Raw genomic sequence first — 115,343 nt, 5'->3', positions numbered from 1 at the left:
TGCATTGCGAGGTGTGCAGCGTGAAACCGAACCATACAGACCACGATTTGAGTCTTTGTATTGGTTTCCTCGCATTGCATTTGACTACAACAAGTTTAAGCCCGGCACATATTTGTTGTTGAACGACGTGCTGGACAAGCTCACTTTCATTGGAGGGGCGGCTGTAAATCAAGATCGTGAGTATGATCTTTACGGGCTTGCGGAATACCGAGAATTTTACCCCACGATTTTCGCGGAGTATTTCAATGTGCAACGTCGAATGACCTCCTTTTTTGCCGATTCGAGTCGGATAATTGGTGAAGAGGAGATCGGAGGGAGACCAAGCCCGCTTTTTGACCAGTATCGGATCCGGTACAGATATAATCTTAATGAAGTTAGTGTCGGGGTGGGAATCCCGCTCGTTGCAACAGCGAATGTGAAGACTCGTGCGACATACGATCAATACGTAGCCCATAATCGTTTTGATGATGAAACCAGTGTGAGTTTGACGTATTTTAAGGGTTGGTCATGGAAGACAGGTTTCTATCTTGATGCGCGAAGACCGGGCATTCTAACGAACATCAGTCCGTCGAGTGGATACCGCGGTTTTGTAGAGTACACGCGAGCGAATCACAATTTCATTTCCGATATTGAAGTAGGCGGAGATGCAGTCGGCTTGCGCGAGATATACGATCCCAACAATTACAATCTTTTTGAAGCAGGTTTGGAGCGCTATTTCAAATCTCCGATTCAGATCCACTCAATGGAAGTTAGATTACGTGGCGGATTCATTGACGAGAACGTCGATCCATTCTTCTACCAGTATGCGGGCGGACTTCCCGGTATGCGAGGCTACTCGTTCTACAGCTTAGGTGGAACACGTACGGCAATTGGCACCGTTACGTATCGGTTTCCCATGATAAAGCGTGCAGCTATAAACCTATGGCCAGTATCACTGAATCGTGTTTATGGATCCCTCTTTGCAGACATTGGCGATGCTTGGACCGGAGAATACGGTGCGAGATCGCCCAAAAAGGATATTGGTGGTGGACTGCGAATGCAATTGCATTCATTCTATTCATATCCGACTGCTATCTCATTTGATGTTGCATACGGTTTAGACAAGTTCGATGTTGTGGAGGACAACGTAAGGACCAGCTATGGCGAAGAAGTTCGGTACTACCTAACTGTGCTCTTTGATTTCTATACGCCAATTATCCCGCCCGCGAGACATCCATCAAGCTGCGGGTGCTCGCGTTGCGCACAATACTAACAAAGTAATCAACATAGATTGGAGAAGTGAATGCACTCCACGAACCTTAAGTGGTTAATGACTCTACTGCTCGTCGTCTTGCTGCTGCCTGGCATGGTCAGCGGGAAGAGCCTTGGGCTTTCACCGCATCGCATGCAGATGTCAGCGCCAAGTTTTGAGCAAACAACCGCAGATGAGTCAGCATCTGCAAATCTTGCAGGGAAGAAGAATATCGGGCGTGCGGTGATGTTCAGCTTGATAATTCCCGGAACCGGCCAGTTGTATTCGGGATCATGGTTGCGCGCGTTACCATGGGTAGCCGTTGAAGTCGCTGGTTGGGCATTGTTCGCGAGTTATCATGGTCAGGGCAATGATAAGACTAAAGAGTTTGAGGCGTTTGCTGGTCCCTGGAAGAACGGTAGCAGAAATACCGGTAACTTCAATTATGAAGTTTATATGCTTCGAGAGTATCAAGTTGCTGTGAATCAAGTTTTCGCAAGAACGCCTTGGGAAGGAGATCTGTCGGAGTGGCGAACACTGCCTTGGACCGATCGATCTGAACACTTACCAGCCCCGTATACGCACGACATCAATACTCCTGACGTGCAGCAATACTACGAAATGATTGGAAAGTACTTCGAGCAATTTGGCTACGGCTGGAACGACACGTGGGATCCAAGCTATCAATCTGGGACGCAGACGCTCGACAACATATGGCGCGATTTCGGCGGCGATGACGAAGCAACGGCATGGTACGACGGAACAAGCTCACTCTTTTTCACTTACCGTAACATGCGCGGCGAAGCAAATGATTTGCTTGAAAAGGGGAATACTATGATGGAAATTGTTCTGGTGAATCACGTGTTGTCCGCTCTCGACGCCGCGTTCGCGGCTCGCAGCTATAATCGTAAAATGGATGCTGCGCAGTTAGGTTCTCTTGATTTGCGATACGACATCAAGAACCGCGATGGCGAACTTGCCCGTTATCTGACGTTAAGTATGCCGATTCCACATATCAAGTGAGAGTTTGACATTGACTAAGCGGACTCCACTTGGCGTTGTTGCCGTCCTCGTACTCTTTTGTCACTTGCTTAGTGCGAACGCAGGCGAACGCGGTCAGGCAGCCTTTCTGAAGTCACTTGTGATCCCCGGTTGGGGACAGTATGAGCTTGGACGACCAAAGCACGCTCTTGCGTTCTTCGGCGCAGATCTTCTCTTTATCGGATCCGCGTTGACTTTGCAACATCATGGCAAATCTCTCGAAGATGACTATCGCGCGTTTGCGGCTACGCACGCCGGTGTTACGGGGTCGCATAGCAGAGACTTCTACATAGACGTTGCTAATTGGATGAATGTGTTTGACTACAATCAGCAGAGAATGGCTGAAAGGAGCTTTGGCGCACTCTACGATACTGAGACAGACTACTGGTACTGGAGAAGCGATGCTGACCGCGCAAGAATGGATGAAATGCGTGTTCAGTCAGATCGATCGCGGAACCGTGTGATTTATGCGGTAGCCCTGACTGGTGTCAATCACTTGGTCAGCGCATTTCATGCTGGCAGACTTGCGGCGCAACATGAAAAACCAAGTGACACGGGTTTCGGATGGAATGTTGCACCTGAGAAAGTATATGATGGTGCCGGCGTACGGCTCTTCCTTTGGTGGTGAGGCACTCCTGACGTGAAGGTCTTGGTAACCGGTGCCTCAGGTTTGCTGGGTTCACGTGTGTCTCTTAAACTTCTTCGAGAAGGACTAGACGTAACAGGAGTCTTCTGGTCTCACGATCGCCGTTTTGGATTTCCAGTGCGTCGTGTTGATCTCCGCGATGCGGATTCTGTCTCGTCGCTATTGAAATCAATTCGCCCAGATGTTGTCATACACGCTGCGGCACTTTCAAGAGTAATCGATTGTGAGCGATCAGCAGATGAGGCACACAGAGCGAATGTCATCGCAACCGAGATACTTGCAAAGAACGCTCAGGACTTAAGCGCGTATTTCATTTTCATTTCGACTGACCAAGTCTTCAATGGACTAAGTGGTCGTTACTCAGAGGGCGATTTGCCAGCGCCAACGCATGAGTATGGCAGAAGTAAGACCCGTGCGGAATCCATAGTCCAAAAGGTGTGCAGCTCTCACCTGATTTTGCGCAGTAACAACATCGTCGGTCAAGGCATGGGATTTGGGCAGAGTTTCACGGATTCGATTATGGAGGCGTTAAATCGCGGTGTGACGGTTGAACTGTTTGACGATCAATTTAGATCGCCGATCCACATAGATACTATATCTGAACTGATTGTTCGTTGCGTTAAGGACAGGTGTGAAGGTATACTGCATGCCGGCGGTGCGGAACGATTGAGCAGGTACGAGACGGGCATCGCACTCGCTCTTGCCTTCAAGATTGATCCGAGGCGTCTTGTTCCTGTTTCTTTCAAGACTCACATGCAAGCGCATTTACTGCATCATGATAGTAGCTTTGATACCGGCAAACTTCAATCGTTGTATCCAGATCTCGGGAGCGAGACAATCCGTGATTGCTTTGTACAGGAAAGTAGTATGATGCTCGGGCGTTCAGCATGAGTGCAGCAGTTCAATTAGTGCGGTTACCGACGGGCGCGAGAATTCCAGACGTATTGCGTGAAATTGCACTGAACCGCGGGTGGCCCGCTGCTGTATGTACTGGAATTGGCGGAGTTTCGGACGTTGAACTCGCATATTATAACCTTGATACCAAAAGCTATCGCGAGTTCTTTGTCGAAGGAGTGGTTGAGCTCGTTTCGCTGCATGGTAACTTGACTGGAGATGTAGGCGATCCCCTTTGGCACCTGCATGCCATCGTAGCTGATCAAAATGGTCGATGTTTTGGGGGTCATCTGAACAGCTGCAAGGTCGCACTTACAGTCGAGATTGCCGTTTGGCCGATTCTTGACTATCATCTGCGCACATTTGACCCTGAACTTGGATTGCGTTTGCTTAGAGACCGTGAACCGTGAGCATCGCTAACGATCGCAAGTTCTTTGTTGCCATCGCAGGCAACATCGGGGCCGGGAAGACGACGTTGGCGGAGAAGCTGGCGCGGCAGTTAGGCTGGAAGTGTCATCTTGAGCCAGTAATTGAGAATCCGTATCTGCCTGATTTCTATGCCGACATGGAAAGGTGGGCATTTCACCTGCAAGTTTACTTTCTTAGTAAGCGGTTTCAAAACCAGGTTGCTATAGACGCTGACCCTATGTCGTCTGTTCAGGACCGCACGATTTATGAGGATGCGCAGATCTTCGCGCGAACTCTGCACAAACGTGGAAAGCTTGCAAGTCGAGATTGGGAAAATTACTTGTCGTTATTCGAAGCGATGGTTCCACATCTACGTCCTCCCGATCTTGTTGTTTACTTGAAGTGCGATGTAGACGAGCTGATTAAACGGATTCAGCAGCGCGGGCGTGGGTTTGAATCTAAGATCGAATTGTCGTATTTAGCGGACTTGAACGACGCGTACAATAGTTGGGCAGAGAATTACGCAGGCAAGTTGTTGATTGTAACAATTGACACGATGGCAGACGGCAGCTCGCGGGAACACGAAGTCTTTGCGGAGTGCTTACGTCTGCTTCGTGTAAACCTCCAACTGGAGATTCCTTTTCGACATGATTAGTAACAGCATTCTGTCACATGAACGGGCACCGATTCCGGGCGTGCTTTTGAAGTGCGCGGTCGTTCTTTGCGGAATTGTTCCCCTAATTCTCTACTTTCGCTTGACTCCTGAGATTCATTTCCCTGTTGTTGTCACGTCATTATTGGCATCGTCACTTCTCTTCTTCGGGTGGAGTCTCAGCTCATCCTATCCCAATCGCTTGTCTGAATCGAGATGGTGGTGGCTTCAGTGTGCAGGAGCGATTGTGGTGTCGCTTATTGGTTTGTTTCTTGCTGACCTATTTTCATTTTGGGGATTCTTCTGGTTAGTTCTGCCGGCCGGGTTGCTTTACTTGCATTCCCGCATGAATCGCGAGCGGAAATTGGTACGCCAGTGCATAGTGTCACTTTTGTTTGGCTCGATCTTCATGTTCGTGTCTGCATCTCTTGGTGTGGAGAGACTTGGAGCGTTTCCGGCTGTAATTGCAGTGCTGTTCATCGCGGTTCTGCGTGCAACGATTGACATCGAGGAAGAAGTTATAAGGACCTACTCAGATGTTGATGTGGTGGCAGTGGAGGATCACTACAGACATCGACTAACCATTACCGCTGTGATTTTCTTCCTTTTTGGGACGGTCAGCCTGTGGCCATGGTTGGGTGAGGTATACGGTCAAGCGTACTTCTGGATACTTCTGTTAGGTGTGCTATTACCTCTTGCTTTTTTCTGGGGCAGGATTCGCCAGCCCAAATTGGAGGGTGCGCGCGTTGCCTTGACTCGCTTTAATCGCATTGCTCCGTTGCTTGGTCTTTTTCACATCATTGCAATTTTGGCATCTTAGGTGGATGTTCGTCTGACGCTCGTGTCAGGATCACCGCGAAGGCGAGAGCTACTTTCGAGTCTCGGGTTGCCGTTTGAAGTGGTTCCGACACGTGCAACGGAGCTGTGGATCGGTGACTCGCCGGAACAGATCGCTGTGGCAAATGCCCGAAGGAAAGTAGAGCGCTCTACAGTTCCGAACAATGTACCGCGAATCCTGTTGGGAGCTGACACAATCATTTCAGTAGGTGCCAATGTTTTTGGAAAACCAGCAGGTCCTGATTCCGCCGGAAGAATGCTAAGCCGTTTGTCAGGTCGGTGGCACAGAGTGATTACTGGGTACTGCCTGGTTTACGTCTGTAGGGGTAATCAGGACTCCGAGGGGGTGCAAGCCGGCTATGTCGTCACCGAAGTGAAGATGCGGATCATTGACACTTCGGAACTATCTTCTTACTTATGTTCTTCGGAGTGGGAAGGCAAAGCAGGTGCCTACGCGATTCAAGGGAAGGCTGCCGCCTTTGTTGAGGATTTGCGAGGTGACTACTCCAACGTTGTTGGCCTCCCAGTAGAAAGAATTCGTCAGGAAATTGAACAACATTACGCCAAATTCAGATTTTTGTGAGGAACTGAGAAAGGCCCGAGAATTTAAAGGCCTTTCGCTTGAGTCGCTCGCTCGCACGACGAGAATCCCGATCGAGTATCTTGAAGCGCTTGAAGACGGGGATTTCGAGGTGATTCCGGCCGCAATCCGCCGAGGCGTGATAGTAGAGTACGCAAAGGCGGCGGGAATGAATGCGGACAAAGTCTTGAAGTCCATCGCGGAAAGTGAGCAACTAAGAACAAGAAGCTCTTCAGGAAGCCTCGATACCGAGCGCGTACTTGGGGAGTCCATGACAATTGGAATGACCCGGGTTCAGATTAGGACTGCGTGGTTTGCAAAGATTGCTTCAAACCGTCCGCTGCATTGGGGGATTACGCTTTTCTTCCTCATTGCGGCTGGCTTCACCAGTGCCGACTGGATGCGCCAGTCGGGAGGAGCTGCGGATCAGAAGGCTCGGATCCCAAAACTCGTGGTTTCAGCTCGAAGCATCCCGTTCCAGAGGTTCGAGGAAGCCCAGATCCCCCCTGACGGACCTCGAAAGTCAAGAAATACTTTCAAGACACAAGTTTTCACTACAGATACTGGGCGCGTGAAGGCCACCCTGGGAATCGACGATTGGTATACGTTCGAATTGTATCCATATGATACTATTGAGTTTATACATCAGACTGGCCTGCGAATTGGCTTTGGGGCAGATCTGCGGATCTTTCCCACCCCAGAAAGTGAGACATTTCGAACTTCTTATTCCAAGGATTCTTCGGAGGCATGGATTAGCGTTCCTGACAATCGGGATTCCCTTGATTTTGCGCTGGATAAGGAATTACCCAAGCCTGGGAGTTGACATCTGCGGAACTCATTGTTATATTACGTTTTTATAACTATCGCCCACTGACCAAGAAGTGCTTCCTGCCCTGTAGCGATGGTCTTCCTCTTCCTCGCCTTCTCCGCCTTCCTTGCGTACGCTATCTGGGAGTATCTCCAGCACCAGCGGCGCGTCAAATCAATTCCAATCCGCATCCATGTTAACGGTACACGCGGTAAATCTTCGGTTACGCGTCTGATTGCCGCGGGATTGCGCGCGGGCGGTATTCGGACATTGGCGAAAACAACCGGAACACTGCCTCGAATAATCCGTGAAGATGGACTTGAATTGCCTATTCGGCGCCGTAGTGGCGCTAATATCATCGAACAAGTGAAAGTGTTCCGGTACTTCTCAAGGTACAATCCGGAAGCGATTGTCATTGAGTGCATGGCCGTGAATCCTGAGTATCAATGGATTTGCGAGCATCGGTTCGTTCGTGCAACGGTGGGCGTTGTCACAAACACGCGATTGGATCACATTCTCGAAATGGGGCCAACACTCGAGAACGTAACCAGATCTTTGTGTAATACTCTCCCGATACGCGGCGTGGCTTATACGGCAGAGCAGAATATGTTTTGGCTGATGCGCAAAGAAGCGGAGAAGGCTGATTGTCGACTTTGGCGCGTCAACTCTGATAGTGTATCGTATTTGGAATTGGGCAGGTTTTCGTATATTGAGCATGCCGACAATGTTGCATTGGCATTGGCCGTTTGCGAACACTACCACGTGCCTCGCGAAGTTGCTCTTGAGGGCATGTACGCAGCCTTCCCTGATCCCGGCGCTTTGAAGGTACTCGAAACAGAAGAGAACGGCAAAGTTGTTCAGTTCATCAATGCGCTTGCGGCAAATGATCCGATGTCTACGCTGGCAATTTGGCACAAAGTTAAGGAACTCTCGACGGAAGTTGGCACTGTCATGTTCATGTTGAATACCCGCGCGGACAGATACGACAGGACCATTCAACTTCTCGAAATGATTCGGGACCATTTAGTCGGTGAATTTGACTATCTTCTGCTCAACGGTGAAAACTTAGACAGAGTATACAACAGCTTGCCCGAATACAACATTGATCAGGCGAAGGCTATCCGAATTGGCATGAATGTCCCATCGGTAACCTATAATGCGATTTTCGAACGGGTGTCTAATATCGGCACTGTGTTCGCAATGGGCAATGTTGGGAAGGGGGGACTTGACATCGCGACATACTTTGCTAATAAGCGCCGCGTTCGTAAGGGAATCGGTGCACAAAATTCCAATGGGAACTCTAATCCGGCACATTAAGAGATGATTGAGCTTACTATTGGCCTTGGTGTCTTAATCAGCTTGCTTTTTCACGAGCTGGTGGGCGCAGCGGCCGGCGGTATTGTCGTCCCCGGCTATATTGCGATGCATTTGAACGATCCGGCTCGCATGGTTGGTACTTTCTCGGTTGCCTTCATTGCGTACCTTTGTATTCGGTTAGTCTCCCGATTCATGTTCGTTTATGGGCGACGTAGAATGGTTCTCGCTATTATGTTCGGCTTTATTTTCGGCTATCTTAGCAGAAACCTCGTCTTGAATGACGTCATGGTTGCTGATATTCGACTTGAGGCAATTGGCTTCATTATCCCTGGACTAATTGCAAACTGGTTTGAACGCCAGGGAGTAGTGAAGACTCTTGCCATGATGCTGATCGCTGCGCCTATTGTTAAGCTCTTGGTTATCGTGGTTACGGGCGGAGTGATATACCATGGCGTTTAGGCCAAGTCTTCGATCCATTTGGACGCTTATTGCAATGGCGGTGGTTTGCTACGGACTCTACCTGTGGGCCGAATTCAATATCGTAGAAGTGAAGCAACCGCACTACGATCAGAAACTTGCCGCTGCCCAGTTAATGAATGAGTCCATGAACGCTCTTGCCGCGAGTCCCGCAAGGAATTTTGAAGCAATTGAGTCTTATGGCGATCCTCGATTGGATGCTCTTGTAGGCCAACAGTTTTCGACGATTACAACTGATATTGGCAGCTTTGAAGCTAAGCTCAATGGGCTGAATCCGAATTTCGCTGCTGCGGCCGTACAAATTCTTTTGGAGGCTGGGCTAAAGTCAGGCGATGAGGTCGCCGTCGCGATGACCGGATCAAATCCCGGAGCAAATCTTGCTGTACTATGCGCTTGCGAAGTCCTCGGAGTTAAAGCCAATACCATCACATCGATCGGCTCGACTTGGTGGGGGGCAAACGATCCCCTTTTCACGTGGGTTGACATGCAGCGCTTGTTAATCGACAAGAAGACCCTCTCTGCGAAAGCGGTAGCTGCATCACGTGGCGGCCTTGATGATGCTGCAACAGGACTCTCAAGTGCTGGTCGAGCAGAACTGGAAGCCGCTGCCCATCGGGCTGGTCTACCTCTGCTGACCGCAGAATCTGCCGATCAAGCCGCGAAAGTCTGGTGGGAATCGTTTAAGGGAGCTATCAAGGGTCCGAAATATGCGGCATACATAAACATCGGCGAAGGGGTAGCCAGCACAGGTCATTCAGAGAATGGGAGATTACTTTCAGATGGCGTGCATCGCCGACTGCCTGCCCGGAACTGGCCTGCACGTGGCGCAATGCACCTTGCGGCTGATGAAGGTGTTCAAGTAATTCATCTCTACGATATGACACGAGTTGCCAGAAACTACGGTCTTGGCGCGCCCAGAATTCCACTTGCAGAGCCTGGTTTTGGCGATGTCTTTACGACGGAAAGGTACGATGTACGCGTGGCTGCCGCCGCGCTCTTGCTTGCTTTAGCGGCGCTATTCACACTAATTCGTATCGATGCCAAGTATTTTCGTCTTGCCGACGCGGGCGTTGATCCTGAGTCATTACTTTAAGCAAACTAACAAATGTCACAATGCGCAAATACGTAATCCTTGCACTCTTGACGTCTGGCCTGCTTGTTTCGGCAATCGCTGCCGATAACGGCTTCAAGTATCTTAAGCCTTCATATTTTGACCAAATGATGAAGCTTACGATTGCCGGCAAGTCCCGCACCTATTTCGTCCTTACCGAGTATAGTCAAGTTAGTGTCACGGTCGAGGGACCGTCTCAGCTGAAAGTGATGTCGCGACTTGAACTCAAGTCGGCTACCGAGACGCCCAACTATACTCTTGAGGTCTCTATTGACGATGGTAAGAAGCCTCGTTTAGTTCGCCACACGAGCAAACTGTCTGAGAAAGCAGATATGTCAGACGGGAGCGAGGGTTATCTTGGTGTGCTTCGATCAAAGGTACTGGATATTCCTTCTGGGAAACACGAAGTAGTGATCAAACTGCCAAAAGGTTCGAAAGATCGTGTGCTGGTGCGTCTCTCGCAAAAGACAAATGAGTTTACTGGTCGCACGTCCGTGGTTCCAATGACACCGTTCGAGTACACATCAGCGGTCGACCTGGTTACAAATGAGACAATCTATACGTACTATAGGGTCGGTGGAGAAGATCGGGTCGCGCTTCATCTCGTTGGTCCAGCAACTCTGAAGGTACTTAGCAGGATTGAGTTTGGTCCCGAAATGAAAGGAAGCCAGCGTTGGCGACTTCAATTGATTGAAGACGGAAAATTGAAGAAGACGTACAGTTTGGCTGCAAGTACGAGCGACGTCATTCAATATAAGCTGCCGTCCAAGTTTGTCCCAAGTCGTGCCGAAACTTTCTTTGTCGAAGTTCCAGCAGGCGAGCACGTGTACGAATTCAGGCTTCCTGATGACCGCCGAACCTCATTGTTGCGTTTCTTGCTGCCATCAAAAGAGTTGACTGGAGACGGGCAAGAGTGAGTCTACGCGTAACACTACTGTTTGCGGTGCTCATTTTTGTTGCCGGGCAAGCCCAGGCGCAACGTCGTTACCCGAAGTTGGAGTGGGGCCTTCGTGCCGGGATTAGTGCCATCTACAATGACAATCTCTTGCGTTTCTCAAAGTCAGATCAACTGGCTTTCAAGAGATTCGATCCCTCGTTCAGGACGCCGATGGAAACACTGGACGATGGAGAGACGGAGATATTGCTTGCGCCCACACTTCAGTGGCGTGCGCCGGCGATGACAATGGTAAATGTCAATTACCGTTTCAAGGCAACGCAGCGTGTACAGAATGATCATACCAATTACCAGACGCATAGCTTTAGTGCCAATGTCAGGCCTCGGGTGAGAGGCTACAAGTGGTCAGCTCGCGCAAGCGTTTTTACGATCCCATCATTCTACCTCCGTGCATACAGGGATCGGGACTTCGGAACCTACGATGACTGTCGATTCGAGAACTGGGAGTATAGCGGGGAATTCTCATACAAACTGGCAGACCCGCTCTGGATGCGCGCGCAAGTAGGCTACGGGACTTTCTACTATGGTTCACGATTCACGGAGTACGATTCAGAATATCAGGATATCGGGTTGGAGGCAGATTATTCAACACCATGGAGTCCTCGGGTCACTGCGCGATATACCCGAAGAATTTCGGACAATGTCGGCAAGTCACTTCCGTTAGTATTTACTTCCGAAGACGAAGGGCAGTTGATTGTCGAGGACACCGAGTATGGTGATGGTGATTTTAGTGAGGATGAGTTTCGCCTTGCGATTCGCTCGAGAGTGAAAGTCTATAAAGCTGAATCAGTCAATACGGCACTTTCCTCTCGAATTAGAAGACGAGTCTATACGACTGAACGTTCACTGGAATCAGATCCGTTTCACAGAGGCCGCTTGGATACTCGTTGGGAGTTAACCCCGTCGATAGGGTGGAGTCCGAGTCAAGCTTGGGATGTCAACTTGTATTTCACGTACGAGGAGCGTTCAAGCCAGTCCGACTATGTAAAACTTGCGCAGGTTAAGGACTTTGTGAGGCGGGAGGTCGGCATTGGCTTTATGTATCGAATTCGTTAGTCTATCCGTATAGCGCATGAAAAAGCGGCCTTCCTTTGGGAGGCCGCTGTCATATTCTATCTTTCGAATGTCAGGCGAACTTTCGCTCCTTCCATGTGACTTCAGGCCTTCGGAAAAGCGCGCTAACCAGCTTCCATCCGTAAGCAAACGCAAACAGTGGATACCCGATGATTGCGAGCGTAAGTCCATCGCGACGCAGCCGAAGGAGACAAGTGGAGATGACCATCCAGTCTCCGACCAGTACTGCCATTACAATGAAGATCCCCAAAGGAAAGGGAAGCAGAAACGCAAGTGGCCAGAGCAGGTGATTGAGAAGTCCAAAAGCGAACAAGAGCTTGCCAGCGCCAGTAACCGCCGCAAATCCCTCCATCCAGCGATACCTCTGAGTAACTATGGACCGCATGCTGGAGACAGGGAGTGTTGCAACGGTAGCACCATGTGTGACTGCAAATGCAGGTCGCCACTTTTTGGACTCCGTTACTGCGCGGAAAAGCGCGATGTCGTCAATGCGGTTATGAGGAATCCTGCGAAAAGTTCCAATATCGTGATAAGCTTCACGACGAACTGCGTAGTTATTTCCAACGAGGGCCAATGGACTGCCAAGACGGCACATACCGGCACAAACACCCAGTAGAAGTGCCCAATCCACTGTCTCGAGCTTCGTCACGGAATCCGGCGACAACTTATAATCGGGCAACGTGACACCACAGACTAGTCCAACACCCGGCTGGAAATGTGCAACGATGTCTTGTGCCCAACCCGGGTTGACTTCACAGTCCCCGTCTGTCATCAGGACAAAGTCGCCTGTTGCGGCATCTATCCCCTGTGCTAGAGGGAGTGTTTTCGTTGGCGGCAAGGTCTCCCGAGGACCGTGTTCAGCACGGATGACACGCAACTTGAACGGCAATGATCTCCCGAGGTTCTCGGCGACTTGCTCTGTGTCGTCCGTAGAGTCGTCGTTAACGAGAATGAGTTCAATCTTGTCGGCAGGATAATGCAGCTTGCGAAGAGATCCAAAAAGTCGAGGCAGATTGTGAGCCTCATTGCGAGCAGGAACCACAATTGATATCAATGGTGAGGCATCAAGCCGTGGTCTTTTCTTCAAAAGCGCAAGTGAGATTGCGATGCCTGCAAAGAAATGCAGCAAACTTGATACTACTGCAAATCCTGTAATCAACATGCCTCCGACTTGCGCGACGTCTCTGGCAAGGGTACGGCTAACCAGCGACGCTTTTCTATCTCACTCTTCAGGAAGTGGAGTGTGGGACCTAAAGCTGTGCTTGCTGGATGACCGTCATGCAAGAGCAGGATCATTTGATCATGCAGTACCCTTCGCGTCCTTGAAAGCAGTATGTTTGAATCTGAAGCCTTCCAATCCGCAATATGAACAGACCACAATACAGGCTGTAAACCAGCTTTGGTCACCTTCAGATGTGTTGACAAATCGATAGAGCCGTAAGGTGCACGAAATGCCTTCGCCATGCTAACGCCCGCTTCCGCCAAGGTGATCTGAGTTTGGTTGATGCTGTTCAGCAGGAATTTCGCCGTACGAAAGGAGTGTCGAGTGTGAACGAATCCATGGCAGGCTATATGATGACCTGCTGAAGAAATCTCTCTCAACAAGGCGGCTTGTTTAATGCACTTCTGACCGATAACAAACATAGTGCATTTCAATTGCAAGTCATCGAGTACTCTTAGAAGAAATGGTGTAGTCCTTGGATCAGGACCGTCGTCAAACGTAATTGCAATAGTCCCAGGTCTTTCTGTACGAATCTTCCATCCCCAAGCGAAAAAGGGCGCAATTCGGTTTAGTCGCATCATCGACGAGACTCAAGAGTTGAGGCGCGTTCCGCTGTAGTCTCTCTATGCTTGCTGTTTCTTAACCAGCGATGTCTAAGTGGCGATGGCAGGGTAGCGGTTCGGTACCAGTCGCCTTTCCACCTGTATGGCATCAAGAGTCCAGCGATGCCGAAGAATGGTGTTGCAAAGGTATGCCAGAACTCATACTCTGGAAAGTAAGGGAGAAGTCGATTCTGCCTAAAGACTGAACAGCCTGTTTTTACAAGATACGTATCTACCACCATCTTCAATCCCCAAATCGCGAGAACGTAAGGTACCAACACTGTCTTAAAGACAGCTGCAACAGGTAACACAATGAGCATTAAGTAATAGGCATATATTGCAAACAAGAATAACAGCATGCTCCCGCGATAACTAAGTCCCTTTGAAGCCCAACGCAGACGCTGGTTAAGCAGCCCACCGAATGAGTTCACAGGCAATGAGCGGACCAGTGTCTCCTGCGAGATGGAGAATGCCATGCGGTATTGGGATAGTTTTGCAACACGCTGCGCAAATAGTACATCATCACCTGATACTATGTCAGCTGTGTTCCCATATCCCGAAATGTCATCATAGACTGATCTCTTGAAACAGAGGTTGCTACCGTTGCAACTTGCGGCATGTCCCCATCCAAGCGCTCCTGCTGCAAGAAAATTCTGCACGAAAAAGTCAAGCCACTGAATCTTTTGCCAACGGGGCGATGAGTTGAAGTCAGGCAGATCGAAGATCGTAAGTCCGGCTACGACAGCGGTTTTGCCATTGAGATGCCTGACCATCTCTTTAATCCACTCCCTATGATACTGACAATCCGCATCCGTTGTAAAAATGACTTCTGAATCGGAAGCTGCAATTCCAGTTGACAAGGCCCGTTTCTTTGGTGATCCGTTAGATAGCTCGTCGATGCGCACTGATCTAAGATTCGGGTATCTACTCTGAAGGTCGCTTAGAACACTCTGAGTATTGTCGTCACTACGGTCGTCAACGACAATTACTTCCCATTTCCCTGGATAGTCTTGACGCATCAATGACCAAAGCGTCCAAGGTAGAACTTCGGCCTCGTTACGCGCGGGCATGATGACACTAACGCTTGGCCAATGCTCAGGATCTTGAATGACGTTCCGGTGCAACCTGCGGAGTCCTAGCGCGAACAGGACCATTATGGCAGCATACATGGCCGTCATGATTGCAATGACAATGGCTAGTAGTTCATAGAGTTCCAGAGGGCTTTAATCTCCAGTTCTTTGGCAGAGCAAAAATGCGCTTTATGAATAGCAGTCCAATGCCTGCGGGCAAGGCCACGTTTAACGTGAAGAGCATGAGAGAAGCAGCGACAGCGTGAGTGTCCGCAACTCCCAATCCTCTAAGGCATAGGAGCGCTGTCCACTCTCCGACTCCAACGTTTCCGAGCGTGAGCGGAATATTGCCTTTGAGGAAAAAATTCAACTGTACTGCAAGCATGCCTGCGATCAGCGGAATATCAACTCCAATTGCTTCCAGTATTAGAACAAATTGGAACAAGGAGATGATTAGCGATAGTGTCGCGAGAGAAAGATACAGAAGCGCACTGCCCGTACCAATTTGAGCAGCCGCATCAAGGGACGAAACCATGCGTGCAGCCCAAGCCCTTGTTGAAAATGCACGCCGCAGTAGCGACACGATTTTCCCAGGGAAAATACCGATGCAAATAAGGAGAAAGCCGGACAATACGAAGAGCATTGAAATTGTTCCGCTCCAGAATACCCAGCTTACATTCCACCCAAGATAAGGCAAAACACCAAGTGCAATTAAACCAAAACCATTAACCGTCAAAGCGCTGTATGTGCGTTCCACGACAGTAAGTACAGCCGCTCTGCCGAGAGGTACTTGCGAAAGAAACAGCGCACGTCCGTATGCACCGATTCGACCGGGAGTGATAAAGCCCAAAGTGTGGCCAAGCCAATAGCTGGCGCGGATGTCCTCTATACTGACGGATTCACCTGCCCGTTGGGCTATTAGTCGCCAGCGCAGATACTGGAGGAACTGGTTAGGTGCCCAAAGCAAGAGCGCGACCACAATCCCCCATCCTGCAATTTGAGACAGGCTTACGAGAACGCCCTCCCAATTGACCTGATACACCAGCAGTCCGAGAACTGCTAGTGTAACCACGATTTTCACGATCCTTGGGAGCAGAGATCGCTGATCAGGAATTGGTGGATTTGCAGCTAATGCCATTTCCGAAGCTTCAGGGGTCATGTACGAATCGGTTCCAATGTCGAATCGGAACGTGTCGAGAATCGACGTCCCCGCCATTCTTGCTTTCTTGAGAAAGTATGGGCAGATAGGCGCCAAGCTGTCCAAGCCGGGAGGAATGCCACACCTGCGATTGTCTCTGGCAGTCCTATCCCAAGTCTTAGCTTCTTTGCAAACCAGTACCCGACTGCCGATTCTATTATGACTTTGAGAATTACTGTACCAGATAACGCAATGTAGGATAGATCTATCGCGGCGGCAAAGAGCAAAGGAAAAGATAGCATCCCGGCGGCTGCTGACCAGGCATAGAGGATTCTCCAGCGCACCGGATAGAAACGAGTCACACTCTGATGTCTGGCAGCCTGGGCAAATAGAGATCCACGCACTCCGGCTTCTCTTACCACACTTTCCGGCGCACCAGAGAATCTAACCTTCCAGCCTTTCCGAGCAATAGCTTGGACAGTCAAGTCGTCATCACCGGAGGGCAGGTCGCGTCGCACGGGAGCTTCAACCTCAATCAATGCCTTTCTTCGATATAGCAGGCTGTGGCCGCAGGCAGATGCGGGGAATCCCCAGCCGCAAGCAGAGGCCATCGTGACGTTCGCTAACAGACGTTCCCATCGGTAGAAACGGGCTTTGAGTCCTGTGTCAGCAAGTGGCCATGAAGGGCCTATTACTGATCCCGTCTCGCTATCTGCATACGAGGTAAGACCGGCAAGCCATGCTACCGGGACAATACAGTCCGCATCCGTGACGGCGATGAAGTCTGTCTGCAGCTCGGTGAATGCAAACGAAAGAGCGGTCTTTTTAGGGCTTGCGCCTGTCTTCAGCAAGGTATCGCTTTGCTGTCGAACAAGCAGCCTGTTGTCTTGAGTGGCAAACTCAAGGGCGACTCGCAGGGTAGAATCCTCGGATTGATCGTCCGTGAAAATGACTTGCTGCAGGCAGACTTCTTCCTGTTTCAGGATTGATTCCAGACATCTGCCAATTGTTGCCTCTTCGTTTCTACCTACCACTGCTACGGCCAACGAAACGTCGGCGGGAGGCTGGCTTCTGACGGCAGAGTCCTCTAATGCCCATTTCACCAGCCCTACGAACCAGATTATGGCAGGCCCGAGAATTACCACAGAAATGGCAATAACTAATGCTAAGGGTAAGGCCGTGTCGATGCTCATTCCTAAAATATATGAATATATACGGTTAGTCGCAATCCTGAATGTAAAATCCAAGCTTTTGTGATGGCAAGAGTTCCACAACGGCTGGCCCCGCCATGTTGCCATTTTTCGGAATTTTTAGTAGCTTCCAGTCTTGTCAGCGACCCGACCCTTACTTTCCCACACCGGAATGCCGCCGTGCCGAGCCCCAAGAAGGAAATAGAAGCCCTTCGCAGCGAAATCCGACGACACGATCGCCTCTACTATGGGGAAGGGAATCCTGAAGTGTCGGACCGGGAGTATGATCAACTATTCAAGCGTCTCCAGGACCTTGAAGCCGCTCATCCCGAGCTTGTCACTTCGGACAGCCCGACTCAGCGGATTGGTGGCGTCCTTACATCTGGTTTTGCCACTGTTAGGCATCCGTTCCCAATGTTGTCGCTTCAGAACTCCTATGAAGAATCGGACTTTTTGGAGTTTCACAAGCGTGTGCAGGGAGGGCTAGATGGGAGGGACCCCGAGTACGTTTGCGAGCTGAAGTTTGATGGAGTATCATTGCTTCTAACTTATGAAGACGGGCGTCTGACTAAGGCTGCAACCAGGGGGGATGGTTTGTTTGGAGATGATATTACTGCAAATGTGCGGACTATCCGGAATCTCCCGCTGCAGTTAGAAGGCAAATCGTTGCCCAAGCTGCTATTTGTCAAGGGGGAGGTCTACATGCGAACAGATGATTTTCTTGCCTACAATGAAGAGCAACTGGCAGAGGGCAAGAAGGTTCTCGCAAACCCACGGAATACCGTAGCAGGTTCTTTGAAACTCCTTGATCCATCTATGGTCGCCAGGCGACCTCTCCGTGTTGTCTGCTACGGCTACGATTCTGCGGATCAGCCGATCGCAGACCACCTTAGCGGGCTTACGCGCTTACGTGAAATGGGTTTACCGACAAGTGACCACCCAAAACTCTGCTCTGGTGTAGACCAAGTACTCGACTATTGGAGAGAGTGGGAAGGAAAGCGAGACACTCTGCCGTATGAAATTGACGGCATTGTTGTCAAGGTGAACTCTATCGCCCAACAGCGTGAACTTGGCACAACGGCGCGCGCTCCTCGTTGGGCACTGGCGTGCAAATTCTCGGCGCGTCAGACTCACACAAAGTTGCTTGGAGTATCTTTCCAGGTTGGGAGGACCGGTGTCTTGACACCAGTTGCTGATCTTGAGCCAGTTTCCTTGGGGGGCGTCACGGTCAGACGGGCCACTTTGCACAACATCGACGAGGTCCGAAGGCTGGATTTGCACGAGGGAGACACCATCGTCTTGGAACGTGGTGGAGACGTTATCCCCAAAATTACAGGCGCTCTGACTGAATTCCGTCCTGGGGATGCGAAGCCCATCGTCGAGCCGAAGTGTTGCCCTGTTTGCGGTGCTCGACTTGAGCGTGTTCCGGGTGGAGTCGCCCTGCGTTGCACAAATCCGCTTGACCCGGAAGTAGTAAAACGACAAATCGAGCATTTCTGTTCCCGTGGAGCTCTCGACATCGGTGGCTTCGGCACTGAGACTGTCGAGTTGCTTGTTGAGCGGAACCTTGTATCGGATGCAGGCGACTTGTTCTTTCTCAGACGCGAGCAGTTGCTGGCACTTCCCGGTTTTGGGGAAAAGTCAGCAGATAAGTTGCTCGCAGGACTTGAGCGTGCGAAATCCTCAGACTTAGACAGACTGGTATTTGGCCTTGGGATTCGATTTGTAGGTGAATCCACTGCTCGCCTGCTTGCTGCGACTTATGGTACATTGGAGCGTATTGCGACCGCTTCAGAGGAGGAGTTGTCACACCTTCCGGATGTGGGTCCGCGTGTGGCACAAGCGATTTATGATTACTTTCGCTCGGAAGCTTGGCGAGTTATCCAAAGCAAGCTTCTAAAGGCGGGAGTGAGACCTCAAAGTGATGATGCTTTGACGCGAGGTGATAAACTTGCAGGCATGACTATAGTCGTCACGGGATCACTGACAAAGTACTCGCGTGACGAAATTGAGCGGATGATTGTCTCACAAGGCGGCAAGCCTTCGGGATCTGTTTCCAGAAGAACTTCCTATGTCGTCGCGGGGGAGAGAGCTGGTTCAAAGCTCGAGAAAGCGCTCGAGCTTGGTATTCCAGTTCTGACTGAAGCTGAGTTTGAAGAATTGCTTGCGCGCTGACCTATTTCGACAACTAAAACAAACAAAATCATAGAACCACATGGCAACAACCGCGGACATTCGTAAGGGACTTACCATTCAAATGGAAGGTCAGATTTTTGAGATTGCAGACTTTCAGCACGTTAAGCCCGGCAAAGGTGGTGCGTTTGTGCGAATCACGTTGCGCAATGCCCGGACCGGGAGGGTGATTGTGCGGACTCTCAACTCCGGCGCCTCCATCGATACCGTGCGTGTGGAGGGGAAAGACTTGCAGTTTCTTTACGGAGATGGAGAGTTTTTTCACTTCATGGATCAAGAGTCCTACGAGCAGTTCCAGTTTACAACTGACTGGATTGGGGATAAGGCCCAATGGTTAAAAGAGGGTGTCGTATGCCGCGTGAATTTTCTTGAGAGCGAGGCTCTGACACTTGAATTGCCTAACTTCTTGGAGTTTGAGATTACGGAGACAGCGCCTGGTTTCAAGGGTGATACCGTCTCAAACACTGGAAAGCCTGCCACATTGGAAACCGGCGCAGAGATTAACGTTCCCCTGTTCTGTGAGACCGGAGATGTGGTGCGTGTCGACACTCGCACAGGTGAGTATCTGGACCGGGTTAAACGTGCCGGGTAGAACCTATGGAGAATATCCGCCTCTTACTTGCCTCCGTCGCACTGGTCTTTGCAGTTATCTCGGTAGCGATTTGGTGGATAAGGGGTCGGCAGCGTTCTGTCCAGAAGCGCGGGTTTGCCCTGGTATACTCGATCTTGCTTTTCGTTTCCGCGATATTGCTTTATTCGCGCGCTGGTGATCAAGAGACCGCGAAAGTTGATTCCAAGAGGGATCACCTTGTTGAAACGAGACAGATGGAATCCCGCATCTTTGTTGATTCAATGCCGGTGGAACCAGAGCCGGTTGTACAGCAGTCCTCCGATTCAGCTCGAACAGCGAGTTCGCGAAATGAGGACAAGAAACCTGACAGAGAGCGGGAAGGCGTGTTGAAGTTGAAAAATAGCACCGTTCAATTGCTGAACACGGAATTGAGACCGGTGCACGGGCCACCTCAGAAGCCGTTGCCAAGGCATTCGAGTAGAAAAGTGAATGGTGATTCGATTGATGAAGTCGTCGAGGCGTCCGTTGTCTTCGCCTTTGATGCAATTGAACGTTTTTTTGGGACCTATGGCTCGCCGGTATCAAGTCAGAAGATTCAAACCAAGTCCGACAACGCATCGCGGGAAATCGAGTTTCTGCCTGGAACTGCTGAACTGACTTCTATGAGCAAGAGTTATCTAAGATCTCTTGCTCCGGAACTTAAGTCACACCTCGTGGCAGGTCACATTGAGATCCACTCACAAACAGATGAGTCACTAAACTCCCCAGCGGAGCGCTTGTCGCTTACGCAGTCACGCGCCGAGGCAGTCATGAAAGTCCTTGCGGCGGAAGGCATTCCCGCTGAACGGTTGATACCCGTCGGCAACGAAACAGCTGGACAATCCTGCGTAAGTTTTGTCCATAGGCCAAATTAAGGAGTCCAAATGGCAACTCTGCCCACAAAAGAGAAGTCACGTCTTGACCTTGGCGAAATTCAGAAGCTGGTACGAATGATCGAGCGCAGCCCAATAAATGAGTTTGAACTGGTGGAGCACGATCTACGGATAAGGATCTCTAAGAATGGCACACAGGTGACAACCGTGACACAGGTCTCTCCGGTTCCCGTGTCCACCCCGCTAGCCTTTGCTCCGCCTGCAGCGATTGCTCCAACACAGCAAGTTCAATCGGGTTCTGAGTCCCCTGCAAAACCTGCTTCATCAGCCAATCTTGTTGAAGTAAAAGCACCAATGGTCGGAACATTCTATCGTGCTCCTTCACCAGACGCAGATGTTTATGTGCGGGTTGGAGACATTGTTGAACCAGGGAAAGTGCTTTGTATTGTCGAAGCGATGAAACTAATGAATGAAATTGAAGCAGAGGTTCGTGGTCGAGTTGCTGAGATTCTGGTCGAGAATGCTCAACCTGTTGAGTATGGACAGGTAATGTTCCGTATAGAAAGACTGGCCTGATGTTCAAAAAGGTTCTGGTTGCGAATCGCGGTGAGATTGCATTGCGCGTACTGCGCGCTTGCAAGGATCTGGGGCTATCAACAGTCGCGGTGTTTTCGACTGCGGACAGAGACTCGCTGCACGTGCGTTTTGCTGACGAATCCGTTTGTATCGGCCCGCCGTCTGCACTTGAAAGTTACCTTTCACCAAAGGCGATTATGTCTGCGGCGGAGATCACAGGTGCTGAAGCTATTCACCCGGGTTATGGTTTTCTTGCTGAAAATGCGGATTTCGCGCAGATTTGTCTCGCGCACGAAGTCGTTTGGATTGGACCGTCTCCCAAGGTTATCGAGTTAATGGGCAACAAGTCAGAAGCCAAGCGGACGATGATCGCGGCTGGTTGCCCGGTGATTCCGGGAAGTGACGGGCCAATTGGAAGCGCGAGTGAAGCAAGAAAACTTGCAGAGGAATTTGGTTTACCAGTAATGATCAAGGCAGTTGCTGGTGGAGGGGGACGCGGGATGCGGCTTGTTCATGAGCTTGGAAATGTTGAAACTGCTTTTGAAATGGCAAGTGCCGAAGCTGAAGCTGCCTTCAATAACGGGGAACTCTATTTGGAGAAAGCGATTGTAGAGCCTCGCCATATTGAGATTCAAGTCTTGGGTGACGGCAAGGGCAATTGTATTCATTTTGGTGAACGTGATTGCTCAATGCAACGTCGACATCAGAAACTTATTGAAGAGTCGCCGTCCCCCGCAGTAACACCGGAATTGCGTGAGAAGATGGGAAAGACGGCAACACAGGCCGCTGCGGCCATCAACTACTCCGGTGCTGGGACGATGGAGTTTCTTCTGGACAGGTCGGGACATTTCTATTTCATGGAAATGAACACTCGTATTCAGGTTGAGCATCCGGTTACTGAATTGGTTACAGGATCTGACCTTGTAAAGTGGCAGTTACTCGTCGCACAAGGAAACTCTCTTCCAAAACAGAAGGATGTTGAAATCCGTGGACATGCAATCGAGTGCCGAGTTAACGCCGAAGATGCTGCTCGAGGTTTTCTCCCTTCTCCCGGAGTTGTATCGGTCTGGAACTTGCCCGGAGGGCCGGGCGTTAGAGTAGATACGCACGTCTATCAGGGGTACATGATTCCTCCCTATTACGACTCGCTCATAGCTAAACTCATCGTATGGGGCAATAGTAGAGAGGAAGCCATCGTAAGATGCAAGCGCGCGCTCTCCGAATTTATTGTGGAGGGCATTCACACGACAATCCCTTTTCATCTGCAAATGCTGGAAACTGAAGCCTTCCAAAACGGCGACGTTCACACGAAGTGGGTCGAGCAATATATGGAGCAACAGGTAAGGTCAACAGCAGCAGTTTAATCAAAACTTGTAATTACTAGAAAGCTGGTTCGGTATGCACATTCCTACAGATTGTCTGTACACTAAAGATCACGAATGGGTGAAGCTTGAGAACGGTGTTGCGCTCGTTGGGATTACTGAGTTTGCGCAAGGAGAACTTGGCGACGTAGTGTTCGTTCAGCTACCGGCTATCGGCACGAGGACAAAGCAAGGCGAGTCTTTCGGTACGATAGAGGCTGTTAAGGCGGTTGCAGAGCTATACGCACCGATTAGTGGTGAAGTGGCTGAGGTTAATCAGGAACTTGGCAACACTCCTGAAGTAATCAATCGTGAACCTTATGGCGCGGGTTGGATTGTTAAGATAAGGCCTGTCAACTTTGACGGCGAGAAATCAGAATTGCTTACTCCTGAAGCATATAAGGACCTTACTAGCGCGTAGTCGCGGCAAATCATAAATAGAATCCGTTAATGCGATACATTCCGAATACCCCCGATGAACGCAGTGCGATGCTGCGGGACATCGGGGTCACCTCTCTTGAAGACTTGCTCGATGCCATCCCACATGAGCTTCGATACAACAAATCCCTAAACATCGCAGATGGGAAATCTGAGTGGGAAGTACGGCGCGAGATGATCGCTATGGCAAACCGCAATATCAGCGCGATGGACATGCCGTGCTTTATGGGCGCAGGGTGCTATGACCATTTCATTCCGGCTGCTGTTGACACGCTTGCGTCCCGGAGTGAATTTGTTACTGCCTACACGCCGTATCAACCTGAAGTCGCTCAAGGCACTTTGCAGGTTATTTATGAGTTCCAGTCGATGATTTGTGAACTCTTTGGAATGCCTGCTGCGAATGCCAGCCTATACGACGGTGGTACGGCATTGTCGGAAGCGATTTCGATGGCTCTTGCCTATACAAAACGACGCAGAGTCCTCTGGAGCGAATCAGTGAATCCAGCGTACCGTCGTGTCGCGCAAACAATCAATTTGTCTCAAGGCATCAGATTTGACACCGCGCCGTGCAAAGACGGTTGCCAAGCAGCAGAGGAAATGGCAATGCTTCTTGGTGATGATGTTGCCGCTGTCGTCTTGCAGTATCCAAATTTCTTCGGAATAGTTGATGACTTGCGGTTAATCATTGACCGTGCCCATGAAGTTGGGGCACTAGTCATCATCGTAACCGATCCAATAGCAATGGGTATTTTACACTCGCCGGGACAACTTGGAGCCGATATTGTGGTAGGCGAAGGCCAATCTTTAGGCAATTATATGTCCTATGGCGGGCCATATCTTGGACTATTTGCATGCAGTATGGAGTTGATTCGATTGATGCCGGGAAGAATGGTTGGTGTCACGAAGGACGTAGACGGCAGGCGGGGATTTGTGCTGACTCTGCAGACTCGTGAGCAGCACATTCGACGTGACAAGGCAACCTCAAACATCTGCACGAACCAAGGCTTGGTCGCGACGCGTGCGACGTTTTACTTGTCCCTCATTGGTCCAAAAGGACTTGAGGGAATTGGCATTGCTTGTGGAAGAAGGACAGAGTACCTGAAACAGAAGCTGAAGGAAGTGCCAGGATTCACGGTGCCCCATAAGGGGCCGCATTTTCGTGAGTTTCTTGTTCAGGTGCCCGGAACAGCTGAAGAGTTCTTTGAGTTTATGACCACAAAAGGGCTTCTTCCGGGTGTTCCCTTAACACGACTTGGGATGTCTGATGAACGAGGTATGCTCGTTGCCCTTACGGAGACTCGCTCACGTGAAGAAATGGATGCGTATGTTAGGTTCGCTCGCGATTATGCAGTGGAGGGCAAGCGATGAAGCGTGAATTGCAATCCCTTCAGAAAGAAAGTGCACTAATCTTTGAACTCAGTCGAACTGGGAGGACCGGATTTCAAGTTCCGCCAACTCCAGATGACTTCCCGAAGTTCTCAATTCCTGAGAATTTCGCCAGAAAATCCCTACCGCGATTGCCGGAGGTTTCGGAAAACGCAGTCGTACGTCACTATGTGAATCTATCAACCCGGAATCATCATATCGACCGTGATTTCTATCCGCTTGGGTCTTGTACGATGAAGTATAACCCAAAAGTCAATGACGATATGGCTGCCTTGCATGGCTTTTCCGGTCTGAATCCCTGGCAAAGTGGCCAGATGGTACAGGGTGCAATGCAAGTCATGAGTGAACTTGCTGATGCTCTGCTTGAAGTCACTGGTATGGACAGTATCACACTGCAGCCCGCGGCAGGTGCGCAGGGCGAGTTTACGGCTCTGTTGATGTTCAGGTCGTATCATCAGGCAAATGGTAACCCACGCAAAAGGATAATTATTCCCGATAGTGCGCACGGTACAAATCCCGCCTCGATCATTCTGGCAGGTTATAGTGTGACTCAGCTTCCGTCAGATGCCAATGGACTAATGGACATTGAAGCGTTAAAGCGTTCTCTCGATGAAGATGTTGCGGGTCTGATGATAACGAATCCCAATACGCTTGGCCTTTTTGAGTCGAATATTGCTAAAATCATAGATTTGGTTCATGATGCAGGTGGTCTTGCCTACATGGACGGTGCGAATCTCAATGCGCTTATGGGAATTTCGCGCCCGGGTGATATGGGCTTTGACGCCTGTCACATGAACCTGCACAAGACGTTCTCAACGCCGCATGGTGGGGGAGGACCAGGTAGTGGACCGGTTGCAATCAAAGCTAAGCTTGAGAAGTACTTGCCGGTTCCGGTGTTGACTTCCAAGGGGAATGCATTTGTTTGGGACTGGGATCGACCGGACTCCATTGGGTCAGTTCACACGTTCTACGGAAATTTTGGCATGCATGTGAGGGCGTTAACTTACATCAAGAGTCTTGGTGGTGATGGTTTAAGAGCAATTAGTGACAACGCGATCATAAACGCAAACTATTTGCGAAAGAAACTGTCGCCGACCTATCAGATATTTGTTGACAAACCATCCATGCACGAAGCTGTCTTTTCCGGTAATTTGCAGAAGGCGAAAGGCGTCCGCACAACCGACATTGCAAAGCGTTTGCTCGACTATGGCATTCATCCCCCGACAGTTTACTTTCCTCTGATTGTTCCTGAGTGCTTGATGATTGAACCGACAGAGTCGGAGTCGCGTGAGACACTTGACGAATTCGTCGAAGTCATGCTGCAAATTGATCGCGAAGCGAGCGAGACTCCGGAACTCCTAAAGAATTCCCCATATACGACTCCAGTTCGCAGGTTGGATGAAGCTGGTGCCGCGCGAAACCTCAACATTCGATATTTCGACGAAGTGCTGTAAGTTTGAGTCCTTCAAGTTGGTTGACCGATCTCGGGTTAGGTCAATTTGTCGCAATTGATCTGGAGACGACGGGTATCACCGCCGGCGTTGACGAGATAATTGAGGTTGGTGTAGTTCGGTTCGTGGACGGGGTTCCATCCGCGAGCTTTGAAAGGTTTGTGAATCCAGGCCGCTACCTCTCCCCATTCATCGTCGGAATGACGGGCATCACTGACGACGACTTGAGAGATGCGCCTCGCTTTGCCGAAGTGCACGACGAACTTCTTTCGTTCATCGGCGATGACCCGATAGTCGGCCAGAATATCAATTTTGATCTGAGTTTTCTATCGTCTGCAGGTGGAAGTCAATTTAGATTCCCGGGACGCCTCGTCATTGATACCGCAGAGATTGCGCGGATCTTCTGGGCGGAGTTCCCAAGATTTTCTCTCGCGAATCTGTGCTATCAGTTTGGAGTCCATCAAGATTCTGCACATCGGGCAGGAGCAGATGCAAGAGCAACGGGCGAAGTTCTTGTTCAAATGGTCGGAGAATTACGTGACCGTGTTTGGTCAGAATTGACTGAGGAGATTGCATCCTTGTGCACCGCTGCGCATCATCGTGCAGAGATGTTCTTTGAAAAGCTTCAGCTGCTTTCTCGAGACATTCCATTCTCTATCCCTTCGGGGAAAACACAACAAACCGAATGGCTTAGTGGTGTTGAAATCTCGTCGCTTGGGCAGGATGGGATTTTCGAGACATCGCTGCGGAATTTCTCTCCGCGCAAGCAGCAACTTGAAATGGCCGCATATGTTCAGTCGGCCTTTGATGAGGAGAGTATTCTGCTGCTTGAAGCTCCAACAGGCACAGGGAAGTCGCTTGGTTACCTCGTCCCCGCTTTGCAGTGGGTTACCGCTGAAACTGATGAATGCCCACGTCAAGTGGTTATCTCCTCCCATACCCGTTCACTTCAGGAACAGCTTATAGGCAAGGAGATCTCAGATATTGGCCGTGTTTTCGGTGCTAGTGTGCCTGCCGCTGTCCTAAAAGGTCGGGACAACTACTTGTGCAAACGTCGACTACGCGCCGCGATTTCGAATCTGGATGGCCGACTCTCTGACGGCGATCGATTGCGATTGTTGCCACTGCTTCGATGGTCGAGTTTGACGATGCGCGGCGACATTGGCGAGATTGGTGCGTTTCGGCCCGAGGCAGATCCATTGCTTTGGTCCATGGTATGCTCGGACGCAATTGGTTGTGCAGGCGCAAGATGCGGTGCTCACCGTGGAGATTTTCATAGACAAGCGGTTGAGCAGGCAAAGGCCGCAAAACTCCTTCTTATTAACCATGCGTTGCTCGCTACGGATTTCGATAGGTTCATAGGCAGCTGTGATGAGAATCGACGCCTCATAATTGATGAGGCGCATCAGTTCGAACGAGCGGTTGTGTCTGCCTACACAGAATCTTTCGGCTTTCGTGTTGTCCGCAATCTAATTCAACGTCTAACTGATGAACGGTCTGCTCGCGGACTGCTGTTAAAGCTTGCAAAGGAAGTAAAGGACGGGGAGATCGCTTCTGAGCTTATTCTGATGGACTCGGCGGCAAAATCGCTATTACAAGGTTCGAAGATTTCGTTTCAAGAGGCAGCAGAGGCATTAGGCTCGGCGGGTAAAGATGATGTGAAAGTCAGGATTCTACCGGATTCTGCGCTTGCAAAGCATCTTGAAGACGCCTTGGTTCCATTTGTCAACAGATTAGATGATTTCTCTCTAAGATTGGGCAGGCTCTCATCAACATTGACAAAGAATGAGGATCAAGGAAAGGATACTCGTGACAGAGTTGCAGAACTAAACTCCGCGGCTCTTGCAATACGTGACCTGTTGGAAACTGGCAAGCGCGTGATTAGCGCAGATGATAATGCTTATGTCTATTGGCTGGAGTGTTCACGTTCACATCAAATTTCTACGCTTACGCTGTTTGCCGCGCCGATATCGGTCGCTGATATGCTTGAACAAAGATTTTGGAGCAAAACGACAGGCGTGCTCTTGACGTCTGCGACACTTGCACAGAACGGTGAATTCGACGGTTTCGCAAACTCACTGGGGTTGGCCGGTGAACTTAGTGACCGTGTCGTAGCCCACACGTTAGAGTCGCCGTTTGACCTCGAAGCGCAGATGAGGTGCTACTGCCCCTCGTTTCTACCTGCTCCTCAGAAGACCGATGAACACCTCTTCGAAGTCAGTTCTTTGATTCAAAGACTTGTTCATGAGGTCAGACGATCCTGCCTGATTCTTTGCACGTCACACGCATCAGCCGAGAGTTTGGCAACCGCTCTGCTACCGACATCACGAGCGATCAAAAGGCCTCTGTTTCATCAAACGGGCGGTCGTGATACGCATGAACTCGTCCGGGCGTTTCGCGAATCAGAGAACGGAATATTGATTGGTTCTTCGTCGCTTTGGGAAGGAATTGACCTCGTGGGTGATGCCCTCGAGATGCTTGTGGTTGTTAAACTGCCATTTGACGTACCGACAGATCCATGGGTTCAGGCTCGTAGTGAATTTGCGCAGGCGCGGCATGAAAACGCCTTCGAAACAGTCAGTATCCCCGCTTGTGTGACTCGACTCCGTCAGGGACTGGGACGTCTCATTCGTCACACAGAGGATCGCGGTATTGCTGTAATTACCGATACACGCCTCGTTTCAACTCGCTATGGCAGAAAAATGCAGGACTCACTTCCGGTATCCTTGCGCGTGCACGAAAGTTCAGACTCAATGCTCAAGGACATTTTGAGGTTTTTTGAGAACTCTGATGATTGAATCGCTCGATCACATAGCTATCGCGGTCAGCAATATCGATGATGCAATTGACTTGTGGGTGAGACTTACCGGCGCTGAGGTTTTGCACCGCGAGTTTGTTGAGGCCCAGAACGCGCACGTAGCCTTCCTCGGACTTTGTGGTCTTAGGTTGGAGTTGATAGCGCCTGGGGACTCCGATAGCTTAATTGTCAAGTTTCTCGAGAAGCGCGGCCCGGGTTTGCATCATATTGCCTTTAGGGCCTCTGATGGGCAGAAGCTTCTAAGTGACTTCGCAGCGCGAGGAGCAGAGTTGATTGACCGTCACTTAAGGCCCGGTGCTGAGGAAACTATGGTCGGCTTCGTGCATCCGAAGTCTTTCGGAGGTGTTCTGGTGGAAGTTGTTGAGCATTCCAAGTGACCTGATCGAGTTGTGGTGCAGGCATCGCTGACTGAAAAGTTAAACAACCTTCCAATTGATTCAGGAGTCTACATCTTTCGTGATGTACGCGGCAGAATCATCTATGTGGGGAAAGCCAAGGTGCTTCGCAACAGAGTTCGTCAGTACTTTCAAAAGTCATCTGACGGTCGACCTCAGTTTGAGATTCTGGTCGCGAAGATTGCAGACTTGGAAGTCATTGTCACAAAGACTGAGTATGAGGCGATCATACTTGAAGCCAACCTAATCCGCGAGCACAAACCGCGTTACAATGTTGCTCTGAAGGACGACAAGTCTCAACCCTTTCTGCGGATTGCCAACGAGCAGTTTCCACGGATTTTTCTAACTCGCAGGCCACTTTCAGACGGTTCGAAGCATTTTGGACCCTACGGTGATCTGCGTTACCTTAAAGGTCTCCTGCACGTACTGCGCGGGATGCTCAAGATTCGAACCTGCAATCTTCCGCTGTCGGTCGAGAGCATTGCTCGAGGAAAGTTCAAGGCTTGCTTGGAGTTTCACTTAGGGCGATGTAATGCCCCCTGCATTGCGAATGAGTCGATGGAAGAATATGCAATGCGCGTCAGAGACTTCACGCTTGTTTTGAAGGGTAAGGGTTCGGACATTATTCAACGTTTGCGCTCTGAAATGGACTTGGCGTCTGACGAGTTGCGGTTCGAGCGTGCTGCGCAATTGCGCGATTGGCTGACTGCAATGGACAATCTGACGCGCAGGCAGACCATCATTTCGCCTGAGCCGATTGAGCGTGACATCGTAGGTATTGCAGTTCAAGACGAGGATGGTTGTCTAGTTGTGATGCAAGTTCGTGAAGGGCGGTTACTTGGTAGAGTTCACTATCCGTTGCGAATTCCGAAGGATACCCCTATGGAGGACGTGCTGACGCAGGCCTTGCAGCACTACTATTCGCAGGCGCTCGTTCCATCTGAGCTTGTTCTGCCTTTTGAGCCGAGTTCACGTGAGTTGCTCGGGAAGTGGCTCAAGTCCCAGTCCGACGGAAAGGTTGTAGTGAAGGTTCCAGAGCGCGGAGAGAAGGTCAGAATGGTTGATCTTGCACAGCGGAATGCCGAGCTGCAATTGCACGAAATCCTCCGTTCTGCCGCGAAGCGGGAGCGAATTCCCGCCGGTCTGAGCGAGTTGCAGACTCGGCTTCAACTTCCCGGACTGCCGAAGGAAATCGTTGCGTTCGACAATTCCACCTTGATGGGGGAGTATCAAGTTGCCGGTATGGTCGTCTATCGGATGGGTAAGCCGGCTCGGTCAGAGTACCGGCGGTTCAAGATCAAGTCTGTTGCGGGTCAAGATGATTTCGCTGCGATGCGCGAGGTTGTGACGAGGCGTTTCACTCGACTATTACGTGAACAACAGCCTCTTCCGGATCTTATCCTGATAGATGGAGGCAAAGGACAGCTGTCCGCCGCAGTAGAAGCCCTTGAGTCTCTCGATATAAAGAACTTGCCGATAATCGGACTGGCAAAGAAGCTGGAAGAAATTTACAAACCGGGTGACTCCGAACCCTATAACTTGCCAAAGACTTCATCTGCATTGCGGCTTCTTCAGCAGATTCGCGATGAAGTCCATCGCTATGCGATTACATACCACCGACTGGTTAGGCAAAAAGGGACTATGTCTTCTGGGTTGCTGGACATTCCCGGAATTGGCGCAGCCCGGCGTAAGAGCCTTCTGACACACTTTCGTAGCTTGCAACGTCTGTCAGAGGCTACCAGATTGGAGCTGCTCGAAGTGCAAGGCATCAGCCCAGCGATTGCCGACCGAGTCATTGCCTTCTTTGAGAACAAAAAATCAACCCCTCAGTCATGATAATCAACTACCCGCAGGTGACACTTAATACCGCGCTCGCGCACGGTCTGACGACTGAGGAGTATGAGCGGATACTACAAATTCTTGGGCGGACACCAACGTTCGTTGAGCTGGGAATCTTTTCAGCGATGTGGTCTGAGCACTGTTCTTATAAGAACTCTATTCTGGAGTTGAAACGTTTTCCGAAAGGCGGCGAGCATGTATTGGCGGAGGCTGGAGAGGAGAATGCGGGACTAATTGACATCGGTGATGGATTAGCTGTCTGCTTCAAGATAGAAAGTCACAATCATCCTTCTGCCATCGAACCATTTCAAGGCGCTGCAACAGGAGTCGGAGGAATCCTTCGAGACATTTTCTCGATGGGAGCAAGACCAATCGCCGCTTTGAATTCCCTGCGCTTTGGTGATCCCTCTCATCCGCGTACCGCCGAACTTGTGGATGGAGTTGTAAGGGGTATCAGCCACTACGGAAATTGCTTTGGTGTCCCTACCGTCGCGGGAGAAATCTACTTTGACGCTTCATACAATGAAAATCCGCTTGTCAATGCGATGGCCGTAGGAGTTGTCGAGGTTGCAAAGATTATCAGGGGAGCGGCCAAGGGCGTGGGTAACCCTGTCTTTGTGGTGGGTTCGTCCACAGGTCGCGACGGTATTCACGGCGCTTCGTTCGCATCTGAAGACCTTTCAGATGCATCGAAAGAAAAACGACCATCTGTTCAAATTGGTGATCCATTTAAGGAGAAACTATTACTCGAGGCGAGCCTTGAATTGGCAGGAACAGATGCTTTAGTTGGAATGCAGGACATGGGGGCAGCGGGCATTTGTTGCTCTTGTAGTGAAACCCCGGCACGTGGTGGAACAGGCCTAAGGCTTGATGTGGACAAAGTGTCTCGACGCGAATCTGGGATGAACGCTTACGAAGTCTGCCTTTCGGAGTCGCAAGAGAGAATGCTGGTGATTCTGCAGCGCGGGAAGGAGCATTATGCTCAAGAAATCTTCGCAAAGTGGGATCTTCATGCGGATGAGGTCGGACTTGTCACGGACGACAAGATCTTCGAGATCGTGGAGAATGGTATCGTCGTCGGCCGGATTCCGGCCGAGTCCTTGGTCTTGGGCGGCGGTGCCCCTCAATACAAGCGCGACTTTGAACGCCCTCCGCTGCTTGACCATCTGCTGAGTTTTGACCCTACGCATTTGCCGGATCCTGACGATTGGAATGAGGCCTTGTTAGCAATACTGAAGTCTCCTAACATCGCTTCCCGAAGATCTGTTTTTGAGCAATATGACCATACCATCGGCGCCGGTACGGCGCAGGGGGGGGGATTCACCGACGCTGGGGTGGTTCGAGTACCTGGGACGAACAAGGGACTTGCACTTTCAGTTGATTGTAATTCGAGATACGTCTCCATCGATCCGCGTAGGGGCGCGGCATTGGCGGTATTTGAGGGAGCGAGGAACGTTGCTTGCACAGGAGGGGTTCCGGTAGGGATTACGAACTGCCTGAATTTCGCAAATCCAATGAAGCCGCAGAACTACTACTTCTTTCATGAGGCTGTCAGCGGAATCTCGGATGCATGTCGAGCTCTCGGCATTCCTGTGACAGGAGGCAACGTTTCTTTCTATAACGAGTCGGCAGGTGGTCCCATTCGTCCTACCCCTGTGATCGGCATGGTGGGTTTGATTGAAAATATCAAGAATCACGTCAAGATCGGATTTGCCAATGAAGGGGACTTTGTCGCCCTGTTGGGAAGTATTGGGCCGGATTTGGGCTGCAGCGAGTATTTAGCTGTCCTTCACAATGTTGTTGCCGGTGCTCCGCCAAAACTGGACGTGGACGCCAATGTGAAGTTGATTCGCCTGCTCGCGGATCTGGCGAGCATGAATGTTTTGCGTTCAGCGCATGACATTTCAGAGGGGGGGCTGGCGGTTGCGATCTCTGAGTGCTGTCTTGCCGGGAACATCGGCTGTATCTTGACGTTTCCATGGAGAGAGCAGGTCGTCAATACGCTTTTCGCCGAGTCACAAGGCTGTGCGGTTGTCTCTGTCGCTCACGAGCACTGGCCGGCACTGAAGCGATTGAGTGAAGAGTATTTCATTCCCCTTCAAATGCTGGGGAGGGTTGGCGGAGAACTTATCGCAATCAATGATTGGATTACCTTGCCCCTTGAACTAGCACGTAATACATACGAGAACTCTCTGGTTAATGCACTCGGGCAGCGAACAAAACAAGCAGTGTAAACTGTTGTTTATATTAATTCTGTATTCCTGCAAATGATGTTGCGTTTCCTGTCCAGATGTTGTATATTAAGAGATTAGAGGCTCTCCGCGTTTGCCAAGCACCTAGCCCCCGTAGCTCAGTGGATAGAGCACCGGCCTCCGGAGCCGGGAGCATGGGTTCGAGTCCCGTCGGGGGTGCCAGGAACACATATGAATTCAGACGAAACACCGCACGCACCAAGTGATTTGACGGAAGTGAGTGAGGACGAGAAATTACTCGCTGTCCTCGCTTACGTTCCCTTTATCTGCCTTGTTCCGTTCTTCAAACGGCACGAATCGGCATTCGTGCAGGGACATGTACGGCTCGGCATGTCACTCTTTTTTGTTGAATTACTTGCCCTGCTGTTGCGCTTTCGTTTCATTTGGGACTTAGTTTTATTCTTCTGTATAATCATCGCTGGTCTCGGAATCCTGAATGTCTTTAAGGGAAAAGGTTTCTTTGTTCCGTTTTTGTCGGATCTGTTCAGCCGCCGGTTTGATTAGGTTGTCTATGTTGAGAAGTGGGGTAGAAGCTTGAGACTCTTGGAGAAAGTCGCGCAGTTTAAGACCGCCAGAGAGGTAATGGCGCAAGGACTCTATCCGTACTTCCGCGCGATCGAGACAGACCAGGACGCGGTGGTTAAGATTGAGGGTCGCGACATCCTCATGCTTGGCTCTAACAACTATTTGGGACTTACCAATCATCCCAAAGTGAAGGAGGCGGCGATTGACGCTGTCCGGCGCTTTGGTGCAGGATGTGCCGGTTCGCGTTTTCTGAATGGAACTCTTAGCATTCACAAAGAGTGTGAAGATCGACTGGCTGAATTTCTGCGTAAAGAGTCAGTCCTTCTTTTTACGACTGGCTATCAGGCAAATGTAGGCACAATAGCCACACTTGTTGAACGAAATACGTGGATTGTTGCCGACGCGCTCTCGCATGCGTCAATCATTGACGCCGCGAGACTCTCGTTTGGCCGTGTGGCAAAATTCCGTCACAACGACATCGAGGACCTCGAGAGGCTGCTAAAAGTGCATCAAGGTAAGGATGTTCTTGTTGTGACAGAGGGTGTTTTTTCCATGGAGGGAGATACCGCAGACCTTCCTGCAATCGTTGGGCTCTGTAAGAAGTATGATGTCGATCTTCTTCTTGATGACGCTCACGGTGTGGGAGTCTATGGAAAGCATGGTGAAGGCACCGCAGGGCACTTTGGCCTGAATGATGAAACTGACATAATTGTCGGAACATTCTCGAAGTCGCTGGCCGCTATTGGAGGTTTTGTCGCCGCCTCAGAAGATATTGTCCATTTCTTAAGACATCACGCCAGGGCGCTCATTTTCTCTGCCAGCCCGCCCCCAGCTACAGTCGGGGCAGTACTTGCAGCACTAAAGATCATAGACGAAGAGCCAGAGCGGCGTGAACTACTGTGGAGAAATGCGAATTACTTGCGAGATGGGCTGCGAAATCTTGGATTGGACACTGGACACAGTAACACACCGATTATTCCCGTTGTTGTGGGGGATGCAACAAACGTATTCAAGGTTTGCAGGATGATGCAGGACGAAGGTGTCTTTATCAATCCGGTCATTCCACCAGCTGTTCAGCCTGGTCAATCATTGATTCGCTTTTCGGTGATGTCAACACATACCACCGACCAGCTTGACTTCGCACTCGATAAAGTCGGCAAGATTGCAAAAATAATTCCCTTCCGCGCAGAGGAAAGCTATTCGCATCCGCATCCAAACGGTTTCAGACCGGAAGACTCTGACCAAGTTTCTTCAATTTCCGTGGAAAGTCCAAGCCGCTGATACTGCGTGGGTTCCACCCGTGCTCTATGACCAGCGTCAGTTGTTTTCGACGAAGCATCCCTTTCATAGGCATGCCGATGTGGAACACTATCTTGCCTTTGACGATAACGGGGAAGTGAAGGGCCGAATTAGCGCGATTGTGAATCATGCTCACAATCAATATTGGAAAGACAAGGTTGGTTTCTTTGGATTTTTCGACTCAGTCGATAACCCGCTGGTCTCTGCGGCGCTGCTTAGTGCCGCAGAAAACTTCTTGAAGAATAGGGGCCTCGATTCAATCCGGGGCCCAATGAATTTTTCAACAAATGAAGAGTGCGGCTTGTTGGTGGACGGTTTTGACACACCGCCTGCAGTGATGATGACACACAACCCGCCATACTATGCGACATTGCTCGAACAGGCAGGGTTGTCAAAAGTCAAGGACTTGCTGGCCTACCAGATGTTTGAAGGTCAGATGACTGATAGAGTCAGGGAGTTCGGCAGGAAACTTGAAGAACGACTTGAGATTCGGTTCCGTTTTTTTGATCGCCGTGACTTCAATGCAGAAGTGGAGCGTTTCAAGAGCATCTATAATTCTGCATGGGAAGACAATTGGGGCTTTGTGCCAATGAGTGATGCCGAAATCGACGTGATGGCATCAAGCCTTAAACTGGTGCTTGATCCGCGGTTGATTCAGTTCGCAGAGACGTATGATGGTGAACCTGTGGGGTTCATACTTGGCCTGCCTGATTTGAACGTTATCTTCAAGAAGCTGAACGGAAAGCTATTCCCGTTTGGGATACTCCGTCTTCTATATGGCAGGCACAGAGTTGGCCGCGCGAGAATCCTCGCAATGGGGGTAAAACCACAGTTTCGCAGGAAGGGTATTGATACCGTGCTTTATCTAAGAGCCTACGAAGCGGGGACTTCTGCGGGGTATCGGTGGGGAGAGTTCTCATGGATACTGGCCGATAATGTGCTGATGACCAAGGCGGCAGAGACAATGGGTTCAAAGCCATACAAGACTTGGCGAATCTACGAGAAACCTATCTGATCATTAGTTATGTTCGCTGATGTCACTACTGCGGCACTGCTCGGCGTGGATGCTTTTCGCGTTCGCTCTGAATGTCACTTAGAGAACTCTGAAGCCGCATTCACGGTTGTTGGGCTTCCAGACAATGCGGTGAAGGAAGCACGTGAGCGCGTCGCTGCTGCGATTAAGAACTCGGGATACTCGATGCCGCAGCGCAAGATTACGATCAACCTTGCACCGGCGAACATCCGGAAAGAGGGTAGTGGATTTGACCTGCCCATGGCGTTCGGAATTCTGGCCGCATCCGGTCAACTCAAGATAGATTCTGCCGCGAACACTGCTGTCGTTGGCGAACTGGCGTTGGACGGTCAGGTACGCCCCGTGCGGGGAATGCTTCCTATTGTAACTGCGTTGCAACGTGAGGGCATTGAGCGCATCCTTGTCCCTGACGACAATGCGCAAGAGGCCGCATTAATTCCAAAAATCGAGGTCTACCCCATAAGGTCGCTGCGCGATGCTGTAGACTTTGTGAATGGTTTGAAGCCTATTGTCAGACATACGGTTGATCATCAGCGACTGTTCGACGAAGCGCGCGAGCCCGTCGGTGATTTTAGTGATGTGCGTGGACAGTCGTCAGTAAAACGTGCACTGGAAGTTGCTGCCGCCGGATCCCATAATGTTCTAATGATTGGGCCACCCGGTTCAGGCAAGACGATGCTTGCGAAACGACTGCCGGGTATCTTGCCGGAATTCAGTTTAGAAGAGGCACTTGAAACAACCCGCGTTCACTCCGTTGCCGGAATGCTGAAGGCAGGGAAAGCCGTTGTCGCTAATCGTCCGTTCCGATCGCCGCATCATACGGTATCCGATGCAGGATTAATTGGTGGTGGCATGATTCCAAGGCCTGGTGAAGTCTCATTAGCCCATCACGGTGTACTATTCTTAGACGAGCTTCCTGAGTTTCATAAGAATGTCCTCGAGGTTTTGCGACAGCCTTTGGAAGATGGAGTAGTCACCTTGTCGAGAGCGGCGGTCACGCTGGCATACCCTGCCCAATTCATGCTTATTGCTGCGATGAACCCCTGTCCGTGCGGCTTTGCGACTGATCCAGATCGGGAATGCAAGTGCACAACCGAGCAAATCCGACGGTATGTATCAAAGATTTCAGGACCGCTGCTGGACCGAATTGACTTGCATGTGGAAGTTCCTCGCGTGTCTTGGAATGAGTTGTCTTCTCACGCCGCAGGCGACGAAACACATAACATACGGCAACGTGTTGAGCATGCTCGACGCAGGCAGCGTGAGCGATTTAGCAAATATCGTCCGGGACTCTATTCAAACGCCCAGATGACCAACAAAGAGATCGAGCAGTTTGCTCCCATCGATTCGCACAGCCTTGAACTTCTGAGGCAGATAGTCGAAAGAATGGGACTCTCTGCGCGTGCATATCATCGCATTCGAAAAGTTGCGAGGACAATTGCCGATCTTGAGGGATGCAACGAGATTCAGATAACTCATGTTACTGAAGCTGTTCAATATCGTTCACTTGACCGGCTTGGAGAGATTATAGCGTGACTAGTGGTGAGAAGCAGCAGGGATTCTCCGCAAGTCGTTGGGCATCTGAACTCATGAATTTGGTCCCCGATCGATGTATGTTCCAGTACCAGGGGAATAAGTTCAGTGGACGTGACGTATCCGAGTACTCCAAGGCGTGGCGGGCTTCGCTAAATACCGCACAAATTGAACCCGGACAAGTTATCGCAATCGCTGCAGATCGAAGTCTCGAAGCTGTGACTCTCTTTCTATCGTGTCTCCAGAGCGGTATTTTGCCGTTCTTTGTTGATCCGCGTCTTGAATTTGAATCGCTGGTAAAGCTTTTAGATGCGGTTAGAATTCACGGCCTCTATTGCGGCAAGACATTGGATTCTGCTCTGTTTGCTGCGCGATTACCTTATCTTCGTTGGATTGCAGAACAAGATGCGCGGTCTTGGACTGAGCCGCAAGGGATTGCGGTCACAGCGACCGATCAGTCACCCGCTTTCGTGAATCATTCTGCCGGGACCTGTGCACCGCCTAAGGCTCTTTTTCATAGTGCGGATGCGATTGCATGGCAGTCGTCCGCGCTTGCTTCTCAACTGAGAATTCGTCAAGGAACGGAAGTTTGGTACACGGGTACTTTAGCGTCTGTTGCGGTGCTATCTCTCGGAATGTTTGCCGCGTTGTCATCAGATGCCACGTTCGTTTTGGATGATCCTTCTGAGGAGCTTGTGAAGGCCGATTCAGACGCGAAACAACGTCTACTCCTGTTGGCCGAAGCGCGTGACCGGTCTTATTGGAATGCGGATAAACTCCTTCAACTCAAAGGGAAAGTCTCCGCAGTGTTAGTGACGGACTCGTCGCTAACAGAAGAGTTTGCGCTGTTGGTAACTCGCGCAACTGACGGACAAGTTTGGTCTGGGTACTACACTTCGGAGACCGCAGGATTTGTCGCACTGAACACTTTGCCCGGCGTCTGGCCTTTCGAGTCCGTCGGCCGACCGATTGGCGGAGCAGTTTTCAAAGTCGTAGGGGAGAGCGGCGAGAGTCTGCCATGCGGATCAATTGGTCGATTGGAAGTGAGTAATGCACCACGACCCCTCAAGTTCGTTTCGCTTAGCTACAAGAGTAGCTCAAAGCGTGACGAGGAAGAATGGCTTCCGGTTGATGATTGGGCAGTACTTGATGAGCAGGACTTTCTTGGAATAGTTGGTTGTGACAGAGCAGTTTTTCTGAAAGGTGGATTCCATGTCCGCGCCGAGGACTTGGAAAAGAGTCTGAAGCATATGGATGGAGTATCTGATGCTGTAGTTTATGCGAAGCCCCATGAGGAGATTGGTTCCGAAGTCGCAGCTACTTTGCTCTTATCAAATGGCAATGCAGATGCATCTAATATTCCCCGACTGCTGGATGCAATGTTGCCTCGTTTCATGGTACCGACTTCACTTTCTGTTGTCAATGATTTGGCATCGACGCCGTCTGGAAAACGGATTAGATTCGGGCTGGCCGCGGCAGGAAAGAATGTTGATCCGCTGAAGCCTCTGCCGGAATTCGTTCTCCCGTCATTCGATCCAAGGCTTACCCGAGCCACGGAGGAGGATTCCAGAGACGAATCCTTGCCTATTGAAGATGTTTGATTCACTCTCGGAGTTGTCATGATAAGCGTTGAGGTTATTGGAATCTCAGTTTGTCCTCCATATCAAGGCTATGTTGTCATCCTGAAAGAGAAGGATGGCGAGCGCTGGCTGCCCATTTTTATCGGGGCAGCTGAAGCTCAGAGCATTTCGCTCCTGCTTCAAGGACTTGAGTATGCGCGTCCGATGACTTACGACTTATTCGCTGCGATCCTCTTGGAAAGCGGGGTAAGTGTCGTTTCGACTACCATATGCGATCTCAAGGATAACACATTCTATGCCGAAGTTGAACTGCGAATTTCTGGCGGTGAGACGCGCCGGATAGATTCACGCCCATCGGATGCCATCGCGCTTGCGCTGAAAAGCAAAGCTCCGATACAAGTGGCGAACAAAGTCATGGACAGTGCCGCTGTCAGTAACGAGCCTGTGAATCGATCCATTGTTGAGCAAATCGCGTACTTGCATCAGAAGCTGAAAGAGTATGTCGAAGTTGAAGCATACGAAGAAGCAGCAAAGATCCGTGATCATATTCGGTCACTCGAACATCGTCTTACTGATAATGACCCGCTTGATACGGGAAATCCCCCTGAAGGGCAACAATAGCGCACGCTATCCATAAATTATTGATAATAATGAATTAATTGAGTCGAGTCCTCTTCGTTGCGTTGCACCATGTTGCCTCTCGGCAGCTTGATATTGAAGCAAAGTCTTGTTATCTTTATGACTTCAGGAATCTTGACGTGAAAATTCACCTTCCGGCTTACGGGCAAGGAGTGCACGAAATCAGCGAGGAGCTGGTGGCTTCAGAGCTCGAGCTGGATCCAGAGTCCTTCAGTCGGCCGATTCAAGCACGGCTCAGGTTGGACAGGCATGATCCCTATTTCGATTTCCGTATAAAGCTTGAAACGTCTGCGAAGACTGAATGTGATCGTTGCCTATGTCAGATTGAGATTCCCTTGGAAGTTAGTTCTCCGTTGCTTTTTGTCGCTGGTCAACCGCCTAAAGGGGACGAAGTAGACGATGAAGATATCGTGTACTTCAGGCCTGGGACAACGGAGTTAGATTTGAGTCAGGACTTTCGCGATCTGCTCATACTTGCTTTTGCTGGGAAACACCTGTGTCATGAGGACTGTCTGGGCTTGTGCGTCCAATGCGGTGCAAACCTGAATGACGGTCCCTGCAATTGTAACGCAAAGAATTCCATTTAACCATCACAAAATATTGCCATGCCAGTACCAAAAAGAAGAGTCGGAAAGTCCCGCCGTGATCGCCGCCGGGCAAATTTCAATTTGACCGGACCTGCACTCGCAACGTGCTCAAACTGCAAAGCTTCAATTGCCCCGCACCGTGTATGTGGTTCGTGCGGCTACTATAATGGCCGCTTCGTAATGTCAGTGAAGTCAAGGTAGATCATTTCACCGTGTCGTCCATGGTTATTGCCTTGGATGCTATGGGGGGCGACCATGCTCCCCGTGTTCCCGTTGAAGCTGCTGTTCAAGCTCTGCGCGAATGGCCGGACATAAGCGTCAAGCTCTTTGGTCCGGATAGCCTCTTGCGTGAGGAATTGAGACGCCTCGACATCACCGGAATTGCCGATCGGATCTCTACCGAGCATTCGCCCGAAGTGGTGGAGATGACTGATTCGCCCGGCAAAGTCGTGCGGTCAAAACCCAATAGCTCGCTCTTGCGCGCCATTGATCTTCACCAGACGGGTGAGGCAAGTGCTATCGTTTCCGCAGGTCACACTGGCGTGCAAATGGCTGCCAGCTACTTAAAGCTCGGATTGATAAAAGGCGTGCGAAGGCCGACCATTGGTGGACTCTTCCCGAAAGGCAACGGTCGTTTCTCGCTTCTCCTCGACGTCGGTGCAAACACGGATTGCAAGCCCATAAACTTGTTGCAGTTCGCCGTTATGGGTTCAGTGTATATGGAGCTTCTGACAGGCACCGTGAATCCTCGGATAGCACTTGTTTCCATTGGTGAAGAAAAGACCAAGGGCAATGAGTTAGTGCTCGCGACTCACTATCTATTGGAGCATAGTGGACTCAATTTCATCGGTAACATTGAAGGCCGGGATCTCCTGTCGGACAAAGCTGATGTCATGGTTTGTGATGGATTTGTAGGTAACGTGATACTCAAACTAAGCGAGTCTCTTTTTCATACCTTTATGACGCGGTTTGCCAGCGGAAATGGGAGCGGTCCTCCGCCTCCGGCTCTTGCTAAGATGGCAAAAGAGTTTGACTACTCGGAAATTGGGGGTGTTCCTCTGCTGGGTGTCAATGGCGTGTCCATCATTTGTCACGGGGGCTCGCCGGCCAAGGCGATAAAGAACGCTATTGGCGAAGCACGAAGCATGGTCGCAAAAGACCTGCCTTCCGCACTAAGCAACGGTGTCGAACAGTACGATGCCAGCATGCTGGCTCGCGGTGTTGCCATGTACAAAGGCCGGACTGAGAAGCGTGATGAGCTGGAGGTGGAACAGTCAGACGATGAGTAAAGGCGTTAGACCAGTCTCACGTATTGCGGGGTTGGGAGTTAGTTTTCCCGAGAACATCCTCACGAACCACGATCTTGAGAAGATTGTGGAAACAAATGACGAGTGGATTACAACCCGGACTGGGATTAAGGAACGAAGGATTGTCCGCAGGGGTGAGCGAACGTCGGACTACTGCATCAGAGCTGCACGCGAAGCTTTAGAGCAGGCAAGCCTGGATGCGTCGGAACTAAACGCAGTTATCATCGGTACTATTTCTGGAGATCTGCGGTTTCCGGCCACTGCGACACTGGTGCAGGAAGCAATCGGCGCGAAGAACGCAGCGGCTTGGGATGTGAGTGCCACGTGCAGCGGGTTCATGTACTCGCTCTACATGGCGGACGCTCTGATAGCTGCGTCACGTGCTGCAAATGTCCTGATTATTGGAGCAGAACTGCTGACTCCTATCACGGATTGGACAGATCGGGGGACCTGTGTCCTGTTCGGTGATGCGGCCGGCGCGGCCGTGGTTACGAAGGCAAAAGATGACCGGGGAATTCTTTCCGTGGTAATCGGATCAAATGGTTCCTATACAGACTTACTGTATTGTGTGGGGCATGGACTGGCGGGCAAGAGGCTGCCAGAGACCCAATACTCTGAGAGTGTAATGCACATGAGCGGCAACGAAGTGTTTCGTCATGCGGTGCGTATGTTGGAAAGAACCGCAAAAGAGGCAGTTGAAAAAGCCGGCCTCGAGCCTGCAGATGTCGATTGGCTGATCCCTCATCAAGCTAACACTCGGATAATTTCTGCGACAGCAGAGCGCATGGGCTTGCCTATGGAGCAAGTATTCCTGAACATTCATAAGTACGGCAATACTTCATCTGCCTCTGTGCCATTGGCGATGTACGAGGCTCGCAAGGAAGGGTTGCTTAAAGATGGACAGATTATGTTGTCTGTCGTTTTCGGCGGCGGATTCACTTGGGGCGGGGCAGTGGTCCGTTTCTAAACACGGGGAAATAAGAGTTTCTTGAAGTTCAGTCCTGTTTACCTGTGCTCCGGCCAAGGGTCGCAAAGTGTTGGAATGGCACAAGACCTTTACGAGAGGTTCGATTCAGTCAAGCGACGCTTCGATGAGGCCGCCGAAGTCCTCGATTTTGATTTGGCGGCATTCTGTTTCAACGGGCCTGAGGAGGAGCTGCGTCAGACACGTGTAACTCAACCTGCACTGTTCGTCCACTCTGTAGTCGTTTCAGAATTGCTTGCAGAACGAGGGATTCTGCCTGTTGCTGCGGCGGGGCATAGCCTTGGTGAATACTCAGCTCTTGCATGCGCGGGCGTATTCGACTTCAGGACAGGGCTGCGACTGGTGAAGGTGCGTGCTGATGCGATGCAAAGGGCGGGCGAGGAACGCCCTGGTGCAATGGCGGCAGTGGTCGGAATTGAGTTCGAGACAGTCGAGCAAATCTGCCGAGAAGTTGCCGATGTCGGCGTCGTCGTCCCTGCGAATTACAATTCGCCCGGGCAACTTGTGATTTCCGGTGAAGTCCGAGCCGTTGAACATGCCATTGAACTATGCAAAGCGAGTGGGGCAAAGCTTGCACGGAAGTTAGTAGTTTCCGGTGCTTTTCACTCGCCACTCATGTCATCTGCTTCTAAAGCGCTGGAAGAGGCGTTGGAAGAAGCGGTGATTTCCAGTCCAAGATTTCCTGTGATGTCCAATGCTACAGGTAGACCGCACAGCACACCGCAAGCTGTCAGGCGAGCCCTCGTGGATCAGTTGCTCGCACCCGTCAGATGGACGGATTGTCTGCAAGCTTTGAGTGAAATGGGGCATGCGCATTGGTTCGAGATCGGCCCGGGCAATGTACTGGCGGGCCTTCTAAAGAGAACTGTTAGTGGTGCCTTCGCGCAAACAGTCGGCACGGTCGCTGAAATTGAAGAAGTAACTGCGGGAGCAACAGCTTGAATCAGACTCTTTCAGGCCGCGTTGCATGGGTCACTGGTTCCGCTCGAGGAATTGGTAAGGCGATCGCGCGGCATCTTGCGCTCGAGGGTGCCGATCTCGCTTTGACCGACGTTCTTTCTGAAGACTTAACTGCGACAGCAGCGGAACTTGCGGTTGAATCTGGACGTAAAGTAGTCTCACAAGTAGTGGACGTTACGGATCCGATCGGGACTGCGGGGTTCGTGCAACGTGTGACCGAGGAATTGGGAGGCCTAAGCGTTCTGGTTAACAATGCCGGAATCACTCGAGATAACTTGATCATGCGCATGTCAGTGAGCGATTGGGAGCGTGTGCTTCATGTCAACCTAACCGGATGTTTTGTTTGCACGCAGGCCGCGATTAAGCCCATGATGAAAGCTCGCTATGGGAAGATTATTAACATCGCTTCTGTAGTTGGAGTCATGGGTAATGCGGGACAAGCAAATTACTCAGCCTCCAAGGCTGGAATGATTGGGTTCACAAAATCAGTCGCGAAAGAGCTTGCCGGCCGTGGTATCCGGGCAAATGCGATTGCGCCAGGTTTCATTGAAACAGACATGACTCATCAATTGAGTCCAGAGGTTAGGGATGCCTATATGCAGGCTATTCCCCTGAAGTATCTCGGCTCATCGGACGATATTGCGCATGTTTGCGCATTTCTCGCATCCTCCGCATCTGACTACATTTCAGGGCAAGTGTTAGTCGTTGACGGTGGACTGCACATGTAACGTAACTTAAACGTCGCTTTTCTAACGGAGGCTTGAACATGTCCGACATGGAGAACAAAGTAAAAAAGATCATTGCGGATCGATTGCAGGTTGACCTAAGCAGCGTCACCGACGGAGCGGGCTTCGTCGAGGACCTTGGTGCCGACTCGCTCGATCTGGTCGAACTGGTCATGGCTTTCGAGGAGGAATTCGGACTCGAGATCCCAGATCAAGATGCCGAAACGATGAAAACTGTTGGTGATGCCGTCAACTACTTGAAGAGCAAGACCCCAGCAGAGAACGCCTAATTTAGAGCAAGACTTACATGCAGAAGCATCGAGTTGTCGTAACTGGTATGGGGGTGATCTCTCCGGTCGGCAACGACGTTCATAGCTTTTGGAGCGCTATTACTTCCGGCCGCTCTGGAGCGGGACCCATTACATTGTTTGATACTACAGAGTTCGCAACGAAGTTCGCGTGCGAAGTCAAAGACTTCTCCATTGGGGATTTACTTGACCCTAAAGAGGCGCGAAGGTTTCAGAGGTTTACGCAATTCGGGATCGCTGCTGCACATCAAGCGCTTGTGGATGCAGGTTTAAGTGGTGAATCGCCGCCAGTAGCGAAGGAGCGGACAGGCGTAATTATCGGATCGGGAATCGGCGGGATAGAACTTTTCGAAGAACAGGCGAAGGTTTATCTTGAACGCGGACCTAAACGAATCAGCCCGTTCTTTGTGCCGATGATGATCTCTGACATTGTTTCAGGTCAGGTCTCAATTTGCTTTGGTCTTGGTGGACCTAACTTTGCCGTTGTATCTGCTTGCTCGACTGCCGGTCATTCAATCCACATGGCAGCGCGTTTGATTCAGGCTGGTGAAGCTGACGCAATTGTGGCTGGTGGTACTGAAGCTGCAATCACCCATCTTGGCGTTGGTGGATTTAATGCGATGAAAGCGCTTTCCACACGAAATGAGGATCCTCAAAAAGCCAGCAGGCCGTTCGATATTGATCGAGATGGCTTTGTCATTGGCGAGGGTTCGGGTGTGCTCATCCTTGAGAGTCTTGAGTCTGCTGAGAGACGTGGTGCAAAGATTCACGCAGAGCTTTTGGGTGCAGGAGCGTCCGGTGACGCCTACCACATTACGGCTCCACATGTTGACGGTGATGGTGCTCGTCGGGCGATGATAGCTGCACTGACAGACGCGAATGTGCCCAAAGAAGATGTTGCCTATATCAATGCGCACGGTACGTCCACTGACGTAGGTGATCCGACCGAGATAAGAGCTATTCGGTCAGTGTTCGGCGCACATGCGGACAAGTTGGCTGTTTCCTCAACCAAATCGATGCACGGTCATACACTTGGAGCTGCTGGGGCAATTGAGGCCATAGCGTCCATTCTTGTGACGCAAAATGACTTGATACCGCCGACGATAAACATTGAGAATCAGGACCCGGAATGTGACCTCTTTGTGACACCGAATCTCGCGGTAAAAAGAGACGTTTCCATTGCCATGTCCAATGCCTTTGGTTTTGGTGGACATAATTCGTCACTAATATTTGCCAAGCCGGAGTACCACAAGGGTAGGTAACCGCTGAATGGAATTCTTGCGCGATTTGCTGCGAAGGAATCGAAGGGGCGTTCCCCCGAAAATTCGGCAACAATTGCGCAGACTTGAGCGACGGATTGGATTTCGCTTCAAAGATCAAGCTCTGCTTATTGCCGCTCTACGTCATCGTAGCGTGCTGAACAAGGAGAACTTGGGGCGCCATGAATCAAATGAGCGTCTTGAGTATCTGGGCGATGCTGTTCTGGACTTCATAATTGCCGAGTATTTCTATCATCTCTTCCCTGGCATGGTAGAAGGTCAGCTCACTAAGCTCCGTTCAGTGATCGTGTCTGGCACAGCTTTAGTCGCTGCTGCTAAGAGAATTGATCTGGGGAACCATCTTCTGCTCAGCGACAATGAAGACAGAGCTGGCGGGCGAGATCGAGCTTCCATACTTGAGGATGCGTTTGAGGCACTGATTGGCGCAATCTATCTGGACCGCGGCATGAAGCCTGCTCGGCAGTTTGTTGAGACCCATCTGCTTGACAATTGGCGCGAAATCGTTACAAAAGATGAATATGTAAATTACAAGAGCCTTGTTCTCGAGCATGCGCAGGCAAATTCGTGGGAAAGTCCGGAGTATCGCCTCGTGGAGGAATCCGGGCCTGATCATTCAAAGCTGTTCGTGGTCGAGATCTACCTGAATGGCGAGTCATACGGCAGGGGAGACGGAACTTCCAAGAAGGCAGCAGAGCAGAAAGCTGCATCCGTCGCGGCCGCAAGACTTGGACTACTTGGTGCGGACGAATTAGACTTGGGAAAAGGCACCGGTTGACGCACGGAGAGGAGCGCGTGCGGGGGTAGCATGAGAGATTATGTTTTTTGCACACGTTGTGGGGAGCGATTGTCTGACAGGGCTGTTGATGGACGAGTCCGTCCATATTGCAGAGCTTGTGGGAACGTTGTATATCTCAATCCATCCCCTGCTGTCGCGGCCGTTCTTCTGCAGAGTGGCCGCGTTTTGTTAGTAAAACGTGGCGTGGAGCCGGGGCTTGGTCTATGGGCTCTACCTTCAGGTTTTATGGAGAAAGACGAATCTCCAGAGCAGGCACTCGTGCGCGAAGTTCTCGAGGAAACAAGCATTCATTGTAAGCCAGGTGTGCTATTGGGTGTGACCAATCACCAGGACCCCCACTTCGGACAGGTCTTGGTACTTGCTTACACAGCGCATTATTCCGCCGGTGCTGCGGCTGCGGGCGATGATGCCATCGAGGCTCACTGGTTCAACACTAACGAGTTGCCCCTAATGGCTTTCCGCAGCCATACTGATTTTATCCGCCATGCCGAACAATTGATGGAGTTCAGCGAATGAAGTACATCGGATATACCTATCTCCTGCTGATGATCATGTTCGCAGGCTGTGAAATCGAGGAAACTCACTCAAGGTCTGGGGGGATTTCTGTTCAACTACGTGACTCGCAAGGAAACTCTTTGACTGGTGCACGGATCTGGCTGGACGGCGTGCAAACCGCTCAGGTAACTCCGGCAGTTCTTAGTCAAGTCCCAACGGGTCCGCATGTCGTAATGACAACGAAACCGGGGTACGAAGCGGCCACGATTGAGGTTGTCGTCTTGGAAGATGACACCGTCGCTGTAGAACTCGTCGCCGCTGACGTTCCCCTCGCTCATATTGAGATGACGGACGCTCCAGCCGGAACGATTATACTTATCGACAATTCACCGTTTGTCACGACCCCGCCTAATCACTTTGACATAGGGATCGGTTCATGGCTGATCTCTGCCTATTTGCCCGGTCACGCCACCAATGCGCCTGCACGTCTCTTTACAACGCTGAGTCCCCGCGACACTCTGACGATTCTGACACAGTTCACGGCGCTGGAACAAGGGAACCAGGTTGGACAGTTGGCGCCGGTCTTTACGCTACTCAGCGATGGCGACGGCACAACCTTCTACAGCCTTCAAGATTTTCGTGGCAAAATCGTGCTCGTGAGTTTCTTTTTCTACACATGTGCACCATGTCTTGCTGAATTCCCGCACATTCAAGAAGTTTATGCGGATCCAGCATACGCTGGATGGTTTACTGTGCTTGGGGTTGATCGTATCGACCCCTGGGCACTCTTTAATCAGTATCGATCGAATCACGCTTACTTGGGTCTGCAATTTCCGCTGCTGTGGGATCAACAGACACATCAGACCGATCCTTACGAAATTGAAAGCTGTCCTTCAAATTTTCTGGTCGACCCTTCTGGTGTAATTCGTTACAAATGGGGTGGGGTTAGCGAAGCGCAGCTGCGAAGCGCAATTGAGTCGTTGATGACGGAATTCGGTGATTAATCCATAAACGCAGGAGCGCTCCCTTGAGACTTCTTCCCGCATTACTCCTTACATTCGTTGTGTTATCATCCGCCGAGGCCTCCGGCCGGAATTGGACCCTCTCATCGATCGATGGCAATGAATTCAACATCACGAGAGATGCCGGTGGACGACCAAGCTTGCTTGTCTTTTGGGCAACATGGTGCAAGCCCTGCAAAGCTGAAATTGATGCGATGAGAACCACGTTCGATAGTTTGACAGAGCGTGGCCTCAATGTCATCATGATCTCGGAGGATACTCAAAGATCAATGAGCAAGGTAAAGCCGTACATCCAGTCGAAAGGCTACACCTGGACGGCATTACTCGATCCGGATGGCGCGGTACTAAAAGTCTATAGCGGCACATCTCTACCGTTTTCGGTACTGCTTAATTCACAGGGTGTGCCAGTTTATGAGCATAGGGGCGAAATGAAGGATCCGACTGAGATGATCGCAAAAGCCACTGAACTTCTTGGACAATCTGGTGAATAAGTTTCTCGCTGTAATTTGCACTGTGCTAGTCCTCTCTGCGTCGGGGCAAGCACAACTGGATGAGATCGACTTTAGCGGCTCAAATCAACTTCGTTATGATAATGGTCGAGAGGTGGATACTCGTCGAGTAGACCCCAACAACCCGTATCCCGGGAATACGATCCGTCGACACTTTGTTGAGAATAAGCTTGTCCTCAATCTCTTTAGCGGCAACTTTCATCTTGGTGGAAGGTATTTGTACTTCAAGCCTTCCGAAGCGGACATTTACCAGTTTCGACTCGAGGATGAGAATCGTTTTGACAAACGTTTTTTTGCCGGAACCATTGATCCATTCAGTTTCAGATTAGGGCACTTCAGCGATCTCTGGGGATCTGGACTCGCCTTCAGTTCCTTTGAGAATCGCGATCTCTTCTTTGATTCTGAACTTGATGGCGCTCGTGTGCAATTGAACGCCGGTTCGATAAAGCTCATAGGCCTAACGGGCAAGACTGCGGATGGGCCGCTTGTATCCGAAATGAAAGCGACCGCAGGCAGAGTGGAAATGTCGCCGGGCCAAGGCCGGAGGGTTGGCTTCAGCTATGTGTACCACGATAGTCTTTCTAATCCTGAAATGGGTATTGCGGGCGTTGATTGGAATCTAACACGCGGGATCTTTAACCTATACGGCGAGCGTGCCTGGAACGAGGCCGTGCTGGCGGGAGGGAATAGCAAGGGTCACGCGACCTTTGTTGGGGCAACGCTCTCCAAACTTGGCTGGTCCTTGCTTGCAGAGTATGCGGACTATCGATACAATATTGTTACACCTATTCAGAATCCTCCGACAACACACAGAGAGATTGGTCCTCGATTACTTCAGGGTCGCGAACCTCATGTTCTGAACATTCCCGACGAGGTTGGTTTTCAGGTGGAGTTAAGCGGGACTGTGCTGGAAAGCACCTATATTACCGCCCACTATAACTCAAGCAGCCGGCACTCCGGAGCAGATGACTTTGTGCCTTTACCCAAGCTTGAGGAAAAGTATCGTCCCTTCTGGGAAGGATTTGTCAACCTTGAGCATGATTTTACTGGCGGGCAACATCTATTCTTTGAAGCGGGTGCGAATGAGGAAGCCAATGTGGTATGGCAGGACCGCTTGTGGTTGCATGCTCGACTGAAGTTTCCATTCCGCGGATCGCAGGAGATTGAGTTTGAGACGGAACAACTTCTCATCACGGATCGAAAGCGTGATGACGAAAAGTACCACGACATGCTATATGCGTTGTCGTGGGTTCCTTCCGGAATGTTTTCGATGAATACATCTGTGCAGTTAACTGACGATGAGGAACTTATGGATCGTGAAGGAGAGTTTTGGGCAGGCGTTGAGGCGGCAACCAGACTCTCTGGTGGTAAGCACCGCGCGGCGATCTTCTTCGGACGTGAACGTGGCGGGATGAAGTGTTCGAACGGCGTTTGCCGGCAAGTCCAGCCGTTTTCGGGCCTTCGTCTAACTCTGGAAACGTCGCTCTAATCATGCCGCGGAGTAGTGATCCGCGCAGACTCTTGCCTGCAATCGATCGTCTTCTGGACCATGACAAGCTCACGGAGTATAAGGGTAGAGTCGCGGGTTCTTTGTTAACTGATATTTTGCGAGGGGTCGTTCAGGATGCCCGCGAGCGAGTGTTGAACGGGGAGGCAGTGCCTGACGAAGATGAGATAGTCTCCTGTGCCGTGAAGGCCATACAGCGGGTGATTCAAGCCGCGCCGCTTAGAGTCATCAATGCTACAGGAATAATACTTCATACAGGTCTGGGGCGTGCACCACTTTCAAGGAATGCTGTTGCGGCGGTCGTGAATGCCGCAGGATACTGTGACTTGGAGTACGACCTGCGGACTGGTGCAAGGGGTGATAGGCAAGAGCGTGTCGAAAGGCTTCTTTGTTGGATAACTGGTGCCGAATCGGCGATCATGGTAAACAATAATGCGGCTGCACTTTTCCTTGTTCTAAGTGTGCTCGGTTATCGCAAAGAGGTGGTAGTGTCGCGGGGGCAGTTGATCGAGATAGGTGGAAGTTTTAGGCTGCCCGACATCATGCTTCGTGCTGGATGCAAGCTCGTTGAAGTTGGAACGACAAACCGGACTCGAATTAGTGATTATGCGTCAGCAATCACGGATCGGACAGTGATGCTGCTGCGTGCGTATCCATCTAATTATCGAATCGAAGGTTTTGCTGAATCAGTGGAGATTGCTGCATTGTCGGACCTTGCGCATTCCAATGGTTTGATTTGTGTCGATGATTTGGGAGGTGGACTCCTTTGGGATTGGACGTCTTTGGGGATGCCCTATGAGCCGAATGTTGCTCAAAGTTTGAGCGAAGGTGCTGATCTTGTTCTTGTTTCTGGTGACAAAGTGTTAGGTGGGCCTCAGGCAGGTCTGATCATCGGAAAGAAGTCATATGTGCAGAAACTCAAGAGGTCGCCGCTTTCACGTGTGTTACGTCCCGGGAAGCTGGAGATTGCGGCATTAGCTTCGACTTTGACGAGCTTCTTGTCTAAGGAAGTTTGTGTCGTTGAGAATCCAACTTGGCGCATGCTTGTGGAGCCTCTCGAAGTAACGCGGCGCCGCGCCGTGCACTTGCGGGAAAAGCTCCAATCTCATGGTAACTGGAGGATACTGGAAGTTACGGATTGGCCTGCACAAGCAGGTTCAGGTACTTTGCCTGCTACACCACTAAATTCGAGTGCGGTTGTCTTTCTCCCCATGAGTTTTTCTGTAACGGAATGGGCTAGCAAGCTTCGGAATGCGTCAATTCCGGTGGTGCCGATCGTACAGGATGATAAAGTTGTGCTTAATCTTCGAACGGTTGCGGATGATGAACTTGACATCATTGTAGATATGGTTCGTGAATGCCTTAATTAGGCTTATGCTAAGACTATTAGTGATTCTGGCGCTGGCATCTGCAACTTGTGCCTCAACTGTCCAATGGCTAACCATTGATGGTGCTATTGGGCCGGTCGCTAATGAAATGCTGGTGGCGGCTCTCAAGCAAGCTCAAGATGAGGACGCTGAAGCTCTGGTCATTGAGTTGGATACACCGGGCGGCTTGCTCAAGACCACACGTATGATGTGCAAGACTATTCTCGCTTCTCGCATCCCAATTGTTGTTTACGTTTCTCCTCCTGGTGCACGAGCCGGGTCCGCCGGAGTCTTTATTACATTGGCTGCACATGTCGCAGTCATGGCACCCGGCACGAATATCGGTGCCGCGCATCCCGTAGGACTTGGAGGTATTGGCAGTAGCCAGGATTCCAGTGGTGTGATGGAAGGAAAGATCACCAACGATGCCGCGGCATTCGCGCGCACATTGGCAGAACAGCGAAGCCGCAATGCAGAGTGGGCGGAACAGGCTGTCCGCGAGAGCAGATCCGTGACGGACTCGGAAGCGCTCGAACTTGAAGTGATTGATTTTGTCGCATCGTCCCCAGACTCTTTGCTGATTCTGCTTCATGGGCGAGTTGTTACTATTGATGGTCGTGCTGATACTCTAAACACTGAGCACGCTTCGATATCAGAGTCTCCTATGAGCCTGAGGCTGCGAATACTTGACCTGATCGCGGACCCGAACATCGCATATATTCTGCTGCTTCTTGGAGTGTACGGACTATTCTTCGAGTTGTACAATCCAGGTGCGATACTCCCCGGCGTTGTCGGTGCCTTGTCATTAATTCTTGCGTTTTTCAGTCTCCAACTTCTGCCGATCAGTTGGGCAGGTTTGCTGTTGATTATTTTGGCGATCATTCTGTTTATCCTTGAAGTCAAGATTGCCAGCTACGGACTACTTTCTGTAGCAGGTATCGTCAGCATGATACTTGGTTCGCTAATGCTTTTTCAGCCCGGAGTCACTGGCGTGAAAGTAGGACTTGACGTCATAATACCCGCAGCAATAGTCACTGCACTATTCTTTGTTTTTGTGGTTGGTATGGGTTTGCGGGCACAGGCTCGAAAGGTCGTTACGGGTGAAGAGGGCCTGATCGGTGAAATCGGAACTGCAATATCTGAGCTTTCACCGGAAGGCAAAGTAAGCGTGCATGGTGAAATTTGGTCAGCTCGAAGCACGCAGACAATTTCTCGAGGACAGAAAATAAGAGTTGTACGTGTCGACGGCATGGTTCTGACAGTGCAGCCGATTGAGTTAAGTCAGGAATCCTAATCAAGGAGCTACTATGTTGCCGCTTCTTGCCTTCATCGTAGTGTTCATTGTATTCATTCTTAGCACTTCGCTTCGCGTGCTGAATGAATACGAGCGTGGCGTCGTTTTCCGACTAGGTCGTACTATCGGGGTGAAGGGACCTGGGTTGATTATTCTGATTCCCATTGTGGACCGGATGGTCAAGGTTAGTCTGCGTACGGTCGTTCTTGATGTACCACCGCAAGATGTGATAACGCGAGATAATGTATCGTTACAGGTTAATGCTGTTGTCTATTTCCGTGTACTGGCACCGGACAGAGCAGTCATCGATGTAGAGAACTACATGTTCGCGACGAGCCAGTTATCACAAACCACGTTACGAAGCGTCCTTGGTCAGACAGCGCTGGATGAAATCCTTTCAGAGCGCGAAAAGATCAATGACGAGTTGCAACAGATAATTGATCGGCAAACTGACCCTTGGGGAATCAAGGTCTCACTTGTGGAAATCAAGCACGTGGATCTGCCTCAAGAAATGAAAAGGGCCATGGCTCGTCAGGCAGAGGCAGAACGCGAACGTCGCGCAAAAGTCATTGCCGCAGAAGGCGAAAGGCAGGCAGCAGACCAGTTGACTGCTGCTGCTTCGATCATTGCTGCACATCCGGAGGCTCTACAGTTACGCTATTTGCAAACGTTGGTAGAGATTTCTTCAGAGAATAATTCTGTGACGATTTTCCCGATCCCGATTGACCTCTTAAAGCCATTTCTCAATTCCGGCAAGCAGAGTCCACCTGAGTCCGCTTGATACTGACGGAGCCCGTACTTATGTCACCACGCAGTAAGCGCCCAATCATTCAGTTTGTCGGGAATCTCGCGAAGGTTGCGATACCTCTTGCGTTGATCGCCGCTGCGGCTCTATGGGTACTCAATCGCGAATCAACTCAAGTAGGGGAACTTCGAGTCATTACGAGTTTTAAAGGCGCTGAAATTCACATTGACGGGAAGCAAACGGGAGCGCTCAGCGACACAGTCCTGCTCAATGTTCCAATTGGCCGACGGCTCGTTACGGTACGGGCAACTGGCAAAGTTGCTGATCCAGAGGTTGCGATAGTTGAGGTTCAGAAAGGCCGACCTGCCGTGGCGTCGTTTGTTTTGCACGACTCTGCATTCGTTGTCACAAACGATACCTTTTCCGCAAAGCGTGGCGTTCGACAGGAAATTTTCGCTGATGCGGGTGGAGCAGTACGATTAATTCCTGCGGCATCGGGACGAAGGAGCCTGTTGGACTACTCTGAGCGTACCGCCAGAAGTTTGGCAGACAATCAGTCGTCAGCTCCGTTTCCACGCACAACTGGCGGTCATTCGCAGAAGAAAGCGCAAGACTCGACTTTAGACGGCACAGATCGGGCAGAGATTGGCAGATCATTGAGTGGCACTCAAATCACTGTTACTTCGGAACCTGCAGGGGCAGCGATAATTGTGAACGGGGCTCGCACTACAAGTAGGACGCCACATACATTTCGAGGTCTCGATCGTGGATACTATGTCTTTTCAGTCGAGCAACAAGGGCAGATATCATCGCCTGACAGCATAGAGATAGCTCTCACTGGTGATGGTCAATCTGAACTTGCCGCCTTTTCATTGCAACCGGCGGGAAACTTACCTACACCGCAACTCGTGCTGTCAACAAAGCCTCTTGCGGCACCAATTCGCGTAAATGGGACTGCAGTAGGGGTTGGATCCGCCCGACTGAGTGCTGAGTACGGGAATGTGCTTGTGGAATTCTCTCCAGTTCCCGGTTATCGAACTCCTAACCCAGTTCGCATCTCTATCACGAAGGACAACCCTAATCACGAAGTCGAGGGAGTTTACGAGCGGCTCACAGGCACTGCTCTGTTGGCAATCGTTCCAAGTGAAACCTTTCAACGCTTTGAAGCGAGCAAACTGCGCATATTCATTGACGGCGAACTAATTCTGGACTCGCCAAGTGGTGATTTCGACGCTACTTTGCTGGGTAGCCTTTATGCCGGTGAACGATCCGTGAAAGTTGAATATGACGGACTTTCGGCGGAGGAACTTGTCAAGCTGTCTGATGATCACGTTGCCGAAGCGACCTTACGTATAAACGCTGCTTTTGGCAAGCGAAGCCTGAAGCTAAAAGTGCGCACGAACATACCCATTGATACGTGGCAGGCACGTCATAAGAAATCAGTCGTTTTAACACAAAGCTAGGCTTTCTGACGAGTGGATCCGAATTACTCAGCAAGAACCCTCACTCGGAGGGTTTCTTGCTAAGAAGCGAGCGCCTGAATCGATATCTTGCGAGACATGGTGTAAGTTCGCGCCGTGAAGCTGACCAGCTAATAGCTGAAGGTCGGGTTTCTGTCAACGGAGTTTGCATCAGGGAATTGGGATCGAGGATCGATCCTGATCGAGATCTGGTCGAGGTGGATGATGAGCGAGTGATTGGGTTTGCTGAACCGACAGTCCTGCTATTTCATAAACCCGTCGGAGTTCTCTCGACTTGTAAGACCGGACGCGAAAAGGGGCCGATAATTCTGGAGTATCTCCCCAGCGACCGGCGATTGTTTCCGATCGGAAGACTGGATCGCGATTCGTCTGGACTGCTTCTAGTCACAGACGACGGCGAACTCGCGAACCTGCTTACACATCCGAGATTCGGATCTACAAAAGTCTATCGGGTCGGCATAAAGCCGGCACTTACTCGCCGCCAGTTCTCTCAGTTGTCAAAAGGTGTCGAGCTTGAAGATGGGTTCTCAAAACCCATTCGCATCAGACAATTGGACGAAGCGACGTATGAGATGACACTTGGGGAAGGCAGAAAACGGCAAATCCGGCGAATGGTTGCCGCTATTGGCGCAAAAGTCGTGTCATTGGTTCGGATCGAACAAGCCGGAATTCGTCTTGGAAACCTTGCTCCGGGGAGGTGGAGAGAGCTCTCTTCAAGCGAAATCAAGCGTCTTCGTAAGTTGCGTGATTTGGATACCAGTCATTCAAACAAGGAAGAATAGCCATGTTTCTTGTTGACGAGGAGAAACTGATCATACATGACATGTCGTCTCCTAAATACGAGTGCGAAATAAAGAAGATACCAGAGGACAAGCGGAGAAAAGTCTACACATTAGACCAAGTCAAGCGTATGATTGACTCACAGCATCGTCCCCAGTATAACGGCTGCCGCTGGTGCATGGCGGAGTACCATACGTTTGATATGCAAAGCATTTTTAGGCATGATTGATGGGCCACGTTATTGTAGGTACGGCCGGGCATATAGACCACGGGAAGTCTTCGCTTGTTCGTGCCCTTACTGGTACCGACCCTGATCGGCTTCCAGAAGAGAAACGTCGGCAAATCACTATCGACCTCGGATATGCTTTTCTCGATGACGTCGCGGCAATAATCGATGTTCCAGGGCATGAAAAGTTCATTCATAATATGGTTGCGGGTGCATCTACGATTGACTATGCACTTCTGGTCATTGCTGCAGATGACGGAGTAATGCCCCAGACACGTGAACATTTGCATATCTTGAGGTTGCTGGGGATTCGTTTTGGAGCGATTGTCATTACAAAGATCGATTGTGTGGATTCATCGCATGTTGTTGGGGTAAAGGATCAGATTCGAAATTCGATTCGTGGTACATTCCTGGTAAACGCGCCCATTTTTGAGGTGGATTCCCTGTCAGGATGGGGCGTATCTGATCTTCGAGTTTTTCTCGTTACCGAACTTCCGAAACTCCCTGTACGAAGTTCCCAGAAAGCGCTTAGAATCCCTATCGATCGCGTGTTTTCTGTCCGAGGACACGGTACGGTTGTAACTGGCACCGTACTATCTGGGACAATTGCTAAAGACATGCGTGTGGAAATCCTTCCAGGAAGTGTCCAGTCCCGTGTTAAACAACTCCAGTCGAATATGAGCGAGCGATCGACTATTGGCCCCGGGATGCGAGTTGCCGCCAATCTCGCTTCTGTGGATTCCCTGACACGGGGACAGACAATCACTAGTCCCGAAGCTTTAACGGTCGCGCGGAAGGTTGCGGCACGTGTCGAAAGTTTGCAGAGCACCGTTGCTAAGCTACGAGACCGACAGCGAGTGAGATGCCTGATAGGGACTCAGGAAGTCATGGGTCGGTATCGCGTTCTCGCAAGGCACAAGGAATACGATATTGCCTTGTTGCTCTTGGATTCTGCAATAGTTACGGTCTGGGGTGATCGCTTCATCCTTCGAAATTACTCTCCGGTCGAAACGCTCGGCGGTGGGATAGTCCTCGATATTGACCCAATGCTAAAGCGTCTGCGAGATAGGACTGGGCAAATAGAAGCTCTGCAGGATATGCGCGACCAAGACGATGATAAGGGATTATTGTCTTGGATTAAGTCGCGATCAAACGGCGTCCATCTGAAGTATGCGGCGCAAGTCTTCGGACTTTCTGAGTCATTAGTGGCTGACCGTATTCAGCAATCTCTCGCAGAATGGCTGTTTTGCGGGAAATGGATTATGCATCGGTCTCATGTCAAACTCTTGGAGTCTAAGCTTCTGGCGGCTATGCAACGTCTCCATGAGAGTTCTGCAGTACCTTCGATCGTTCAACTGGCCCAATTGGTTCCGGCTGTTCACATTGACGTGCTTTCGGGAATTGTGTCGGAGTTGGCAGCAAACCGATCTGTAATACTTGATGGGTCACGTGTTTTGCTTCCGGGTGCAGACGCAGTTGGAGATCCTAGACTTCGAGACATAGTCGTGTGCGTCATGGAACGGCTCTCCTCAAGTGGTTTCACTCCCCCTTCTGCGGCAATGCTCGCAGTTGAATTACAAAAGCCACGATCCGAGATAGAGCGCGCACTTGTACTTGCAGTTCGTCAGAATATGGCGACTCGATTGGGGAATGATCTTTTTTTTGAACGTGACGCTTTTGCAAGAGCACTTGCCGCGACGAAGGACATGATCACAAAACGCGGATCAATCCAGGTAGCTGATGTCACCAAGCACTTGAATTCATCCAGAAAGTACGTGGTCCCCTTCTTGGAGTATCTTGATAGTGTTGGAATAACAGAGAGGCGCGAGAACTTTCGCGTCGCCGGTCGAAATTTCAAATCTTCTGAGTAGTAATGCGGCGTATCATATTGGCAATTTTGGACGGCTACGGATTGGCGCCCGCTCGCCACGACAACGCAGTAACTTTGGCAAACACACCTTTCCTAAACAAAGTTTGGAAGGAATGCCCTTATTCCACCCTGGTTACGTCTGGAGAAGATGTTGGACTTCCAGAAGGGCAAATGGGAAACAGCGAAGTCGGTCATCTAAATATTGGTGCTGGTCGGATAGTCTATCAGGATATCACTCGTATCGATCGCGCAATTCGAACAGGTGAATTTTATTCAAATGACGCGCTGATTGATCTTCTGACCACCGTGAAAAGAAAAGGTTGCTCTTTGCATCTTCTCGGACTTGTCAGTGACGGAGGAGTGCATTCATCACTTCAGCATGTCCGCGCAATTCTTGAGGCCTGCAAACGCTTTGAGCTTACAAGGGTATTTGTACATGCCTTTACGGATGGTAGAGACACCCCCCCGCAGTCCGGAATTGACCACTTGGCCACGCTTCAGAGGTGGATTGGTCAGCTTGGTGTAGGAAAGATCGCAACGATCGTCGGACGCTACTATGCGATGGATCGTGATAAGCGTTGGGACCGGGTTGAGAGAGCGTATCGGGCCATCTGTCTTGGTGAAGGCACCGAGTGCAGCAACGTATCGCAGGCTGTTAAGGACTCATACAAAGCTGGAGTGACTGACGAATTCCTTTTGCCAATCATTGTGGATCCTTCCGACCCTTCAATGCGAGTTCAGAATGAGGATGCTGTGCTTTTTTTCAACTTCCGCTCCGATCGAACTCGACAGTTGACACAGGCACTGACAAATCCGTTGTTTCAAGAGTTTGATTGCCCGACGAAAGTCGGCACATTCGTGACGATGACTCAGTATCACGATGAGTATACGTTTCCAGTTCTGTTTAGGCCGCAGTTTCTGAATGACATCCTTGGGAATGTGATTTCAAAACAGGGACTTCGACAACTTCGGATCGCAGAAACTGAGAAGTATCCTCATGTGACATACTTCTTCAACGGTGGAGAGGACTCTCCGTTTGCCGGTGAAGATCGCATCTTGATTCCATCCCCCAAGGTGGCAACGTACGACTTACAGCCAAAGATGAGTGAGCCGGAGGTGACACGTCGACTGTGCGAGGCGATCCACTCTCAAGCTTATGACTTTGTCTGCGTGAACTTTGCAAACTGCGACATGGTCGGTCATACTGGGGTTTTGGAGGCGGCTATTCAGGCGGTTGAAGCGGCTAATCATGGCGCAGAGGAGCTGTGTAAGGCGGCTGAAGTAGCCGGTTACACCGTGCTTATTACGGCGGATCACGGCAACGCTGAACAAATGTGGGACTTTGAGACAAATGGACCTCATACAGCCCATACAACTAATCCTGTTCCGATTGCGCTTTTCAATGGCGAGAAAGCGCTGCAACTTCGCAGCGGCGGCAAATTGGGAGATATTGCGCCGACAATTCTGGACTTGATGGGTCTAGTCCAACCTGCGGAGATGACGGGCAAGTCATTAATCGATAGAATCGCTTGAGTGGCGTAGTGTCACGCACTCTGATTCTAATCATTTGCGTGTGTGGCGCGGCGATAAGACTTTACCTTTTGCATGTGACTCCATACAATGCCCCCTCAACCCCGAGAAAACTGTCAGCTTACAACGATGAGCCGGCGCACGTTTCCTACGCCATGCACATATTGCAGGAAGGCAGCCTTCCGAGAAACGCGCAGCCTATCACATCTGATTGGGCATTAGAAGAACCAACCTTTGAAAATTACCAATCGCCGATATACTACCTTATCCACGCAACTCTTTGTTACTTGTGCGGCATTCATAGTGAAACTGGAGTCAAGTATGTAGGCCGCATGTTGTCACTGTTGTGCATGATAGGTATAACATGGATTGCCTTCGCAATCGCGCGGCATTTCGGTTTTCAATCTACCGATACCTTGTTGTTGCTTGTGTTGCTTGCCTTAAGCGGTGTACTAGTCCGATTCAGCGTGCTGTCCGGAAATGAAGCGATGGCTTGGCTAGCGAGCGGGGGTGTATGTTTGGCGTATCTGCGAAACAAGGCGCGGCGAACACATCGAACTCTCTATTCCATGGTCTTTCTTTTCGTGATCGGAGTTTATGTTAAGCTTTCAATACTCGTCTTGACGCCGCTCGTAGTTCTGTGCATCTTAGATTCGTGGGGAAGATCCGGTCGTGCTGCATTTGTTTCTGTCGTTCTTATGCTGACATTTCTCATTCCTCTTGCGGCAAGAAATGCCAGTCTATTTGGGGGCTTGATTCCTTTATCCGTTGGTTTTGGAGAGCCAAGCTGGCGTCTTCCGAATGTCGACACTTTGCTTTATTGTGCAAGGTCCAGTATTTTTCCGTGGAGTGAGTTTTGGCAGAACTGGAAGGGGCTTGTTCTAATGCTGCCCGCGATCGTGCTACTTAGTACCTTGTTCATAGTAGGACTAAGGAATGTGAATGTTCTTGATTGGCGAGCGATTGTGATTGGAAGCACTCTGCTTTCCTTTGTATTCTTAAACATAAGATATGATCAAGCCGAGGGTCGTTACCTCTTTATTGCTTGGCCGGCCGTTGTATCTCTTGTTCCGTCTCTTCCGAAGCGGCTTCGCTCTTGGCCTATCTGGCTAGTCGCATTTATGATTCCCTACTTGCTCTTTGTCATCTGAAAGCATACTAGGAAAACTCAGGTCACTGACTAAGGAGTCGCTGATCTACGGTCTCGCGCACATCTTGACGAGATCTGTTACCTTCCTCCTGCTGCCATACTACAGCTATCGTCTTAGTGCCGCTGACTATGGCGAGCTATCACTGTACTATCTGTTCTTAGCCGTCGCGCAGACTTTTTATGTATATGGACTTGACATTGCTTATCTGCGCTTCTATAATCTAAAGGACCATGGACGCACCAGCGCGCAGGTGAACGGAACGGCGCTCCTTGCCGTCGCACTGAGTTCTTCGGTTCTCTGCCTACTCGGACTTTTGTTTAGGGATTCGCTTGGGTCGCTTTTGATTCAGAATCCGGAGAACGCGGACGATGTGCCCATCGGTATTGTTATTTGTCTGGGGATATTGTTCTTTGACACCATTGGAACTTTCCCATTCCTTCGATTGCGTAGCGAAAACAAGCCGCTCTCCTTTTCGGCACAGAAGATAGTCAATGTGGTGTTGAATATCAGTCTGAATGTCTGGATGGTAGGTTCTTTGGGGCTAGGTGTTCTCGGCGTGTTATATGCAAATCTGATTGCGAGTCTTGTCACTTGTGCGCTGATCCTGCCCGCCTTCCTGCAGACGTGCAGATTTCGCATTGATCGTGTGCTATTCTCCGATCTGCTTGCTTTCGGGCTGCCCAACATACCAACCTACTTGTTCGTAATGGTCGTGGAACTTGCGGATCGAAAAGTGTTGGAACTCTTCCGTGGGATCGAGGAGGCGGGCCTCTACTCGGCAGGTTACAAACTTGGGATGTTCATGGGAGTGGTAAATGCCGCCTTCAGATTCGCATGGCAGCCGTTCTTCCTGAAGCATGCTAATGATCCTCAGGCGCCTCGATTGTACGCTCGGACGCTGACGTACTACGTTGCCGTCGCATCCGGCCTCTTGCTGATGCTGACGCTTGCGGTGCCGCCTCTACTGAAGTTCAATTTCCCTATTGTCGGCTATTTGATCTCTCCATCGTATTGGAGCGGACTCGTTGTCTTCCCGATTATCCTTGCGGCCCACATTTTCGATGGGATCTACGCGAATCTCATGGTAGGTATCTACTTGCAGAAAGCTACAAGGAAACTGCCATTTGTAACAGGTGTGGCTGCGGTTTTTACTGTGATCGCTAATCTATTATTGGTGCCAACCTACGGTATGCTCGCTGCCGCTTGGGTCACGTTTTTCGCATTTGTTATTCAGGCGTTGCTTCTATACCTCGTGGTTCAGAAAATCTATCCCATCGCATACGAGTGGCGTCGATTGGCTATCTTAGCTGTAATCACAATTGCACTTACCGGCGCGGCGGCATTGCTCGAGTTGAATTGGTCGCTGCGAATCCTGCTTGCGGTTGCATTTCCGGTACTTCTTGTCTTTCTAAGATTCTTTACGTCCGATGAGGTCGCTGTTGTCAGGCGATTTGTGCAAAGGTGAGAGTACTTTACATTGCGCCAGAGCATGTGTCTGGCACGCTGGCATTGTTTAAGCGTGAACACGAGAGACGAGGAGATGAGTGCCGGTATGTTACCTTCTGGCGAAGTCGATGGCAATTCCCGGATGACATCTGCCTTGGACTTGCTGGTATGCCTATTCAGAGGTGGGTTCGCGGGATTCGAGATCTTGTGACACACGACCCGCACCGTGTTCCTTCTCGCGTCGAAGACCGCAAGTTGCCAGTCTGGGATCCACCATGGCATGTTCGCGCGATGTTTAGGATGCGTGACGAGTATAATTGGCCCCGTATCAATGAAGTAATTCGGCAGTATAGTCTCGCCGAGTATGACATCGTTCATCTTGACGGTGGCTTGGACTTCACTCGAGACGCTAGGTTTGCGCGCAGTATGAAGGCTCGTGGCAAGCCGATTGTCTCCTACTTTCATGGGTCAGACCTGCGTTCTCGAGGCTTCATTCCGCGTGTCGAGGAAGTCACTGATCTGCATTTGACTCCCGAGTGGGATCTGCACGATCTTGATTCTCGGATTCACTATCTCTACCTTCCATTCGATGCCGCGAGCTTTCAGACTAAGCCCTTTCGACCCGGTAAAGTGATTCGTATCGCCCATGCGGCACGTAATCCGTTAAAAGGGACAGATGCGATCGTAAGTGCGATTGATTCACTTTCGAATCGCTACCCTCTGGAGCTTGTCTTAATCAGGGACATGTCCTACGAAAGTGCGCTCGCTGCGAAGTTCTCCTGCGACATATTTATCGACCAGCTTACAAATGCGGGAGGTTGGGGATACGGGATGAGCAGCGTGGAGGCACTGGCGATGGGTATTCCCGTGATTACGAACATTCCTGACCGGATGCTGAAATACATCGGTGACCACCCTTTTATAGTCGCGGACACTATGTCTCTTACTCAGGTATTGGAGGATTGCCTGTCCAATCGGGAGATCTTGCAAACAACCGCAGCGCGAGGACTTGAATGGGTTATGTCGCGACATGAAATTCAAAAGGTTGGTGACGCGCTGTACGGACATTATAGGCGGCTTGATTGGTGCCAGTGAAGATAAGCGTAATTGTCATATCATTCAATCAGAAGCAGTTCATACAGAGATTGGTAGCACAACTGATCGAACAGGATTTCGACAGTGATGACTATGAGATTATTCTTGTTGAGTGCGCATCGACGGACTCAACAAGAGAGTGGCTTGCAGGATTTCGAAATCGAAACTTAGTGCCGCTATTGCTGTCGGATCCTTCGAACCGGTCATTCGCGCGTAATCAAGGGATCGCAAAGGCACATGGTGAGATTATCGTTATGATTGACGGTGATCATACAGTCAGTCGGAACTTTCTGTCAGTTCATTGGTCCGCGCACCAGCGTGGAGACTGTGCGATCGTCGGGAAGTCTGACTTTGCACAACACGACGAGTTCACTGCAATTAGTGACTATCTGAATAATGGCGGGGCCGTAAAGCTTGGAAGTAATCAGAGGTTGCCGGGCCGTTACTTTCTGACCAGGAATTGCTCGATTTCGAAGAGCGTAGTGCAGCGAGTCGGCCTGTTTGACGAGACCTTCGACTGTTGGGGTGGCGAAGACCTCGATTATGGAGTTCGTATTGAGGATGCCGGTGTGCCGATTTACGCCGAACCTCGAGCCCTTGCGATTCATCACCATTTTCGATCGATTGATAGCTTGCTTGCAAATCTGGAAGCGTACGGCCGGGAGGGGATTCCAATTCTGTTGAAGAATCACCCAAGACTTTTTAGAGAACTGAACTTGGATCGTGTGTTTTCAAATCCTTTTGACAAAGATCGCTTCGGCGGTCTTTGGCGGATGTGCCATCGGTTGCTGTTTTCCCGGCCGGTCTTTACTATTGTGCGGTATACAGTGGATTCGTTGAGATCTCATAAGCTTCCGCGATTTCTGTTCGACTATCTGCATCTGCGCCAATATTCGCGCGGGCTGTCAGAATCTGCGTATTTCAAAGAAATTACTAAACGATGAGTCTTCATCTTATTGACGGAAACGCCGTATCGAAACGGATCCAGGAAAGACTTGCAAACGAGATTGCTGAGTTCAAGCGTGGCTCGAACGTCACTCCAAGCTTGGCGGTGCTGTTGATTGGAGATGACCCTGCTTCAGCCGTATATGTGCGATCAAAGAACAAGGCTGCTTTAAAGCTGGGAATGAATTCCGAGACAATTGTCCTGCCCGCGTCCGTGAGCAGGGAGGAGGTGTTGGATCGTATTGCCAGCTTGAACTCAAACGTGAATACGCATGGAATCTTGGTTCAATTGCCTCTTCCGAAGCAGCTCGACGCAGATGAAGTGATTGATGCAGTAAGCCCGCTGAAAGACGTTGACGGGTTGCATCCTGTTAACGCTGGCATGTTGGCGCTAGGGCGTCCACGGTTTGTTCCTTGCACGCCAGCCGGAATCATGGCACTGCTTGAATCATACAACATCAAAACGATCGGTAGACATGTCGTTGTGGTGGGTCGGTCGAACCTTGTGGGCAGACCAATCTCAACACTACTGTCGATGAAGGGTGAGTTTGCAGACGCGACCGTCACGGTGTGCCATTCGCGGTCGTCTGACCTTTCCACGATGACACGGCTCGCAGACATATTGATCGTTGCTGCTGGGAAGCGCCGTATGATCACGGCTGACATGGTGCGGCCTGGCGCGGTGGTGATTGACGTCGGCATTCACCGGCTGGACGAATCTGAAGGCGGCGGTCTTTGTGGAGATGTTGACTTCGAGTCGGTAGCACGTGTGGCAGAAGCGATTACGCCCGTTCCCGGGGGAGTCGGCCCGATGACGATCGCGATGCTCATGCAAAATACGCTGCTTGCGGCGCAGCTTGCCGTGCGTGCCAAGAACGCGGGATGACGAAGCCAGACATATATATGCTCGGGATTGGCGGAATTGCGATGGCAAACGTCGCTGTTCTGCTTCGCGAGGCCGGTTATGCTGTCTCTGGTTCTGATCAGAACATCTATGAGCCTGCTGCGTCGATTCTCAGTAGGGCTGGTGTGTCAGTGCGTACACCTTACGCCGTTCAAAATGTTCCCAATGAAGAGAATTCCATCGTGGTTGTGGGCAACGTGCAATCGCGAGGACAGATCGAGGTAGAGGAAGCGTTATCGAAAAACATTCCTCTTGAGTCGTTTCCCGGATTGCTCCGGCGAACAGTTATGCGGCATAAACGCAGGATTGTTGTCGCCGGCACTCATGGCAAGAGTACAACTACGGCCTGTATTGCTCACCTCCTGAAGTCAACGGGACATGATCCGTCTTATTTGATAGGTGCTGACCCTTTAGATTTGGATTTTGGTGGTCATTACTCGAACAGCGACACATTCGTGATTGAGGGTGACGAGTATGACAGTGCTTTCTTTGACAAACGCTCGAAGTTCTTAGACTACTTTCCCAGCATTCTCGTCTTGGGGAGAGTCGAGCATGATCACCTTGACATCTTCCCGACGCTTGATGAAATGCTCTTATCCTATCGTCGACTGGTCTCGCAGTTGCCAGGTAATGGCAGGTTGATTGTATCGTCAGACAGCTTGCACGCGATGAAACTCGCTGAGTTGTCCCCCTGTGAAGTCGTCACGGTCGGTTTCTCGGAAACTTGCACTTGGCAGATTAGGGGGACAGACTTGGTTCACTTGGGAGACCAGGTCTTCGCAACGTATGCCGATTCTGTTCTGGGAAGTCACAATCGGTTGAATGTGGCGATGGCCATCGCTTCCGCGTCTGCAGTGGAGCCGGACCTTCTTGCGCTGGTTGAAGCGTCCAAACAATTCAGGGGTATCAGACGCCGACTCGAGCTCGTGTTGCGTGCAGGTGAAGTGACCGTTTTCGATGACTTCGCTCACCACCCGACAGCGGTGGCTGCCGCCATTGATGCCGTTCGTGAGTATGACAGAGACGCAAGAGTCATCGCGGTCTTTGAACCACGCTCCAATACTGCCACACGGGATCTGTATCAGCACGAGTTTGCCGAGGCCCTGGCGAAGGCGGATGCGGTCGTTATTGGTTCGATTCATCGCAAGGAGAGAATTTCGAGTGGTGAACGGCTGAACGTTGACGCGATCGTCGAACAACTCACCTCGCGTGGTGTGGCGGCCGCCGCGATCGAAAATTCAGAGATTCCTGATTATCTTCACGCGACATTTCCCGCCGGCGATCGCATCGTTCTCTTCATGAGCAACGGCAGTTTTGACGGCGTTTGTCATAAGTTCTGTAAATTGTTCTTGCAGGAAAACTGATTCACGGCAGGAGTGCCGTGGGGACGGATGGGGCACTGGTGGCCTCCGCGGTCTTCAAAACCGTTTGCGTCCATGTAACACATGGATGGCTGGGTTCGATTCCCAGACGTTCCCGCAATTTAGGTAGGGAGTGCGCGCTACCCGATTCCTATGTTCTAAGATGTTGTTATTCAGAATGAAGTGTCGACTTGACTTTCCTGTTCAAGATAGTTAGCTTTTAATCATTACTGTCCACTATCTCTACCATTTAATTTACCGGCAAATGAGGAGCAATATGACAACCAACACAACCTTGAACTCATGGGTTGAAGAGTGTGCGCGGCTGCTGAAACCAGACAAGATCCATTGGTGCGATGGATCGGATGCAGAGCGAGAAAAGCTCACGCAAGAGCTTTTGGATCGCGGCGAATTTATGAAGCTTAATGAAAAGAATTGGCCCAATTGTTATCTTTACCGTTCTGATCCATCAGATGTGGCGCGCACAGAAAAGGTTACTTATATTTGCTCGGAATCGGAAAGTGATTGTGGTCCTACCAACAATTACATGTCGCCGAAGCAGGCTGAATCGGAAATCAAGCCGCGCTTTGACGGCTGTATGAAGGGCCGCACCATGTACGTGATGCCATACGTTATGGGTCCCTTGGGCAGCCCGCACAGCAAGGTCGGGGTCCAGCTGACGGACTCCGCATACGTCGTGCTCAACATGAGAATTATGAGCCGAATGGGTGAGGCGGCGTTGGAGCTCCTCGGGAACTCGCCTGACTTTGTCAAAGGCATGCACTCTATTGCCGATCTCAATCCGGCTACGAGGGCGATTTGCCATTTCCCTGAAAGAAACGAAATCTGGTCAATTGGCTCAGGATATGGCGGAAACGCCCTGCTCGGAAAAAAGTGTCACGCGTTGCGCATTGCCTCTGCCCAGGCGCGCCGCGAGGGATGGTTCGCAGAGCACATGCTGATTCTTGGACTGGAAAGTCCTGAGGGCAAGACCCACTACATCGCGGCCGCATTCCCTTCCGCCTGCGGAAAGACAAATCTGGCAATGGTCATTCCGCCGGCTGCGCTGAAGGGCTGGAAGACTTGGACGGTCGGCGATGACATTGCATGGATGCGTTTTGGTAAGGACGGTCGGCTGTATGCCATCAATCCGGAAGCAGGCTTTTTCGGCGTCGCGCCCGGCACATCCATGAAGACTAATCCTAACGCTTTGAAAAGTGCTCAGGCAAATTCTATCTTCACCAATGTTGGGGTTGACGAAAATGGCGATGTCTGGTGGGAAGGTATGGGTCCGGCGCCGGCCAAGCTGACGGACTGGAAGGGGAATCCTTGGACTCCCGACTCGCCTGAAGTAGCGGCACATCCGAACTCGCGATTTACTGCTCCCGCAAGACAGTGCCCATCCATTTCGCCGCATTGGGAAGACCCTGAAGGGGTCCCAATTTCCGCAATTCTCTTCGGTGGTCGCCGCACGCATCTTGTGCCCTTGGTCGTTGAAGCGTTCTCATGGGAACACGGGGTGCTGATCGGTGCGTCGATGGGAAGTGAAGCTACTGCGGCAGCTACCGACACCAAGGCAGGGACAATCCGCCACGATCCAATGGCGATGTTGCCCTTCTGTGGCTACAACATGGGTGACTACTTTCAGCATTGGTTGGACATGGGAAAACGAGTTCCCAATCCGCCTAAGATTTTTGCCGTCAACTGGTTCCGTCAGGATTCAGACGGTCGTTACCTCTGGCCGGGGTTTGGGGACAATGTCCGGGTCCTGCAATGGATTATCAGCAGGATAGAAGGGAAGGGGGGAAGCGTCGAAACACCAATCGGGATTCTGCCGCGCCTTTCTGACCTAAACACCGATGGTTTGAATGCTTCCAAGGATGACCTTGAAGAGATTCTCAAGATTGATGTCCCAGGGTGGCGAAATGAAGTGGTCGGTAGACGTGAATACTTCAAGACTTTTGGGGATCGGTTCCCTGCAGCTCTAAACCATGAGGTCGATGCGCTTGAAAAGCGTTTAGGCTAATCGTCCGGAATGAAACTATCTGAAGGGCCATCTGTTTAATTGTCAGATGGCCCTTTCAACTGGAGTACCAGAATGAGAAGAATTTCTGTATTTATAGTTTTTTTAATAGCTTGCGCAATACAGGCACAGGCAGTGCCGAAGATTGCCGTGTTCCCCTTCCAGCCCCTGATGGATTCTACATATAATTGGTGGGGCGATCAGGTCAAAGTTCTGAACTACCAGAAGGCATTACATGGGTTCCTCGTGGCGGATCTTAGGCAGGATGCCCGTTTCGAAGTCGTGGCGATGGCCAATGCCTTAGGTGCCCAGTCTGCTGCCTTAGCCGAGGCGAAAGCCGCGGGTGCCGACTTTGCCGTGATTGGTACGTACGCCGAGCTTCCGTCTTCCATTCGTGCCGATGCCCAATTGATTGATGTTGGCCTCGGGGATGTCCCTCGCGGCTATCAGGCAAGTGCAACCGCTGGGCGCTGGGAGGATCTTTCGGAAGTGTCGCAAAGTCTGGCCGGCCAACTGCTCTCAATGGTCACTGGTTCCGCGACGCCTCGACGTGAGTCTGTCAGCAGGCTGGTGCTTGAAGGCGAGCGAGCCGCGCTTGGTTTTCCTGCGAGTGCCAATGCACGGCTTGTTGTCGAAGTCAATTCACCATCGCCAAAAGTCAGCGTGTCAAGCGGTGTGCCGTTCAAGCGGTGTTCGGTACTCGATCGGTCGCTGTCCGACGGTTCTGCCGCATCTCAAATCTGCTTTGTTGCGGACGTGCCAGCGGGAGAGCAACTGGTTTCAATCGCCCAGCGAGGTTACTATGGCCACGAGGAGTCGCTAAGTCTTAGCCCGGGCAAGGTATACCGTCTGGTGGTAGAGCTGCAGCCGATGTCGTTTCAGGCTGTGCCGGGGCGGCAGTAGACTCTGCGCCCGTTTCGCGCGGCACGCATACTTTCTTCACATAATGTTACTTATGTGACTTTCGGATTTACGAAGTAGCCGGCTCTTGCCGGCTTCCTCTTTACCCCTTCACGACCAGATTGACAATCTTCCCCGGCACGACGATCGCTTTAGCAAGCTGCTTCCCTTCGAGCTGTGCCTTGACCTTCTCAAGTCCCAGCGCACCTTGCTCAAGTTCATGCTTCGAGGCCTCCGCAGGTGCCTCAAAAGTATCGCGCAGTTTCCCGTTGATCTGTACAGCAATTGTCACAGTATCAGATTTGGCTTTCTTGGCATCATACGCGGGCCAGGCTTCGTCAAAGACAGTCCCGATGTGTCCCAGTCGGCTCCATAGTTCCTCGGCCAAGTGCGGCGCGGATGGTGCCACAAGTTTGACAAGCGTTTCTATAACCTGAACCTTGGCCGGACTCGACTTCACGCCTTGAAGATCTGATCCCACCCAGCCATATATCGCGTTCGTCAGCTCCATTAACCTCGCAAGCTGAGTATTGAATGAGAACGCCTGAAGGTCGTGACCAACCGCTTCGATAGTCTTGTGGAGCCTTTGCTCAACGTCCCGTGGTATGGCCTCTTCAGTCGTCTCGGTTGATGTACAGACGGCCATCCCCAGCCTCCAAACCCGGGCAATAAACCTCTCAATTCCGGTGATTCCGCCTTCAGTCCACTCGCCACCCTCCGTATAGTCTCCCGAAAACATCAAGTAGCAGCGCAGCACATCCGAGCCGACACGTTCGAGCACCGGCTCCGGCGCGACGGTGTTCCCTTTCGACTTCGACATCCGCTGTCCGCCCCTCAGAATAATGCCCTGATGAATCAACCTTGTGAACGGTTCTTCGTAGGGGAACCAACCGGCATCTTTAGCGACTTTCCCAAAGAATCGGCTGTAAATCAGATGTCCCATCGCGTGCTCAGGACCGCCAACATATTGATGAACCGGAAACATCTCCTTCAAGTGTTCTCTATTGAAGGGCGCGTTATCCAGCCGTGCGTCGGGATATCTGAGGTAGTACCACGAGGAGCAGACAAAAGTATCCATTGTATCCGGATCGCGTTCCGCCGGGCCGTTGCAGTTCGGGCAGGTCGTTCTGATAAAGGACTCCACGCTGGCCAGCGGTGACTTCCCTTTGGGCTTGTACTCTGTCACATCTTCCGGCAAGAGTACCGGCAACTCGTCTTCCGGCACAGGCACAATTCCACACTTCGGGCAGTGTACCATCGGAATCGGTGCCCCCCAATAGCGCTGCCGCGACACTGTCCAGTCGCGCAGGTGCCATGTCACGGTAGGCTTGCCCAATCCCAAAGATTCGAGCTTCCTCCCGACCGCCCGAATTCCCTCTTCTGAAGTCATTCCTGAGAACTCACCCGAGTCAAACATCACACCGTAGTTAGTAAAGGCCCCATCCGCTCTTTTTGCCTTCTCCTGATCGCTCTTCGCTTCTGCAATCACTTCCTTTATTGGCAGCTTATACGTCTTCGCGAACTCGAAATCGCGCGTGTCATGTGCCGGCACGGCCATCACCGCTCCGGTTCCATAGCTCCCGATCACATAGTCTGCAACCCACACCGGAAGTGCTTCGCCTGTCAGCGGATGCGTTGCATATGCCCCCGTAAACACCCCCGTCTTGGGCCGATCCACAACCTGCCGATCCACTTCTGAAAGACTCAGAGCCATTTTCACATACTTTTCGACCGCTCCCCTCTGCTCGGCAGTCGTAATCTCCTTCACTAACGAATGCTCCGGTGCAAGTACGACATAAGTCACACCGAACAATGTATCCGCCCGTGTCGTGAATGCTTCGATACGCAGGTCGCTGTTCGAGACGGGAAACACAATCTCCGTCCCCTCCGACTTCCCGATCCAGTACCGCTGCATGGCCTTCGTCTTCTCCGGCCAGTCAATCGTATCAAGCCCGTCCAGCAATCTTTGATTGTAATCGGATATTCTGAAAAACCATTGCCTCATCTTGCGCCGCTCGACCATCGTGTCACACCGCTCGCACAGGTTGTCCGCACCGACCTGCTCATTGGCCAGCACGGTCTGACAGTTCGGGCACCAATTCACCAGCGCGTCTTTCTGATAGGCCAGCCCGCGCTTATACATCAGCAAAAACCACCACTGCGTCCACTTGTAGTAGTCCGGCGACGACGTCACCACCTCATAGTCCCAGTCGTACATCGCGCCGATCTTCTTGAGCTGCTCGCGCATGAAGCGAATGTTATTCGCCGTCGAGATGGCCGGATGAATCCCCGTCTTGATAGCATAATTCTCTGCGGGCAGACCGAACGAGTCAAACCCCATCGGCTCGAATACCTCATATCCCTGCATCCGCTTGAACCGCGCATAGCTGTCCGTCGGCGCATAGCAATACCAGTGCCCCATATGCAGCTTGTCCCCCGAAGGATACGAGAACATCGTCAGCACATAGTGCTTCGGCTTTTTTGCGTGCCAATTGAACTTATACGTCCCGTTCTCTTCCCACCACTTCTGCCAGCGGGATTCAATCTCAGCAAACGGGTACGGCTGTTCGGATATGGGTTTAGTCATCTATCAGTTTGAATTGTGTTACTTAGCTTTTCGCGAATTTGCTTTCTCAATACTCGAACGCGATTCGTGCTTTGAAGCGAAGCCTCTTCCTCCAGCCATAAGTTTGCCTGTTCTAAGTACTCTTTGGCCTCTCGCGTCAAACCGAAAACATCTCGATAACCAATCGCTTGCTCGGCAAAAGTGAGAGCATGAAATAGTTTGCGCTTGTCCGACGAATAGCATCTAGCCAAGATTTGCATGCTATTCTTCAGACTCTCTTGTACAGTCGGATTGCTAGGATTCTGGTTAATGTTCGCGCGATACAGTATCACAGCGTGAGAGTTTCTAATGCTCCAGATGTCATAATTTGTCATATTTACAGCTTGATCGATCCACTGGAACGCAAGCTGATGCTGTTCTTTCCGACTTAGATAAAGCGCTCCCTGCTGCCGGACCCACGGAGAACGAGTTTCTTCAAAGATTTCTTCATAATAGTCCCTTCCTGCCAACCAATTCGGGAAAGCGCGCTCCGCTAGTCTTCGGTCATATGCGTATCGCTTAAAAATGTCGTAGCGAGGAATTTGCCATGGGCGAACATTCTGTCTAAACCGCTTCAACATTCTACGAAGAGCATCTGCAGGAGACTGACGCAATACAGCCTCGGAAACAATATTGGATCGAGGACTGAAGTAGTCCTGATTAGTGTCCATAAATTGCCCGGAATAATCAGTTACCAGTGAACCTAGTCGAGCAATTAGCTCGTGAATTTCCTCATAATTCCTAACGCTTCTCTCAAAGTATCCAATCAATGTGTCCAAGGCGCATGGTGTGCGGCATGAATGTAAATAACATACTACTAGCAAGAGATCGGTGAGTCGCCAGTCTGACTCTTCAAGCTGTTGGAATACACTTGAATACCTTTCATTAAGTCTTGGGAAATTTACCTCTTCTTGAATTAGTTCGAATATTGAAGTTGGACGATCAGTCACTTCAAAGTGTTCGGCACGAACTCGTCTTACTGCATCCGGAATACGTTTTCGCAGTTCCTGCTTATCTTGCGCGGTAAGCTCTGTCACGTCAATTATTGTTGACCCGTGAGAAACCAAATGGGAGACAATTTCATAGTTGTACTCCCTATCGGCCGAGATGATTCGAATGTTTTCATGCGCGCGAAATTCGTCGAAAGCCTCTACCGAATCAGAAATATTGTCCAGAAATATGAGTGCTCTTCGTGAGCGCAGAAGATTTATGATTGTAAGTGCTTTCTCCTTGCTGCAGAAATCCATAATGAGCTTTATACCTTCATAAGACATTGAAGCAGCAAGCTGCATTAGCAAAGTGGTCTTGCCACACGCAGGCACACCAGTGATTACTACTGTCTTCCCTGCATTGACGTGATTCCGAATCTCGTCATAGTGGCTTGTCCTAAACAGTTGGCTTTGAAAAATGTCGCTCCACACTGGAGCCGCGCCTTCATAAAACTCTCGTATTGGACGTGCCGGCGCCTTTCCTAATTCCGGGACTGAAAATTCCGGAAACTCGAGTTTCCCTGAATGAACGCTTGAATCATGCGACGATGAGGGCGCTATACTAAGCTCCAATAAATAGTCAAGAAACTCCTCAGTCGAGCTGACAATAATCTGAAACCTTAGTGCTTTAAAGAACTTCCGAGTATTAGCATCCAGGTACTTCTCAGGAATAACGATCCAGCGGTCGGGTTGCTCTCCCGGCCCGTGCATTGCTTGTGCGATTGCATTAAGTATTCCAGAATCTGCCAGCTTGTATCCCCAGAAAATTGTCGGAGACTTTTTTAGTCTTGCTACGAGATACCGAAAATGGGTGGGGTCAAGATCAAAGGCTGATGCCGTTTCTGCGCTTCCAAAGGTCATTCTACGGTCACTATTGTAAATTGACCCGTGTAAAGGTAATATATCAACTCCGCTACTATCGCCATAATGCGGACCCTTAATATAGACGTCATTCGAATAATGGCGGTCAGATTTTGAGTAGATCTTCAAGAGCAAATCATCGACATTTGTAGTAAAGATCGAATTGATATCGAGTTTATCAATCGCAAGGTACTTCTCAGAGTGGTCGACGACTGTCATTTTGTCAACGATGAACGCCCGAAACTCCTCGGAACTAGTAGATTCGATAATGGTGCAAAGTTGTGAGAGGGACAAGCTTTCGACATCTGCCATAGCAAACTTCGAAGCTAGATCCTCTTTGAGCTGGATTCCAGTGGGGAGTGTATCACCGAACTTGTTCTTCGCCAATACAGAAAATCCCGCCCCAACAAACAAGTTGATTTGATTGCGAAGCGCAACTTCAAAATTGTGTTGATTCTCGATTTCCAACATTGAAACCTCCCTCGAAATAGGCTGTTTACTCGGTCTCCGAGCGATACTCGAATCCGCGATCTGAATGAAACTCTTCCTCTTGTTCACTCGGCTACTGCACAAACCCCGCAACAGCTAGTCCTCACATCCACTTCACGCTAACCCCTTGTTATTCCTACCCGGGAACCAAATGCCTTACCCAAGCGTTCAATACTCAATGCCACCCTCGTCACAAGTTGGTAACTACCTGTTTCCTATCCACTCCCCTACCGTCAGCGCCTCTCCAAATAACAACTTCTAAGGAAATCCGCAATCTCCCCCACAACTTCCATCTCAATCTCCCGTTGCGGAGCGTGTCCCACGCCAGCGTACATCGCCGCCCGCGCCTTCTTCCCCACTCCGTCGACAATCGCATTCACCTGCTCAATCGAGCCATATTCATCCAGCTCCCCCTGCATCACCAGCACCGGGCACTGTATCTGAGGCAGATACTGAAGCAGATTCCACTCACGATGCGCGGGATTCAACCACGTCTCGTGCCAAACTGTGTACAGCCGTTGTGTTTTGTCGCCGTGATACTTCCGCAATCGTTCCAACAGTCGCGTGTCGTCGGCCGTCGCGACTGTATTCATCACACCTTGAATCGTCACCTCTTCCAGCATCACATGCGCCGCAATCGAGACGATTGAGGCCACACGTTTCGGCCACATTGCCGCCGCCACCAGCGCAATCGAACCTCCGTCACTATGCCCCACTAAAATCGCGCGCGTTACACCCAGCTTATCCAAGATCTCCGGCATCCGCCGTGCATCCTCTTCCAGATAAGCGCTCGTCCGCTGACAATCAGAAAGCGCCGACGACTCCCCGTGCCCCCGCCGATCATACATCACTACATCAAATCCAGTTGCCTCGAAGAGTTGCTCTGGAAACTCTCTCCATGTCGCCATGCACCCCAATGCGTCATGCAAAAGAATAATCGCCGGGTCGCTTAATTCTTCCCCCCGCGCCAACCGCTCCGCGGCCAGAAAGTAATCCGCAAACTCAAGTCGTAGCGATTCCCGCCGCACTCTACTTTAACACCTTCAACACCAAGAACCCGCCAATCAGCAGCACCGTGAACACGATCGTAAGCTGATTGAAGTACTTGTCAATGAAGACAGTGATTCTGTCGCCGTATTTCTTATAAGTCAACCCAATGATACCTGCCACCAGAAAGAACCGCGCACTCCTCGACAGTGCCGATGCAATCACAAATGTCGGGAAGTTCATCTCGAACCAACCCGCCGTTATCGTGAACACCTTGTAAGGAATCGGCGTAAAACCCGCAATCCCCACAGCCCAGGCTCCGTATTGATCAAAATAGTGTTGTGCCGTTTGCTGAATGTACTCCGGAGTATGACCAATCAACTTGCCGATCCACACCAGTAGCCACCATCCAAGTGTGTCCTTCATCGCATACCCAATGCCATAGCCTAACATTCCGCCGAACACCGAACCAAGCGAGCACATCAGTGCATAGACATACCAGCGCTGATATGCCCCGACACACATCACAATCAACAGAACGTCCGGCGGGATCGGAAAGAACGACGACTCGACGAAAGCGATTGAAAATAGTGCGATCAGCGCGGACGGGCGCGCCGCCCAGGCGACTGTCCAGTCATAGAGCCTGCGGATAAAATGTGGCTTGGGCAAAGACAACGTGCGTTCTTCCGGTTTTATGATGAGCGTCTACTTAATGCTCGCGAGCGAAGCAGGGCAATCGAAGTGGGAACAATCGTCAAGAACGCGACAATGATAATGGCCAGCACGAAGTTCTGCCTGACCCAAGGAATAGACCCGAAAAAGAAACCTCCGAGCACAAAAACCATGACCCACGCGAAACTCCCTATGACACTCGCCAGCACAAACCGGGAGTAGCGCATCTTCGACAAGCCCGCGATAAACGGAACGAAAGTGCGAAAGGTGGGAATGAACCTCGAAACCAGTACCGCCTTCACGCCATGCTTGCGGTAAAACATGGTCGCCTTACGCAAGTATCCCGGACGAATCATCTTCGTCCATTTGACCAAAACCTGATGGCCAAGCTTCCGCGCGAGCCAATAATTGGCCGAATCACCTAAGACTGCCGCCAGGTGGATCCCAATCGCGAGTTCATAGACATTCAAATGACCTGCGCCGGCAAATGTCCCCGCTGCGAACAACAACGTGTCACCGGGCAAAAATGCGGCAACCACCAAACCCGTCTCGGCGAAGACGATCAGGAAAATCAGCCAGTAAGTCCACGCGCCATGATCGACGGCGGCTTGCTCAAGCCGTGTATCCAAATGCGAAAGAAAATCGAGTATCTGGGAGATGAAATCCATTAGGCTGCTAATACAACAAAGCCGCTCCCGAACAAGGGCGGCTCTGCTGCGTTGTCGGGGCGACTGGATTTGAACCAGCGACCCCTTGGTCCCGAACCAAGTGCGCTACCGGACTGCGCTACGCCCCGACATGTATTGTCTTGGATCCGCTCCCGGATCACTAAATCCCTCTCGCCCTATCAATGGCACGAATGATACAACTCCCATTTCCCGCTGCTGCAATTCGCCGCCAACTTTGTCAACCACCACAAGCTTCTGCTCGCGTTCCGCGCCCATCGGAAAGATCATTCTCCCGCCTTCACGTAGCTGCGTCGCCAAGGTCTTCGGCAACTGCGGAGCCGCTGCAGTGATTAGTATCTTATCAAACGGAGCATGCTCCGACCAGCCGATTGTCCCGTCGCCGTGCTTCACAAGAACATTCGTCAACCCGCAAGCTTCCAACCTCAATCGTGCGGTCTTCGCCAACTCGAAGTGACGTTCAATGGTAAAGACCTTGCTGGCAAGATGCCCAAGAATGGCCGCTTGATAGCCCGATCCCGTACCGATTTCCAAGACTCTATCAGTTGGCTGGATCTCCAGCAGCTCTGTCATCCGCGCAACAATGAACGGTTGGCTGATCGTCTGCCCTTGCTCAATCGGCAGAGGCGTATCCTCGTACGCTCTGTTCTGGAACGCCTCGTCAACGAACTCGTGGCGTTTCACTCTGGCCATGATCTCAAGAACGCGCTCGTCTTGGATTCCCCTGCGTCGCAACTGGGTAAGCACCATCTCATCTCGGGTTAACTTATAATTTCTCATATGTTTATATCCGAGAATGCTTTATCAGCATGACAGCAGCCACTTCACACAAAGAAACAGAATATACAACTCCTCATCGCGAAAGTCAAGCTCCAAAAAACCCGAAAGTTACAGAACCTGCGCAACAGCAAATTTCAAATACTCTGATTCCGGCATCGCTGACAAGACAGGATGATCCGGTGCCTGCGTCCCAAAGGCCAGAAAACGTACGGTCCTGCGGCTCTTAAAAGCCGCTTCTTCAAGGGACTTTCTCCAATTTACTCGCGAAATTAGCCCGGAACAGCTCGATGTCAATAGTAATCCCCCCGGCTTCACCCATTTCATGGCCCGCGCATTCAAGTCGCGATAACCGCGCAAAGCAACCGTTGCCTTGCTGCGGCTCTTGGCCAGTGCTGGCGGATCGACACTGACGACATCATACTGTTCCTGAACATCCTTCAACCACTCGAAGATGTCGGCTTTCGTAAAAAGTGCGCGGCCCGCGAAGTTGTTCAGTTCACTGACGTCACTCGCCAGTTTAAGCGCGCGGTCTGATCCGTCCACGAAATGTACGAAACCAGCTCCCGCTGACAACGCATACAGACCAAATGCTCCCGAATAGCAAAACAAGTCGAGCACTCGTTCGCCGCCGCGGATGAATGATTGCATCAACTTTCGATTCACGCGCTGGTCAAGGAAATAGCCGGTTTTCTGGCCCTTGACCGGATCAGCAAGCAGCTTAAGTCCATCCTGCTCGAAGATATGCGTATCCTCGAGTTCGCCGAGAATGACCTTGCGCTCGGCCTGCAATCCTTCGAGCGTTCGCATGGTAGAATCGTTTGCGGCCACAATGTGCGCAGGATTGAGCCGTGTGCAAATCCAATCCACGACATGATCCACAATACTCTCGCTGCCTGCTGTTAGACTCTGATAGACTGCCAATCTGTCGAATCGGTCCAGAATGACGCCGGGAATGCCGTCCGCTTCACTGAATGCGATTCTGCAGACTCTGTCGTCTCCCAATACCCGCACTCGCATGTCCCTCGCTGCATCCAGTCTCCTGAACACAAAGTCCCGATCGATCTGCTCGTCATCTCGAGTGAATACTCTCGCCGCGATCAAACTGTGTCGGTTGAGAGATGCGATACCGTAGAGTCTTCTCCTCTCGTCCTCGACTCGCACAAAGCTGCCCGGCTCGTGTATTTGAAAACCATCCTGCAATTCATTCGCAAATATCCAAGGATGTCCCTTGAACACTCGATCCTGTGCACCCTTCTTCAGGACAACTTTCGGATATGAAGATTGCGACATTCGAATTAAAACAGCGACGTTTGCGAGGAACCTTCAGGCTCATCAGGCAGAAGCAAGATCAGTTCACTCTCCAAAGGCTTCAGGAGGTCCCGAATACTTGGCAATGGCGTTTCCGGTTCAAGCCAGGCCTTCACGTCATCAGGCTTCAGGATGACCGGCATTCGATCGTGAACTGGCGAGACGATTTCATTTGCACTGGTGGTTAACAGCACACAACTCTGAATGCTTTTCGATTCGTCAAACCACTCATCCCACAATCCCGCGAACAGGAACTCTTCATCGGCCGGAACGAACGTGCGGCGCTTCCTCGACTTCGTCCACTCGTAGAACTCTCCCGCAGGCATGATGCATCGGCGTTCTCGAAATGAAGCGGAAAATGAGCGCAAATCCTCAACCGTTTCGGATCTGGCATTGGTCAAAGGTCGATCCGGCATTTGCTTCGACCAGCCGGGGATTAAACCCCAGCGCATTTCGGCCTGCACAAACTCCGTTCCCGACTTGCGTAAAACTGGCACCATATCTGTCGGTCTGACAATTCGCATGGGACGGTCGTAGTCAAGATTCCGGGGAATCCCGAGCAGGTCATGAACAAATGCACTTCTCGAGTAGCCGATGGTTCCATATGCGTTGCACATTCTGACTCCTCCTTAACAAAACACACGGGCATTGCACCCGTGTGTCATTTGGTCGGGGCGACTGGATTTGAACCAGCGACCCCCACACCCCCAGTGTGGTGCGCTACCGGGCTGCGCCACGCCCCGACGAATCTATCATCTCCAATATCTCTTTCAACTCTCGGCGAACTAACTCCAGCAGGCTGGTGTCCGTCTCAACCTGCTCCGGCTCATCAAAACCTAACTCAAGCTGCTTCCTTGCACCCGCAATTGTAAATTTCTTATTGTGCAAAAGGTCGTGAATTCTCGTGATCAATGCGAGATCATTCTCAGTGTACAATCGGTTTCCCCCCCGACCCTTTTTCGGGTGAAGCTGCGGAAACTCACTTTCCCAATAGCGCAAAACGTGCTGATGCACACCGATTCGCTCTGAAACCTCGCTGATCGAATAGTAAAGCTTGCGAAGCTGAGGAGCACGCGAATCTCTTGCTTCGATGTCCTTCATGCGCGTCTCTTTCGAATGTTCAGAATTTCAGAACGTCTTACTGACCGGTGCTGCCAAATCCACCCCCGGCCCGTTGGCTGGGTGGAAGTGACTTCGACTCAATCAGCTCAACTCTGGCAACAGGAGACACTATAAGCTGTGCAAATCGCTCGCCAGACTCGATTCGAACACTCTGGTCCGATGCGTTCATGACTAAAATCAGAATCTCTCCGCGATAGTCCGAATCAATTGTGCCGGGAGCATTCGGCATGAAGCATCCGCTCCGTCGTGCGAAGCCGGATCGAAGCCTAACCTGACCCTCAAATCCATCAGGAATCGCGACACAAATACCGGTGGGCAGCAGCACTCGCTGACGAGGTTCGATAGTAACGCTCTGGCCGGCAAGTGCAAGATCAAGACCGGCAGCACCACTTGACGCATAGCTGGGGAGTTCTGCCAAGGCGTGTTCCAGCCGCAATACTTCGATCTTAATCTGCGTGGTCAATCTCAGTTTGGCTCAACGACGGTTGTGACAAGATTCTGTGCATCGAACAGTTTGCGCGCCATGCCTTGAATCTTCCTCGGCGTAACGGCATCAATCCGCTCGCTGATCTCGTCGAGCGAAACATACCTTCCCTGGTAAATCTCCATGCGCGCAAGCCGCATCATCCTGCTCGAGGTGTTCTCAAGTCCCAACATAAGCCCACCTTTGTACTGAACCTTGATCTCCTCCAGCTCCTGTGAGCTGAGCGGTTTGTCCATCAAGTCCTTCAACTCGACCAGCACAAGTTCTTTCGCGCGTTCAACTCTGCTCTTATCTGTAGCGAGGTATATCCCGAAATAGCCTACGTCCGACAAAGCGTCGTTATATGAATACACTGCGTACGCAATACCGTGCTTTTCACGGATGTTCTGGAACAATCTGGAAGACATTCCGCCACCAAGAACGGTATTGAGCATAGAGGTCGCCATGCGATCGGGGGATTTGTACGGAACGCTTCTGCCACCGATGAACATGTGAGCCTGTTGAATGGGCCGCGAATTCCGCGTGGTGCTCGGCTTCATCGCCGACACTGGATCCGATTTTGCGGTTCTGCGCGAGCTGCTCACGGTCAACTTGTCGGACAGGAGGCGAACAAGCTGCGAATGCTTCACATTCCCCGCGGCAGCAACGACTATTCGCGGCGCCTGATAGTGCTCACGTTGAAAGTTGAGAATGCTTTCGCGAGTGAATGAGGAGACGTTTTCCGGCGATCCAAGAATCGGACGTGACAGAGCATGATTGCCGAAAACCTGCGCAACGAACTGTTCATGTGCTACATCATCCGGCATGTCCTCGTGGTCTCGAATCTCATCAAGGATGACTTGCTTTTCTTTCTCCATCTCCTGCGGATCATACAGTGAGTTCTGGAGAATGTCCGTCAAGATGTCTACTGCGTTGGGCAACTGGTCATCGAGAACGTGCACATAAAAACACGTCAGCTCTTTCCCGGTAAACGCATTGATATGACCACCGCCGCGCTCGATGGCTTTCGCAATTTCGATAGCCGTGCGAGTTGACGTCCCCTTGAACGCCATATGCTCGATGAAGTGTGAGACTCCGTTGAGCTTCGAAGACTCATGCCTTGAACCCACTGTCACCCAGATTCCCAGGGCGGCCGACCGCACGCTGGGAATTCTCTCCGTGACAAGTCTCACACCATTTGACAGAACACTTTTTTCGTACTGTGCGCCTCGCGCCACTACTTACCTCGCTGACCTTTCGCCTATGTTAGTCGCCATCCTTGACCTTCTCATGCCGCGAGTGCTTTTCACGTCCTTTCCCGTGATGACCCCTGTCAGAACGCTCACGCGGAGGCTCTTCAACGTAGCCTTCCGGCTTCGGAAGCAAAGCCTTGCGCGACAAGTCAAGCTTGCCTTCCGGAGTGATCTTTACCAGCTTGACATTCACAGGATCGCCAACATTCAAGTGATCGGTGACCTTAGCAACGCGATGATGCTCGATTTCGCTGATATGCAGAAGACCTTCACGTCCGGGCAGAATCTCGACAAAAGCACCGAAGTCGGTCACTTTTGTGACGCGACCATCGTAAGTTCTGCCGACTTCCGGATTCTCCGTCATGCCGCGGAGAATGGCCAGAGCCTTCTCCACCTCTTCCGAGCTTGGACCGGAAATGCAAATCTGTCCGGTATCTTCGATATCGATCTGTGCTCCGCTTCGGGCTATGATGTCGCGTATCGTTCGGCCACCCGGACCAATGATTAGTCCGATCTTATCCGGATCAACGGTGAAGAACGCGATGCGCGGCGCGAAAGGAGATATCATCGGGCGCGGTTCGGCAATGGCCTCGCGCATCTTGTCAAGAATGTGCGCAATTCCGGCTCTGGCCTGCTTGATAGCAACGCGCATCAAGTCGATCGAAATTCCGGTAATCTTGATGTCCATCTGGCACGCTGTAATGCCCTGCTCATTTCCCGTGACCTTGAAGTCCATATCGCCAAGGTGATCTTCATCGCCCAGAATGTCGGAGAGTATCGCGACTTGACCATCCTCCTCGATAAGACCCATCGCGATTCCAGCGACAGGTGACTTGAGCGGCACACCGCCGGCCATGAGCGACATGCAACCGGCACAGACCGTCGCCATTGACGAACTGCCGTTGGATTCAAGAACTTCCGAAACAACTCGAATCGTATACGGGAAGTCATCCCATGCGGGCAAAACCGGTTGAATCGCGCGCCACGCCAAATTGCCGTGACCGACCTCGCGACGTGATTGACCCAGAAACTTGCGAACTTCTCCCACGCTGAACGGCGGGAAGTTATAATGAAGCATATACGGCCTGAAGTAGACGCCGTCAATGCCGTCTACCTTCTGTTCGTCGAACTTCGCTCCAAGAGTTATCGCTCCAAGCGCCTGCGTCTGACCTCTCGTAAACAGCGCGCTGCCATGCACACGCGGAAGTACGTCGATCTCACATGAAATCGGTCGAATGTCGGTCGGGCCGCGACCGTCGAGACGAACCTTCTCTTTCACGACTCGATGTCTTACGACCTGATCAAAACACGAGTTAACCCATTCCTTGATCGCGGAATCAGAATCAGGGAATTCGTCGGCAAGCGCCTCAACCGCTTCGGCAATGATAACTTTCATCGCCTTCTTTCTGGACTGCTTTTCAGGTACTTGAAGCAATTCTGCGACGCGACCTGTGTAAGTTTTCGACAGACGATCAACCAAGTTCGCATCGAGCTTGCGCGGCGTGAACTCCGCTTTGGGTTTGCCGGCGGCTTCTGCGAGCTTCAACTGAAGATTGACAATCCTCTTGATCTCCGCGTGGGCGATTTCTATGGCCTTCAGGAATGTGTCCTCGTCAACCAGCCGGGCAAGTCCTTCGATCATCATTATGGACTCGGATGTTCCGGCGACCACCACGTCAAGCGAAGACTCTTCAAGCTGCTTAAACGTCGGATTCACGATGTACTCGCCGTTAATGCAGCCCATGCGCACTGCGCCGACCGGTCCATTGAACGGAACTTGCGAAATCACCAATGCTGCTGAAGCCGCGATTGTTCCCAAGACATCAGGATCATGCTCTCCGTCCGAAGATAAGACGTTGATCATAATCTGCACTTCCTTATTGAATCCGTCAGGAAACAACGGACGCAACGGACGGTCCGTCAGGCGCGCTGACAGCGTCTCCTTCTCAGACGGCCGTCCTTCACGCTTGAAGAATCCACCCGGAATTCTTCCTACTGAATACATTTTCTCACGGTAGTCCACCGTGAGCGGCATAAAATCAAAATCGGTTTCCGCATCAAGATTTGCGCAAACGGTTGCCAACACGGTTGTATCCCCAAGCGTCAACCAGATTGCACCGTCGGCCTGCTTTGCCATCTTTCCAGTCTCAAGGCTAAGCGATAAACCACCCAATTCCAACGTTTCGCGTGTCATTCTCTTCTCTCCTTCTTCTCTCCTGCTCCTGTTTACTTCGCGAAACGCCGTTTAGCCGCGGAGGCCAAGCTGCTTCACAAGTTCGCGGTAGCGGTTAATGTCTTTCTTGGCAAGGAACTTCAGCAGACGGCGACGCTGTCCTACCAACAACAGGAGTCCGCGCCGTGAGTGATTGTCCTTCGCATTCTTCTTAAGATGCTCCGTTAAATAGCTGATGCGGTGAGTTAGCAGAGCCACCTGAACTTCCGGGCTGCCTGTGTCATTCTTTGTCCGGCCGTATTTTTCCATGATCTCGCGGCGCGGATTGTTAGCATCTGACATTTTCGGTCTCTTTCATGGTATTTAGTTCTGTTATGAAGTCGCATTTACGTGAAGCAATCGCGGCTCAACACTGACACCCGCCTCAATGAGTATATGCCGCACACTTTCCAAATCCTGCTGCATCTGCTTGGATAGTGCATCTTCGCTCGAAAACCTGATCTCGCCCCGCAACCGTTTTACAAACTTGATTGTAAGCTTTCGGTCGTAAAGATCGCCGCTGAATCCGATGAGATGTGCCTCGACGGAATGCCGGCGGTTTTCGAAGGTCGGATTGAAGCCGATTGATACTGCGGCAGGGTACGCGTGATCGTTCGTTTCAGCCACAGCCGCATATATGCCATCCCGTGGAACCAGCTTTCCTGCTGCGAATCCATCGAGATTCGCGGTCGGGCAGCCTAAGCCTTTGCCTCGGCCATAACCTCTGACAACATGTCCGCTTAGTTCAAAGCGGCGACCAAGCATGTCATTAGCCTGAGCAACGTCGCCATCCAAGAGCAAGCGACGAATTTGTGTTGACGATACTGCCTGGCCGCCCACCACTGCAGGAGGAACAATCGCTACCTGAAAACCAAACTCTTGTCCAAGACTCAACAGCGATTCGCGGTCACCACCTCTGTCTCTTCCAAATGAGTGATTGTAACCTGCGATAACGCTTCCAGCGTTCCATCGCTTGACAATGTGTTCCGAGACGAATTCTCGTGGCGTCAATTCCCGAACAGTCTCATCAAAATGCATTAGAACAACGTGTTCAATTCCTTGCGCAGCAAGTAGCTGCAACTTCTCGTCGAACGATGTCAGCAAGGCAACAGAATGAGAATCACCTGAAATGACTGATCGGGGATGCGCATCAAACGTTGCAACCAACGGGATGGCATGTGCCTGAGCTGCGGCTCGTTTTAGAGTCTCAAGAATTGCACCGTGACCAATATGCACTCCGTCAAACGTTCCAACAGTGACGGCAGTCTTTCTCTTCACGATCTCTGCGGGAAGTTGATCCCTGTAGACTGTCATCAGAACGCGTCACCCCTAAATTCAGGTCTTGTCAGTGCCTCGCCGATTGTCCACGCTGCATCAATCCGGTACTGGCCGACCCTGGTTCGCCGCAGGGAAGAGAGCGCGGCTCCGCATCCAAGCGAGTCGCCAAGATCGCGCGCTATGGAACGGACATACGTTCCCTTCTCGCAGTCAACCTCGAACTCGACCTCCGGATTTTCCATCCTGAGTACACTCAATTTGTTTACTCGTACCGGTCGGGACTCAAGGAGAAAGGACTCGCCGCTCCGCACGCGCTTGTAACCGCGTTTGCCGTCGACCTGAATGGCCGAAACGGCAGGTGGCCGCTGCATAATCTCACCAATTTGTGAGCGCAGGAAGTCAATGATCTTGGATTCGTTCCAATCAACGGCAGACTCTCGGATTGTCTTGCCGCCAAGGTCATCAGTCGTAGTTGTAATTCCCAACCTGATCGTACCTGTGTAACACTTTCCGAGACTCATGAACTCATCCGACCGGGTTGTGCAGTCGCCGAACAGCAGAAGAAGTAATCCACTCGCAAGCGGATCAAGCGTGCCTGCATGTCCAACCTTCTTCCAGCGCAACCCCCCGCGGAGTTTCGCCACCACATCGAAAGAAGTCCAGCCCAGCGGCTTGTCGATTGGAAGAACTAAGCCTTTCAATCTTGGCAGGTGACACTGGCGTCGCGCAAAGCGTTGGACAACACCGGCAGCAATTTTTGCTGAACTGATCGAAAAGTTCCAAACATCCTAAAACCTGCGGCTCGCTCGTGACCCCCGCCACCAAACTTCTCCGCGATTTCCGACACATTCACGTGGGAATTCGAGCGCATCGACACGCGAATTCGACCATCCCTCATTTCGGAGAAGAGCACTGCAACCTCCACTCCTCTGATGGCACGGCCCAAGTCCACGAGGTTGTCAGGATCCTCCACGGCGTGCTCTGACGACACGAACATCGTGGCAATCATTCCGCCTTCAAGCAGCTCCAGCGTATCAAGAATCTGCGAAGTCGAACGGACGTCTTCCGCAGGAATTGAGTAATACAGCTGTTCGGTAAGTGTTTGAAGCGAGGCTCCCGCCTCAACCAAATCCGCGGCGACGCGAAGTGAGTTCGCGGAAGTATTGGAATGCCGGAAACGTCCCGTGTCCGTGAGGATTCCCGCGAGCAGATTCGTTGCTATCGACGGACTAAACGTCAATCCAAGTTCGCGGAATATCTCATATAGAACTTCGCCGGAAGCCGCAGCATCCGTGTCCAGCAGAACCAAGTCGCCGAACTTCGTATTTGAAACGTGGTGGTCGATGTTTGCAAGACGCGACTCAGGCGACAGGAAGTTTTCAACTTCACCGATTCTGTCCCTGTTGCCGCTGTCGACGATGATCGCAGTACTGAACGGCGCGAGACCACTTGTGCCCTTGGCGACGAGAATCTCCGCTGCTCCGTGCAGGAACAAGCATCGCTTGGGGCACTCATCCTCCAAGATGCACGTCGGTGTTCCCCCGCACTGAATAACCGCTTCGCGCAATGCCAGTATCGAACCGATGGCATCCGGATCAGGCCGGACATGCGAAGATATCAAGACCCGCTCGCACTTTAGGAACTCTCGAAGGGCAAGCACCGACGCTTTAGCGAGACTCACTATTCCGAGTCTCCCCGCGCTTTCTTAAGAAGTTCTTCTATGCGTGCTGCGCGAGCCGGTGTTTCATCATACCGGAATTTGACTTCGGGATGGTGCCGCATCACAAATCGCTTCGCGATCTCAGTCCGAAAGCGACCTCGCAGCCTGTTTAACTCCGAAACGATGGCCGCTCCGTCGGCTTTCTCCCCATACGCACTGATGAACACCTGAGCAAGTGAGAGGTCTTCCGAAACTTCCACGCCTGTCACGGAAATCAAAACCGTGGGTGGGAAACTCGCTATGTCGCGAATCCAATCGGGCATCATGCGCTCGATTTCCGCACCTAAACGGAGTGGGCGGCGAGGGCCGCCAGAGTCTGGGCGAAGCTGATTAGACATAATACTCGATTTGAAGATTCATGACAGAAGCACGCGTCTCCTGTAGAATAAGCTCCTGAATCTGCCTAAACTCTTGCTCAACCGCGGACTCAGTATGGGCCGCTGCCGCGACAACCAGTGTGACCGCCTGCCAAGCGGATCCGCCGTCTTCGATCACCGACGCATTGAATCGCTGACGAATCCTGTCCTTTAACGAGTTTACGACACTACGTCGCTCTTTCAATGCATGGCTGTGCGGCAAATGGAGGTCCACTTTCATCGCCGCAACGCAGAATTTCATACCACAGACTGCTCGAGTGTTCTCTTGACCTCAACCACTGAAATAACTTCTATCGAGTCTCCTTCACGAACATCATTCATGCCGTTCAAAAGGATGCCGCATTCATATCCCGCTTTGACTTCCGTCGCATCATTCTTGAAACGCCGCAGAGAACCGATGGTGCCTGCCCATATCTGCTTGCCGTCTCGAAGCAGCCGAATTTGGCTTTGCCGCCTGATTGAGCCGGAGACAACAAAGCAGCCCGCGATCGTTCCGGACGACGGGACATGAAAAGTCTGGCGCACTTCAATCAGACCGACAACGTCTTCGCGTTTGTCCGGACGAAGCATTCCCTCGAGCGCAGCGCGAATGTCGCTCTCCATTTCGTAGATAATCCGGTAGACTCGAATATCCACGCTCTCACGCATTGCAAACTCTCGCGCTTTCAGGTTCGGATGAACATGGAATCCCAGAATAATCGATCCGGTTGCGGCGGCGAGCAAAACATCACTTTCGCTGATCGCTCCAACTCCGCGATGTATGATCTTGACTCCGACTTCCTTTGTCGAAAGTCGTTGCAGTTGATCACAAATCGCCTCGACTGATCCGTCCGCGTCACCCTTGATGATCAGCGGCAATTCTCTAAGTTCGCCCTCGCGGATTCGTTGCGAAAGCTGATCCAGGCTAAGCATCCGGATCTGGCGGAACGTCTGCTCTCGTTGCAGGAGCTGGCGCCGCATTGCGATGTCTTTCACTTCGCGTTCGCTGTCAAGAACAACAAACGCGTCGCCTGCTTGCGGTGCGCCGGAAAACCCGACGACCTGCGCCGGACGTCCGGGCCCCACGATATCAATGGATCGGCTGTTTTCGTCGAGAAGAGTTCGGACTTTGCCGTGAAACTGACCTGCGACAAAGAAGTCGCCAACTTTCAGCGTTCCATTTGTGACGATGACCGTTGCAACGACGCCTCTTCCTTTGTCCATGCGCGTTTCAACAACCGTCGCACGTGCGCGCCGCTTGGGATTGCCTTTTAATTCGAGAAGGTCCGCAGCAAGCAAAACCTCTTCCAACAATCCGTCGATACCCTGACCAAACTTCGCGGAAATCTCGGCGGATTGCACCTTGCCACCCCACTGCTCGACCAATACATTGTGACTTGCGAGCTGCTTGCGGATCTTCTCAGGGTCGGCATTTGGACGATCAATCTTATTGATCGCGACAACGATGGGTACGTCTGCCGACTGCGCGTGACTGATTGCTTCCAAGGTCTGCGGCCGCACTTGATCGTCGGCGGCAATCACCAGAATCACCAAATCCGTGACTTGTGCCCCGCGCGCACGCATCGCCGTAAAGGCTTCGTGACCGGGAGTGTCGAGGAAAGTAATGCGTCGATCTTTGTGGATTACTTCGTATGCGCCGATGTGCTGAGTAATCCCGCCGTGTTCCTCGGCGATAACTGCCGTTTTGCGAAGATAATCAAGAAGAGACGTCTTACCGTGGTCGACGTGACCCATAACTGTAACTACAGGCGGCCGAGGCACGAGATCAGCAGGATCATCCTTTTCGTCATCAAGATCCTGCACGACTTCTTCCTCGTCGGTGACAAACTCAACTTTGAAGCCGAATTCATCTGCCATCAACTCAATCAAGTCATGCTCAAGACGCTGATTGATCGTTACAAGCTTGCCCATCATGAAAAATTTCTTGATGACTTCGGAGACATCGACGTCCATCAGGTTGGCAAGCTCCTGAGTCGATACGAACTCGGTCAGCTGCAGGATGTTATCGTGCGTTTCAACGAGTTCACCGGTAAGCTTGTCGCGGCGTTTTGCGCGTTTCTTCACCGTATCCATCGAGGCAATCGTCTGACGAATCGTTGCCTGAACCGCCGAAGGGTCGACTTCTTTTCGCTTCGTTTTCGTCTTTATTCTTCGAGAACGACTTTCGACAGTCGGTGTTATGCGCTTGGCCTTCTCCTGCTTCTGTGCGGCGATCAGGCGCTTCTGCTTCTCGATTATCTCGATATTCGCCTTGGTCGGTGCGCGGCGCTTCTTGGCGTCACCCGACTTCGCAGTATCAGTGGCTTCAACGGGCGGTGCGACAACCGGCCGAACACGCGAGGGTGCCCCATCTGTTGGTGCAGCGCTTGGCCGGCGTGTCTGTCCAGGTGCAGGTGCACCTTTACGCTCGGGACGAGTCTCTGTCCGAGGTGGATGAGTCTTCGCCTCCGTGCGCTGCTTCGCCGACTCAGCACGCGCTTTCCGACGGGCTTCCTCTGCCGCGCGTTGTGCCTCTATCTCTTTTCGCCGTTTCTCGATCTCTTCGCGCTCACGCTGCGCACGAGCCTCGGCTTCCTTCTTTTGCTCGTCTTCTTCCGCCCGCTTTGCCTTCTCCTGTGCCTCGATCTCTTCGCGCTCTCGGTCCTCTACCGCCTTACGCTCGCGCGAACGCTTTTCCTCTTCCGCTTCAACCTGCTGAATCAAACTTGCGGCGGAGTCCAGCGTCTGGTTGGAAGTCGTGTTGAGCAATTCGTCAAGCTGATTCGTCCGGTTTCGCTCAGGTTCCACGTGAGTTGTAGCAGCAGGCTGTGCAGGTGCCTGCATCTCCTGCCAACGCGAGGGATCAAATTTCTTGACCACTTCAGCATACATCTCGTCCGTTACCGGAGACATGTGCTTCGGCGACTTCGAAACATCGAACCCGCGTTCCTCTAAGAACTCAATAATCGCCGGGCTGGCAACTTTAAGTTCCTTAGAAACCTCAAAAATCTTCTTCTTTTTTGCCGAACTCAAAAGGAAATTCCTTATCCCTCAATCTTCGATTCAGATTCAGTCTGTGAGGCGTTTGCTTCGTCAGGACTCTTGGGAGAACCGGCTGATTCAGAGCTTTCTTCCGTGACAAAGTAGCTGTTGAGAATTGACATGATACTGTGGACCTGATCAACGCTGAACTTCGTCAAGGTCATCACCTTTTCTTCGCCTGCGTCAAGCACTTCGTCCGCCGTTTCGAATCCGGCCTCAATCAGCTTGGTTTTCGTATCTTCATCCAGCTCGTTGACTTCAGCGAGCTGTAATGGATCGGGCGCCAAATACTCCGACTCCTTGATCGGCTCAATCGGGATATTTGTCAGATCGGATGCGAGTCGCAAGTTCTGACCCCGCTTGCCTACCGCAAATTGTATCTGGTCGTCCGGCACAACCACCGTGGCAGAGTGCGACTCGTTGTCGTATACGACGAGCAGCGGCGTCGCTGGAGACATTGCGCGCTTGACGTAAATTTCCGGGTCTGCGCTCCAGTGAATGATGTCGATCTTCTCCCCGCCAAGCTCGCGAACTACGGCTTGAATGCGAATACCCTTCATTCCCACGCACGCACCGACCGGATCAATCCGCTTGTCGTGGCTGCGAACTGCAATCTTGGTGCGATCGCCCGGCTCACGAGCCACGCCCATAATTTCAATGATACTGTCGAAAATCTCAGGCACTTCAAGCTCAAACAGCCGTGTGACAAAGCTCGGATCAGCACGGGAAATGACAACTTCAGGATCCTTGGTCGTCTTGCGAACTTCTTTGATGATCGCGCGAATTGTCTTGCCGCGAACATACTTCTCGTTATACACCTGCTCGGACTTGGGCATAATCGCTTCGTATCTGTCGAGGTGGATCCGAATCTCACGACGATTAATCTGATGGATCTCGCCCGTAACAATCTCGCCGATGCGAGATGAGAATTCCTGGTAGATATTCTCTTTCTCAATCTCGCGGATTTTTTGCGTGAGATTCTGTCTGGCCGTCATCACCAGTCGCCTGCCGAACTCGTTTACATCCACAAGCTCGGCGTAGGTATCGCCGATATCGAGATCCTCGTCGATTCGCAGAGCACGTGAAAGCGGCATCTGCGTCACAGGGTCCGTCAGGTCGTCATCATCGACGATCTCTTTCTCGCAGAAGATCTCGATATCACCCTTTTCAATATTGAAAATGACGTCGAAATTCTCGGCGTTCCCATATTTCTTCTTGATCATCGCGTGAAACACCCCTTCGATGATCTCGCGAAACGCATCGCGGTCAATGCTCTTGTCTTGGAGAATTTGACCGATGGCTTCGACTATCGGAGTATTCATTCCTTGAACCCCAATGGTTTCTTGAATTCAGGTAGGACCACTGCCGCCAACACGTCCGGTCGTTCGAGCCTGTACACCTGAGATTCTGCTTGCAAGGTTAAACCTGTGTTTTCATCATACTCTACCAACCGGCCGCGTATCTCCTTAGGACCCTTTGCACCCGGAATTCGAACTTTCAAGAGACGTCCGACGTTTTTTCGAAATTGCCAGTCCTCACGAAGTGGATAATCCAAGCCGGGCGAACTGACCTCAATGCGAAAATCATCGGATAGCAAATTCTGCTCGATGATCAGGTTTCGCAGCTCCCTCGTCAGCTGGGCGCAGTCTTCAATAGAGATATTGCCAATCTCCCGATCACCTACTATCCGCAATTGCGTGCTTCCATTGCGCTCGACATGAGAATACTCGAGCAACACGAACCCGTGTTCCCTAAGTAACTGCTGCGCAACTTGCTCCACTCGATCCAAGACCTATTGCTCACCGTAGATAAACAAAAAAGCGGGCGCGGGCCCACTTTCTAATAAGGAATCACATTTCCTCAAATATACGAAAACAGGGCACCAATGGCAAGTCCCAGCGATAATTAGCGAAGCTGGCCCAACAAAGTTCGCGCGCGCGTCGCCGACTGAGAATCCGGATAATTCTGAACAATTCTGTCGAGCACAGAAATTGCCTTATCCTTTTGATTTATTTCGAGATATATCCTCGCTGCACTGTTTAACCCCTCTGCGGCGAAGGCCGCTTTGGGGAATTTCTGCGCGACTTGTTCATACCTCTGCGCGGCTTCTTCTTTGCGTCCGAGCGCCTCCAGTGTGCTTGCTACGCCGGCTTCGGCACCCAAGGCCGTTTCCTTATCGGGGGAATAGTCCTTCAGACATGCCTCAAATCCGGCCAAAGCTCCAGCGAAATCGCCTTGGTCGAATTTTATGCGCGAAAGGTAGTATTGCGCCTCGGCGGCAGTGGCCCCGCCATGAGCGGCCTGGACGGTGTGAAACTGTGCCTGTGCCTCGGCCAGACGTTGCTGCCCGTATAAGGATTTGGCAAGGAATATCTCATAACTTGCCTGAGTAGCAGAACTACCCATCCAAGCCTGAAGCCCGATCACGACCAGGATGATCGCGACTATCCCCCCTGCCACCATCCAGACAGTATTCTTGTGCTCGTGATAGAAATGCTCTGCCTTGGCCGCTGTCTCGACCAGAGTGTCGTGCTTGAGATCGCTTTTTGTAAGCCGTCCGCCGCGTGTGGCTGCTGCTTTAGCCATTGATTATGCTTTGTTTATGAAAAGTCTTGTGTTGCGTCACCGTCGAGTCCTTCGTACCCCCGAGAGGACTCGAACCTCCGACGCAGAGTTTAGGAAACTCTCGCTCTATCCATCTGAGCTACGGGGGCATGTCCCAGCAAACCTAATAATATAGGGCTCTTCCGCCTTGATGTCAAGTGCCCTGTTTGACTGGGTCAGGAAAGATTTTTCCCGGATTCAGAATTGCGAAGGGATCCAAGGCTTGCTTGACCGACCTCATCGTCGCAATCTCAACATCGCTTAGCGCTTGCGAGAGATATTTCTTTTGAACCCACCCGATTCCGTGCTCGCCGCTGATTGTTCCACCAAGGGAGACCGTGAGGTCAAAAATCTCAGGGATAGCGCCGGAGGTTCGCCGCTCCCACTCTGTTGCTTCCGTGGACTCGCGCAGGAGGTTGCAATGGATGTTACCGTCGCCAGCGTGGCCGTAGCAAATTACGCGGACCTTCCACTTGTCGCAGATCTCGTGAACTCCCCGAATAAGCTGCGGAAGCTTGGAGCGCGGCACGACTGTGTCTTCTTCCTTATAGGGGCTGATTGCCTTGGTTGCTTCGCCTGCTGCGCGCCGAATCTCCCAAAGCTTTTCTTGCTGCTGCGGTGACTCTGCCACGTTTACATCGAGTGCCCCGCAAGATTGCAGGATCGCGCCGACTTCCATCATTTCACTATCCAGCTGTTCCTCATGCATGCCATCGATCTCTATCAATAGGCATGCGGCTGCATCAGCATATGGAACCGCCTCCGATCTCCGGGCTTGAATAGCCTGAAGGCACGCCTGTTCCATGAACTCAAGCGCGCACGGGATGACTCCTGCTTCAAGGATGCGCGGCACGGCTTCGGCTGCGGAATCCAGAGACCCAAACGGTGCCAGTAAGGTACGGCGGAATTGGGGACGCGGCAGCAGTTTGAGCGTTATCCCAACTACAATCCCCAGCGTGCCTTCGCTGCCGACAAACAGCTGGGTCATATTGAAGCCGGTCACATCTTTCAGTCGTTTGCCCCCGTAGCGAGCGAGTTCTCCGCTCGCCAGAACGACATCCAACCCATACACGTAGTCTTTCGTTGTCCCGTACTTCAATGCTCGAGGCCCGCCTGCCCCCTCCGCCACATTTCCGCCGATTGTACAGGAGCCGCGGCTGGCAGGATCAACGGGATAGAAGAGTCCGACCTTCTCCACTTCCTCTTGAAGAATCTGAGTAATCACTCCCGGCTCGCATGTCACGAAGAAGTTCTTACTGTCGATTTCGATGATCCTATTCAATCGCTCCGTGGACAGGACTATGCCACCGCAGACCGGTAATGCTCCGCCGGACAGTCCTGTGCCGCCGCCACGCGCAACTATTGGCGAGCGATGTTTTGCGGCGATCCTGACTGCGGTTTGAACATCTTTGACCGATCGAGGCCGCACGACAACATGAGGAGGGAAATTCAGGTCTTCAGTCTCATCGCTGCCATACTTGTCGAAATTCAAGTCACCTGGATGCAGCAAATCCTCCGGATCGAGGAATGATCTGAGCTCCTGCACTACTTGCGGCCACATCTTACTGTCCATCCGGTCGCACCCTGAAGTCGGTGAACTCCTGTCCACCACCGAGCGGAAATTGATTCAAAGAAGTCACATGTGAAAAAGTCGGCCCTTCCCGCATTGCCTCTATCATCATGTTGACCAATCCTTGAGGTCCCTCCAGCTCAGCTTCTACTCGTCCGTCTCGCAGGTTTCGCACCCAACCCGTTACTCCCAGCGACTGTGCACGTTCAAGCACAAAGCATCGAAAGCCGACGCCTTGTACGACGCCATTGACAGTTACACGGACTCGACGGAATTCCTCGCCCATTTCAATTACGGCTTCAACCTTGAGATCATTCTCGGGAACGGAATCGTCTCGCGGACGTGCGGCAATCCGCAGAGCCAAGCGACCGTCCGTTCAAGCCCCAAACCATACCCCGCATGCGGAACACTGCCGAACTTACGCAAGTCAAGATACCAGCTAAAATCCTCGACCTTCAAGCCGTGCTCCAACACGCGTTTGACCAGCTCGTCATAGCTGTCTTCACGCTGACCTCCGCCCACGACCTCGCCTTTTCCTTCCGGTGCAAGGATATCAAATCCCAATGCGAGTTTGTCGTCTTCCGGATCACGCTTCATGTAGAAGGCCTTAAGGTGCGCAGGAAAGTGATGCAGGATTACCGGACGGTCATACTGATTGGAAATAGTAGTCTCTTCATCGCCGCCAATGTCATCTCCCCAGCTTATCTCATGGCCGTTCTGTTTCAAGACTTCAATTGCATCGTTATAGCTGATGCGCGGGAACGGTTTCCTGATCTTCTCGAGTATTGACGCATCACGCTCAATAACTTTAAGGTCCTCCGAGCGCGTCTCTAATACGCGCTGGACAATAAAGCAGATCATGTCCTCTGCAAGCTCCGCAGCACCCCACATATCCATGTACGCAACTTCAGGTTCAATCATCCAGAACTCTGTCAGGTGACGACGGGTTTTGGATTTCTCCGCACGGAAAGTCGGACCGAATGTGTAGATCCTGCCAAGTGCCATCGCCCCGCATTCCCCGTAGAGCTGGCCGGACTGACTGAGATAGGCGGGCTCCCCAAAGTAATCGGTTTCAAAGAGCGTGGATGTCCCTTCGCAGGCTGCATTGGTGAATATCGGAGGATCAAAAAGGGTGAACCCGCGTTCATCAAAGAAGTCACGAATTGCCTTCACGATACAGTGGCGAATGCGCATGATCGACACCTGCCGCTTGCTCCGGAGCCAAAGGTGACGATTATCCATCAGGAAGGCGGTGCCGTGCTCTTTTGGAGAAATGGGAAATTCTCCCATTGCCGCTTGAACAGGAATGACCTGCTTCAGAATCAGCTCAAATCCTCCGGGCGCTCGCTCGTCGGCATGAACTGTTCCGACGACCATCAGCGAGGACTCCTGTGTCATCGCGTCGATTGCAGCGAATCCGTCCTCGCCGATGTCCTTGATGGATCCGACGCACTGAATAACGCCCGTGCCGTCACGAAGCAGCACGAACCGAATCTTGCCGGAAGAACGCTTGTTGTAAAGCCATCCTTTCAGAGTCACATCTTTGCCGTCCCATGCGGCTATGTCCTGCAGATACACATGTGGCGCAGTCGGCGTCACCATAGTCACCTCTTATCGCTAGTCTTCCTCTTTAAGCTCTCGTTCCATTAATCCTCGGACTGCATCCCGCGCGGAAAGCTTGCCCTCCAAGACGGCACAGACTCCGGCTGTGATGGGTGTCGCTATGCCGTGCTTAATTCCCAACTCAAAAGCAGCTCGCGCCGTCCAAACACCTTCTGCGACCTGACCAGTCTTCTTCATCGCCTCAGGAAGCGTTTCACCTCTGCCAATGAACTCGCCGACTGTGCGGTTCCTGCTGCGAGGCGACATGCAGGTTGTGGCGAGATCTCCCAGTCCGGAGAGGCCCATAAACGTCTTACGATCGCCGCCAATCGCTTCCCCTAACCGCGACAGTTCCGTGAGTCCCCTTGTAATCAGCGTGCCCTTCGTATTGGCCCCGAAACCCATGCCGTCCACCATCCCGGCCGCGAGCGCAATGACATTCTTCATTGCCCCTGCAAATTCGACTCCGCGCACGTCTGATGAGCGGTACAGCCTAAGCTGCTCAGAAGAGAATGCACTTTGGACTGTTCTCGCAGTCTCCTCACTCCTGCTCGCAACAACGGCAGACGTTGGCATTCCCATCGCAAGTTCCGCCGCCAAAGTCGGGCCGGACAGACAGACATATCTGTTCATAGAGAATCTTGTCGCAGACTCTCCGAGGATTTCATGCTCGAGTTTGCCCGTGCCGCTCTCGATACCTTTGGCGGTACCGACCCATATTACTTCTGGAAAAAGCGCGTCGTTGCGTTGAACAAACTCCCTCGTCTCCTGCATCGGTACTGCAAAAAAAACGATCTCACTTTGACTCAAAGACTTTTCAAGACTTGCGGTCACGCGAACAGTGTGAGGCAACTGTAGCCCCGGAAGGTATTTCGCATTAATCCTGTCCTGTTCAACAGTCTGTACGAGCTGAGAATCACGCGCCCACAGCGTTACTTCGTGACCGAGCCGTCCGGCATGAATCGCCAATGCCGTTCCCCAACTTCCCGCGCCGAGTATCGCGACTTTCATCTTAGAAAAACCTCGGTTCAGTTCCAGAGAGCAGTCGTGCGATGTTCTCGCGATGCGTATAGAAGAGAAAGAGAGCGATAACAACTCCCCCGATAATCACAACGGGCGGATAGGGTTCTGCTCCCGCGAGTAGTATAACAGGAAATGCGGCAGCTGCGGTGAGCGAAGCGGCAGAGACGCGACGAGTCACTCCAAACACGATTGCCCAGACAGCCAGCGACCAACCTAATGAGGCAAGGCTGATCGCAGCCATCGCACCGGCAGAGGTGGCAACTCCCTTGCCTCCCTTGAATCGTGCAAAAGGTGTGAAGACGTGTCCCGCAACCGTGCTAAAAGCCATGACGATTGCTCCTGCGTGGTCGTCTCCACCTAAAAGCAGCGGAGCAAGGTAAGCGACGGGCAGATATCCTTTCAATGCGTCCAATATCAAAACCAACGCGCCCCACTTCCTGCCAAGCACGCGAGAAACGTTCGTGGCACCGGAGCTTCGCGAACCTATCTCACGTGGATCGGTGCCGGCAATCCACTTGGAGAGCCAAATTCCTGTGGGTATCCCACCGATAACGTAGCCGACCAAAGCGGCAAGGTATGCGCTCACACCACTCGTCCGATGACGTGCACCGGCTCCTTCCGCGTGGCAAAGTACGCCTGAAACTCGGTCACGTAATCTTCGGCAACGATCAGCACCAGACCAATTCCGCAGTTGAATACTCGCCACATTTCGTCATCGCTGATTTGGCCCCACTGCTGAATCAATCGAAACAGCTCGGGAAACTCCCAAGAATTCCAGTCTACTTCGAGTCTCTGACCTTCACGCAACACGCGCTCTGTATTCTCAACCAGACCACCGCCCGTAATGTGCGACATCGCGTGCAGGTTGGAGTTTGTAAGCAACGGCTCGATTATGTTCCAGTAGCAGCGATGTGGCGCCAAAACCGCATCGCTGAACAAGGTGCCATCGCTCAGTCTCATTCCGGCAAGATCGCCGGAACGCAGTTTCGGATCGAGGACTTTGCGAATTAGTGAGTAACCGTTCGTGTGCGGGCCGCTGGACTCAAGTCCGAGCAGAATGTCTCCTCTTTTCACACGCGCCCCGTCAAGAATTCGATCCCGCCGGACCGTGCCCACAATCGTCCCCGCAAGATCAAAGTGTCCTTCTTCATAAAGCCCTGGCATTTCGGCAGTCTCACCACCGATAAGCGCGACCCCGTGCGCCCTGCAGCCGCGAGCCAGACTTTCAGCAAGTGACCCGGCTAACTCCGGATCGAGCTTCCCAAAAGCCAAATAGTCGAGAAAGAAAAGAGGCTTCGCTCCGCAGACCATTATGTCGTTGATGGAGTGGTGGACAAGGTCTTCGCCCAGACCTTCAAGCTTCTTCATTTGTGCGGCAAGCAAGACCTTCGTCCCTACCCCGTCTGTCGATGCGACCAGAACCTGCCCATCGGGAGCGTCGTCCAGTGCAAAGAACCCCCCGAACAGCCCGATCCCACGCAGGACCGCATCAGTATGAGTGGACTTGGCGGCCTTCGCGATCAGCGACTTTGCCGTTGCCGATCGGGAAAGGTCTACGCCGGAACTCGAATAAGAGGACGACATTTGAACTTTAAGAGTTTGAAAATAAATAAGGTGCTAAACATGACAAAGGCCGCACCGAGGGTGCGGCCCGTCGCGCCGGGTGCCGAGGGCCGGAATCGAACCGGCACGGGGGGTAACCCCCGGCAGATTTTGAGTCTGCTGCGTCTACCAGTTCCGCCACCCCGGCGGGGAAAAAATACCACCAGCGGAGCGGAGCTTAGTAATCGTGGGGGGCCAATTACTATAGCGGTCACGCAGAAGCTGGTGGATAGCGGTCGTAACGTAAGCTGGAATATAGAGACTTAGCCCCAAAAATGCAAGCAGCCCTGGTGATTTGACGTCTGATCTGTCATTTGACTTTTCTTGGGGCCAAGGCTATCTTGTGACAGACTAAGGCGGTCTTGGCACTTCCCGAATCGTGTTTGATTCCTAACTCCCGTCAATTCTCACACTGTCTTCCATCCCGCACATCGGCGAGATTCTCGCGCTTAGCACAGCCCTGATTTGGGCATTCGCTGTTATCTTGTTCAAGAAGAGCGGCGAGATCGTGCACCCGATTGCCTTGAACCTCTTCAAAAACGTCTTGGGTGCCGTACTGATTTTCCCCACCATACTCCTCTTTGAAGGACCGTTGCTGCCTGCTTTCACACCTTCAGAAACAGGTCTGTTGCTAATCAGCGGAGCGATGGGGATTGGGATTGCGGACACGTTGTTCTTCATGAGCCTGAATCGGCTGGGTGCGGCACTGTCGTCTATCGTTGACTGCCTCTACAGCCCAATGGTGATTGCTGCAGCCATGATATGGTTGGGCGAACGCTTAAGTCTTTGGCAGATTGTCGGCGTGCTACTGATCATTTCAGCAGTATTCGAGGCGACTCACACGAAACACGCCAGCCGCGCGAACCCCACGGGGCTTTGGGCAGGGGTGATTTGGGGAGTGCTCGCAATGGCTTTCATGGCCGTTGGAATTGTCATCGTGAAGCCTCTGCTGGAGACAAGCTCTCTACTGTGGGTAATGCAAATCAGATTACTGGGCGGGATCGCAACGCTGTTGCTGATTCTTGCGATCAACCGCGAGCGTGTTGTCATCCTGCGTTCGTTACTTGTGCAGCACGGCAGAGGATATCTAATCAGCGGGTCGTTTGTGGGAGCGTACCTTGCTCTGATAACATGGCTTGCAGGCATGAAATACACTCAGGCCTCGCAGGCGTCCGCGCTGAATCAAACGAGCAACATCTTCGTGTTCGTCTTCGCGGCGATATTTCTCAAGGAACGCATGACGATGCAGCGTGTTATCGGAATCGTGCTGGCAGTTTTCGGTGTCTACTTAGTTACCTTTGGGTGAGATCTCTACGAATCACGGCCTCCGTTCGCGGAATACAGTAGCTTAGCCCGATACATGCAAGAATGTGTAATACTTTTGCAATTCTTGCGTAGTATTGCGTATTGATTCGCCAGCGATCGGACTTAGCGGGCGAAGTCTTTTTGTAAATATCAGTTTTTAATATACTAATATAGAATTTTCGATCACAAATAGAAGAAGCCGAACTGGCGCGAATTCTGCATTTGAGGAATACAGAGATTGCAGACTCTCTTGCAGAACTTGCAGATATGAGCGTCGGAGATGGTCGAGGTTTACGCATTTATACCCCGGGACCCACCAAGATCGTGGCTGACACCACTCCGACGTTCAGAAATTTCAAAGCCCGGCCAATGGCCGGGCTTTGTTTGCATCGAGAGCCGTCTTCACTATGAGAAGTACCTTCGGTATGTCTCATCAAAGCGATCCTTTCCGCATGCTAAGGCGAGAAGGTTCGGCCATTTATCGTGCATAAGTTCGAGCATTTTATTAGCAACTTCCTGAATCTCCCACTGCGCGTGAGCATCACATCTCAAACGGGCCAGGTGATACAACTCGCGTGCATTGAGAGCCGCCCGCACTTGCTTGACCTGAGCATTTGTCAGCAAGTACGGTGCAAGTAACGGGTTCCTCTCTTGAAGCTCCGAGGCGGCTTCCGCTGCCTGCAACACGCCGTTTCTGAAAGCAGTGCCTTGTCCCGTATGCTCGATGGCTGGCGGGACTATTGCCGCATAGCCCGCGTCATACTCGCGCACAAGTTGGGTCATGAGACGGTGCCGTTTAAACTGGGCGTAGCACGTCGCGCTCATCTCGATGTCAAAGACTGCCCGAGCTACTTCAAATTCCCTGAACATGGGGTCATGCGGACCCAAACCGTCAAAAAGTATTCTCCAGAATGCTTTATCTTTTGGAAAATCGGTGGCATCTGACTCATAGCCTGCCGCATACGCCATCGCACGCCACACCTGCTCTTCGGCGGACTTGTCGAAGTCTATAAGGCTTACTTTCGGCGCACTCCAGAACTCTATCCTATTGTCTTTATTTGGTTTCTCGCTACGCTTAGGAACGAGCCTGACCCGCGTTTCACGTGGAAACCTGCCGCGTGTCGTGTACTTCACCAACGACGGTGTGAGACCTCCGACAGCCTTGTGAAAAGCCTGCCCAAGGTCGCGTAATTCGGAAAGCGGGTGATCGGAAAGCTCCCAGAGTAGATGCTCCAGATTCCGCGCGTTTACAGTCATCCCCATTTGTGTCAGACACGCGAGCGGGAGGAGATAGCGTGCATCCTCTTTGGCGCGATTCTCGATATCCCTGAGTTCTGTCTTAGAGAGTCCGGCAGTGTCTTCCGGTTGATGATGTTCATGAAGGCTCTTCAGAATCTCGCCATAGGCAGCAAATAGATCCTGAACTACAGCGCGGAATTTCTCCTCCAGACCAGAGCCATGCAGTTCCTGTGGTACAACGAACTCCTCGCCAATAGTGATGTAACGCTGTGACTTCTCAGTGAAACTCTGCAACCGGTGGTACTGAAGTTCCTCTGCGGCAAGCCGGGATAAGTGGGATACGTCAAAGTTAAAGACGGCATGCTCAGCTACTGACGCGTGTCCAAGTCCGAAGATAATATTCTCGTTGGACTTTCGTGCTCGCGCGACGGCAAATCTTGCGGAGCGGCGAAGCTCTGTGACATGGGAAGGATCACGGCTGATTCGAGCATAAGCGGCCGAAATCGTCTCCGGGGTGAACGCTTCGAAATCAATCCTGCTACGGAGATCTTCGCCCAGCCGTTCAATGGCTGCCCGAAGGTCCGAAGCAGAAGACCCCGCTCCTACCGACTTGGACAGGTCATCCAACTGGTGAAGAATGTCCAATGTCTCAGACAGTAGTTCGGCATCTACATTGTAACCGGCAAGGCGGACGATCGGGGGCATGGGAATTGGTTGGAATTGAGTGAGCTGGTGAATGATACGGAATCTGTCCGGATTTCTCCACTTTCAAACATTTGGCAGGAAAAAGGCCGCTTTAGATCAAAGCGGCCTTGTGGAGTTTCTTGCGCACGTTAGTGCCCGAGAAAGAAGCCGATACTCTGGGTGGCTACTGTGTCGCCATTCGAGATTGCGTACCCCATGACGAAGTCTTTGGCCTGTGTGGTGTCATCACAGCGATAGCGCACACATGGATTCGCGCCGCACCCGCCATTCACGTTTATGGTATCCGACTGAGGTATCACCAGATAGTCGTGCAGATAGCCGGGAGCAGAATCTACAGCCAGAAGCAGGGTGTCGTTGACCGCCATGCCCGTGCCCTTGAATAGCCGAACCACAATGGTTGTGTATGTGCCGTAGCGAATGGTGTCCGGGGCATCAAATACGAGACGAAAAGTCTCGTCTCCCGGTGGATTGGGATTATCCGGTCCCGTGCTGGTCTTGTTGCGGCACGCTGCCGACAGCAATATCACACCAATTACGCAAAGGCTGCCGACAAATTTCAAAACTCGTGAGAACATGCTGCCCTCCTGCCTGACAAAGTTCACCGTCCAATGAAGCGAAACAGCAGATATCCGACTCCAAGCCAAAGCGGAATGGACAACAGAAGCGCATAATTCACACCGCGCACAGTGGAAAGATGCGTCTGCAGTTCAATCGTCGAGAGCGCCCGATGCATCACCGCGGCCAATTGGTCCATTTCAACCGGCTTCGGGAGGATGTCATAGGCTCCCAACCGGATGGCTTCCTTTGCGGTGTCCAACGTCGCAAAGCCGGTTACCATGATAAAGAGAACCTTCGGGTGGATCGCCCTTAACTCTGAAAGCAGCTCCATGCCAGACTTCTCCGGCATAATGAAGTCCGATACCACGAGGTCAATCTTTTCCTTCAAGAAAATGTCGGCACCGTCTCGGGCGGACTCCGCTTCCAGAACAGTATGCCCGCGCGCCTCAATAAACTCCCGCAGCACGGCGCGGTAGTCCTGATCATCATCAATTAGCAGAATGCGGGCCATGTGCTCCTCCCAATTTGCTTGACACGCCTAAAGTGGAATATTGCCGTGCTTTTTGCGCGGGTTGCTGTCCACCTTGTTCTCCAGCAGTTCCAGTCCGCTGATGATCCGCGCGCGCGTCTCACGCGGGTCGATAACTTCATCAATGTAGCCGTAAGCAGCGGCTTCAAAAGGATTGGCAAAGAGATTTGTGTACTCTTCGACGAACTTTGCCTTCGCAGCCTCCGGATTCTCTGCAGACTGAATTTCCTTTGCAAATATGATCTCAACAGCACCGGGAGCGCCCATGACCGCAATCTCGGCGGTGGGCCAAGCGAAGTTCAGATCCCCCCTAATATGCTTAGAACTCATAACGTCATACGCGCCGCCATAGGCCTTGCGAGTGATCACCGTGATCTTTGGGACGGTAGCTTCACAGTATGCGTACAGAAGCTTTGCCCCATTCATGATGATTCCACCCCACTCTTGTTCAACCCCCGGGAGAAATCCCGGAACATCCACGAATGTCACGAGCGGAATGTTGAAAGCGTCGCAGAATCTCACGAAGCGCGCACCTTTGCGGGACGAGTCTATATCCAGGACTCCGGCAAGAACTTCAGGCTGGTTAGCCACAATTCCAACAGAGCGGCCAGCGAATGTGCCAAATCCGACAACTATGTTCTGCGCCCAATCCGCATGCACCTCGAGAAATGAATCCGTGTCAACGACTCGGGTTATCACATGCTTGATGTCGTACGGCTTGGTCGCTTCAGCCGGAATGAAAGTGTCCAGAGTTTCGTCCAACAAAGGTTGCTGAGGAGCCGAACGTCGTGGAGGATCCTCCATGTTGTTCTGGGGAATGTAGCTCATCAGCTTGCGAATTGTGAGCAGACAGTGCGCCTCGTTGGGGCAGGCAAAGTGTGCAACGCCGGATTTCGTCGCATGGGTGTTGGCTCCGCCCAATTCCTCGCTCGTAATATCTTCGTGAGTCACGGTCTTGACAACCTTCGGCCCGGTCACGAACATGTTGCTTGTGCCTTCGACCATCAGCGTGAAGTCGGTGATCGCGGGACTGTAGACTGCGCCGCCGGCGCACGGTCCCATGATTGCAGAGATTTGCGGGATTACGCCCGAGGCCAAAGTATTCCGCAGAAAGATGTCCGCGTACGCGCCCAGAGACACAACGCCTTCCTGCACGCGAGCTCCACCCGAATCATTCAGCCCAATAATGGGAACGCCGACCTTCATTGCAAGATCCATGATCTTGCAGATCTTCCTGCCGTGAGCCTCAGAAAGTGAACCGCCAAACGCGGTGAAATCCTGTGCAAAGACGTACACCAGCCGCCCGGCAATCTTGCCATAGCCCGTGACAACACCGTCACCGTAAACGGTTTGCTTATCAAGACCGAATTGAGTGGAGCGGTGCGTGACGAGCGCGTCTATCTCATTGAATGTCCCGGGGTCAAGTAGGATGTCGAGACGCTCGCGCGCCGTCAACTTGCCTTTCTTGTGCTGCGCTTCAATGCGGCTCTCGCCTCCGCCCTGCTTTGAAAGCGTGCGCCGGTTCTTCAGTTCATCAAACTTGTTCTTCATATTATAGATTACAGCATGCCGCTCCGCTTACGAAGCAACCACTCAATAGCCAGAAATCCAATCAATATCCAAAGCAGCAGCGGCCGATTCCATAGTGGAATTTCGCGCACATTCTCAATAATCCGTTCTTGCAAACGCAGTCTTGAGAAGAGTGAGTCCGGCTGGCTCGCTGTTACGAACACACCGCCCGAATTTCGTGCTACAGTCTGTAGAACGTCAAATCTCGAGCGCGACTCGATCCACTCCAAATTGAAGGCTTCGACCACAAAAGTTCCGCCATCCTTGCCAAGAGTATCCTCCGCGGCAATTGCAACTCCGCTAAAATTGTAGTCCCCTGTTTCCCAGGGAACGAATTCACCCTCATACAGCCCGTTACCTCGGCCAACGAGAGAGACTCTCTCTTTACGTTCACCCGAAGTTATCTCGACAAGCACTGTCGCATCGTTGGTCGGAGCAAGATCCTCGCCGTAGACCTGTCCTTGAAATCTGACAGTCTCGCCTTCACTATAGATCTTCTTGTCCGCTGTAATCTTGATGCGTTGCTCGTCTGTTGGTGCCAACAACCAAGAGCTAATTCTCGACAGCAAATCCGCATAGAACTGACGCCCCCTCTCATTCTTTGCCAATCCGAGCTGCCAGCGGAAGGTCTCATACACCGCGATCGCAGCACTGCGCCGTCGATTGACATCTGCCAAGACTACTGCAGGTCCGCCGGATAGTTCAGGCGTGGACTCTGGAACAAAATTCGCAACGACCACGGCAAAGGGTTTGGACGTCGTCCTGCCGATTGCGCCCAGCACTGGTGGAAGGTCCGTCCAGTTAGCTCGCAGATCTCCTCTGGCGTTGATCGCACTGTGTGACGAACCACTACGTAAGAGCACCTTATCAAAAGCCGCCTGAGGTTGAAACTCCACCGGAAGCCGTGCGGCAATCCTATTCAGTCGACCTAATGAGACTGACGGACCGTGGTGAAAGAGAAAAGGTATGCCTTGATCTGTGATACGCTTGGCAACTGCGTCCCAGACTGCCGCATTCGAACCGGCTGTCGGATAGTTGATCAGCACGAACGCATCCGCGTCGGCAATAGATTCCTCGGTGCTTTTTCCGCCGCCGACAAATCCGGTTTTGCTCTCGACCAGCGGAATGATTGCCAGTGTAGTGTCGAGTCCTAACGACTGCAACGTGAATGTAACATCGGCAGAAGGAGATCCGGCAAGCACCACTACCTTGAACCGAGAGTCCAATACCCGGATAACCCGTGACCGCTGATTGTTGTCAAGGGTCAATTCGCCCGAGACAGAATCGAGGATCGCCCTAATCCGGAAGTCCCCAGACTTATCGGCAAGGAATTGAGCGTCAAATGACTGCTCATAGGTAGCGCCCTGAAAACTAACTTCTTGATCCAGCAATGTTCTTGACTTCGAGTCGACGATGCGCAGGCGAGACCTTTGTCCAGATACGCTGTTGCCTCGCACGCGAACCTTCACCGGAACCGTTGAGCCTTCATAGGCAATGTCATTTGTGAACAGTTCGGCGATCAATGCGTCACGATGCTGAGTCGTATCTCCGACCCCTACTGTGAATATCGGGATATCGGACACGCTCGACGCGCGTTCTGGAGACGGACCTGTATTTTGGGCGCCGTCTGTGACAACAATAATTGCGCCGATATCCTCACCGCTCGACTCAGAGACTGCCGCCGCCCATGCCGAGGCAGGGTCAGTACCTACGAATGCGGGTGCAATGAGGCGAACCGAGTCCAAGGTTGTGGGGACGACTGTGTCACCGAAAGCGTAGACGCGGAGCTGATTCGATTCAGTAAGAGTACGCAGTTCCGAACGACTCAGAAACTCATTAACCATGGAGTCACGGACCACACCCTGATCTGCAAGTGCGATAGAAGCGGAGCGGTCAACCAGCAGCAGAACTTTTGCACGATCTTCCCGCTGGTCTATCCAGCCCAGTACCGGCTCGAACAAGAGAAAGAGAATAGTGACAAGCGCCAGCGCTCGTAGGATGGCAAGCAGCCGACGCCGAACGACTGTGGTAGGAGGAAGAGTCTGTCTGTAGACTACAAACGCCAGACCAATCAGCAGCAGACCACCCAGCACGAAATACAGTACTGGTGTTCCAAACGTAATCCCACGTATCATTAACAAACCGAACAATGAACTCAATATGGGCTCGTCTGTACGTTTCCTAATTCTGTGATCGGCCAACGCGGCCGGACGGGCAACGACTCAATTTCGAACTCGTGTTCCAACATCTTGTGCGCGACATAACCAACCATCGCAGCGTTATCAGCACAATATCTCATAGGGGGTACCGACAGCTGGACATCAAACTTCTCGGACAGCGCCGCTAATCCACTCCTCAGTTTACTGTTGGCCGCCACCCCACCTGCCGCTGCGATAGATCTGACAGGAAACCGATGCATGGCAAGCGCCACTTTTTCGAGAGCGGATTGAATTGCGGCAAGCTGAAAGGAAGCAAGCAAATCGGGACGGTTTTCTGAGTTTGCCCATTCCGGGTTCTGCTTCACGCAGTTCGCAACCGCTGTTTTGAGTCCTGAATAGCTAAAATCCAAGCTGTGGTCGCGCAATGCAATTGGAAAGGTGATCGCACTTTCGCTGCCTAATTGTGCAAGTCTATCGATTTCCGCTCCTGCTGGGAAACTCAGGCCCAGCAGCTTACCAACCTTGTCATAGGCCTCGCCTAAGGCGTCGTCGCGAGTGTGTCCAAGCAATTCGTAGTTCCGAAATCCCCTGACAAGCAGCAACAGAGTGTGTCCACCGCTGACGAGCAAGACGAGAGCCGGCAAGGGAAGCGGGTCACGGTCCAGTTCGATGGACCATAAATGTGCTTCCATATGATGCACTGGAATGAACGGAACACCCATAGATAACGCGAGTGCCGTACCATAGTAGTATCCGACCAACAACGACCCGACTAAACCGGGTCCGCTGGTCGACGCCACGTAATCAACCTCTCCAAGGTGGATTCCGGCACTATCAAGCGCCCGGCACACGATTTCATCCTGCAATCTAAGGTGGGACCGCCCCGCAAGCTCCGGGACTACTCCCCCCCACTCAACGTGCACTTTTTGGGTGACCGTCTCGAGCGACTTCACTCGCCCATCGACGAGTATTGCAGCCGAGTTTTCGTCGCAACTCGATTCGAGAGCAAGAATCGTCATGAATCTAAGAGTAATCTTGCCCCAAGCTCAATCTTTGCAAGTAGTTCGGCTCTTTCGAGTCGATAAAGGGCTTCCCGAATGGTCACTCCGACGGCAACCACACCGTGCCTCTCCAGTAGAAGAACTCCGGCGTTCTTGCCATGCGAAACTGCTGCCTCACCAAGCTCTGCGGTACCAGGTTCAATGAAAGGTATTAGGGCGAGTCCACCGAGAGTTGCTTCTGCTTCGATCAACAGGTGCTTGTTCGGCAGTTTTCCTACAGCGGCAAATGAACCTAAATGGGGGGCATGTACGTGCAAAATGGCGTGGACTTCCGGCCGACTAAGATAAAGCGCGCGATGGAGTTGCCATTCACTGGAGGCGCCATGCGGTTTTGGATCGGCAATCTCAACGAGAATGAGATCGGATGGTTGAAGATTCCTTTTCTCGATTCCGCGTTTGGTGACAAGCACTTGAGACTCGTTCACCCTAACGGAGAAGTTCCCGTCAGTTGCAGGCAGGCATCCACTTGCTGCAAGGACCTTCGCAGCATGCAGCAGCTCCTGTTTCAGGATATCGGACAAAGTTCTACCTTCCTTGCGCTGGACTAATCAGACCGTAGCCTGTATACCTCTTCAACACATCTGGCACGCTAACGGTTCCGTCGTCGTTTTGGTAGGTTTCCAACAAGACCACCAAGAGGCGCGGGGTGGCTAAGCCTGAGCCGTTAAGTGTGTGGACGAAGTCCGGTTTACCGGTATCTGATCTGCGATATCGGATATTTGCACGACGCGCTTGATAAGATTCAAAGTTCGAGCAGGAGGAGACTTCCAGCCACTTTTCCTCTACCGGTGACCAGATTTCGATGTCGTAGCATTTGGCTGCGGCAAATCCCATATCGCCCGCGCACAGAAGGACGACTCGATAATGTATTCCCAGCTGCTCAAGGATGTCTGTCGCATCCTTCGTCAACTTCTCGTGCTCAGCGTAGGAATCTTCAGGTCGACAAAATTTCACCATTTCAACTTTGTCAAATTGGTGAAGTCTAAGAAATCCTCGAGTGTCCTTGCCGTAGGAACCGGCTTCGCGACGGAAACACGGGGTGTATCCGCAGTAGCAAATTGGCAAATCAGCTTCCTGAAGCAGCTCATTGCGGTGCAGATTCGTAATCGGGACTTCAGCGGTTGGAATCAGATAGAGTTCGTCGTTCTTGCAACGATACAAGTCTTCCTCAAACTTCGGTAACTGTCCCGTTCCCGTCATGCTTTCCGAATTGACCAGAAACGGAACAGAAACTTCAGTATAAGTTCCGCGCTCGCGATGAAAATCCAAGAAGTAGTTGATCAGTGCCCGCTCAAGCGTTGCTCCCGCGGCCTTGTACACCGGGAAACCACTTCCGGTGACTTTGGTCCCCCGCTCAAAATCAAACAGTCCAAGTTCCCGACCAAGCTGGAGGTGATCCTTCGGAGTAAACTCGAATTCCGGCTTCTTGCCCCATTGACGAACCACAACATTTTCGTCAGGCGTCTTACCGGGTGGAACTGATGCGTGGGGCAGGTTCGGAATTTGAAGCAATCGAGACTCTATGTCCGCCAATGCCGCTTTTAACTCCTCATCTCCGACCGCGATTTCAGCTCCAACTCGGCGACTTTCGTCTTTCAAAGCTGTTACAATCTCGCCCCTCTTTGAGGCTTCTGCGATGTTCCGGCTCAACTCGTTGCGGCGTGCCTTCAATGCGTCGGTTCTCTCGATAAGCTCGCGACGCTTTCGATCAAGAGCCACCAATCCGTCTAATAACTCAGATTGGCCGCGCAGTTCCAAGAGGCGGCGCACCTCTTGTTCATTTTCTCTTATCTGGCGTATGTCAATCATGATCGTTACTGACTAGCCTTCACCGCGTAACACGACGAACATTGTCATGAAGAGGATTTTCAAATCCATAAGCAGCGACATATTCTCAATGTAGTACATGTCCATTTGCAGTTTAAGTTCCGGAGCAACCTGCGTCGCATCATAGCGCAATTGCACTTGTGCCCAACCTGTCACCCCCGGCTTAACATTGAGTCGACGAACATAAAGAGGCGTACGTCGCTCAAATTCGGAGACAAACTCGGGACGTTCAGGCCTTGGTCCCACGAGGCTCATCTGCCCACGCAGGACATTAATCAACTGCGGCAACTCGTCAATCCGCATCGCCCGCAGAAATCTCCCCGATCGGGTTATCCTTGGATCGCTTGGCACAGCCAGTGCTGGACCACTGTCCGCCTCGGCGTTCGGCACCATCGTGCGAAACTTCAGAATCGAAAACTCCCGACCCCGTTCACCGACTCTTCGTTGAGTATAGAAGACCGGCCGCCCGGTATCGACAAGAATCACCAGAACGGTAAGCAACCATAGGGGCAAGCTGAAGATCAGGAGAACTATGGACGCAATGATATCAAAGGTACGCTTCAGGAATCGCTCAATTGGTGTCAACAGTTCCGCACGAATTTCGATCATGGGCTGCCCGCGCTTCCCGAGAGGACGAACGAAACCTAAAAGGATCTGGTACTGATGCGCGGGAAGGAACTGTCGAACTGGAAAATCGGATAGCAGGCGCACAACTCGCTTCAGCAACTGCTCGCGTCCGTCATCGAGCGCGATGTAAACCAGCTCATAGTCATGCCGCGCAAGCTCCGCACGTACTTGTGCGGGTGTTCCGTGCAGTGGGTAATTAGTGACTGTAGACCCGTCTTGAGTAAGTACGCCGAGGATTCTGGCGCCAATATCCTTCCGTTGCTCCAAATAACGTAACGTGTTTAGCAGTTGATTTCCTGATCCGATCACCAGGGTCCGAAGCCTTCCAATACCCCTAATCCGCAATTCCTGAAGCAGAGTGAGCAACGCAAGTCTCGTTGCGGCGGAACCGGTCATGACTCCTATCCCGTATGTCAACAGGACGATCCGTGTTGTTGGGAAAGGATTTGACGGATCAAAAGTGAGGATGAATATCAGGAGGCATCCGTAGGCGGACGCCTGCACGCAACGTGCGAGCACGAGAGCCCGCGACTGCAATGGGTCAATCCGGTACATGCCAAACACTGAAAAGAACAAGTGCCAGAAGGCACTTACGATCAAGCTCGGGACAATCAGCTCGTCCACCGTGAATGTGACTGGATTTGCAAATTGCCCAGTCTCGAATCGCCAGTAATAGACACCAAAGAAAGCAGCTTCGAGCAGCATGAAGTCCATGAACAATTGCAGCGCTCGAAGCCAGAATCGTCGCATTCGCTACTTGATCTGCTAACTTTGGCTAAGTGAAATGCCGGGGGAGCCGCTTGTTGGTCCAACTGCACCGGTTTCAGACAGCCTACGCAAACTTATGCATCCAAACAACGCGACAACGGCAAGAAACGTCCAGTATGGCACATACGTAGTCGAGGTGATTGTCATGACACAGAAGAAGCCAGCAACAAAACTGGCTCGCATGCCGCTGTTCAGCACCCGGCTTAAGTTGCTTCGCTCTGTGCTCCAGTCCCGCCACGACAGGGATCCCGCGGCGTACCACCAGCATGTCAAATAGAGTGCAAGACCAATCACACCGCTGTCGACAGCGACGTCAACGAATGTGTTATGGGAAAAGACACCGGCGGAAAGATGCGGCAGGATATACGTCACACGATGCTCAAAGCTTCCCATTCCGAGTCCCCAGATTGGACTCTCGGGAAACAGCTTCCACCCGGCAAGGAGCAAACTTGCTCTTTCGCTCGTCGATGCGTCTCCCGACATCAGTGACGCGAGTCTGCCGACAATGTCTATCGGCACGACGCTAAGAAGAAGGGCAACCAGTCCGCCCAGAACAATGAACAGCTGAACCCGATGTTTCTCTACCGCCAGCATCAGGAGAATAACAATGATCGCACCTATCATGCCGGCACGAGACAAAGAAACAGCAATCGCAACGAGCGCCATGATGGACGCAATCATCATCAGACTGCGCGCACTGCGTGGCAAAGCGCTGCGCCATAAAGCAATCGTCCCACCAAGAAACGCGACTAGCGTAATGGACATGATGTTCGGATCGACCCAGTGACCAAAGAACCGCGATGACTCTATCTCTGTGACGGTCGTGGCGATTTGATCGGCGACACCGGAAGTATAAAACTCATAGGCCGTCTTGATGGTGATCACGGCGGTAAAGATCATACCGAAGGCAGAGCCGACATAAAACGCAATCAAGTCCGATTCCTTGTTAATCAGCTCGTGCAGCACAATTATGGCAAGGAGAACTCGATAGAAAAGATGGAAGTTATGGAAAAGATGAGAATCGGCCCACAGGAGCGAGGCCTGAAACCAGACGGCGAAGACGATCGCAGCTGCGAGAAAAGGCGTCGTCGTCCAATGCGTGTCATACGCGAGCAACTTACGGACGATCACCACAAGGAGCATAGCTCCAAAGAGCAGAGATGTGGAACCCGGGATGTAAGCGGCAAGATTGGAAAGCAGCACAAACCCGATAAGCGTAGTCCCTATTATCGGATATCGCAATACTGACAAACCTGCAATCGCGCCAATGAGTGCAACTGCCAGCAAAGGCGCACGTCCCCAGAAAGTCCACAAGAGCCAAATTGCAACGGAACTCAACCCGGCAATAAGTCCTATCATCACTTGCCGACGATGGTCCAGCCGAGGCAAAGACTGCAAAATCATGAACGCCAAGACTGTTTCAGTCTGCGAACGCTCTCATAAGCCGGATGCGTGTTCTGTGAAACCGCGTGCAGATAGTCTATTACTGCGCAGAACATGACACCCAAGAAGAATCCTATAATGGCACCTAATCCAACGAGCATCCCCCGCTTGGGCCACACGCGTTTAGAAGCAAGAGCGGGAGGCTCAACAACTGACATTGTCGGAGTGTTGCGGGCTTCGGACAAGCGTGCCTGTTCATACTGTTGCGTCAAGACTGCTGTAAGCAGCGAGTTGATTTCTATGTCCCTGTAAAGTCGCAGATAGACTTTGCCATCCTCGGTTGCCCTGTCAAGGCGCAGGAGGAAGTCCTTCTCGATGTCCGATTCCCCACTCAACATCTTCTCCAAGCTCGAGTTGAAACTCTCTAACTTCACTCTTGCCAATTGCAATTCAGGATTTGTGCTCTCGAAGAGTTGCGACTTTATCTGATACTCGGCTTGCGCCAAAGTGCGTTGCGCTTGAACAACCGCAACTGCTTGAACTGTTGCTTTCGCTTGCTCTTCAAGATCAAAGATCCCCGATCGCTTCTGAAACTCGGCCATGCTGTCTTCGAGTGCAAAGAGCGTTGAACGTGCATCGGTGAGTCGCTGTTCCATAAACTCACGCTCACGACGTCCTCGATTTGACTCAAGCGTTTGATTGCGTTTATCGAGTTCCTCTACATAGAACTTGCAAATCTCTCGCGCCCTCTCGGGATCCTTATCATCTGCCTGAATCCGTACGGTATTGGTTCCGGCATCAAATTTGAAGTAGGTCCGGGAATTCAAGACTTCTATGACGTCCTCGAGCGGCGCCTTTTCCATCTTCCATTCCTTTCGGAACCCAAACTTTTCAATCAAAGCCTCGGACATCGCACGTCCCTTGAGAATCAGGAGGTAGTAGTCTCCTCTGACCTCTCCAAGCGATGCAGTGAAACCGCCCAGATTGCCGAGACCTGACAACTTTGACGCGAGTATGCTACCCAGTCCCGAGGACTGCGCTTCAACTCCTCTGACTACAGCGACAGACCTATACTTTTCCTGCGCTGTGAAGGCGTAAATGGTTAAAGCGACCGCACAGATTATCGTTGAGGGAATCCAAACCCGCCGCCAACGCGCCAAGAACGCGAGAATATCAAGAATACTAATTCTTCCGGTCTGATTGTTCTCCAAAAGAGCGCCTTCCGCAGAGATTAAAAGTCAGTGTAGTACAAGAATCGGTTGTCCACAACCCCAATTTCTTCTTTTGCCAACTTCAACCAGTCTCCGTAGACCCTGTTCTGCTTCGTGCGTTCCAAATTCTGCAACAGTTGCGCCTTCTGCGCCACAAACTGCGTGGAGTCTGCTGGAATGTTTTCCAAAATGGACACAACATAGCCGCCACGTGCGTTAGAGAATGCAGGAGACAACTGGCCGGGCGATAGGGTTAGCAGCATTTTCGCATTTTCTTCGTCTTGACCGATGCCACGGATGAAGTCACGTTGACCGTGGAGACCTGTGGTATCGATCTTGACGTTTTCTGCCTGTGCAACCGGAACAAGAAGCTCGGCGGTTCCTACACGATTTCGGAACTGCTGAGCCGCCTGCAAGGCCATTTCTTCCTGCTTCTCACGCACCAGAAGCGCCCTGATTGTTGACTCAACTTCCGACAGCGGGTTCACTCCGGCCGGCGCTTTGCTAGCTACAGAAAATACTGCGTAGACATCCTGACCTTTTATCTTCGCTTTCTGAGGGTAGCTCACTTTGCCAATGGGCGATTTGAACGCAAAATCAGCAACAGGCTTCAAGCTGCCAAGCCCTGGTATAGAACCGGCTTCAGTATAAGGGAATAATGCAGTCGTCTCGATTGTCATGCCGAATTGTCCGGCTACGGCGGCGAATCCTTCGGCTGTAGCTGCATCTGCAAAGTCTTTTGCCTTCTGAGCTACGCGCGCTTCTGTTTCGGGTCCTATTTCATACTTGACGAGAATGTGACTCGCTTTCACGGAATCTGCTGTGCCATTCAAGCTACGCTCGTCTACTCGGATTAAATGTGCCCCAAATCGCGTCATGACCGGCCCAACGACTTGACCGATTTCAGCAGCGAAAACCGTGGAATCAAACTCTGCAACCATTCGACCGCGACCGAACCAGCCAAGGTTTCCACCATTCTGAGCCGAACCGGGGTCTTCAGAATACTCTTTAGCAACCTGCTCAAAACTGTCACCTTGCTTGAGCATGGCCATGATATCTTCAATCGTTTCGGCAACACGAGTGGTATCGGCTTCCGTCATCACCAGCGGAAACGAAACGTACGACAAGGTCCGGCGTTCTTCCTGTCGAAAGTCCTGTGCGTGCTCTTTATAGTACTTCTCAATTTCGGCAAGCGTTATGCTCGAGCTATCGACGGCGAAGTTCGTCGTGGGGAATGATGCGACGATGCCCTTGAACTTCTTATTGGTCGCAACAAAGTCCTCCCAAGCTTCCTGTGGAGATACAAACACTGGAGAGATGATGCGATCAATTACTTTCTGATTGCCAATGCTCTCGCGGTAGTCCTGCTCGATTGCGATGATCGTTTGTGTTTGGGCGGGGTCGCGAAGGAATTGTTGATACAATGCGGGATCGAACTGCCCGTTTGTCTGAAAGCTCTGGCTGTTTCGAACATATTCCGGTGGGCTGTTCCGAACTGCATACGCGACTTCATCGTCTGAAGTAACGATTCCCCACTTCTTCTGGTAGGATTTCATTAACTCAAA

At 51.6% G+C, this 115,343-nt stretch carries 106 protein-coding genes and 6 tRNA genes (2 of these 112 running past the window's edge); 63 read left to right on the top strand and 49 right to left on the bottom strand.

Going from position 1 to position 115,343, the window contains the following annotated elements; all coding sequences use genetic code 11:
- The 14 genes from KJZ99_01310 to KJZ99_01245 form a co-directional block, all read left to right on the top strand.
- Positions 1 to 1,252, top strand: the 3' portion of a protein-coding gene (locus KJZ99_01310; GenBank protein ID MCL4304532.1) for a PD40 domain-containing protein. The gene continues 1,856 nt to the left of window position 1, outside the view; only the last 1,252 of its 3,108 coding nucleotides appear in the window; its start codon lies beyond the left edge, outside the window; the stop codon is at positions 1,250 to 1,252.
- A 30-nt stretch (positions 1,253 to 1,282) separates the two neighbouring features.
- Entirely contained in the window at positions 1,283 to 2,254 is a 972-nt protein-coding gene (locus KJZ99_01305) for a hypothetical protein (protein MCL4304531.1), read from the top strand.
- A gap of 10 nt (positions 2,255 to 2,264) precedes the next feature.
- Positions 2,265 to 2,900, top strand: a complete 636-nt coding sequence (locus KJZ99_01300; GenBank protein ID MCL4304530.1) for a hypothetical protein — start codon at positions 2,265 to 2,267, stop codon at positions 2,898 to 2,900.
- Between the two features lie 12 nt (positions 2,901 to 2,912).
- The gene (locus KJZ99_01295) at positions 2,913 to 3,809 is read left to right on the top strand and encodes an SDR family oxidoreductase (protein ID MCL4304529.1); all 897 of its coding nucleotides are present in this window, start codon (positions 2,913 to 2,915) and stop codon (positions 3,807 to 3,809) included.
- Entirely contained in the window at positions 3,806 to 4,222 is a 417-nt protein-coding gene (locus KJZ99_01290; GenBank protein ID MCL4304528.1) for a DUF296 domain-containing protein, read from the top strand. Before KJZ99_01295 ends, KJZ99_01290 begins: the two co-directional genes overlap by 4 nt.
- Entirely contained in the window at positions 4,219 to 4,875 is a 657-nt protein-coding gene (locus KJZ99_01285; GenBank protein ID MCL4304527.1) for a deoxynucleoside kinase, read from the top strand. Before KJZ99_01290 ends, KJZ99_01285 begins: the two co-directional genes overlap by 4 nt.
- Positions 4,868 to 5,692: a hypothetical protein gene (locus KJZ99_01280; GenBank protein MCL4304526.1), complete on the top strand. Its 825-nt coding sequence runs from the start codon at positions 4,868 to 4,870 to the stop codon at positions 5,690 to 5,692. Before KJZ99_01285 ends, KJZ99_01280 begins: the two co-directional genes overlap by 8 nt.
- Positions 5,693 to 5,704: 12 nt before the next feature.
- Positions 5,705 to 6,292, top strand: coding sequence for a septum formation protein Maf (gene maf, locus KJZ99_01275; protein MCL4304525.1), 588 nt, complete (start codon positions 5,705 to 5,707; stop codon positions 6,290 to 6,292).
- Positions 6,258 to 7,112 (top strand): helix-turn-helix domain-containing protein, encoded by an 855-nt coding sequence (locus KJZ99_01270; GenBank protein ID MCL4304524.1) that lies wholly within the window; start codon positions 6,258 to 6,260, stop codon positions 7,110 to 7,112. Before maf ends, KJZ99_01270 begins: the two co-directional genes overlap by 35 nt.
- A 78-nt stretch (positions 7,113 to 7,190) precedes the next feature.
- A complete protein-coding gene (pgsB, locus tag KJZ99_01265; GenBank protein MCL4304523.1) occupies positions 7,191 to 8,414 on the top strand; it encodes a poly-gamma-glutamate synthase PgsB in 1,224 nt (407 codons plus the stop codon).
- Between the two features lie 3 nt (positions 8,415 to 8,417).
- Positions 8,418 to 8,873 (top strand): poly-gamma-glutamate biosynthesis protein PgsC, encoded by a 456-nt coding sequence (pgsC, locus tag KJZ99_01260; protein MCL4304522.1) that lies wholly within the window; start codon positions 8,418 to 8,420, stop codon positions 8,871 to 8,873.
- Positions 8,863 to 9,984 (top strand): poly-gamma-glutamate system protein, encoded by a 1,122-nt coding sequence (gene pgsW / locus KJZ99_01255; protein ID MCL4304521.1) that lies wholly within the window; start codon positions 8,863 to 8,865, stop codon positions 9,982 to 9,984. Before pgsC ends, pgsW begins: the two co-directional genes overlap by 11 nt.
- Before the next feature lie 20 nt (positions 9,985 to 10,004).
- Positions 10,005 to 10,919 carry a hypothetical protein gene (locus KJZ99_01250; protein MCL4304520.1) on the top strand — a complete coding sequence of 305 codons (915 nt, stop codon included), beginning with the start codon at positions 10,005 to 10,007 and terminating at the stop codon, positions 10,917 to 10,919.
- Complete coding sequence (locus KJZ99_01245; GenBank protein ID MCL4304519.1) at positions 10,916 to 12,013, top strand: hypothetical protein; 1,098 nt, start codon at positions 10,916 to 10,918, stop codon at positions 12,011 to 12,013. The genes KJZ99_01250 and KJZ99_01245 overlap by 4 nt, the downstream gene beginning before the upstream one ends.
- Before the next feature lie 70 nt (positions 12,014 to 12,083).
- Here the strand turns inward: KJZ99_01245 and KJZ99_01240 are convergent, their stop codons facing one another.
- The 5 genes from KJZ99_01240 to KJZ99_01220 form a co-directional block, all read right to left on the bottom strand.
- On the bottom strand, positions 12,084 to 13,193 hold the full coding sequence (locus KJZ99_01240) for a glycosyltransferase (GenBank protein ID MCL4304518.1): 1,110 nt from the start codon (positions 13,191 to 13,193) through the stop codon (positions 12,084 to 12,086).
- Positions 13,187 to 13,834, bottom strand: coding sequence for a polysaccharide deacetylase family protein (locus tag KJZ99_01235; GenBank protein MCL4304517.1), 648 nt, complete (start codon positions 13,832 to 13,834; stop codon positions 13,187 to 13,189). The genes KJZ99_01240 and KJZ99_01235 overlap by 7 nt, the downstream gene beginning before the upstream one ends.
- Complete coding sequence (locus tag KJZ99_01230; protein ID MCL4304516.1) at positions 13,831 to 14,925, bottom strand: glycosyltransferase; 1,095 nt, start codon at positions 14,923 to 14,925, stop codon at positions 13,831 to 13,833. The genes KJZ99_01235 and KJZ99_01230 overlap by 4 nt, the downstream gene beginning before the upstream one ends.
- Positions 14,926 to 15,058: 133 nt before the next feature.
- On the bottom strand, positions 15,059 to 16,141 hold the full coding sequence (locus tag KJZ99_01225) for a YbhN family protein (protein ID MCL4304515.1): 1,083 nt from the start codon (positions 16,139 to 16,141) through the stop codon (positions 15,059 to 15,061).
- The gene (locus KJZ99_01220; protein MCL4304514.1) at positions 16,081 to 17,256 is read right to left on the bottom strand and encodes a glycosyltransferase; all 1,176 of its coding nucleotides are present in this window, start codon (positions 17,254 to 17,256) and stop codon (positions 16,081 to 16,083) included. The genes KJZ99_01225 and KJZ99_01220 overlap by 61 nt, the downstream gene beginning before the upstream one ends.
- 177 nt (positions 17,257 to 17,433) lie before the next feature.
- On the opposite strand from KJZ99_01220, the gene ligA reads away from it, so the two are divergent.
- The 48 genes from ligA (at position 17,434) to KJZ99_00980 (ending at position 69,616) form a co-directional block, all read left to right on the top strand.
- Positions 17,434 to 19,428, top strand: coding sequence for an NAD-dependent DNA ligase LigA (gene ligA, locus KJZ99_01215; protein ID MCL4304513.1), 1,995 nt, complete (start codon positions 17,434 to 17,436; stop codon positions 19,426 to 19,428).
- A gap of 40 nt (positions 19,429 to 19,468) precedes the next feature.
- A complete protein-coding gene (gene efp / locus KJZ99_01210; protein MCL4304512.1) occupies positions 19,469 to 20,038 on the top strand; it encodes an elongation factor P in 570 nt (189 codons plus the stop codon).
- Positions 20,039 to 20,043: 5 nt separating this feature from the next.
- Positions 20,044 to 20,931, top strand: a complete 888-nt coding sequence (locus KJZ99_01205; GenBank protein MCL4304511.1) for an OmpA family protein — start codon at positions 20,044 to 20,046, stop codon at positions 20,929 to 20,931.
- A 9-nt stretch (positions 20,932 to 20,940) separates the two neighbouring features.
- Entirely contained in the window at positions 20,941 to 21,465 is a 525-nt protein-coding gene (accB, locus tag KJZ99_01200; GenBank protein MCL4304510.1) for an acetyl-CoA carboxylase biotin carboxyl carrier protein, read from the top strand.
- Positions 21,465 to 22,829 carry an acetyl-CoA carboxylase biotin carboxylase subunit gene (gene accC, locus KJZ99_01195; protein MCL4304509.1) on the top strand — a complete coding sequence of 455 codons (1,365 nt, stop codon included), beginning with the start codon at positions 21,465 to 21,467 and terminating at the stop codon, positions 22,827 to 22,829. The genes accB and accC overlap by 1 nt, the downstream gene beginning before the upstream one ends.
- A 34-nt stretch (positions 22,830 to 22,863) precedes the next feature.
- Positions 22,864 to 23,247, top strand: coding sequence for a glycine cleavage system protein GcvH (gene gcvH, locus KJZ99_01190; GenBank protein MCL4304508.1), 384 nt, complete (start codon positions 22,864 to 22,866; stop codon positions 23,245 to 23,247).
- Positions 23,248 to 23,276: 29 nt separating this feature from the next.
- Complete coding sequence (gcvPA, locus tag KJZ99_01185) at positions 23,277 to 24,632, top strand: aminomethyl-transferring glycine dehydrogenase subunit GcvPA (GenBank protein MCL4304507.1); 1,356 nt, start codon at positions 23,277 to 23,279, stop codon at positions 24,630 to 24,632.
- Positions 24,629 to 26,104 carry an aminomethyl-transferring glycine dehydrogenase subunit GcvPB gene (gcvPB, locus tag KJZ99_01180; GenBank protein MCL4304506.1) on the top strand — a complete coding sequence of 492 codons (1,476 nt, stop codon included), beginning with the start codon at positions 24,629 to 24,631 and terminating at the stop codon, positions 26,102 to 26,104. Before gcvPA ends, gcvPB begins: the two co-directional genes overlap by 4 nt.
- 2 nt (positions 26,105 to 26,106) lie before the next feature.
- The gene (locus KJZ99_01175) at positions 26,107 to 28,899 is read left to right on the top strand and encodes a DEAD/DEAH box helicase (protein MCL4304505.1); all 2,793 of its coding nucleotides are present in this window, start codon (positions 26,107 to 26,109) and stop codon (positions 28,897 to 28,899) included.
- Positions 28,892 to 29,296 carry a VOC family protein gene (locus KJZ99_01170; protein MCL4304504.1) on the top strand — a complete coding sequence of 135 codons (405 nt, stop codon included), beginning with the start codon at positions 28,892 to 28,894 and terminating at the stop codon, positions 29,294 to 29,296. The genes KJZ99_01175 and KJZ99_01170 overlap by 8 nt, the downstream gene beginning before the upstream one ends.
- A 15-nt stretch (positions 29,297 to 29,311) precedes the next feature.
- Entirely contained in the window at positions 29,312 to 31,150 is a 1,839-nt protein-coding gene (gene uvrC, locus KJZ99_01165) for an excinuclease ABC subunit UvrC (protein ID MCL4304503.1), read from the top strand.
- Positions 31,147 to 33,387 (top strand): phosphoribosylformylglycinamidine synthase subunit PurL, encoded by a 2,241-nt coding sequence (gene purL / locus KJZ99_01160; protein MCL4304502.1) that lies wholly within the window; start codon positions 31,147 to 31,149, stop codon positions 33,385 to 33,387. The genes uvrC and purL overlap by 4 nt, the downstream gene beginning before the upstream one ends.
- 105 nt (positions 33,388 to 33,492) lie before the next feature.
- Positions 33,493 to 33,567 (top strand) — tRNA-Arg (locus tag KJZ99_01155).
- A gap of 9 nt (positions 33,568 to 33,576) precedes the next feature.
- Positions 33,577 to 33,909, top strand: a complete 333-nt coding sequence (locus KJZ99_01150; GenBank protein MCL4304501.1) for a hypothetical protein — start codon at positions 33,577 to 33,579, stop codon at positions 33,907 to 33,909.
- A 30-nt stretch (positions 33,910 to 33,939) separates the two neighbouring features.
- Complete coding sequence (locus KJZ99_01145) at positions 33,940 to 35,211, top strand: pyridoxal phosphate-dependent aminotransferase family protein (GenBank protein MCL4304500.1); 1,272 nt, start codon at positions 33,940 to 33,942, stop codon at positions 35,209 to 35,211.
- Between the two features lie 289 nt (positions 35,212 to 35,500).
- Positions 35,501 to 36,244, top strand: coding sequence for an N-acetyltransferase (locus KJZ99_01140; protein MCL4304499.1), 744 nt, complete (start codon positions 35,501 to 35,503; stop codon positions 36,242 to 36,244).
- A 9-nt stretch (positions 36,245 to 36,253) separates the two neighbouring features.
- Positions 36,254 to 37,798: a YifB family Mg chelatase-like AAA ATPase gene (locus tag KJZ99_01135; protein ID MCL4304498.1), complete on the top strand. Its 1,545-nt coding sequence runs from the start codon at positions 36,254 to 36,256 to the stop codon at positions 37,796 to 37,798.
- Positions 37,795 to 39,396, top strand: a complete 1,602-nt coding sequence (locus KJZ99_01130) for an acyl--CoA ligase (GenBank protein MCL4304497.1) — start codon at positions 37,795 to 37,797, stop codon at positions 39,394 to 39,396. The genes KJZ99_01135 and KJZ99_01130 overlap by 4 nt, the downstream gene beginning before the upstream one ends.
- Before the next feature lie 18 nt (positions 39,397 to 39,414).
- Positions 39,415 to 39,996: a bifunctional nuclease family protein gene (locus KJZ99_01125; GenBank protein MCL4304496.1), complete on the top strand. Its 582-nt coding sequence runs from the start codon at positions 39,415 to 39,417 to the stop codon at positions 39,994 to 39,996.
- A 137-nt stretch (positions 39,997 to 40,133) separates the two neighbouring features.
- Positions 40,134 to 40,601, top strand: a complete 468-nt coding sequence (locus tag KJZ99_01120; GenBank protein MCL4304495.1) for a DUF177 domain-containing protein — start codon at positions 40,134 to 40,136, stop codon at positions 40,599 to 40,601.
- 18 nt (positions 40,602 to 40,619) lie between these two features.
- Positions 40,620 to 40,802 carry a 50S ribosomal protein L32 gene (gene rpmF, locus KJZ99_01115; protein ID MCL4304494.1) on the top strand — a complete coding sequence of 61 codons (183 nt, stop codon included), beginning with the start codon at positions 40,620 to 40,622 and terminating at the stop codon, positions 40,800 to 40,802.
- Positions 40,803 to 40,822: 20 nt separating this feature from the next.
- Entirely contained in the window at positions 40,823 to 41,890 is a 1,068-nt protein-coding gene (plsX, locus tag KJZ99_01110; protein ID MCL4304493.1) for a phosphate acyltransferase PlsX, read from the top strand.
- Positions 41,883 to 42,875 (top strand): ketoacyl-ACP synthase III, encoded by a 993-nt coding sequence (locus KJZ99_01105; protein MCL4304492.1) that lies wholly within the window; start codon positions 41,883 to 41,885, stop codon positions 42,873 to 42,875. Before plsX ends, KJZ99_01105 begins: the two co-directional genes overlap by 8 nt.
- A 75-nt stretch (positions 42,876 to 42,950) precedes the next feature.
- Complete coding sequence (fabD, locus tag KJZ99_01100; protein ID MCL4304491.1) at positions 42,951 to 43,835, top strand: ACP S-malonyltransferase; 885 nt, start codon at positions 42,951 to 42,953, stop codon at positions 43,833 to 43,835.
- Positions 43,832 to 44,581, top strand: a complete 750-nt coding sequence (fabG, locus tag KJZ99_01095; protein MCL4304490.1) for a 3-oxoacyl-[acyl-carrier-protein] reductase — start codon at positions 43,832 to 43,834, stop codon at positions 44,579 to 44,581. The genes fabD and fabG overlap by 4 nt, the downstream gene beginning before the upstream one ends.
- 38 nt (positions 44,582 to 44,619) lie before the next feature.
- A complete protein-coding gene (locus tag KJZ99_01090; protein ID MCL4304489.1) occupies positions 44,620 to 44,868 on the top strand; it encodes an acyl carrier protein in 249 nt (82 codons plus the stop codon).
- A 17-nt stretch (positions 44,869 to 44,885) separates the two neighbouring features.
- Positions 44,886 to 46,148 (top strand): beta-ketoacyl-ACP synthase II, encoded by a 1,263-nt coding sequence (fabF, locus tag KJZ99_01085; GenBank protein MCL4304488.1) that lies wholly within the window; start codon positions 44,886 to 44,888, stop codon positions 46,146 to 46,148.
- A 7-nt stretch (positions 46,149 to 46,155) separates the two neighbouring features.
- Positions 46,156 to 46,941: a ribonuclease III gene (gene rnc / locus KJZ99_01080; protein ID MCL4304487.1), complete on the top strand. Its 786-nt coding sequence runs from the start codon at positions 46,156 to 46,158 to the stop codon at positions 46,939 to 46,941.
- A 40-nt stretch (positions 46,942 to 46,981) separates the two neighbouring features.
- Positions 46,982 to 47,134 carry a hypothetical protein gene (locus tag KJZ99_01075; protein ID MCL4304486.1) on the top strand — a complete coding sequence of 51 codons (153 nt, stop codon included), beginning with the start codon at positions 46,982 to 46,984 and terminating at the stop codon, positions 47,132 to 47,134.
- Entirely contained in the window at positions 47,128 to 47,478 is a 351-nt protein-coding gene (locus KJZ99_01070) for an NUDIX domain-containing protein (GenBank protein MCL4304485.1), read from the top strand. The genes KJZ99_01075 and KJZ99_01070 overlap by 7 nt, the downstream gene beginning before the upstream one ends.
- Positions 47,475 to 48,461 (top strand): redoxin domain-containing protein, encoded by a 987-nt coding sequence (locus KJZ99_01065; protein MCL4304484.1) that lies wholly within the window; start codon positions 47,475 to 47,477, stop codon positions 48,459 to 48,461. The genes KJZ99_01070 and KJZ99_01065 overlap by 4 nt, the downstream gene beginning before the upstream one ends.
- A gap of 23 nt (positions 48,462 to 48,484) precedes the next feature.
- Positions 48,485 to 48,970: a TlpA family protein disulfide reductase gene (locus KJZ99_01060; protein MCL4304483.1), complete on the top strand. Its 486-nt coding sequence runs from the start codon at positions 48,485 to 48,487 to the stop codon at positions 48,968 to 48,970.
- On the top strand, positions 48,963 to 50,477 hold the full coding sequence (locus KJZ99_01055) for a hypothetical protein (GenBank protein ID MCL4304482.1): 1,515 nt from the start codon (positions 48,963 to 48,965) through the stop codon (positions 50,475 to 50,477). The genes KJZ99_01060 and KJZ99_01055 overlap by 8 nt, the downstream gene beginning before the upstream one ends.
- A gap of 2 nt (positions 50,478 to 50,479) precedes the next feature.
- Entirely contained in the window at positions 50,480 to 51,865 is a 1,386-nt protein-coding gene (gene selA, locus KJZ99_01050) for an L-seryl-tRNA(Sec) selenium transferase (protein ID MCL4304481.1), read from the top strand.
- Between the two features lie 4 nt (positions 51,866 to 51,869).
- Positions 51,870 to 53,156, top strand: a complete 1,287-nt coding sequence (locus KJZ99_01045) for a nodulation protein NfeD (GenBank protein ID MCL4304480.1) — start codon at positions 51,870 to 51,872, stop codon at positions 53,154 to 53,156.
- Positions 53,157 to 53,169: 13 nt separating this feature from the next.
- Positions 53,170 to 53,937, top strand: a complete 768-nt coding sequence (locus tag KJZ99_01040) for a slipin family protein (GenBank protein ID MCL4304479.1) — start codon at positions 53,170 to 53,172, stop codon at positions 53,935 to 53,937.
- Between the two features lie 20 nt (positions 53,938 to 53,957).
- Positions 53,958 to 55,364 (top strand): PEGA domain-containing protein, encoded by a 1,407-nt coding sequence (locus KJZ99_01035; GenBank protein MCL4304478.1) that lies wholly within the window; start codon positions 53,958 to 53,960, stop codon positions 55,362 to 55,364.
- 56 nt (positions 55,365 to 55,420) lie between these two features.
- A complete protein-coding gene (locus tag KJZ99_01030) occupies positions 55,421 to 56,164 on the top strand; it encodes an rRNA pseudouridine synthase (protein MCL4304477.1) in 744 nt (247 codons plus the stop codon).
- A gap of 226 nt (positions 56,165 to 56,390) precedes the next feature.
- Complete coding sequence (selB, locus tag KJZ99_01025; GenBank protein ID MCL4304476.1) at positions 56,391 to 58,259, top strand: selenocysteine-specific translation elongation factor; 1,869 nt, start codon at positions 56,391 to 56,393, stop codon at positions 58,257 to 58,259.
- A 2-nt stretch (positions 58,260 to 58,261) separates the two neighbouring features.
- Positions 58,262 to 59,791 (top strand): 2,3-bisphosphoglycerate-independent phosphoglycerate mutase, encoded by a 1,530-nt coding sequence (gene gpmI / locus KJZ99_01020; protein ID MCL4304475.1) that lies wholly within the window; start codon positions 58,262 to 58,264, stop codon positions 59,789 to 59,791.
- 1,212 nt (positions 59,792 to 61,003) lie between these two features.
- Positions 61,004 to 62,404, top strand: a complete 1,401-nt coding sequence (locus KJZ99_01015; GenBank protein MCL4304474.1) for an oligosaccharide flippase family protein — start codon at positions 61,004 to 61,006, stop codon at positions 62,402 to 62,404.
- Positions 62,401 to 63,480 carry a glycosyltransferase gene (locus KJZ99_01010; GenBank protein ID MCL4304473.1) on the top strand — a complete coding sequence of 360 codons (1,080 nt, stop codon included), beginning with the start codon at positions 62,401 to 62,403 and terminating at the stop codon, positions 63,478 to 63,480. Before KJZ99_01015 ends, KJZ99_01010 begins: the two co-directional genes overlap by 4 nt.
- Positions 63,477 to 64,424, top strand: coding sequence for a glycosyltransferase (locus KJZ99_01005; protein ID MCL4304472.1), 948 nt, complete (start codon positions 63,477 to 63,479; stop codon positions 64,422 to 64,424). Before KJZ99_01010 ends, KJZ99_01005 begins: the two co-directional genes overlap by 4 nt.
- Positions 64,421 to 65,311 (top strand): bifunctional methylenetetrahydrofolate dehydrogenase/methenyltetrahydrofolate cyclohydrolase FolD, encoded by an 891-nt coding sequence (gene folD, locus KJZ99_01000; GenBank protein ID MCL4304471.1) that lies wholly within the window; start codon positions 64,421 to 64,423, stop codon positions 65,309 to 65,311. Before KJZ99_01005 ends, folD begins: the two co-directional genes overlap by 4 nt.
- Complete coding sequence (locus tag KJZ99_00995; protein MCL4304470.1) at positions 65,308 to 66,693, top strand: hypothetical protein; 1,386 nt, start codon at positions 65,308 to 65,310, stop codon at positions 66,691 to 66,693. The genes folD and KJZ99_00995 overlap by 4 nt, the downstream gene beginning before the upstream one ends.
- A gap of 19 nt (positions 66,694 to 66,712) precedes the next feature.
- A tRNA-Sec gene (locus tag KJZ99_00990) sits at positions 66,713 to 66,808 on the top strand.
- 159 nt (positions 66,809 to 66,967) lie between these two features.
- Positions 66,968 to 68,716 (top strand): phosphoenolpyruvate carboxykinase (GTP), encoded by a 1,749-nt coding sequence (locus KJZ99_00985; protein ID MCL4304469.1) that lies wholly within the window; start codon positions 66,968 to 66,970, stop codon positions 68,714 to 68,716.
- A 132-nt stretch (positions 68,717 to 68,848) separates the two neighbouring features.
- On the top strand, positions 68,849 to 69,616 hold the full coding sequence (locus tag KJZ99_00980) for a hypothetical protein (protein MCL4304468.1): 768 nt from the start codon (positions 68,849 to 68,851) through the stop codon (positions 69,614 to 69,616).
- 100 nt (positions 69,617 to 69,716) lie between these two features.
- Here KJZ99_00980 and leuS read toward each other — a convergent pair whose 3' ends face one another.
- From leuS to KJZ99_00820, 32 genes are all read right to left on the bottom strand, one after another.
- Entirely contained in the window at positions 69,717 to 72,200 is a 2,484-nt protein-coding gene (leuS, locus tag KJZ99_00975; GenBank protein ID MCL4304467.1) for a leucine--tRNA ligase, read from the bottom strand.
- A complete protein-coding gene (locus KJZ99_00970; GenBank protein MCL4304466.1) occupies positions 72,197 to 74,539 on the bottom strand; it encodes an SIR2 family protein in 2,343 nt (780 codons plus the stop codon). Before KJZ99_00970 ends, leuS begins: the two co-directional genes overlap by 4 nt.
- Before the next feature lie 251 nt (positions 74,540 to 74,790).
- Positions 74,791 to 75,585 (bottom strand): alpha/beta hydrolase, encoded by a 795-nt coding sequence (locus KJZ99_00965; GenBank protein MCL4304465.1) that lies wholly within the window; start codon positions 75,583 to 75,585, stop codon positions 74,791 to 74,793.
- A 1-nt stretch (position 75,586) separates the two neighbouring features.
- Complete coding sequence (locus KJZ99_00960) at positions 75,587 to 76,213, bottom strand: DedA family protein (protein ID MCL4304464.1); 627 nt, start codon at positions 76,211 to 76,213, stop codon at positions 75,587 to 75,589.
- 23 nt (positions 76,214 to 76,236) lie between these two features.
- Positions 76,237 to 76,884, bottom strand: a complete 648-nt coding sequence (locus KJZ99_00955; GenBank protein ID MCL4304463.1) for a VTT domain-containing protein — start codon at positions 76,882 to 76,884, stop codon at positions 76,237 to 76,239.
- Between the two features lie 54 nt (positions 76,885 to 76,938).
- Positions 76,939 to 77,012, bottom strand: a tRNA-Pro gene (locus KJZ99_00950).
- The gene (locus KJZ99_00945; protein ID MCL4304462.1) at positions 76,990 to 77,682 is read right to left on the bottom strand and encodes a protein-L-isoaspartate(D-aspartate) O-methyltransferase; all 693 of its coding nucleotides are present in this window, start codon (positions 77,680 to 77,682) and stop codon (positions 76,990 to 76,992) included. The genes KJZ99_00950 and KJZ99_00945 overlap by 23 nt, the downstream gene beginning before the upstream one ends.
- A 108-nt stretch (positions 77,683 to 77,790) precedes the next feature.
- A complete protein-coding gene (locus KJZ99_00940; protein MCL4304461.1) occupies positions 77,791 to 78,972 on the bottom strand; it encodes a class I SAM-dependent rRNA methyltransferase in 1,182 nt (393 codons plus the stop codon).
- A 5-nt stretch (positions 78,973 to 78,977) separates the two neighbouring features.
- Entirely contained in the window at positions 78,978 to 79,607 is a 630-nt protein-coding gene (locus tag KJZ99_00935; protein ID MCL4304460.1) for an SOS response-associated peptidase, read from the bottom strand.
- 49 nt (positions 79,608 to 79,656) lie between these two features.
- A tRNA-Pro gene (locus tag KJZ99_00930) sits at positions 79,657 to 79,733 on the bottom strand.
- A complete protein-coding gene (locus tag KJZ99_00925) occupies positions 79,711 to 80,091 on the bottom strand; it encodes a MerR family transcriptional regulator (protein ID MCL4304459.1) in 381 nt (126 codons plus the stop codon). The genes KJZ99_00930 and KJZ99_00925 overlap by 23 nt, the downstream gene beginning before the upstream one ends.
- A 37-nt stretch (positions 80,092 to 80,128) precedes the next feature.
- A complete protein-coding gene (dut, locus tag KJZ99_00920) occupies positions 80,129 to 80,563 on the bottom strand; it encodes a dUTP diphosphatase (protein ID MCL4304458.1) in 435 nt (144 codons plus the stop codon).
- 14 nt (positions 80,564 to 80,577) lie between these two features.
- Complete coding sequence (locus KJZ99_00915) at positions 80,578 to 81,738, bottom strand: insulinase family protein (GenBank protein MCL4304457.1); 1,161 nt, start codon at positions 81,736 to 81,738, stop codon at positions 80,578 to 80,580.
- A 103-nt stretch (positions 81,739 to 81,841) separates the two neighbouring features.
- Positions 81,842 to 84,022 (bottom strand): polyribonucleotide nucleotidyltransferase, encoded by a 2,181-nt coding sequence (locus tag KJZ99_00910; protein MCL4304456.1) that lies wholly within the window; start codon positions 84,020 to 84,022, stop codon positions 81,842 to 81,844.
- 51 nt (positions 84,023 to 84,073) lie between these two features.
- Positions 84,074 to 84,343 (bottom strand): 30S ribosomal protein S15, encoded by a 270-nt coding sequence (gene rpsO, locus KJZ99_00905; protein MCL4304455.1) that lies wholly within the window; start codon positions 84,341 to 84,343, stop codon positions 84,074 to 84,076.
- Between the two features lie 30 nt (positions 84,344 to 84,373).
- Positions 84,374 to 85,318, bottom strand: coding sequence for a bifunctional riboflavin kinase/FAD synthetase (locus tag KJZ99_00900; GenBank protein ID MCL4304454.1), 945 nt, complete (start codon positions 85,316 to 85,318; stop codon positions 84,374 to 84,376).
- 35 nt (positions 85,319 to 85,353) lie between these two features.
- Positions 85,354 to 86,028 (bottom strand): tRNA pseudouridine(55) synthase TruB, encoded by a 675-nt coding sequence (gene truB, locus KJZ99_00895; GenBank protein MCL4304453.1) that lies wholly within the window; start codon positions 86,026 to 86,028, stop codon positions 85,354 to 85,356.
- Entirely contained in the window at positions 86,016 to 86,999 is a 984-nt protein-coding gene (locus KJZ99_00890) for a bifunctional oligoribonuclease/PAP phosphatase NrnA (protein ID MCL4304452.1), read from the bottom strand. Before KJZ99_00890 ends, truB begins: the two co-directional genes overlap by 13 nt.
- A complete protein-coding gene (rbfA, locus tag KJZ99_00885) occupies positions 86,999 to 87,376 on the bottom strand; it encodes a 30S ribosome-binding factor RbfA (protein MCL4304451.1) in 378 nt (125 codons plus the stop codon). The genes KJZ99_00890 and rbfA overlap by 1 nt, the downstream gene beginning before the upstream one ends.
- Positions 87,369 to 87,656 carry a DUF503 family protein gene (locus KJZ99_00880; protein MCL4304450.1) on the bottom strand — a complete coding sequence of 96 codons (288 nt, stop codon included), beginning with the start codon at positions 87,654 to 87,656 and terminating at the stop codon, positions 87,369 to 87,371. Before KJZ99_00880 ends, rbfA begins: the two co-directional genes overlap by 8 nt.
- A complete protein-coding gene (infB, locus tag KJZ99_00875) occupies positions 87,653 to 90,427 on the bottom strand; it encodes a translation initiation factor IF-2 (GenBank protein MCL4304449.1) in 2,775 nt (924 codons plus the stop codon). Before infB ends, KJZ99_00880 begins: the two co-directional genes overlap by 4 nt.
- A gap of 11 nt (positions 90,428 to 90,438) precedes the next feature.
- A complete protein-coding gene (gene nusA, locus KJZ99_00870; protein MCL4304448.1) occupies positions 90,439 to 91,758 on the bottom strand; it encodes a transcription termination factor NusA in 1,320 nt (439 codons plus the stop codon).
- The gene (locus KJZ99_00865; protein MCL4304447.1) at positions 91,755 to 92,225 is read right to left on the bottom strand and encodes a hypothetical protein; all 471 of its coding nucleotides are present in this window, start codon (positions 92,223 to 92,225) and stop codon (positions 91,755 to 91,757) included. The genes nusA and KJZ99_00865 overlap by 4 nt, the downstream gene beginning before the upstream one ends.
- Positions 92,226 to 92,341: 116 nt before the next feature.
- Entirely contained in the window at positions 92,342 to 93,022 is a 681-nt protein-coding gene (locus KJZ99_00860) for a tetratricopeptide repeat protein (GenBank protein ID MCL4304446.1), read from the bottom strand.
- Between the two features lie 54 nt (positions 93,023 to 93,076).
- Positions 93,077 to 93,150: transfer RNA gene (locus tag KJZ99_00855), tRNA-Arg, on the bottom strand.
- 44 nt (positions 93,151 to 93,194) lie between these two features.
- A complete protein-coding gene (locus KJZ99_00850; GenBank protein MCL4304445.1) occupies positions 93,195 to 94,601 on the bottom strand; it encodes an FAD-binding protein in 1,407 nt (468 codons plus the stop codon).
- A gap of 1 nt (position 94,602) precedes the next feature.
- The gene (locus tag KJZ99_00845; protein MCL4304444.1) at positions 94,603 to 94,896 is read right to left on the bottom strand and encodes an acylphosphatase; all 294 of its coding nucleotides are present in this window, start codon (positions 94,894 to 94,896) and stop codon (positions 94,603 to 94,605) included.
- A gap of 5 nt (positions 94,897 to 94,901) precedes the next feature.
- Complete coding sequence (asnS, locus tag KJZ99_00840) at positions 94,902 to 96,212, bottom strand: asparagine--tRNA ligase (GenBank protein ID MCL4304443.1); 1,311 nt, start codon at positions 96,210 to 96,212, stop codon at positions 94,902 to 94,904.
- Between the two features lie 15 nt (positions 96,213 to 96,227).
- On the bottom strand, positions 96,228 to 97,223 hold the full coding sequence (locus tag KJZ99_00835) for an NAD(P)-dependent glycerol-3-phosphate dehydrogenase (protein ID MCL4304442.1): 996 nt from the start codon (positions 97,221 to 97,223) through the stop codon (positions 96,228 to 96,230).
- 1 nt (position 97,224) lies between these two features.
- Positions 97,225 to 97,821 (bottom strand): glycerol-3-phosphate 1-O-acyltransferase PlsY, encoded by a 597-nt coding sequence (gene plsY / locus KJZ99_00830; protein ID MCL4304441.1) that lies wholly within the window; start codon positions 97,819 to 97,821, stop codon positions 97,225 to 97,227.
- Entirely contained in the window at positions 97,818 to 98,819 is a 1,002-nt protein-coding gene (purM, locus tag KJZ99_00825; protein ID MCL4304440.1) for a phosphoribosylformylglycinamidine cyclo-ligase, read from the bottom strand. Before purM ends, plsY begins: the two co-directional genes overlap by 4 nt.
- A gap of 80 nt (positions 98,820 to 98,899) precedes the next feature.
- A tRNA-Leu gene (locus KJZ99_00820) sits at positions 98,900 to 98,985 on the bottom strand.
- Positions 98,986 to 99,321: 336 nt separating this feature from the next.
- On the opposite strand from KJZ99_00820, the gene KJZ99_00815 reads away from it, so the two are divergent.
- Positions 99,322 to 100,143, top strand: a complete 822-nt coding sequence (locus KJZ99_00815; GenBank protein MCL4304439.1) for a DMT family transporter — start codon at positions 99,322 to 99,324, stop codon at positions 100,141 to 100,143.
- Positions 100,144 to 100,547: 404 nt separating this feature from the next.
- On the opposite strand, the gene KJZ99_00810 is transcribed toward KJZ99_00815, so the two are convergent.
- From KJZ99_00810 to KJZ99_00755, 12 genes are all read right to left on the bottom strand, one after another.
- Entirely contained in the window at positions 100,548 to 102,086 is a 1,539-nt protein-coding gene (locus tag KJZ99_00810; protein MCL4304438.1) for an FAD-dependent thymidylate synthase, read from the bottom strand.
- Between the two features lie 128 nt (positions 102,087 to 102,214).
- Positions 102,215 to 102,661, bottom strand: a complete 447-nt coding sequence (locus tag KJZ99_00805; protein MCL4304437.1) for a hypothetical protein — start codon at positions 102,659 to 102,661, stop codon at positions 102,215 to 102,217.
- A gap of 23 nt (positions 102,662 to 102,684) precedes the next feature.
- Entirely contained in the window at positions 102,685 to 103,155 is a 471-nt protein-coding gene (locus tag KJZ99_00800; GenBank protein ID MCL4304436.1) for a response regulator, read from the bottom strand.
- A 27-nt stretch (positions 103,156 to 103,182) separates the two neighbouring features.
- Complete coding sequence (locus tag KJZ99_00795; GenBank protein ID MCL4304435.1) at positions 103,183 to 104,724, bottom strand: acyl-CoA carboxylase subunit beta; 1,542 nt, start codon at positions 104,722 to 104,724, stop codon at positions 103,183 to 103,185.
- Positions 104,725 to 104,732: 8 nt separating this feature from the next.
- The gene (locus KJZ99_00790) at positions 104,733 to 106,901 is read right to left on the bottom strand and encodes a hypothetical protein (GenBank protein ID MCL4304434.1); all 2,169 of its coding nucleotides are present in this window, start codon (positions 106,899 to 106,901) and stop codon (positions 104,733 to 104,735) included.
- Entirely contained in the window at positions 106,898 to 107,920 is a 1,023-nt protein-coding gene (tsaD, locus tag KJZ99_00785) for a tRNA (adenosine(37)-N6)-threonylcarbamoyltransferase complex transferase subunit TsaD (GenBank protein MCL4304433.1), read from the bottom strand. Before tsaD ends, KJZ99_00790 begins: the two co-directional genes overlap by 4 nt.
- Positions 107,917 to 108,483 carry a class II aldolase/adducin family protein gene (locus KJZ99_00780; GenBank protein ID MCL4304432.1) on the bottom strand — a complete coding sequence of 189 codons (567 nt, stop codon included), beginning with the start codon at positions 108,481 to 108,483 and terminating at the stop codon, positions 107,917 to 107,919. Before KJZ99_00780 ends, tsaD begins: the two co-directional genes overlap by 4 nt.
- 4 nt (positions 108,484 to 108,487) lie before the next feature.
- Positions 108,488 to 109,771, bottom strand: coding sequence for a serine--tRNA ligase (serS, locus tag KJZ99_00775; protein MCL4304431.1), 1,284 nt, complete (start codon positions 109,769 to 109,771; stop codon positions 108,488 to 108,490).
- A 12-nt stretch (positions 109,772 to 109,783) separates the two neighbouring features.
- Entirely contained in the window at positions 109,784 to 111,166 is a 1,383-nt protein-coding gene (locus KJZ99_00770) for a sugar transferase (GenBank protein ID MCL4304430.1), read from the bottom strand.
- Between the two features lie 15 nt (positions 111,167 to 111,181).
- Complete coding sequence (locus KJZ99_00765) at positions 111,182 to 112,546, bottom strand: O-antigen ligase family protein (GenBank protein MCL4304429.1); 1,365 nt, start codon at positions 112,544 to 112,546, stop codon at positions 111,182 to 111,184.
- Between the two features lie 38 nt (positions 112,547 to 112,584).
- The gene (locus KJZ99_00760) at positions 112,585 to 113,778 is read right to left on the bottom strand and encodes a hypothetical protein (protein MCL4304428.1); all 1,194 of its coding nucleotides are present in this window, start codon (positions 113,776 to 113,778) and stop codon (positions 112,585 to 112,587) included.
- 20 nt (positions 113,779 to 113,798) lie between these two features.
- Positions 113,799 to 115,343, bottom strand: the 3' portion of a protein-coding gene (locus KJZ99_00755; GenBank protein ID MCL4304427.1) for a peptidylprolyl isomerase. Its footprint extends 285 nt past the window's final position; 1,545 of the gene's 1,830 nt are visible here — the last part of the coding sequence; the start codon falls outside the window, past its right edge; it ends in the stop codon at positions 113,799 to 113,801.

The sequence above is a fragment of the bacterium genome, assembly GCA_023382385.1.
GTDB lineage: Bacteria > Electryoneota > RPQS01 > RPQS01 > RPQS01 > JABWCQ01.
Note: the sequence above shows the minus strand (reverse complement) of the source record. Positions and strands in the feature narration are given on the sequence as shown.

What these genes read in the sequence shown, in the direction of transcription:
- KJZ99_01305 (MCL4304531.1), top strand. Translation starts at nt 1,283, where the DNA reads ATGCACTCCACGAACCTTAAGTGGTTAATGACTCTACTGCTCGTCGTC.
- KJZ99_01290 (MCL4304528.1), top strand. Translation starts at nt 3,806, where the DNA reads ATGAGTGCAGCAGTTCAATTAGTGCGGTTACCGACGGGCGCGAGAATT.
- KJZ99_01280 (MCL4304526.1), top strand. Translation starts at nt 4,868, where the DNA reads ATGATTAGTAACAGCATTCTGTCACATGAACGGGCACCGATTCCGGGC.
- pgsB (MCL4304523.1), top strand. Translation starts at nt 7,191, where the DNA reads ATGGTCTTCCTCTTCCTCGCCTTCTCCGCCTTCCTTGCGTACGCTATC.
- pgsC (MCL4304522.1), top strand. Translation starts at nt 8,418, where the DNA reads ATGATTGAGCTTACTATTGGCCTTGGTGTCTTAATCAGCTTGCTTTTT.
- pgsW (MCL4304521.1), top strand. Translation starts at nt 8,863, where the DNA reads ATGGCGTTTAGGCCAAGTCTTCGATCCATTTGGACGCTTATTGCAATG.
- KJZ99_01250 (MCL4304520.1), top strand. Translation starts at nt 10,005, where the DNA reads ATGCGCAAATACGTAATCCTTGCACTCTTGACGTCTGGCCTGCTTGTT.
- KJZ99_01240 (MCL4304518.1), bottom strand. Translation starts at nt 13,193, where the DNA reads ATGTTGATTACAGGATTTGCAGTAGTATCAAGTTTGCTGCATTTCTTT.
- KJZ99_01235 (MCL4304517.1), bottom strand. Translation starts at nt 13,834, where the DNA reads ATGATGCGACTAAACCGAATTGCGCCCTTTTTCGCTTGGGGATGGAAG.
- KJZ99_01230 (MCL4304516.1), bottom strand. Translation starts at nt 14,925, where the DNA reads ATGCCCGCGCGTAACGAGGCCGAAGTTCTACCTTGGACGCTTTGGTCA.
- KJZ99_01225 (MCL4304515.1), bottom strand. Translation starts at nt 16,141, where the DNA reads ATGGCGGGGACGTCGATTCTCGACACGTTCCGATTCGACATTGGAACC.
- KJZ99_01220 (MCL4304514.1), bottom strand. Translation starts at nt 17,256, where the DNA reads ATGAGCATCGACACGGCCTTACCCTTAGCATTAGTTATTGCCATTTCT.
- efp (MCL4304512.1), top strand. Translation starts at nt 19,469, where the DNA reads ATGGCAACAACCGCGGACATTCGTAAGGGACTTACCATTCAAATGGAA.
- KJZ99_01205 (MCL4304511.1), top strand. Translation starts at nt 20,044, where the DNA reads ATGGAGAATATCCGCCTCTTACTTGCCTCCGTCGCACTGGTCTTTGCA.
- accB (MCL4304510.1), top strand. Translation starts at nt 20,941, where the DNA reads ATGGCAACTCTGCCCACAAAAGAGAAGTCACGTCTTGACCTTGGCGAA.
- accC (MCL4304509.1), top strand. Translation starts at nt 21,465, where the DNA reads ATGTTCAAAAAGGTTCTGGTTGCGAATCGCGGTGAGATTGCATTGCGC.
- gcvH (MCL4304508.1), top strand. Translation starts at nt 22,864, where the DNA reads ATGCACATTCCTACAGATTGTCTGTACACTAAAGATCACGAATGGGTG.
- gcvPA (MCL4304507.1), top strand. Translation starts at nt 23,277, where the DNA reads ATGCGATACATTCCGAATACCCCCGATGAACGCAGTGCGATGCTGCGG.
- gcvPB (MCL4304506.1), top strand. Translation starts at nt 24,629, where the DNA reads ATGAAGCGTGAATTGCAATCCCTTCAGAAAGAAAGTGCACTAATCTTT.
- KJZ99_01170 (MCL4304504.1), top strand. Translation starts at nt 28,892, where the DNA reads ATGATTGAATCGCTCGATCACATAGCTATCGCGGTCAGCAATATCGAT.
- purL (MCL4304502.1), top strand. Translation starts at nt 31,147, where the DNA reads ATGATAATCAACTACCCGCAGGTGACACTTAATACCGCGCTCGCGCAC.
- KJZ99_01150 (MCL4304501.1), top strand. Translation starts at nt 33,577, where the DNA reads ATGAATTCAGACGAAACACCGCACGCACCAAGTGATTTGACGGAAGTG.
- KJZ99_01140 (MCL4304499.1), top strand. Translation starts at nt 35,501, where the DNA reads ATGAATTTTTCAACAAATGAAGAGTGCGGCTTGTTGGTGGACGGTTTT.
- KJZ99_01135 (MCL4304498.1), top strand. Translation starts at nt 36,254, where the DNA reads ATGTTCGCTGATGTCACTACTGCGGCACTGCTCGGCGTGGATGCTTTT.
- KJZ99_01125 (MCL4304496.1), top strand. Translation starts at nt 39,415, where the DNA reads ATGATAAGCGTTGAGGTTATTGGAATCTCAGTTTGTCCTCCATATCAA.
- rpmF (MCL4304494.1), top strand. Translation starts at nt 40,620, where the DNA reads ATGCCAGTACCAAAAAGAAGAGTCGGAAAGTCCCGCCGTGATCGCCGC.
- plsX (MCL4304493.1), top strand. Translation starts at nt 40,823, where the DNA reads ATGGTTATTGCCTTGGATGCTATGGGGGGCGACCATGCTCCCCGTGTT.
- KJZ99_01105 (MCL4304492.1), top strand. Translation starts at nt 41,883, where the DNA reads ATGAGTAAAGGCGTTAGACCAGTCTCACGTATTGCGGGGTTGGGAGTT.
- fabD (MCL4304491.1), top strand. Translation starts at nt 42,951, where the DNA reads ATGGCACAAGACCTTTACGAGAGGTTCGATTCAGTCAAGCGACGCTTC.
- KJZ99_01090 (MCL4304489.1), top strand. Translation starts at nt 44,620, where the DNA reads ATGTCCGACATGGAGAACAAAGTAAAAAAGATCATTGCGGATCGATTG.
- fabF (MCL4304488.1), top strand. Translation starts at nt 44,886, where the DNA reads ATGCAGAAGCATCGAGTTGTCGTAACTGGTATGGGGGTGATCTCTCCG.
- rnc (MCL4304487.1), top strand. Translation starts at nt 46,156, where the DNA reads ATGGAATTCTTGCGCGATTTGCTGCGAAGGAATCGAAGGGGCGTTCCC.
- KJZ99_01075 (MCL4304486.1), top strand. Translation starts at nt 46,982, where the DNA reads ATGTTTTTTGCACACGTTGTGGGGAGCGATTGTCTGACAGGGCTGTTG.
- KJZ99_01065 (MCL4304484.1), top strand. Translation starts at nt 47,475, where the DNA reads ATGAAGTACATCGGATATACCTATCTCCTGCTGATGATCATGTTCGCA.
- selA (MCL4304481.1), top strand. Translation starts at nt 50,480, where the DNA reads ATGCCGCGGAGTAGTGATCCGCGCAGACTCTTGCCTGCAATCGATCGT.
- KJZ99_01045 (MCL4304480.1), top strand. Translation starts at nt 51,870, where the DNA reads ATGCTAAGACTATTAGTGATTCTGGCGCTGGCATCTGCAACTTGTGCC.
- KJZ99_01040 (MCL4304479.1), top strand. Translation starts at nt 53,170, where the DNA reads ATGTTGCCGCTTCTTGCCTTCATCGTAGTGTTCATTGTATTCATTCTT.
- KJZ99_01035 (MCL4304478.1), top strand. Translation starts at nt 53,958, where the DNA reads ATGTCACCACGCAGTAAGCGCCCAATCATTCAGTTTGTCGGGAATCTC.
- selB (MCL4304476.1), top strand. Translation starts at nt 56,391, where the DNA reads ATGGGCCACGTTATTGTAGGTACGGCCGGGCATATAGACCACGGGAAG.
- gpmI (MCL4304475.1), top strand. Translation starts at nt 58,262, where the DNA reads ATGCGGCGTATCATATTGGCAATTTTGGACGGCTACGGATTGGCGCCC.
- folD (MCL4304471.1), top strand. Translation starts at nt 64,421, where the DNA reads ATGAGTCTTCATCTTATTGACGGAAACGCCGTATCGAAACGGATCCAG.
- KJZ99_00995 (MCL4304470.1), top strand. Translation starts at nt 65,308, where the DNA reads ATGACGAAGCCAGACATATATATGCTCGGGATTGGCGGAATTGCGATG.
- KJZ99_00985 (MCL4304469.1), top strand. Translation starts at nt 66,968, where the DNA reads ATGACAACCAACACAACCTTGAACTCATGGGTTGAAGAGTGTGCGCGG.
- leuS (MCL4304467.1), bottom strand. Translation starts at nt 72,200, where the DNA reads ATGACTAAACCCATATCCGAACAGCCGTACCCGTTTGCTGAGATTGAA.
- KJZ99_00970 (MCL4304466.1), bottom strand. Translation starts at nt 74,539, where the DNA reads ATGTTGGAAATCGAGAATCAACACAATTTTGAAGTTGCGCTTCGCAAT.
- KJZ99_00955 (MCL4304463.1), bottom strand. Translation starts at nt 76,884, where the DNA reads ATGGATTTCATCTCCCAGATACTCGATTTTCTTTCGCATTTGGATACA.
- KJZ99_00945 (MCL4304462.1), bottom strand. Translation starts at nt 77,682, where the DNA reads ATGAGAAATTATAAGTTAACCCGAGATGAGATGGTGCTTACCCAGTTG.
- KJZ99_00940 (MCL4304461.1), bottom strand. Translation starts at nt 78,972, where the DNA reads ATGTCGCAATCTTCATATCCGAAAGTTGTCCTGAAGAAGGGTGCACAG.
- KJZ99_00935 (MCL4304460.1), bottom strand. Translation starts at nt 79,607, where the DNA reads ATGTGCAACGCATATGGAACCATCGGCTACTCGAGAAGTGCATTTGTT.
- KJZ99_00925 (MCL4304459.1), bottom strand. Translation starts at nt 80,091, where the DNA reads ATGAAGGACATCGAAGCAAGAGATTCGCGTGCTCCTCAGCTTCGCAAG.
- KJZ99_00910 (MCL4304456.1), bottom strand. Translation starts at nt 84,022, where the DNA reads ATGACACGCGAAACGTTGGAATTGGGTGGTTTATCGCTTAGCCTTGAG.
- rpsO (MCL4304455.1), bottom strand. Translation starts at nt 84,343, where the DNA reads ATGTCAGATGCTAACAATCCGCGCCGCGAGATCATGGAAAAATACGGC.
- rbfA (MCL4304451.1), bottom strand. Translation starts at nt 87,376, where the DNA reads ATGTCTAATCAGCTTCGCCCAGACTCTGGCGGCCCTCGCCGCCCACTC.
- KJZ99_00880 (MCL4304450.1), bottom strand. Translation starts at nt 87,656, where the DNA reads ATGAAATTCTGCGTTGCGGCGATGAAAGTGGACCTCCATTTGCCGCAC.
- nusA (MCL4304448.1), bottom strand. Translation starts at nt 91,758, where the DNA reads ATGAATACTCCGATAGTCGAAGCCATCGGTCAAATTCTCCAAGACAAG.
- KJZ99_00860 (MCL4304446.1), bottom strand. Translation starts at nt 93,022, where the DNA reads ATGGCTAAAGCAGCAGCCACACGCGGCGGACGGCTTACAAAAAGCGAT.
- KJZ99_00850 (MCL4304445.1), bottom strand. Translation starts at nt 94,601, where the DNA reads ATGTGGCCGCAAGTAGTGCAGGAGCTCAGATCATTCCTCGATCCGGAG.
- KJZ99_00845 (MCL4304444.1), bottom strand. Translation starts at nt 94,896, where the DNA reads ATGGGCGAGGAATTCCGTCGAGTCCGTGTAACTGTCAATGGCGTCGTA.
- asnS (MCL4304443.1), bottom strand. Translation starts at nt 96,212, where the DNA reads ATGGTGACGCCGACTGCGCCACATGTGTATCTGCAGGACATAGCCGCA.
- KJZ99_00835 (MCL4304442.1), bottom strand. Translation starts at nt 97,223, where the DNA reads ATGAAAGTCGCGATACTCGGCGCGGGAAGTTGGGGAACGGCATTGGCG.
- purM (MCL4304440.1), bottom strand. Translation starts at nt 98,819, where the DNA reads ATGTCGTCCTCTTATTCGAGTTCCGGCGTAGACCTTTCCCGATCGGCA.
- KJZ99_00810 (MCL4304438.1), bottom strand. Translation starts at nt 102,086, where the DNA reads ATGCCCCCGATCGTCCGCCTTGCCGGTTACAATGTAGATGCCGAACTA.
- KJZ99_00805 (MCL4304437.1), bottom strand. Translation starts at nt 102,661, where the DNA reads ATGTTCTCACGAGTTTTGAAATTTGTCGGCAGCCTTTGCGTAATTGGT.
- KJZ99_00800 (MCL4304436.1), bottom strand. Translation starts at nt 103,155, where the DNA reads ATGGCCCGCATTCTGCTAATTGATGATGATCAGGACTACCGCGCCGTG.
- KJZ99_00795 (MCL4304435.1), bottom strand. Translation starts at nt 104,724, where the DNA reads ATGAAGAACAAGTTTGATGAACTGAAGAACCGGCGCACGCTTTCAAAG.
- tsaD (MCL4304433.1), bottom strand. Translation starts at nt 107,920, where the DNA reads ATGACGATTCTTGCTCTCGAATCGAGTTGCGACGAAAACTCGGCTGCA.
- serS (MCL4304431.1), bottom strand. Translation starts at nt 109,771, where the DNA reads ATGATTGACATACGCCAGATAAGAGAAAATGAACAAGAGGTGCGCCGC.
- KJZ99_00770 (MCL4304430.1), bottom strand. Translation starts at nt 111,166, where the DNA reads ATGCGACGATTCTGGCTTCGAGCGCTGCAATTGTTCATGGACTTCATG.